At 45.4% G+C, this 114,252-nt stretch carries 115 protein-coding genes (1 of these 115 running past the window's edge); 79 read left to right on the forward strand and 36 right to left on the reverse strand.

The window, feature by feature from the left end:
* Positions 1-49: 49 nt before the first annotated feature.
* From flgK to fliW, 4 genes are all read left to right on the forward strand, one after another.
* Positions 50-1,459, forward strand: coding sequence for a flagellar hook-associated protein FlgK (gene flgK / locus AZI86_RS09130; protein ID WP_061834738.1), 1,410 nt, complete (start codon positions 50-52; stop codon positions 1,457-1,459).
* A gap of 20 nt (positions 1,460-1,479) precedes the next feature.
* Positions 1,480-2,565 carry a flagellar hook-associated protein FlgL gene (gene flgL, locus AZI86_RS09135; RefSeq protein WP_061834739.1) on the forward strand — a complete coding sequence of 362 codons (1,086 nt, stop codon included), beginning with the start codon at positions 1,480-1,482 and terminating at the stop codon, positions 2,563-2,565.
* 60 nt (positions 2,566-2,625) lie between these two features.
* On the forward strand, positions 2,626-2,853 hold the full coding sequence (gene csrA / locus AZI86_RS09140; RefSeq protein ID WP_061834740.1) for a carbon storage regulator CsrA: 228 nt from the start codon (positions 2,626-2,628) through the stop codon (positions 2,851-2,853).
* Positions 2,854-3,040: 187 nt separating this feature from the next.
* Complete coding sequence (fliW, locus tag AZI86_RS09145) at positions 3,041-3,568, forward strand: flagellar assembly protein FliW (RefSeq protein WP_061834741.1); 528 nt, start codon at positions 3,041-3,043, stop codon at positions 3,566-3,568.
* 58 nt (positions 3,569-3,626) lie between these two features.
* Here the strand turns inward: fliW and AZI86_RS09150 are convergent, their stop codons facing one another.
* From AZI86_RS09150 to AZI86_RS09170, 5 genes are all read right to left on the reverse strand, one after another.
* Positions 3,627-4,565, reverse strand: a complete 939-nt coding sequence (locus AZI86_RS09150) for a M12 family metallopeptidase (protein ID WP_061834742.1) — start codon at positions 4,563-4,565, stop codon at positions 3,627-3,629.
* 45 nt (positions 4,566-4,610) lie between these two features.
* Positions 4,611-5,555, reverse strand: coding sequence for a serine hydrolase (locus tag AZI86_RS09155; protein WP_061834743.1), 945 nt, complete (start codon positions 5,553-5,555; stop codon positions 4,611-4,613).
* Between the two features lie 142 nt (positions 5,556-5,697).
* Entirely contained in the window at positions 5,698-7,254 is a 1,557-nt protein-coding gene (locus AZI86_RS09160) for a PEP/pyruvate-binding domain-containing protein (RefSeq protein ID WP_061834744.1), read from the reverse strand.
* An 8-nt stretch (positions 7,255-7,262) separates the two neighbouring features.
* Positions 7,263-8,633: a hypothetical protein gene (locus tag AZI86_RS09165; protein WP_061834745.1), complete on the reverse strand. Its 1,371-nt coding sequence runs from the start codon at positions 8,631-8,633 to the stop codon at positions 7,263-7,265.
* A 1-nt stretch (position 8,634) separates the two neighbouring features.
* Positions 8,635-10,428 (reverse strand): hypothetical protein, encoded by a 1,794-nt coding sequence (locus tag AZI86_RS09170; RefSeq protein ID WP_061834746.1) that lies wholly within the window; start codon positions 10,426-10,428, stop codon positions 8,635-8,637.
* A gap of 188 nt (positions 10,429-10,616) precedes the next feature.
* Here AZI86_RS09170 and AZI86_RS09175 point away from each other — a divergent pair, with 188 nt between their 5' ends.
* The gene (locus AZI86_RS09175) at positions 10,617-11,165 is read left to right on the forward strand and encodes a histidine phosphatase family protein (RefSeq protein ID WP_061834747.1); all 549 of its coding nucleotides are present in this window, start codon (positions 10,617-10,619) and stop codon (positions 11,163-11,165) included.
* Here AZI86_RS09175 and AZI86_RS09180 read toward each other — a convergent pair.
* Positions 11,162-12,388: a DNA recombination protein RmuC gene (locus tag AZI86_RS09180; RefSeq protein WP_061834748.1), complete on the reverse strand. Its 1,227-nt coding sequence runs from the start codon at positions 12,386-12,388 to the stop codon at positions 11,162-11,164. The two genes, AZI86_RS09175 and AZI86_RS09180, sit on opposite strands and share 4 nt — an antisense overlap.
* Positions 12,389-12,536: 148 nt before the next feature.
* Here AZI86_RS09180 and menA point away from each other — a divergent pair, with 148 nt between their 5' ends.
* From menA to AZI86_RS09220, 8 genes are all read left to right on the forward strand, one after another.
* Complete coding sequence (gene menA / locus AZI86_RS09185) at positions 12,537-13,418, forward strand: 1,4-dihydroxy-2-naphthoate octaprenyltransferase (RefSeq protein ID WP_061834749.1); 882 nt, start codon at positions 12,537-12,539, stop codon at positions 13,416-13,418.
* Complete coding sequence (locus tag AZI86_RS09190; protein ID WP_061834750.1) at positions 13,415-14,401, forward strand: enolase C-terminal domain-like protein; 987 nt, start codon at positions 13,415-13,417, stop codon at positions 14,399-14,401. The genes menA and AZI86_RS09190 overlap by 4 nt, the downstream gene beginning before the upstream one ends.
* Positions 14,377-15,537, forward strand: coding sequence for an AMP-binding protein (locus AZI86_RS09195; protein ID WP_061834751.1), 1,161 nt, complete (start codon positions 14,377-14,379; stop codon positions 15,535-15,537). The genes AZI86_RS09190 and AZI86_RS09195 overlap by 25 nt, the downstream gene beginning before the upstream one ends.
* Positions 15,534-15,857, forward strand: a complete 324-nt coding sequence (locus AZI86_RS09200; protein WP_253715846.1) for a DUF1636 family protein — start codon at positions 15,534-15,536, stop codon at positions 15,855-15,857. The genes AZI86_RS09195 and AZI86_RS09200 overlap by 4 nt, the downstream gene beginning before the upstream one ends.
* 2 nt (positions 15,858-15,859) lie before the next feature.
* Complete coding sequence (locus AZI86_RS09205; protein ID WP_061834752.1) at positions 15,860-16,456, forward strand: class I SAM-dependent methyltransferase; 597 nt, start codon at positions 15,860-15,862, stop codon at positions 16,454-16,456.
* 123 nt (positions 16,457-16,579) lie between these two features.
* A complete protein-coding gene (locus AZI86_RS09210) occupies positions 16,580-16,969 on the forward strand; it encodes a BlaI/MecI/CopY family transcriptional regulator (RefSeq protein WP_061834753.1) in 390 nt (129 codons plus the stop codon).
* 3 nt (positions 16,970-16,972) lie between these two features.
* Positions 16,973-18,115, forward strand: coding sequence for a M56 family metallopeptidase (locus AZI86_RS09215; protein WP_061834754.1), 1,143 nt, complete (start codon positions 16,973-16,975; stop codon positions 18,113-18,115).
* A gap of 49 nt (positions 18,116-18,164) precedes the next feature.
* Positions 18,165-18,566 (forward strand): hypothetical protein, encoded by a 402-nt coding sequence (locus AZI86_RS09220; RefSeq protein ID WP_061834755.1) that lies wholly within the window; start codon positions 18,165-18,167, stop codon positions 18,564-18,566.
* An 83-nt stretch (positions 18,567-18,649) separates the two neighbouring features.
* Here AZI86_RS09220 and AZI86_RS09225 read toward each other — a convergent pair whose 3' ends face one another.
* Positions 18,650-19,108, reverse strand: coding sequence for a YkgJ family cysteine cluster protein (locus AZI86_RS09225; protein ID WP_061834756.1), 459 nt, complete (start codon positions 19,106-19,108; stop codon positions 18,650-18,652).
* A 31-nt stretch (positions 19,109-19,139) separates the two neighbouring features.
* Entirely contained in the window at positions 19,140-19,946 is an 807-nt protein-coding gene (locus AZI86_RS09230; protein ID WP_061834757.1) for a TIGR02147 family protein, read from the reverse strand.
* 127 nt (positions 19,947-20,073) lie between these two features.
* Here AZI86_RS09230 and AZI86_RS09235 point away from each other — a divergent pair, with 127 nt between their 5' ends.
* Positions 20,074-20,811 carry a hypothetical protein gene (locus tag AZI86_RS09235; protein ID WP_061834758.1) on the forward strand — a complete coding sequence of 246 codons (738 nt, stop codon included), beginning with the start codon at positions 20,074-20,076 and terminating at the stop codon, positions 20,809-20,811.
* A gap of 56 nt (positions 20,812-20,867) precedes the next feature.
* Positions 20,868-22,202 (forward strand): hypothetical protein, encoded by a 1,335-nt coding sequence (locus AZI86_RS09240; protein ID WP_061834759.1) that lies wholly within the window; start codon positions 20,868-20,870, stop codon positions 22,200-22,202.
* Positions 22,203-22,207: 5 nt separating this feature from the next.
* Here AZI86_RS09240 and AZI86_RS09245 read toward each other — a convergent pair whose 3' ends face one another.
* Positions 22,208-22,624 (reverse strand): acyl-CoA thioesterase, encoded by a 417-nt coding sequence (locus AZI86_RS09245; protein ID WP_061834760.1) that lies wholly within the window; start codon positions 22,622-22,624, stop codon positions 22,208-22,210.
* A 90-nt stretch (positions 22,625-22,714) separates the two neighbouring features.
* Between AZI86_RS09245 and AZI86_RS09250 the strand changes: the two genes are divergently transcribed.
* From AZI86_RS09250 to AZI86_RS09285, 8 genes are all read left to right on the forward strand, one after another.
* On the forward strand, positions 22,715-23,674 hold the full coding sequence (locus tag AZI86_RS09250; RefSeq protein WP_061834761.1) for a polyprenyl synthetase family protein: 960 nt from the start codon (positions 22,715-22,717) through the stop codon (positions 23,672-23,674).
* The gene (locus tag AZI86_RS09255; protein WP_061834762.1) at positions 23,671-24,735 is read left to right on the forward strand and encodes a prenyltransferase; all 1,065 of its coding nucleotides are present in this window, start codon (positions 23,671-23,673) and stop codon (positions 24,733-24,735) included. Before AZI86_RS09250 ends, AZI86_RS09255 begins: the two co-directional genes overlap by 4 nt.
* Positions 24,702-25,469, forward strand: coding sequence for a class I SAM-dependent methyltransferase (locus AZI86_RS09260; RefSeq protein WP_061834763.1), 768 nt, complete (start codon positions 24,702-24,704; stop codon positions 25,467-25,469). The genes AZI86_RS09255 and AZI86_RS09260 overlap by 34 nt, the downstream gene beginning before the upstream one ends.
* On the forward strand, positions 25,447-26,607 hold the full coding sequence (locus AZI86_RS09265) for a hypothetical protein (protein ID WP_157684670.1): 1,161 nt from the start codon (positions 25,447-25,449) through the stop codon (positions 26,605-26,607). The genes AZI86_RS09260 and AZI86_RS09265 overlap by 23 nt, the downstream gene beginning before the upstream one ends.
* A 75-nt stretch (positions 26,608-26,682) precedes the next feature.
* Entirely contained in the window at positions 26,683-27,573 is an 891-nt protein-coding gene (locus AZI86_RS09270; protein WP_061834765.1) for a PP2C family protein-serine/threonine phosphatase, read from the forward strand.
* A gap of 70 nt (positions 27,574-27,643) precedes the next feature.
* Positions 27,644-28,783 carry a citrate synthase gene (locus AZI86_RS09275; RefSeq protein ID WP_061834766.1) on the forward strand — a complete coding sequence of 380 codons (1,140 nt, stop codon included), beginning with the start codon at positions 27,644-27,646 and terminating at the stop codon, positions 28,781-28,783.
* A gap of 150 nt (positions 28,784-28,933) precedes the next feature.
* Positions 28,934-29,998 carry a branched-chain amino acid aminotransferase gene (locus AZI86_RS09280; protein WP_061834767.1) on the forward strand — a complete coding sequence of 355 codons (1,065 nt, stop codon included), beginning with the start codon at positions 28,934-28,936 and terminating at the stop codon, positions 29,996-29,998.
* 92 nt (positions 29,999-30,090) lie between these two features.
* On the forward strand, positions 30,091-31,608 hold the full coding sequence (locus AZI86_RS09285; protein WP_061834768.1) for a L,D-transpeptidase family protein: 1,518 nt from the start codon (positions 30,091-30,093) through the stop codon (positions 31,606-31,608).
* Positions 31,609-31,613: 5 nt separating this feature from the next.
* On the opposite strand, the gene AZI86_RS09290 is transcribed toward AZI86_RS09285, so the two are convergent.
* From AZI86_RS09290 to AZI86_RS09300, 3 genes are read right to left on the reverse strand one after another with little or no spacing between them, the layout of a single operon-like run.
* Positions 31,614-33,086 (reverse strand): THO complex subunit 7 family protein, encoded by a 1,473-nt coding sequence (locus AZI86_RS09290; RefSeq protein ID WP_061834769.1) that lies wholly within the window; start codon positions 33,084-33,086, stop codon positions 31,614-31,616.
* A 40-nt stretch (positions 33,087-33,126) separates the two neighbouring features.
* Positions 33,127-34,524 (reverse strand): histidine kinase dimerization/phospho-acceptor domain-containing protein, encoded by a 1,398-nt coding sequence (locus tag AZI86_RS09295; RefSeq protein WP_061834770.1) that lies wholly within the window; start codon positions 34,522-34,524, stop codon positions 33,127-33,129.
* A complete protein-coding gene (locus AZI86_RS09300) occupies positions 34,521-35,201 on the reverse strand; it encodes a response regulator transcription factor (protein WP_061834771.1) in 681 nt (226 codons plus the stop codon). Before AZI86_RS09300 ends, AZI86_RS09295 begins: the two co-directional genes overlap by 4 nt.
* Before the next feature lie 120 nt (positions 35,202-35,321).
* On the opposite strand from AZI86_RS09300, the gene AZI86_RS09305 reads away from it, so the two are divergent.
* From AZI86_RS09305 to AZI86_RS09325, 5 genes are all read left to right on the forward strand, one after another.
* Complete coding sequence (locus tag AZI86_RS09305) at positions 35,322-35,720, forward strand: HIT family protein (protein WP_061834772.1); 399 nt, start codon at positions 35,322-35,324, stop codon at positions 35,718-35,720.
* A gap of 362 nt (positions 35,721-36,082) precedes the next feature.
* Positions 36,083-37,816, forward strand: a complete 1,734-nt coding sequence (locus tag AZI86_RS09310) for a chemotaxis protein CheA (RefSeq protein WP_061834773.1) — start codon at positions 36,083-36,085, stop codon at positions 37,814-37,816.
* The gene (locus AZI86_RS09315) at positions 37,813-38,577 is read left to right on the forward strand and encodes a chemotaxis protein CheW (protein WP_061834774.1); all 765 of its coding nucleotides are present in this window, start codon (positions 37,813-37,815) and stop codon (positions 38,575-38,577) included. Before AZI86_RS09310 ends, AZI86_RS09315 begins: the two co-directional genes overlap by 4 nt.
* Positions 38,577-40,133, forward strand: coding sequence for a chemotaxis protein CheB (locus AZI86_RS09320; RefSeq protein ID WP_061834775.1), 1,557 nt, complete (start codon positions 38,577-38,579; stop codon positions 40,131-40,133). Before AZI86_RS09315 ends, AZI86_RS09320 begins: the two co-directional genes overlap by 1 nt.
* Before the next feature lie 45 nt (positions 40,134-40,178).
* Positions 40,179-41,555 carry an aldehyde dehydrogenase family protein gene (locus tag AZI86_RS09325; protein ID WP_061834776.1) on the forward strand — a complete coding sequence of 459 codons (1,377 nt, stop codon included), beginning with the start codon at positions 40,179-40,181 and terminating at the stop codon, positions 41,553-41,555.
* A 49-nt stretch (positions 41,556-41,604) separates the two neighbouring features.
* Here AZI86_RS09325 and AZI86_RS09330 read toward each other — a convergent pair whose 3' ends face one another.
* Positions 41,605-41,823: a hypothetical protein gene (locus tag AZI86_RS09330; protein WP_061835128.1), complete on the reverse strand. Its 219-nt coding sequence runs from the start codon at positions 41,821-41,823 to the stop codon at positions 41,605-41,607.
* Between the two features lie 171 nt (positions 41,824-41,994).
* Here AZI86_RS09330 and AZI86_RS09335 point away from each other — a divergent pair, with 171 nt between their 5' ends.
* Positions 41,995-42,900, forward strand: a complete 906-nt coding sequence (locus tag AZI86_RS09335) for a hypothetical protein (RefSeq protein ID WP_061834777.1) — start codon at positions 41,995-41,997, stop codon at positions 42,898-42,900.
* Here AZI86_RS09335 and AZI86_RS09340 read toward each other — a convergent pair.
* The 5 genes from AZI86_RS09340 to AZI86_RS09360 all read right to left on the reverse strand — a co-directional run bounded on the left by AZI86_RS09340 (position 42,893) and on the right by AZI86_RS09360 (position 47,191).
* On the reverse strand, positions 42,893-43,312 hold the full coding sequence (locus tag AZI86_RS09340) for a response regulator (protein WP_061834778.1): 420 nt from the start codon (positions 43,310-43,312) through the stop codon (positions 42,893-42,895). The two genes, AZI86_RS09335 and AZI86_RS09340, sit on opposite strands and share 8 nt — an antisense overlap.
* A 70-nt stretch (positions 43,313-43,382) precedes the next feature.
* The gene (locus tag AZI86_RS09345) at positions 43,383-44,474 is read right to left on the reverse strand and encodes a D-alanine--D-alanine ligase family protein (protein WP_061834779.1); all 1,092 of its coding nucleotides are present in this window, start codon (positions 44,472-44,474) and stop codon (positions 43,383-43,385) included.
* A 9-nt stretch (positions 44,475-44,483) separates the two neighbouring features.
* A complete protein-coding gene (gene elbB, locus AZI86_RS09350) occupies positions 44,484-45,137 on the reverse strand; it encodes an isoprenoid biosynthesis glyoxalase ElbB (protein ID WP_061834780.1) in 654 nt (217 codons plus the stop codon).
* A 36-nt stretch (positions 45,138-45,173) separates the two neighbouring features.
* A complete protein-coding gene (locus AZI86_RS09355) occupies positions 45,174-46,103 on the reverse strand; it encodes a hypothetical protein (RefSeq protein WP_061834781.1) in 930 nt (309 codons plus the stop codon).
* The gene (locus AZI86_RS09360) at positions 46,100-47,191 is read right to left on the reverse strand and encodes a GNAT family N-acetyltransferase (protein WP_061834782.1); all 1,092 of its coding nucleotides are present in this window, start codon (positions 47,189-47,191) and stop codon (positions 46,100-46,102) included. The genes AZI86_RS09355 and AZI86_RS09360 overlap by 4 nt, the downstream gene beginning before the upstream one ends.
* A 164-nt stretch (positions 47,192-47,355) precedes the next feature.
* Between AZI86_RS09360 and AZI86_RS09365 the strand changes: the two genes are divergently transcribed.
* From AZI86_RS09365 to AZI86_RS09390, 6 genes are all read left to right on the forward strand, one after another.
* Entirely contained in the window at positions 47,356-47,589 is a 234-nt protein-coding gene (locus AZI86_RS09365) for a ferredoxin (protein WP_061834783.1), read from the forward strand.
* Entirely contained in the window at positions 47,576-48,265 is a 690-nt protein-coding gene (gene nth / locus AZI86_RS09370) for an endonuclease III (RefSeq protein WP_081111827.1), read from the forward strand. Before AZI86_RS09365 ends, nth begins: the two co-directional genes overlap by 14 nt.
* A gap of 14 nt (positions 48,266-48,279) precedes the next feature.
* Positions 48,280-48,762, forward strand: coding sequence for a DoxX family membrane protein (locus AZI86_RS09375; protein ID WP_061834784.1), 483 nt, complete (start codon positions 48,280-48,282; stop codon positions 48,760-48,762).
* 3 nt (positions 48,763-48,765) lie between these two features.
* Positions 48,766-49,806, forward strand: coding sequence for a thiamine ABC transporter substrate-binding protein (locus AZI86_RS09380; RefSeq protein WP_061834785.1), 1,041 nt, complete (start codon positions 48,766-48,768; stop codon positions 49,804-49,806).
* An 86-nt stretch (positions 49,807-49,892) separates the two neighbouring features.
* Entirely contained in the window at positions 49,893-51,257 is a 1,365-nt protein-coding gene (locus AZI86_RS09385) for an ABC transporter permease (RefSeq protein WP_253715847.1), read from the forward strand.
* Positions 51,229-51,891, forward strand: coding sequence for an ABC transporter ATP-binding protein (locus tag AZI86_RS09390; protein ID WP_081111828.1), 663 nt, complete (start codon positions 51,229-51,231; stop codon positions 51,889-51,891). The genes AZI86_RS09385 and AZI86_RS09390 overlap by 29 nt, the downstream gene beginning before the upstream one ends.
* A 6-nt stretch (positions 51,892-51,897) precedes the next feature.
* On the opposite strand, the gene AZI86_RS09395 is transcribed toward AZI86_RS09390, so the two are convergent.
* Positions 51,898-54,609 (reverse strand): ATP-binding protein, encoded by a 2,712-nt coding sequence (locus tag AZI86_RS09395; RefSeq protein WP_061834787.1) that lies wholly within the window; start codon positions 54,607-54,609, stop codon positions 51,898-51,900.
* Positions 54,610-54,860: 251 nt separating this feature from the next.
* Between AZI86_RS09395 and AZI86_RS09400 the strand changes: the two genes are divergently transcribed.
* The 22 genes from AZI86_RS09400 to AZI86_RS09505 all read left to right on the forward strand — a co-directional run bounded on the left by AZI86_RS09400 (position 54,861) and on the right by AZI86_RS09505 (position 76,608).
* Positions 54,861-55,574: a 3D domain-containing protein gene (locus tag AZI86_RS09400; protein WP_253715848.1), complete on the forward strand. Its 714-nt coding sequence runs from the start codon at positions 54,861-54,863 to the stop codon at positions 55,572-55,574.
* Between the two features lie 497 nt (positions 55,575-56,071).
* The gene (locus AZI86_RS09405) at positions 56,072-56,896 is read left to right on the forward strand and encodes a flagellin (RefSeq protein ID WP_061834788.1); all 825 of its coding nucleotides are present in this window, start codon (positions 56,072-56,074) and stop codon (positions 56,894-56,896) included.
* 272 nt (positions 56,897-57,168) lie between these two features.
* The gene (locus AZI86_RS09410) at positions 57,169-57,807 is read left to right on the forward strand and encodes a transposase (protein ID WP_061834789.1); all 639 of its coding nucleotides are present in this window, start codon (positions 57,169-57,171) and stop codon (positions 57,805-57,807) included.
* 443 nt (positions 57,808-58,250) lie between these two features.
* Entirely contained in the window at positions 58,251-59,084 is an 834-nt protein-coding gene (locus tag AZI86_RS09415) for a flagellin (RefSeq protein ID WP_061834790.1), read from the forward strand.
* A gap of 273 nt (positions 59,085-59,357) precedes the next feature.
* On the forward strand, positions 59,358-59,738 hold the full coding sequence (locus AZI86_RS09420) for a flagellar protein FlaG (protein ID WP_061834791.1): 381 nt from the start codon (positions 59,358-59,360) through the stop codon (positions 59,736-59,738).
* Positions 59,739-59,909: 171 nt separating this feature from the next.
* A complete protein-coding gene (gene fliD, locus AZI86_RS09425) occupies positions 59,910-61,280 on the forward strand; it encodes a flagellar filament capping protein FliD (RefSeq protein WP_061834792.1) in 1,371 nt (456 codons plus the stop codon).
* A 53-nt stretch (positions 61,281-61,333) separates the two neighbouring features.
* On the forward strand, positions 61,334-61,729 hold the full coding sequence (gene fliS, locus AZI86_RS09430; protein ID WP_061834793.1) for a flagellar export chaperone FliS: 396 nt from the start codon (positions 61,334-61,336) through the stop codon (positions 61,727-61,729).
* Between the two features lie 23 nt (positions 61,730-61,752).
* A complete protein-coding gene (locus AZI86_RS09435) occupies positions 61,753-62,178 on the forward strand; it encodes a hypothetical protein (protein ID WP_061834794.1) in 426 nt (141 codons plus the stop codon).
* Between the two features lie 196 nt (positions 62,179-62,374).
* Positions 62,375-63,424: a tetratricopeptide repeat protein gene (locus AZI86_RS09440; protein ID WP_061834795.1), complete on the forward strand. Its 1,050-nt coding sequence runs from the start codon at positions 62,375-62,377 to the stop codon at positions 63,422-63,424.
* A 1-nt stretch (position 63,425) separates the two neighbouring features.
* The gene (locus tag AZI86_RS09445) at positions 63,426-64,037 is read left to right on the forward strand and encodes a hypothetical protein (RefSeq protein ID WP_061834796.1); all 612 of its coding nucleotides are present in this window, start codon (positions 63,426-63,428) and stop codon (positions 64,035-64,037) included.
* A complete protein-coding gene (locus AZI86_RS09450; RefSeq protein WP_061834797.1) occupies positions 64,037-65,578 on the forward strand; it encodes a glycosyltransferase family 9 protein in 1,542 nt (513 codons plus the stop codon). The genes AZI86_RS09445 and AZI86_RS09450 overlap by 1 nt, the downstream gene beginning before the upstream one ends.
* A gap of 26 nt (positions 65,579-65,604) precedes the next feature.
* Positions 65,605-67,062: a glycosyltransferase family 9 protein gene (locus AZI86_RS09455; RefSeq protein ID WP_061834798.1), complete on the forward strand. Its 1,458-nt coding sequence runs from the start codon at positions 65,605-65,607 to the stop codon at positions 67,060-67,062.
* Entirely contained in the window at positions 67,049-67,732 is a 684-nt protein-coding gene (locus tag AZI86_RS09460) for a hypothetical protein (RefSeq protein ID WP_061834799.1), read from the forward strand. The genes AZI86_RS09455 and AZI86_RS09460 overlap by 14 nt, the downstream gene beginning before the upstream one ends.
* Before the next feature lie 43 nt (positions 67,733-67,775).
* Entirely contained in the window at positions 67,776-69,692 is a 1,917-nt protein-coding gene (locus tag AZI86_RS09465) for an ATP-binding protein (RefSeq protein WP_253715849.1), read from the forward strand.
* Between the two features lie 7 nt (positions 69,693-69,699).
* Positions 69,700-70,044, forward strand: coding sequence for a response regulator (locus AZI86_RS09470; RefSeq protein ID WP_253715872.1), 345 nt, complete (start codon positions 69,700-69,702; stop codon positions 70,042-70,044).
* Positions 70,041-70,619, forward strand: coding sequence for a 16S rRNA (guanine(966)-N(2))-methyltransferase RsmD (rsmD, locus tag AZI86_RS09475; protein ID WP_061834801.1), 579 nt, complete (start codon positions 70,041-70,043; stop codon positions 70,617-70,619). The genes AZI86_RS09470 and rsmD overlap by 4 nt, the downstream gene beginning before the upstream one ends.
* Positions 70,612-71,094, forward strand: coding sequence for a pantetheine-phosphate adenylyltransferase (gene coaD / locus AZI86_RS09480; protein WP_061834802.1), 483 nt, complete (start codon positions 70,612-70,614; stop codon positions 71,092-71,094). Before rsmD ends, coaD begins: the two co-directional genes overlap by 8 nt.
* A 9-nt stretch (positions 71,095-71,103) precedes the next feature.
* Positions 71,104-72,306, forward strand: a complete 1,203-nt coding sequence (locus AZI86_RS09485) for a pyridoxal phosphate-dependent aminotransferase (RefSeq protein ID WP_061834803.1) — start codon at positions 71,104-71,106, stop codon at positions 72,304-72,306.
* 3 nt (positions 72,307-72,309) lie between these two features.
* Complete coding sequence (locus AZI86_RS09490; RefSeq protein ID WP_157684671.1) at positions 72,310-74,385, forward strand: ATP-binding protein; 2,076 nt, start codon at positions 72,310-72,312, stop codon at positions 74,383-74,385.
* Between the two features lie 69 nt (positions 74,386-74,454).
* Positions 74,455-74,865 (forward strand): CC0125/CC1285 family lipoprotein, encoded by a 411-nt coding sequence (locus tag AZI86_RS09495; RefSeq protein ID WP_061834805.1) that lies wholly within the window; start codon positions 74,455-74,457, stop codon positions 74,863-74,865.
* A gap of 21 nt (positions 74,866-74,886) precedes the next feature.
* Positions 74,887-75,945 carry a hypothetical protein gene (locus AZI86_RS09500; RefSeq protein ID WP_061834806.1) on the forward strand — a complete coding sequence of 353 codons (1,059 nt, stop codon included), beginning with the start codon at positions 74,887-74,889 and terminating at the stop codon, positions 75,943-75,945.
* A gap of 9 nt (positions 75,946-75,954) precedes the next feature.
* Entirely contained in the window at positions 75,955-76,608 is a 654-nt protein-coding gene (locus AZI86_RS09505; RefSeq protein ID WP_061834807.1) for a response regulator transcription factor, read from the forward strand.
* A 57-nt stretch (positions 76,609-76,665) separates the two neighbouring features.
* On the opposite strand, the gene AZI86_RS09510 is transcribed toward AZI86_RS09505, so the two are convergent.
* Positions 76,666-77,946 carry a hypothetical protein gene (locus AZI86_RS09510; RefSeq protein ID WP_081111829.1) on the reverse strand — a complete coding sequence of 427 codons (1,281 nt, stop codon included), beginning with the start codon at positions 77,944-77,946 and terminating at the stop codon, positions 76,666-76,668.
* Positions 77,947-78,107: 161 nt separating this feature from the next.
* Here AZI86_RS09510 and AZI86_RS09515 point away from each other — a divergent pair, with 161 nt between their 5' ends.
* The 3 genes from AZI86_RS09515 (at position 78,108) to AZI86_RS09525 (ending at position 79,919) form a co-directional block, all read left to right on the forward strand.
* Complete coding sequence (locus tag AZI86_RS09515; RefSeq protein ID WP_061834809.1) at positions 78,108-79,022, forward strand: DUF2802 domain-containing protein; 915 nt, start codon at positions 78,108-78,110, stop codon at positions 79,020-79,022.
* Positions 79,023-79,259: a hypothetical protein gene (locus AZI86_RS09520; protein WP_061834810.1), complete on the forward strand. Its 237-nt coding sequence runs from the start codon at positions 79,023-79,025 to the stop codon at positions 79,257-79,259.
* Between the two features lie 81 nt (positions 79,260-79,340).
* Positions 79,341-79,919 carry a hypothetical protein gene (locus AZI86_RS09525; RefSeq protein ID WP_061834811.1) on the forward strand — a complete coding sequence of 193 codons (579 nt, stop codon included), beginning with the start codon at positions 79,341-79,343 and terminating at the stop codon, positions 79,917-79,919.
* A gap of 50 nt (positions 79,920-79,969) precedes the next feature.
* On the opposite strand, the gene AZI86_RS09530 is transcribed toward AZI86_RS09525, so the two are convergent.
* The 3 genes from AZI86_RS09530 to AZI86_RS09540 all read right to left on the reverse strand — a co-directional run bounded on the left by AZI86_RS09530 (position 79,970) and on the right by AZI86_RS09540 (position 84,632).
* Positions 79,970-81,001, reverse strand: a complete 1,032-nt coding sequence (locus AZI86_RS09530) for a DNA topoisomerase IB (protein WP_061834812.1) — start codon at positions 80,999-81,001, stop codon at positions 79,970-79,972.
* Between the two features lie 78 nt (positions 81,002-81,079).
* Positions 81,080-81,592, reverse strand: coding sequence for a hypothetical protein (locus AZI86_RS09535; protein ID WP_061834813.1), 513 nt, complete (start codon positions 81,590-81,592; stop codon positions 81,080-81,082).
* A gap of 109 nt (positions 81,593-81,701) precedes the next feature.
* Positions 81,702-84,632, reverse strand: a complete 2,931-nt coding sequence (locus tag AZI86_RS09540) for a PD40 domain-containing protein (RefSeq protein ID WP_061834814.1) — start codon at positions 84,630-84,632, stop codon at positions 81,702-81,704.
* A 120-nt stretch (positions 84,633-84,752) separates the two neighbouring features.
* On the opposite strand from AZI86_RS09540, the gene pal reads away from it, so the two are divergent.
* The 6 genes from pal to smpB are packed head-to-tail and all read left to right on the forward strand — an operon-like array spanning position 84,753 to position 88,582.
* Entirely contained in the window at positions 84,753-85,250 is a 498-nt protein-coding gene (pal, locus tag AZI86_RS09545) for a peptidoglycan-associated lipoprotein Pal (protein ID WP_061834815.1), read from the forward strand.
* Positions 85,251-85,273: 23 nt separating this feature from the next.
* The gene (locus tag AZI86_RS09550) at positions 85,274-85,585 is read left to right on the forward strand and encodes a DUF4398 domain-containing protein (protein WP_061834816.1); all 312 of its coding nucleotides are present in this window, start codon (positions 85,274-85,276) and stop codon (positions 85,583-85,585) included.
* Complete coding sequence (locus AZI86_RS09555) at positions 85,582-86,265, forward strand: tetratricopeptide repeat protein (RefSeq protein ID WP_061834817.1); 684 nt, start codon at positions 85,582-85,584, stop codon at positions 86,263-86,265. The genes AZI86_RS09550 and AZI86_RS09555 overlap by 4 nt, the downstream gene beginning before the upstream one ends.
* A gap of 6 nt (positions 86,266-86,271) precedes the next feature.
* Positions 86,272-87,306, forward strand: coding sequence for a tRNA (adenosine(37)-N6)-threonylcarbamoyltransferase complex transferase subunit TsaD (gene tsaD / locus AZI86_RS09560; protein ID WP_172798006.1), 1,035 nt, complete (start codon positions 86,272-86,274; stop codon positions 87,304-87,306).
* Positions 87,303-88,127 carry a 16S rRNA (adenine(1518)-N(6)/adenine(1519)-N(6))-dimethyltransferase RsmA gene (gene rsmA, locus AZI86_RS09565; RefSeq protein WP_061834819.1) on the forward strand — a complete coding sequence of 275 codons (825 nt, stop codon included), beginning with the start codon at positions 87,303-87,305 and terminating at the stop codon, positions 88,125-88,127. Before tsaD ends, rsmA begins: the two co-directional genes overlap by 4 nt.
* Positions 88,124-88,582: an SsrA-binding protein SmpB gene (gene smpB, locus AZI86_RS09570; protein ID WP_437340124.1), complete on the forward strand. Its 459-nt coding sequence runs from the start codon at positions 88,124-88,126 to the stop codon at positions 88,580-88,582. The genes rsmA and smpB overlap by 4 nt, the downstream gene beginning before the upstream one ends.
* Here smpB and AZI86_RS09575 read toward each other — a convergent pair.
* Positions 88,527-89,186: a hypothetical protein gene (locus AZI86_RS09575; protein WP_061834821.1), complete on the reverse strand. Its 660-nt coding sequence runs from the start codon at positions 89,184-89,186 to the stop codon at positions 88,527-88,529. The two genes, smpB and AZI86_RS09575, sit on opposite strands and share 56 nt — an antisense overlap.
* A 157-nt stretch (positions 89,187-89,343) precedes the next feature.
* Here AZI86_RS09575 and AZI86_RS09580 point away from each other — a divergent pair, with 157 nt between their 5' ends.
* Positions 89,344-90,039, forward strand: a complete 696-nt coding sequence (locus AZI86_RS09580; protein WP_061835133.1) for a hypothetical protein — start codon at positions 89,344-89,346, stop codon at positions 90,037-90,039.
* 13 nt (positions 90,040-90,052) lie between these two features.
* Here the strand turns inward: AZI86_RS09580 and AZI86_RS09585 are convergent, their stop codons facing one another.
* Genes AZI86_RS09585 through AZI86_RS09595 form a run of 3 tightly spaced genes read right to left on the reverse strand, consistent with a single transcriptional unit; the run spans position 90,053 to position 91,910 of the window.
* Entirely contained in the window at positions 90,053-90,736 is a 684-nt protein-coding gene (locus tag AZI86_RS09585) for a flagellar brake protein (RefSeq protein ID WP_061834822.1), read from the reverse strand.
* The gene (locus AZI86_RS09590) at positions 90,712-91,611 is read right to left on the reverse strand and encodes an SAM-dependent methyltransferase (RefSeq protein WP_061834823.1); all 900 of its coding nucleotides are present in this window, start codon (positions 91,609-91,611) and stop codon (positions 90,712-90,714) included. The genes AZI86_RS09585 and AZI86_RS09590 overlap by 25 nt, the downstream gene beginning before the upstream one ends.
* Positions 91,611-91,910, reverse strand: coding sequence for a hypothetical protein (locus AZI86_RS09595; RefSeq protein WP_061834824.1), 300 nt, complete (start codon positions 91,908-91,910; stop codon positions 91,611-91,613). The genes AZI86_RS09590 and AZI86_RS09595 overlap by 1 nt, the downstream gene beginning before the upstream one ends.
* Before the next feature lie 161 nt (positions 91,911-92,071).
* On the opposite strand from AZI86_RS09595, the gene AZI86_RS09600 reads away from it, so the two are divergent.
* The gene (locus tag AZI86_RS09600; protein ID WP_061834825.1) at positions 92,072-93,298 is read left to right on the forward strand and encodes a hypothetical protein; all 1,227 of its coding nucleotides are present in this window, start codon (positions 92,072-92,074) and stop codon (positions 93,296-93,298) included.
* Between the two features lie 5 nt (positions 93,299-93,303).
* On the opposite strand, the gene AZI86_RS09605 is transcribed toward AZI86_RS09600, so the two are convergent.
* Together AZI86_RS09605 and map are read right to left on the reverse strand one after the other, a co-directional pair.
* On the reverse strand, positions 93,304-93,819 hold the full coding sequence (locus tag AZI86_RS09605; RefSeq protein WP_061834826.1) for a MarR family winged helix-turn-helix transcriptional regulator: 516 nt from the start codon (positions 93,817-93,819) through the stop codon (positions 93,304-93,306).
* Between the two features lie 313 nt (positions 93,820-94,132).
* Positions 94,133-94,894 (reverse strand): type I methionyl aminopeptidase, encoded by a 762-nt coding sequence (gene map, locus AZI86_RS09610; protein ID WP_061834827.1) that lies wholly within the window; start codon positions 94,892-94,894, stop codon positions 94,133-94,135.
* Between the two features lie 26 nt (positions 94,895-94,920).
* Here map and AZI86_RS09615 point away from each other — a divergent pair, with 26 nt between their 5' ends.
* Together AZI86_RS09615 and AZI86_RS09620 are read left to right on the forward strand one after the other, a co-directional pair.
* Positions 94,921-95,766: an NAD(P)H-hydrate dehydratase gene (locus AZI86_RS09615; protein WP_061834828.1), complete on the forward strand. Its 846-nt coding sequence runs from the start codon at positions 94,921-94,923 to the stop codon at positions 95,764-95,766.
* Positions 95,767-95,856: 90 nt separating this feature from the next.
* Positions 95,857-96,807 (forward strand): hypothetical protein, encoded by a 951-nt coding sequence (locus AZI86_RS09620; protein ID WP_061834829.1) that lies wholly within the window; start codon positions 95,857-95,859, stop codon positions 96,805-96,807.
* Positions 96,808-97,085: 278 nt separating this feature from the next.
* Here the strand turns inward: AZI86_RS09620 and AZI86_RS09625 are convergent, their stop codons facing one another.
* Positions 97,086-97,694 carry an NUDIX hydrolase gene (locus AZI86_RS09625; protein WP_061834830.1) on the reverse strand — a complete coding sequence of 203 codons (609 nt, stop codon included), beginning with the start codon at positions 97,692-97,694 and terminating at the stop codon, positions 97,086-97,088.
* Between the two features lie 118 nt (positions 97,695-97,812).
* Between AZI86_RS09625 and AZI86_RS09630 the strand changes: the two genes are divergently transcribed.
* The 6 genes from AZI86_RS09630 to AZI86_RS09655 all read left to right on the forward strand — a co-directional run bounded on the left by AZI86_RS09630 (position 97,813) and on the right by AZI86_RS09655 (position 103,581).
* The gene (locus tag AZI86_RS09630; protein ID WP_061834831.1) at positions 97,813-98,055 is read left to right on the forward strand and encodes a hypothetical protein; all 243 of its coding nucleotides are present in this window, start codon (positions 97,813-97,815) and stop codon (positions 98,053-98,055) included.
* Positions 98,056-98,213: 158 nt separating this feature from the next.
* On the forward strand, positions 98,214-98,939 hold the full coding sequence (locus AZI86_RS09635; RefSeq protein WP_061834832.1) for a 3D domain-containing protein: 726 nt from the start codon (positions 98,214-98,216) through the stop codon (positions 98,937-98,939).
* Positions 98,940-99,344, forward strand: coding sequence for a hypothetical protein (locus tag AZI86_RS09640; RefSeq protein ID WP_061834833.1), 405 nt, complete (start codon positions 98,940-98,942; stop codon positions 99,342-99,344).
* Between the two features lie 51 nt (positions 99,345-99,395).
* Positions 99,396-100,643, forward strand: a complete 1,248-nt coding sequence (locus AZI86_RS09645; RefSeq protein ID WP_061834834.1) for a TolC family protein — start codon at positions 99,396-99,398, stop codon at positions 100,641-100,643.
* A complete protein-coding gene (locus tag AZI86_RS09650) occupies positions 100,640-101,617 on the forward strand; it encodes an efflux RND transporter periplasmic adaptor subunit (RefSeq protein WP_061834835.1) in 978 nt (325 codons plus the stop codon). The genes AZI86_RS09645 and AZI86_RS09650 overlap by 4 nt, the downstream gene beginning before the upstream one ends.
* A 5-nt stretch (positions 101,618-101,622) precedes the next feature.
* Positions 101,623-103,581 carry an ABC transporter permease gene (locus AZI86_RS09655; RefSeq protein WP_061835134.1) on the forward strand — a complete coding sequence of 653 codons (1,959 nt, stop codon included), beginning with the start codon at positions 101,623-101,625 and terminating at the stop codon, positions 103,579-103,581.
* 2 nt (positions 103,582-103,583) lie between these two features.
* Here the strand turns inward: AZI86_RS09655 and AZI86_RS09660 are convergent, their stop codons facing one another.
* Entirely contained in the window at positions 103,584-104,681 is a 1,098-nt protein-coding gene (locus AZI86_RS09660; protein ID WP_061834836.1) for a DUF2914 domain-containing protein, read from the reverse strand.
* Between the two features lie 89 nt (positions 104,682-104,770).
* On the opposite strand from AZI86_RS09660, the gene AZI86_RS09665 reads away from it, so the two are divergent.
* From AZI86_RS09665 to AZI86_RS09675, 3 genes are all read left to right on the forward strand, one after another.
* Complete coding sequence (locus AZI86_RS09665; RefSeq protein WP_061834837.1) at positions 104,771-104,974, forward strand: SlyX family protein; 204 nt, start codon at positions 104,771-104,773, stop codon at positions 104,972-104,974.
* Positions 104,975-105,078: 104 nt separating this feature from the next.
* Positions 105,079-105,882 carry an alpha/beta hydrolase gene (locus tag AZI86_RS09670; RefSeq protein ID WP_061834838.1) on the forward strand — a complete coding sequence of 268 codons (804 nt, stop codon included), beginning with the start codon at positions 105,079-105,081 and terminating at the stop codon, positions 105,880-105,882.
* Positions 105,883-105,981: 99 nt separating this feature from the next.
* Entirely contained in the window at positions 105,982-106,506 is a 525-nt protein-coding gene (locus tag AZI86_RS09675) for a YceI family protein (protein WP_061834839.1), read from the forward strand.
* Positions 106,507-106,511: 5 nt separating this feature from the next.
* Here AZI86_RS09675 and AZI86_RS09680 read toward each other — a convergent pair whose 3' ends face one another.
* The 5 genes from AZI86_RS09680 to AZI86_RS09700 form a co-directional block, all read right to left on the reverse strand.
* Positions 106,512-107,603: a DUF1513 domain-containing protein gene (locus AZI86_RS09680; protein WP_061834840.1), complete on the reverse strand. Its 1,092-nt coding sequence runs from the start codon at positions 107,601-107,603 to the stop codon at positions 106,512-106,514.
* A 79-nt stretch (positions 107,604-107,682) separates the two neighbouring features.
* Positions 107,683-111,831 carry a beta strand repeat-containing protein gene (locus AZI86_RS09685; protein WP_061834841.1) on the reverse strand — a complete coding sequence of 1,383 codons (4,149 nt, stop codon included), beginning with the start codon at positions 111,829-111,831 and terminating at the stop codon, positions 107,683-107,685.
* A complete protein-coding gene (locus tag AZI86_RS09690) occupies positions 111,832-112,893 on the reverse strand; it encodes a hypothetical protein (RefSeq protein WP_061834842.1) in 1,062 nt (353 codons plus the stop codon).
* 265 nt (positions 112,894-113,158) lie between these two features.
* Complete coding sequence (locus tag AZI86_RS09695; protein WP_061834843.1) at positions 113,159-113,512, reverse strand: zinc ribbon domain-containing protein YjdM; 354 nt, start codon at positions 113,510-113,512, stop codon at positions 113,159-113,161.
* A gap of 44 nt (positions 113,513-113,556) precedes the next feature.
* Positions 113,557-114,252 carry the 3' portion of a patatin-like phospholipase family protein gene (locus AZI86_RS09700; protein WP_061834844.1) on the reverse strand. It continues 435 nt past the right edge of the window, so the window shows 696 of its 1,131 coding nt (coding positions 436-1,131); its start codon lies off the right edge, out of view; its stop codon occupies positions 113,557-113,559.

A 114,252-nucleotide genomic window follows, 5' to 3' on the forward strand; every position in this document is an offset into this window, starting at 1 on the left:
AATATAAGTACTCGTTCCTCCGGGTTGCACCACCGAAGATGAGGATAGGATGTCTAAAATCTCGGCGATGATGGATACTGGTAAACGCTCTCTGATGAACTCTCAGACGGCTTTACAAACAGTGGGTCACAATATCGCTAACAAATCGACCGAAGGATTCTCTCGACAAAGAGTCGAGTTGCTTTCCAACGTTCCGATCGGTGAGGGTAATCTTCAGATCGGGATGGGTGCTCGGGCGGGTGTTGTTACGCGAGTGAATAATCCTTGGTTAGAAAAACAAATTCAACGTGAAGGCATGAGCATGGGTTTCACCGATGCCCGTGCGGATGGTTTGTCTCGCGTTGAGCAAATTTACAATGAACAAAACAACAAGGGTTTGAATCAGTACATGACTGATTTCTTTAACTCTTTCCGTGAACTTTCTAATAATCCAGAAAGCTTGGCTTCGCGCACGATGGTGCGTGAATCAGCTGTTGCGTTGACCAAAGATTTCGGTCGCGTGACCGGTCAATTAAGAGCCGTGCAAGATGACTTAGACGGGCAAATCAAAACAACGGTTGAAGAGATCAATCAATTGACCAAGGAACTTGCGTCATTGAATGAAAAAATTCAAACCGTCGAGATTCAAAAAATCCCGGCCAATGACGAACGCGATCGTCGTGACGTCGTTCTTAAAAAACTAGGTGAAAAAATCGACATCTCTTGGGCGGAAAGCAAAGACGGGATGGTCACGGTGACCGCCGGTCGCACGGCGATCCTGGTTTCAGGTGTGGGCTCTTCAGAGCTTGCCGCAAAAGAAACAGACAATCGTGATCGCGTCGAAGTTTTCTTTATGGGAACGGCGGGGTCGCCGGCAAATATCACAGATCAAATTACGGGTGGTCGTATTGGTGGTGCCTTAGATGTTCGTGACCATGTTATTGAAGACCTTTTGGGTCACGTCGATAAAATGGCTTACACCTTGGCTAAAGAAGTAAATACGGCGCATATAGAAGGCTTTGATAAGAACGGTCGCCCTGGCGTGCTGTTCTTTGAGATGCCTGATCAAGTTAAAGGTGCGGCCACGGAAATCGCTTTGAATAAATCGGTTTTCAATGACGTGGGTCGTATCGCGGCCGGGGCGCAAGCCGGAGCGGCAGGTGATAACACTGTCGCCAACGTGATTTCTTCTTTGCAGTACCGTCAGGTGATGCAAGATGGAACTGCGACTTTAGATGATTATTACAATACGCAAGTAGGACAAATGGGGGCCGTCACCCAGCGTGCGGTGAAAGCCCAAGAGTCCCAAAAAAACGTGATGAATCAGTTAAGCAATATCCGTGAAAGCATCAGTGGGGTTTCTTTAGATGAAGAGACAACGAAAATGATCGAATTCCAAAAAACTTATGATGCTTCCGCCCGACTGATCAAAACGGCAGATGAAATGTTTGATACTGTTCTTAACTTAAAACGACTGTAGATAAGGGATATTAGTACGCAATGAGAATCGCAGATAAAATGGCTTTCAATCAGGTCAATTCGAACTTGTCGAAGAATCGTTCCGACATGGCCGATTTGCAGAATCAAGCTGCGACTCAAAAGCGTATCAATAAACCTTCCGACGATCCTTTAGCTTCGGCCCGTGTTCTTGCGGCTCGTACTGAAGAGCGTGGAAATAATCAATTCATTAAAAATATCAATAACGCGAAATCTTTTTTAGAGTTCTCTGATCAGTCTCTCGGCGAGCTTTCAGATATCCTAGTTCGCGCGAAGGAATTGGCTGTCAGCCAGTCCAATGATGCCAGCGGTAATGAAGAAAGCCGTATGGTGACCGCTTCAGAGATCGAACAGATCTACAATCAAGCCGTGCAAATCGGGAATCGTAAGCTGGGTGAAAGATACATCTTTGGTGGTTATAAAACCGACAAGATGCCTTTTGATCAAAGTGGCCAGTACAAAGGCGATGACGGTGACATGAAGATCCAAGTTCACAAAGACTCTTTTGTCGCGATGAATGTCGCAGGCAGTAAGGTCTTTTTGGGTCGTGGTTTGGGTAGCGACGGGATTGCGCGGGCCTCTTATGAGTCGCCGAATAATGTGGAAGAACTTAAGCAGTTCCAGCAAGACGAAGTCCAGCGTAAGCAATATAATGAAGAGATTGAGGAAAATTACCTTCCCACGCGCGGCCCTGCGTCGGTCGGCAGCGGCTCTCGCACCAAAGGGCGCCAGGATCCGGTTGAGGGCGGTGGAGGGATCAATATTTTCTCTACGATTCGTGATTTAGAGGTCTCGCTTAAAACCAACGATAAACAAGGGATCCAAGAAAGCCTTGATACCCTGGATCAAGCCATTTCTCAGGTGGTTTTAGCCCGTTCTGAGGTTGGGTCCAGAGTTATGGCCGTAAATAACACCATGGATTCCCTGCAAAAGGCGGTCGTGGACAATAAAACGACGGCTTCCCAGCTGGAAGATGCGGATGCATTCCAGGTGATCTCTGATATCAACAAGACGGATTCCACGCTGAAAGCGACTCTCGAAACGTCGGGTAAGTTAATTCAACCAAGCCTTCTTGACTTTCTAAGATAAAAATAATACCTACAGTTCCGCTTAAAACTACCGATAACGACTGCAGCAAAAGGAGTTGTCATGCTGGTTCTCACACGGAAGTTGGGTGAAAGCATCGCTATCGATGACCACATCAAAATCAGAGTAGTACAAATTAAAGGTAAACAAGTTCGCCTAGGCATTGAAGCGCCTAAGGATACGAAAATTCACCGTGAAGAAGTCTACGCTGCAATTCAAGACCAAAATCAGCAGTCAGTCTCTGTATCTGCAGATAAAACTCGCAATTTAAGCAAACTTCTAAAGCCATAATGGCTCCAAAAAGGCCCCTCCATGGGCCTTTCCCAGGTCTTCCGCTTGCGCGGAGTATCAAGTCGTCTGAATTCATTTGAGTCTCCCTGGATTTAGGTCCAGATTTGTAATTGTACTCACCGGTCTTCCGTCCTTCTGTGTCTAAACTAAAGGAAGAAACTGTGAGTTCTTTTGCCCGGGGGGGTTGATGATCATTTCGACATCGCGATTCGGCCAAGTTGAGCTGAAACAAGAAGATGTTCTGACTTTTGCCGAAGGCCTATTAGGTTTCGCCGATCTTCGTCAGTTTGTTCTTTTGGATGATCCAAACGACGAGATTTTTGCGTGGCTACAATCTTGCGAATCTCCGCATATCGCTTTCCCCGTGTTAGAGCCAGAGCTGTTTGCTCCTCAATACAAAGCAAATCTAACAAAGAGCGATCTTGAAGCATTGAAAATGACGGCTCAAGATAAAGCTCGTTATTTCTCTATCGTAACTATTCCTGACGATCCTACTTTGATGACCGCGAACTTAAAAGCGCCGGTCGTGATCAACGTGGCGACTCGTACAGCCCGCCAATGCGTTCTTCAAGATAATAACTTGGCGATCCGTGAACCGATCTTTGCAAAGCTTCAACAACGTGTGGTGCAAAATCCAACAGTGGCTTTGAAAAATCAATCTTCAGGTATCGACGTAGCAACCAAGCTGACATTGGTTAAAGACGCTGAGCTTTAATTAGTATTTAAATTTAGAAAATAAAAAAGCCCTCTGAAAAATCAGGGGGCTTTTGTTTTTATGGCAGCTGATAAGCGCGACGAATGCGTGCTTGATCGGAAGGACTTAAGTTACGGCTGGGGCTGATGACCGCGCCATTTAATAGAGGTTCTAATGTCGTCTGGTTATTACGAGAAAACGCGGACGGCTGATAAATCATGATCGACTCAAAATCAAAGGGCGCTGTTCCGCTGGCAGTCATGAGCTCTGCGGGAAACAGTTCAAAGTTTCCTTTGGCTGAATCCATAATATTATCCCAAAGAACACGGACGTATTTGTCACGGTCACTGCGATTTTGTTCATGAATAAATCCCACCGCGTGCATGATTTCGTGGGCAATTTCAGTAACGCCGCAATTTGGACCAATCCAGATGGGTTGTTTACCACCAACTTTTCCTAAATAAGATTTGCACCCAGATTCAGCGGTCTGAAAAACCAAAATATCTTCTTCATCCCGATAAGGTGTGAACTGCAGACCGCTATCAACAAAAAGACCAAGCGCCGTGATCACACGTTCTGGATTTTTAAGATCACCTTGAATGAAAAATGGAATTCTTCCTCCGGGCCATAGCTGCAGTTGGCTTGCCCTAGAAATTCCGGCGCCAATTTGTCCTGGCCCAGCTTCTCCTAGGACGATATCGCCATCAACGACGGCTAGTCCTTCAGGACTGACTTGATAGTGTAATGGGATTTCGGAAGATTTTTTATTCTTTGGTTCTATTTCAGAATGCTCAAAACTCCCTGTCGCAGATAAGGCAGGTGGTTCTAACTCAGCGTTGATTTTCGGGGGAGTTGGCGGTGTTGAGGGTGAGGGTGTTGTTGTATGCTTAGTTTCTACGTTGCTATCTTCTGCAAGAGGAGCAGAACTGATGGCTGATTCCTTTTTCCAAAAAAAGAAAGTAAGGATCAAAATTGCAATAACTGCCGGGAGCATCCAGCGACCAAAACTTTTTGCCATGGATAAACTTATCCACGACAAAAAGATTACGTCAACTCATCCAAATTAATCTTTATAACCTGTAAACTCACGGAATAAACCACCCGCTAAGATTGCTGTCGCTTCGTCAGATCCGGAATTAGAAAGAATCGTTAGACCATACTGGCGGCCATCCACGTTAAAGATTAACACGTGATTGCGAATCGCAACGTTAATACCTGCCCCCGTTTCAGGATCCACGGTGGATCCATCATAAGTTCCGGTTTTGCCACCCACGTAAGTGGTACGTGGTAAGTATTTAAGGCCGCGGCTAGCACCTGTGCGGCAAGCGTGCATCACCTTCCAAAGTGTTTCAGAACCAGGGAAGTCGCCTTTGTAAACACTGTGCAGGTATTCAACGGTTTCAGCCGCGGTGAGTTCGTTTCCATGGATGTTGCCCCAGTAGCCTTGGTATCCACGAGTTTTTTCTAAACCCAAACCTTGAGTGAAGTCATTGATGCGTGAACGACCCGTATTGGCGTTGCCATCACCGACTTGAGATTGCAGATTCACCCAAGCTTCGTTAGATGAAACCACCAACATGTTAGCCATCAGCTGAAGTTGAGAATTGCTGATCGCGCCATTTTGTTTGTTCATCAAGGCGCCACCGACGAATATTTTTGAAGATGAAGCCCCAAAGATTTTTCGATTTGAATTTAAGCTTTCACCCAAAACACGGTGAGCATCTAAGTCCATGATCGCCCATTGCACTTTTGATTTTGGATTGGTCAAAGTGTCTGCTTTAATTTTCTCGTAACTGGCTTGATGAGCGGCGGTGAACTTGGTGCCGATGCCGCGAGTAAGGCTTAAGCGAACACCACTGACGGCGATATTTTGCAACTTGACCCCGTTAGGTAAAGTCGAAAAATTCGCGTCGGTGACGGGATTCGTCGGCATGGCCGCGAAAGTTTGTAGGGATGTGAACAAAAAGGTCGCGACAAGTCCGTGACGGACCAGAGATAAGTGGTTCATTCGAAGCTCCTCCATGAGCAGTGGTGAATGGACGTACTAAAGATTTATTTATTACTAAATGGTAAATATGACAGTGCCAGGCAACAAGGCCTGGCACGACGGAAGTACAGACTAGAATTTAGAGTGTGTAATGAATGTGAAACTAGTCTAGGTAAGGACGAGCTTGTTTTAAGTACACTTGGCGTGCCGCTGTGTCTTCGCGATCCACTTTGAATTCTAAGTCCAAAGCGAAATCATCATTTTTGTCACCCAAGATTGGTTTAAAGTGCAAATGCGCTTTCATCACTTGAAGAGTCAAATCTTTGATTTCTTCGAGTGTAATAACTGGATTTGGATTGTCTTCAGCCAAGATAGTTTTAGTGTCATCAGCAATGTTTGAATTTTGCATAACGTTCACCTTGTAAAGGCTGACGTTCGTTGGATCTTGGTCATCAACATCGATCAATACTTTTTGTGGTTTTACGCCCGCAACTGGATTTGCCACACTGTATTCATTCCCACGCTGAACTTCGATGTAAACACAACGACCGATGCAATTAGCATCGCGAGGAACGTTTTTCGTGACGACAACACCGTCAGCGTCTTCATTTTGGAAGGACAGATTTACCTGGATCCCCATTTTCACTTCGCTGTGAGGAATGCGGAAGTACGCGCGTTCGTCAAAGGCACGCAAGTTCCAAACCGAAGCCCAAACCGTGCGCAAAGTTTTTTTCAGCGCTGCACGTTTTTCTTCGATAGAGCGCTCTTTACCTTTTTTAGTCACGGGATTGTAACCATCAGAATCGTAAAGGCCCGCGCCATTAAAGTTCGGAAGGTCTTCAGAGTTTGTTGAACTGCGAAGTTTCATTTTACGCGGGAAACCGGTCTTAGGGTCGCGGATAGTTTCAAAGCGTGCAAGTAATTCGTCGATCAAGGTTTCGCTGACAACGGCCTCTTCACTATTCATAAGGTCACGTAAAGCTGCAAGTTTCGTCTCGCGATAGCTCACTTTCGCAACTTTTGTCATTAAAGGGTCTTTAAGAATCGAAGCGATAGCGGCTTTGATTTTCGGATTTGTGTCTACGAACTCTTGGTAAAAATAAAATGGAATCGCAAAACCCGGGCGCACAACCGTGCGGTCTGCCGAATTTAATGCTTTTGCTAGCTCCGCATAATTGGCTGCTTTTGAACCTACGCGAATAGCATCACCTGAACCAAGATCCGCGGCCGCAAAAACATGGTTCGCTGTAAGATCAGAGCGCAAAGTCACAGGATCTAACTTTTTGCTGTTGTAATATTGAACCGCGGCAGCTTCTGTGGAGGGCTCAAGCAAGATAGAACCATCATCACCCAAAACCATGTGCACCCACGAGCCATCTGGATAAGACGCAAAAAGAGGATTTGAAAGTCCCCCTTCAAGAGCAGAAATATCTAAGTTTGGTGTGCGACGTGCGCGAGATTTCAATTGAACGTGCGACAACAAAGTTTGTTGTTTTAAAGTGATCGCTCCCGCGGTCACTGACATATCCAGTGGCAACTCACCAAAAACCGGGATTGAGAGGGCGCTCACCGCTTTGTATTTCGGAGATTCTGAAGTGACGTCTTCAGCGGTTAGGTAAACAAGCTGACCGAATGCTTCACCGGCATTCATGACCTTGGCTTGAGCGCCTGCAAATGAAGCGGCCACAGTGATTAAGATCGAAAGAACGATGTTTTTCATAGATTCCTCTATTTTACTTTCTTCGCGATTAAAGAAGCCGTGTTAAGGGCTGATGATTTAATAGTGTTATCAATAAAATACTGCATTTTTGGCTCTAAAGAGACCCATTGATCCAAAGCTGGTTGGAAAGCTTGGTTCAAAGTGTCGTTAGCGATATCGGCAAGATCTGGAATCATCGCCACCGCCGCTGCCGGACTTGCAGAAGCAGCCACTTCAGAAGAAAAATAGTCCCAGTTGTCTTTGATTAAGAAGCCTTCCACGTAAAGAAGATTCACCACCGCTTGAACCGGTAATTTTGTTTCAAGAACTTTCAAATTGCTAAGTTCTTTATTTAGGTATTGAGAAGCAGAGCTCAAAAGTAACAAAGCATCTGTTTTCTTATCCGCGGCAATGCCATTTGTTGAAAGTGCTGTGCGAATTTCCGCCAAAGCTTGCGATAAAGCCAAGCCTCCCTGAGAACTAAAGCCGTTTTTAGCTAAGCCTTCAGCCGCCACTTGTACGTTTGTTGCACCCACTTTTTTCGCTAGATCGGTAATACGTTTTGGGCCGACGTTAAAGTAGGCGCGTAAGATATCTTGTATCTGAGTCAACGTTCCGCGTGTGCTTGAAGCGTAACGAGGGTAGTTGTTCAAGTAGGTATTGATTTGGTTGATGACGTCTGGAGAAATCTGGTTATGGATCGTATTGCGAAGCTGATAAAGAGCTTTGACCGCAGAATCTTGATCGCCGTATTGCATTTTCATTGAATCATAAAGATTCGCAATCATCGTGCGGGCGCGTTCTAAAGAAGACGCGTCAGCGATGGGGCTTGATTTCGCCAAAACGAACAATGGCAAGAATTGGAAATCTTCTGTCACCGCGGTTAAAGCAAAATTAAAGAAGTAATAAGCATATTCTTGTTCAAATTCAGCTCCGCTCACACCGCGAAGAGTGAAAGACGCTGCATGTTTGTTATTAGGGAAAAAGGTCACATAGTGACGCTCTAAAACCCAGTGACGAACGATAGATGCTGTTTGTGCGGAAGCTTGCGGGGCGGCCGCTAAAAGAGCCCCATGGTTTAATACGTAGCTGCCATACTGGTTGCCATAAACGTATTTGCCCATAAGCTCGTAATAGTTCGTGGTAAATAGATTTCCGACATAGAAATCATTTTGCGTCGCTAATTCACGTGCCATATCGTTACGGAACGCCGATTGGAATTGGAAAACTCCAGGAGCAACTTCAGATTCACGAATAGGCACACGGCCTAAAGTCCCTTGCATGTAATTGAGAGAGAAAGGACCTTTATAGGTGTTCTGAATTTTCTTAAAAGTGCCCGCCAGATCTGCTTGGGCATTAAAAGAAACTAGCAATAAAACGGCAGCGATAAAATTCTTCATATTATTTCACCAAACTTTTTAATTCTTGATCGAAAGCGGCTTCGCCACATTGTTGTTTATTCGAAGTCGGAGCACATCCACGAACACGGCCCATAAGGCGCGCGATCAATTTGTTTTGCGGAGTCATCTCGCCGATAGCGTACATTTGTACTTTGTCTTTTTCGTAAGCTTGTTCGTAAAGTCGGTACTGACCAGGAATTTGTAAACGCGTGCTCACGGATGCCTTTTTAAAGTCTAAGTAAGACGGCAAAGAAATGCGTGGGTTGGCAAAGACGTATTCTTGTTTTTCATTTAGCGAGAACACATTTTTCGCACCATAAAGGTCGACATAGAAGTCATACTTTTTATCGGCATTGATTTCTAAGCCTTTACCTTCGCGGCGAGCCGTAGAGTCCGCACCTTGAAGACCGTAAGAGATGAAGTATTCAGTTCCCATGACTTTCAATTCGCCACTGCCATCGATATCATAAAGATCGAAGTCTTGCGCGCGGTTACCGAAGAACGAAACTTGAGTCATTTTAGAGTTTTCAACCGGAATGATTTGACGGAATTCCCAAACGCCACCGATAGAAAAGCGCAAGCACCCATGAGAAACGCCACCGCGTTTAACCGCCCAATAAGTGTTGTGACCAGGGTTTAAACCCAAAGCTTGCTTAACGGCTTTGCTTGGATCCCAGAAACGCACCGCGGGATTATGAAATCCATTCCCGATGTCTTGGTAATCCATTTTAGGTGCAAATCCATAGTAGGGCTCATTACGGATATTATCGACTTCGCGACCACCTGAACGAGACAGGAATTGCCAAAGACCCGGAGTCGAGAAGGCATTAATGCGGTTGCCGAATTCATCAGACGTTTTTTCTTCAACAGAACCTGTTGGGTAAATAGCGGTGAATTCTGGGTAGCTTAGATAACAGCTAGAAGCTGAAGAACACTGCAAAGCTTTTTGCCAGTGGCCTTGGTTGTTAACGACTTTGAAATCGTACTTAGAACCCGTCACCGCCACAAAAAGATCCAAAGCGGCCATTGTGAATTCATTGTCTGAAGCACCATTGGTCGCTAATGTAATGGCTTTCGTTAATTTTGCCATAACGTCAGCACTTGGTTTTTGCGTGTAATTCACGCGACCGAAAAGAAGAGTATTGATCGCGATGATAGTTTCTTGTGGGTTGCCCGTGATTTTAGCGGCGTTGCCACCAGAAGACTGCTGTACTTGAGTTTTCCATTTCGCGAATTCTTGAGCTAAGTTCAGATTCAAGATGAATACGCGGCCTGGGTTTAAAGCTCTCAAGATATTCAAGCTTTTTGCGTAAGTGCTTTCAGCAGATTCAGCACCTTTACTGGCGCGGTCGACAAGGCCTAAAATATCATAGTTCGGGGACTCGATGATTTGGTTGTATAAATCCAGCTGCGGCAGAAGTTTTGAGCCTGAAGGATTTACATTCAGTTTAGCACCAGGGCCTTTAGTAAGAGCTCTGTAAACCTCATAACGCTTTACAAGGTCAAAGGCATAATCGGTCAGGGCTTGGTCGTCCAAAATAACCGAAATACGAGTTTGGTTCCCGCGGCTGACGCGCACATGGATACGCTCTGGGGCCTGCTGGCGCATCGCAAATCCAGTGTAAAAGGTTGGGTAATAGCCATTGATGGATTTTGCCCCAGGTGACCAGCTCGTTCCCCAGACTGGAAGAAGGCTGTTATACTCTTCGATAGTTTTTACGGAAACGCTTTGAGCGACGGCAAAAAGGCTGATCGCGACAACTGCAAACGACAACAATACTTTTGTGATTTTCATGAAAGTCCTCTGGCTAGTCAAAATTGAGAGGCTCTTTTAACAGCTTTATGTTTTAAGTAAATGGCTTTGTAGGGAACTGCTCTAATACAAGTAAGAACTTCACTCTCTCTGAGGCCCCAAGTTGAAAAACTACCGTAATGCAAGAATCTAAGTTATTTCATGGATCCGTTTCTTACTGAGAGGTTTGCTTGATCATCCGAATCTTAAGTCTTTGTTTGCTAGTATTGGCTTTTTGTAATGCTGGAACGGCACAGGCGGCTCCCGCTAGGATCATAATTCTTCGCCATGCAGAGAAGGTCTCAGACCTTGAAAAGAACCTTTCACCCGAAGGTTATGCGCGGGCGGAAGCCCTGGCAAAATACTTTAGCAGCTCGGGGTTTTTAAACACATATGGCAAACCAGAGATCTTTTTTGCGGCTTCTCCCAAAGGCAACAGCAGTCTGCGTTCAGTGGAAACGGTCGCCCCGGCGGCGCAGGTTTTAAAAGTGCCGCTAGATTCTTCGTTTGATAAAGACGACGGCGAAGACCTGATGGAGTATGTTCTAAGAAATACGAAGTTTGATGGGAAAACCGTTGTTATCTGCTGGAACCGCAAAGGGATTCCTGATCTTTTAAACCCGTTAGAGGGAGACTTCCCTAAACGTTGGAGCGAGAACGTTTTTGACCGCTTCTGGATTTTAGAGCAGCAAGCGGATCGCAGTTATTACCTCACCAGCATCCCTCAAGATCTTTATTAATTATTTTCTAGCTGGGGTAAGGACTTTTCGGTTTTTGCTCCCAGGCGCTTTAGATCTTCAACCTGGTCAATCAGATTACCTCGCCCTTCGCTGACTTTTTTAATCACGTCTTCGTGGGCTTTCTGGGCGGCGCCTAGTTTTTCTCCCAAATTCTGCAGATCTTTTAAAAGCCCGGCGAATTTTTCGTATAAAAGTCCGCCGCGTTTCGCGATCTCAAGGGCATTCTTTTCTTGGCGATCTTGTTTCCAAAGGGCCGCGACAGTTCTTAAGGTCGCTAGCAACGTTGTGGGGCTCACAATCGCGATATTACGCTCCCAAGCGTAATTGAAAAGATCCGGTTTTAATTTAAATGCCAAGGCAAAGGCGGGTTCCAGCGGCATAAATAAAATCACGAAATCAGGCGTGATCAGTTTTTCGGCAGAGTGATATTTCTTTTCGGAAAGACCATCGATGTGTTTTTTTAAAGCATCTACGTGAAGCTTTCCGGTGCGTTCTAAATCTTCGGGTGTGTTTGAAGAGGCATATTGTTCGTAAGCGACCAAAGTCATCTTTGCATCGACGATCAAATGTTTTTCATCAGGAAGGTTCACGATCACGTCGGGACGAAGGATTTGTCCATCATCCCCACGCAAATCCATGTCCGTGCCTTGGATGATGTACTCTTCACCTTTGCGCAATCCTGAGCGTTCTAGAATGTTTTCTAAAATCAGCTCGCCCCAATTTCCTTGGGTTTTAACTTCGCCTTTAAGTGCTTTGGTTAAATTTTGAGTTTCGGCGGACATCACTTTGTTCAGCTCCATCATTTTGCTTAATTCCCCGCGCAGCATGCCGCGCTCCGAACGTTCGGTGGAATAAGTTTCTTCGACCTTTTTTTCGAAGTCTTTGATGCGCTCTTTTAAAGGTTCAAGAACGGAGGCGATGTTTTTATGATTTTGATCGGTGAATTTGGCTGATTTTTCTTCAAAAATCTTTTGCGCGGTGACTTCAAATTGGATTTTCATGTTGTCGGCAAGCTTGTCATGCTGCTTGCGGGCTTCGACCATCAGGTCTTTTTGTTCTTGCAGGCTTTGAGTTAAAAGCTCGTTTTTTAACTGCAAAGAGCTGAGATCGCTTTGCAGCTGACTTTTTTCAGTCGCCGACTGGGCTTTAAATTTGAAATAAGTGATGATTCCCGCAATCGCCGCACCGGCCACAAAAGCTAAGAAAGAAATCAAAATATCCATAGGCCCTCCACAAAATTCGACTTTAAGGCATTCTAACGCGAATCAGAGAGGTTTTGCCTCTAGAATTTCTTTTGGTCACGAGAAAAGAATCTGATAAAAGAAGAAGGGCCTTCAGGGGCTTTTAAACTTTCAACAATGCGATGCAAAAATGAATTCTCAAGTCAAAAGTGTGCTTTTAGCGTTCCGTCCGAAAACTCTGACTGCGGCCTTGGTGCCGTGCCTTGCTGGAACGGCCTTGGTTCGTGCTATCGGTCTTTCATGGGATGGATGGGTTCTTTTTTATGCCTTGATGGCCTCTTTTCTTATCCAAATTGGAACGAATCTCGTGAACGATGCGGTGGATTTTAAAAAAGGTGCGGATACGGAAAAACGCATCGGACCTCAACGTATCACGCAAGCCGGGATTATGACGGCCAATCAGGTGATGTCTTTAGGATCTTTGTGTTTTGCTTTGGCGGTTCTTTGCGGCATTCCGTTAGTGCTAAAAGGCGGAGCGGTGATCGTGGCGATCGGTATTGCTTCGGTGTTGATGGGTTATGCTTATACGGCAGGTCCATTTCCGTTAGCCTACCTGGGCTTGGGCGATCTTTTTGTCATTTTGTTTTTTGGCTTGTTGGCGGTCATGGGGATTGTTTACCTGAACGTCGGCGAATGGATGCCGGAAGCTTTTGTCTTGGGATTGCAGATTGGATTTCATGCGACTGTTTTGATTGCGATCAACAACCTTCGCGATCGCGCGGGTGACGCTTTAGTGAATAAAAAAACTTTGGCCGTGCGCTTTGGGGTGAAGTTCTCGCGTTTTGAAATTGCGGCTTTGTGTTTCTTGCCGTTTCTTTTAAATATTTACTGGTGGGTCGAGGGATATAAAATCCCGGCGATGGTGTCGTTGTTAGCTTTACCGCTCGCCATCAAAGTGACTAAGAATGTTTTCACGACAGAACCTAGTGCTTCCTATAACAAATTCTTGGGTCAAGCCGCCGGATTGCATTTGGTGTTTGGTCTGCTGTTGACGTTGGGATTTGCTTTTTGAAAGATATTTTCTATTCCTCCTATCAACTAACTCCTCGTCAGTCTTTGAATGCTAAAGTTCAAGGGGCTGGTCGTGAGGGTGTTTTGTTGATGGTGAGGTGGAATGACGGCCTGGTGGGTTTTGCCGATCTTCATCCTTGGGCTGAGCTGGGTGACCAAAGCCTGGACGAACAATTGCGCATTTTACGTGAAGGTAAGCTGACAGCGTTATCGCATTCAAGTCTGTGGCTTGCCCGCCGGGATGCCGAGGCTCGCTTTGCTGAAAGAAATCTTTTACCTGAAAAACCACAGCTAAAAAACAATGCTCTTTTATCTTCGATCATGGACATTGATGGCGATCATTTAAATGCATTAAAGCTGCAAGGCTTTGATACGATCAAGATCAAATTAGGCCGAGATTTAAAAAAAGAACTTCATCAGCTGCGCCATTTTGCTGGTACATCATTTCGACTGCGCTTAGATTTTAACAATGTTCTTAGTGACAGCGTTTACAAGGACTTCATGTCTGCGGTTCCCGAGGATGTTCGTAAGCAGATTGAGTACGTTGAGGATCCGTTTCCTTACGACGCAAAATCTTGGTCGAAGGTGCGCCCTTTTGCTCCGTTGGCAATGGATCAAGATCTTGCCCATGTCCTTCATCACACCGATCCGGAGTTTGATGTTATTATTCTAAAGCCAGCAAAGACCGATGTCGCCGAAGCCGTTCACTTTGCGCAAAAATATAATTGCAAGGTCGCGGTGACCAGTTACATGGATCATCCGGTGGGTGTGATCCATGCGGCGGCGGTGGCGGCCGAGCTAAAACATGAATACGGCGATATGGTTTTACAATCGGGTTGTTTAACTCAGGCCGCATTTGTTGAAGACGCATTTTCAAAACAAATACGGACAGACGGCCCATTTATTTACCCGGTTGCGGGTGACGGTATTGGCTTTGATGAAACTTTGGAGGCGCTGCCATGGCAGAAACTCGCGCGCCTATAAATTTTGAATCAGCGGATAACGAAATTCTGCTCAATCCGCGATTGCCCAAAGCGGATTTTGAAAGTCTTTACAGGCTGGCCTCATGCACGCAAGAGGACCGATCCTTAAAAGGACATGTCTGGTTTTCCACATCTGGATCCACAGCAGAATCCGCGGCCAGCGTGAAGTTGGTGGCCATCTCAAAAACATCTTTATTGGCCTCCGCAATGTCAGTTAACAGGCACTTGCAGGTCACTGCTCAAGACAAATGGACCCAAGTTCTGCCGCACTTTCATGTTGGTGGATTTGGAATCGAGGCCCGCGCTTTTTTAAGTCGGTCCGCGGTGATCCCGGCTCTCAATGAACAACGTTGGGATGCTGAGCATTTTTATAACATCGTTAAAAGCGAGCACTGCACACTGTCTGCTTTGGTTCCAACTCAAGTGTATGATTTAGTTTTGGCAGGGTATCGCTGCCCTCAGTCATTAAGAGCCGTCGTCGTCGGCGGGGGTATTTTAGAAAAAGATCTATTCATGAAAGCCCGAGAATTAGGCTGGCCCGTGCTACCAAGTTACGGGATGACCGAAACGGCCTCGCAAATTGCGACCGCGAGTTTAGATTCTTTAAAAGCTTTGGAATATCCCGCGATGAAGCTTTTATCCCATGCCAAGGCACGGACCAATGATGAAGGATTTTTGGAAGTTCAAGCTGAGTCCTTATTTACCTGCTACGCCCAGAATCTTTCAGAGGGGCGCTTCACTTGGGACCCGAAAATAGACGGCTGGTTTACGACCGAAGATCAAGGCGAAGTTCACGGTGGGGTCATCACCGTTCAGGGGCGTAAAAAGGATTATATAAAAATTGGTGGTGAAGCCACAAACATGGCTCGTCTGCGTTCGATTTTAGATCAAGTGGCCTTAAAGATGGATGCGAGTTGGCCTTTAAAAGTCACGTTGATTGACGTGCCTTCTGACAGGCTGGGCACGGAGGTTCACATGGTCAGCCATCTAAGTCCAGAGCAGACGGAAAAGTTAATAAACCAGTTTGCAATGGACGTGCTTCCATTTGAAAAACCGCGTAAGATTTATTACGTTGATAAGATTCCCCGCAGCGATCTGGGGAAAATTTTGTGGTCCGAGTTGAGGAGAAAACTATGAGCATCCAACGTGAAGAAAACCCGTGGTCTGAAGGTATCGTGATGGTTTGCACGAAATGCGCAAAGTCCATCAGCTCGAAGAGCCTTAAAGAAGAAGGCAATGCCGGAGAAAATCTTAAGACCTATCTTAAGAAGGCTTTTAAAGAAACCGGCGACCTTAAAAAAATCCGCATTGTTACCTCTAGCTGTTTAGATGTCTGCATCGATGAAACTCAAGCGGTGACCTTTGCGTCGACAGGTGGCGAAACTATCACATTGACGGTGCACCCGGAAGAAGACCGCAAAGAATTATTGAACCTGCTTCGCGATAAAATCAAATAGCGATGAGTGACTCTACTTGGGCCGCCTACAACACGGGGGAATATCCAGCACGTCCTCGCTTGTTAACCACTTTGGACAATTACTGCAAAGAATCCGGTATGGCTTTAGACCTGGGTTGTGGTAGTGGACGTGACACGAAAGAGTTGTTAAAACGTGGCTGGGCGGTGACTGCGGTTGATAGTGATCTTGGGTCGTTAAAGACCCTTCAAGCTGAAGCTCCCAAAAATAATAAGCTCACTGTCTTAAATACAAATTTTGAATCGTTGCAGCTTTCTACGAACACTTTCAATCTTATTAATGCCAGTTACGCTCTACCATTTTGTAGACCTCAGAGTTTTTTGAATTTCTGGCAGATGATGGTAGCTTCTTTAAGGCCCAACGGAATTGTTTCTTTTGAGCTTTTCGGCATCAACGATGACTGGGCCAAGCTTCCTCGTCCGGCAAGTACGATGAGTTTTCATTCGCGCACGCAAGTAGATCATTTGTTAAAAGATCTAAAAATAGAAATCTTTAAAGAAGAAGAATTCGAAGGCCCCACCTTTGACGCTCCCGATAAACACTGGCATATCTTTTCGTGCATTGTGCGAAAAGACGTTTAGGGTGGTCGCGTAATAATTAAAAACTCAATACATTCGTTAACTTGTGATGATTGAAAAAAATTACGAGGCTTAATTACTACAAACGTAGTTGACAATTACTACGAGCGTAGTAATTTCTTCTGCATGGGAAATAAACTTTTAGAAGTCGGACCTTTAGAAATGGAAGTGCTGGGAATATTAAACTCAGCTTCTGATCTTGGTGTCTCCAATATACAGACCGAATTAAAAAACAATGGCCATGATCTAGCTTACACCACCGTGATGACGGTGCTTGTTCGTCTATTTAATAAAAATCTTGTCGTTCGTCGTAAAGAAGGCCGACAGTTTCTTTATTCGGTGGCAAAAAAGAAAGCCCACGCACCTCTTACTATTTTTGAGAAGGTAAAGACATCTCTTTTTGGTTCAGAGAAATTAAAGCCTATTTTGGGACTGCTTGAGTCTGATGACGGATTAAGCCGTGAGGAGTTAGAGGCATTAAAAAAAGCTGTGGAAGCAAAGCTAAAAAGGTCTTAGACGATGGCGCCACTGTTTTTTAATCTTTTAGTGAATTCTGCATTTTCTCTGGCTTGTGGGCTAGTGATTGTGGGTTTTGCGGTTTGGCTTTTCAGGGTTAAGACCGGTGGTTGGAAGTTGTTTTTATTTTCTTTGCCTTTTGTGAAGATCGTTTTTGATCTTTTTGCAGGGTTGCCGCGAAACTCGGTTCTTTTGCATGGCATAGATCCTTTTTCTTTGCCTAAGTTTCATCAGCTTTTAGAGGTGGGTTTCGGTGTGGGATCTTTTGGTCCAAGTCTAAGTCTTATTTTTTCCGTCAAAGGATTAGATGGGCAAAGATACGCCGCCAGCGTCGGGGACTACTTGACGATTTGGTTAAATCGCACTTTCGGAGCCGATGCTTTAAATGGTGTTGTGTTCGCTATTTTGAGTATTTCGATCCTACTTATGGTTCGCAGAATATTTCTGGCATTTAAGTTTGAAAAAGAACGCCGTCGAGATCGAGTGAGTGCCAGCGATATTAAAAGAATCCGCTTGGGATGGCGGAGGGTTGATATTTATAGTTCTTCCAAGTTCACCGGAACTCCTTTTACAGGGGGAATTTTGCGGCCTTATATATGTATTCCGCAAAAGGCCTTGGAAAAGTTAAATTCTTCAGAGTTGGAGGCGGTGATGGCTCATGAACTCGCGCATATTCATCACTTTGATTTACCGATGACCATTGCGGTGCAAGTGCTGGGGGATTTATTCTGGTTCGTTCCCGGATATCGCTGGCTCAGTCGCAAGGTGGATCGCTTGCGAGAGATCGTTGCGGATGAGTGGGCGGTAAAAAGGGGAGCTCAACCGGCACACTTAGCGTCAGCTTTAGTGAAGTTAAAAGAAATTCCAGAGACTCCATCTAAATTTATTTTGTATTCTGCTTTCTTTAGGGAGAAGTCCTTATTGAAAACTAGAGTGCAAAGGCTGTTAGGTGAAAATCCGGAAAAGGAATCCAGATTCGGGTGGAACGTAAAAGCAGTGCGACTGGTCATTGTTATCGGGGTTATCATGACTGTTATGTTGGCCACACTCGGAGGCAACCAGACAAATCGCGAGATAAAAAATCCCGACTGGTTTTTGGAACTTATGAAAAAAGCGGGTTTTGAAGTTTTGACTCTTAAGAAATAGTTTTTATTTAACACAAAATACTACATACGTAGTAGAAAAAGGAGTAGATATGAAAAAAGCAGTTATTATGGGTGTATGTCTTTGGGCGCTGGTCGGTGTGTCAGAAGCTAAAACAATCCGTGCCATACAATTGCAAAATACGCAGTGGAGTGATTTAGGCAGTTTAGGTGATGTGATCATAGAGTTTCAAAAAGGTGATGAGCTTCCGGTCCGTGTGAATGCGTCCGGAGATCTTTTAGAGACGTCACGTCCGTCCGTAAGCTATGTCGCAGTTAAAAGAGATTTCTGGTTAAAGGCTCAAAAGGATAAAATCCAGTTCAGTCTGGATGGAGTTACGTTTAAAGAATTAAATGAATCTCTTCGTGGGTCCATTGAGGCGGGAACGGGGGCTGATGAAAGTGGCGGTATTGCTAACGCCATCAATATTAACTTCAAGGCCTTTTTAAAATAGATATATTTTAAGTTTGATTCAGGGCCAGGTTCTTTTCGTTTTTTGGGAGCCGACGCTTCCGTAAACAGGGACCTGGCACCTGCTTACTTGCCCCAGCCTTTTTCTGATTCGATTTGTTCGCGCAATTGTTTTTCAATGCGCTCTGCCGGGATGATTTCTCCGCGACCCACACCGGGGCAGAACGCTTTCACGTCTTTGGCCCATGATTTTGCATTCATCACTTCAGGCCAAAATGGCCAAGTACGACATTGCGTGGGACGAGCTTCGTAAGTTCCGCAGCGATTGCCGTTTTTCAAAAACATGCAGTCCGGATTTTTTGGGTCTTCTTTTAAATGCCAGATGCCGCCGGTTTTTTCGCAATATTTGCGCGTAAAAGCGGACGTGCTTAAATTAAAATATTTAGCAAAACGCTGGCGGTCTTCTAAATTCAAATACACAAATCCGAATTCGCCATGTGAAGTGCAACATTTGCCCGAACCCGTGCATTCAAAACGCACGCCTTCACGCCACCATTCTTTACCTGTGAATTTAAAATCTTCCATGGAGGCACCCTAGCAGCTTGAGGTCCAAGATTCAAGTGACATCAAAAAAGTCTAAATTGAAAGAAACAAGCTTTTCCTCTTTAGAGCCCCCGGCCATTTGATTGTAATCCTTCAAAAAATCCAGGATCCTCAGACGGAATTTTTCATAATCAGACTCGCTCATGGAATACACGCTTGTGAAGTGGATGGTGTCCCCGGGACGGAGGCGAGCGTCTTCGACGGATTTTTCTCTCCAATTGCGATGGTGCATAGAAAGCGTGGGGGAAGTTGCCGGAACGTGAATATTCCCAGAAGCCCATTCATAGCGGTTCTTGTTCTGTTTTACCAACCCCCAGGCGACGAGACGATCCAGAGAAGTCATAACATAAGAAATAGGTAATCTTAGAGCTAGAGCCATCTGATCTGGCTTTTGCATCAGGGGAATACTGCTAAGAATGTGCAAAGCACTTAGCTCCCAAGAAGAAAAGTATTCTGCAGTCATTGTCGAATCGACGGCAGAGATTTCTCGCTGTAATTTTTTTTCTAGCTTCAGGGCAATACTTTGCAGAGCCTTAATTTTTGTTAGAGTGTGGGATTTGAATTTTTCATGCGAAGCTCGTTCATATTCCACCAATAACGTAAAATAAGTCTGAGCATCTGAATCGAAACCCAAGTGTTCCCCCAAGCGAAAAGCCTGCTCGGTATTAAGCTGCGATCTGCCGGCCAGAACATTAGAAAGATAAGGCCGTTGTACACCTGCGAACTGCGCCAGCTGAGAGATCGAAAAACGCTTTGTCTCGCCGGTGACCAAGCTTTCTAGGTAATCTGAATATTTAGTAAATTCGTATATTTGCGACATATGGTAATTAAATATTACCATAACACGTAATATTTAATAACAAATAACTAACGCTCTGAATCAAAAGAATAGTAAAACTCCATCCATAGATGAAGTTCAAAAAACAATAAAACGAATGAGGTATAAAATGAAAAAATTAATTTTGGGTCTGGTAATTTCTTTGATGGCGTCACAAACTTTTGCGGCCGCTCGCGAATTTAGAGTTCTCACTGGTCACACGAAAGGCGGTCTGGCTTTGGCGTGGGGATTAAAAGGGCAAGCCATTGATTTTGAAAAAATGGATAAAAAAAGCCACGATGAACAATGGGATTTCTTTTTTAAGAACGAAAAAAATGCGGAAAATTATTTGGTCGATCTTAAAACAATGCAGATTTTAGCTGTGGTTAGAGAAGGCTCTGAAGACTCTTTACAAGGAACAATTGCGGAATTTTCGGAAATGATCAACACCAACCACAACGACCTGCGATTGGTGTATGACGAGAACTCGAAAATTGGTGTGACGGCGGGTTACGCGAAATGGTTTGGCGGACTAGAAACTATTTTTGCCTTAAAAGAAAATGCTTATGGACAAAACGAGGTCATCGGTTCGTGTAACCAGGACTGTGAAAACACTATTATCATGCCCGCCATGAAAGCTCAGATGACCAAAGAGCAAATCAAAGACTTTGAAAGTTATGATGCCCAGAATTCCTTTTATGAAGTTACCACCGATAAAAAGACGGGTCGCATTTTCTGGAAAGTAACTATCACGTCTGAAACTCCAAAATCAGACAAAGGCACTTCGTACTCGGGCTTGATGACTTTGACTTTCGAGGGCGGAAAATTCAAAGCCGTATTTGGAAAAGTTGTTAAAAATAAAAACTAAATGAATAAAGGCGGGCTGGTCTCGCCTTTGCTTAAATAATGTGTACGAGGTAGCTTATGAAACTCAAATTGATTTTATCGCTCATGATGTTGATCGTGTTTCAGTTTGAGACAGGTCTGGGTGACGAAGTGCGCTCTTTAGGTGGCGGAAATTCGCTCCAGGATCAGTCCACCAAGAAATTCATTAAAGAATTGAATCAAGAGTCTTCTCGGTATTCGGGCGGAAAAGAATCGCTGCTTAACTCCGAAATCCTACAAAAGAAAGTTTTGGAAGGTCTAAAAAAAGATTTTAACAGTGAAGAGTTTCTGAACGCCTTGGGTCCCGGTGTTACTGGTGGAGGCGATAGCTGTGAGCAAAAAATTGCTTACAGCTTTTCATTTTTAGCAAGACTCGTCGCCAACGGTCGAATTGATTTGGCCAACTACGGAGTTCAAAATCACAACCTTATGCGAAAAATAGAAAGTGTTCAGCTGCGGTTTGGAAGTGGCTTGAACGTGGGCCGTCCCGTAGAAATGATCAATGTTCCGCCGAATAATTTGATCATTTTAGATCGCAAAATCTGTCAAAATAGTTTTGAACCCCTTTATTACTACACACCTCTTTTGTTGCATGAAGTATTGCGCTTGGTGGGTGTCGAAGAAGGCCGTGATTATGCGATTTCCGCAAGTTTTATACCGCTAATCCAAAAAGAAATCCGCAAGTCTTTGAATCAAGGACGCCGCTTTCGCATTCTTTCAGATTCAGGGACCGACCGCCTGGCATTGGCCTGGGGAGTGAAGGGGCAGATCGTCGATTTCGAAGCGATGGATGAAAAAAGTCACGACGAACAATGGGATTTCTTTTTTCAAAATGAAGCTAATGTTGAAAATTATCTGGTCGATTTGAAAACGATGCAGATTTTAGCTGTTGTTAGAGGTGGGGGTGAAGATCCCCTCCAAGGAGCTATCGCTGAATTTTCAAATTTGATTAACACCAATCACAATCGAATTGATTTAAAATATGAAGAGAATACAGGGATTGGTATTACAAGTGGCTATGCGAAATGGTGGGGTGGCATGGAAACCATCTTTGCTTTGAAGGAAAATGCCATTGGTCAAAAAGAAGTAATAGGTTTTTGCAATGAAAACTGTGAAAACGACATCATCAAGCCAGCAATGTATGCGCAGATGACCAAGGCGCAGATTAAGGATTACGAACAATATGGGGCAAACAACACATACTTTCAAACCGCCAGAGACCCAAAGTCGGGCCATGCTATGTGGAAAGTGACGATCACCGGTGAAGTTATCAAGGGTGATGGATACGTCTCTTATTCAGGATTGATGCGCCTGACTTTTGAAAATGGAAAATTCAAAGCCGTATTTGGGAAAGTCGTTAAGGACAAGCGCTAAGGAATTTATTCTCTCTGCAGATACGGTTCTAAGCGCGACTTCATAACTGACGGCAGTGGATTTTTTTGCATGGTTTTTCCGTCTAAAACCGAATGTACCATTGTTACAGTCGCATGCACTTTGTCGCTTTGGGAAAAGACATAGCTCATTTTAAAGGAAGTCTCACCAAAACTTGCCACGCGCACGGTGACGTCATAGGTTTCCCCTGGACGAAAAGGAGCCTTAAAATCCCCCTCCGTATGACGAATCGGGATGATGACGTCTCTTTGGCCAAACCATTCTTTGTAGGTGTAACCAGCGGCAACAATGAACTCCTCGAAAGCGTCATGGGCAAAGGCAAAGATATTCCCGAAAAACATGATTCCGGCGGGGTCGGCTTCTCTAAATGTTAGTGTCTTTTGGGTGCGGAAAGTTTTATTCATAGAGTCTGGAACTTTAAGCCCGGTCAGCCCTTGACTTCAAGCAGATATATAGAGAATTTAACGGCTTATTAGGCCCTCCAGGAGTTAAAATTGCAGCGCAGTGTCATTGATCTTAAAGTCTATGATCCAAAAGATTTTCCCGCATATCTGCCAAAGCTGAATAAGCTTTATGATGATTTATTTTCTGGCGGAAAAGGTTTTCGCGCAAAATTAATCAAAATGATGGCCACTAATCTGTCTTTGGATCCAAAGGCCGAACTGTTGTTAGCGCAAACCATCGAGTTTATTCACAACGCCTCTTTGCTTCATGATGATCTTATCGACCGCTCCCATCTTCGTCGCGGCAAAACCACGGCATGGATGAAGTACACACCTGAATACGCGGTTCTTGCGGGCGACTATTTGCTTGCACGCGTGATGGTGAATCTTTCTGGTCACGGTAATATCAAGCTGGTGCAATACACGGCCGAAGTGATTTCCGATCTGCTTGAAGGCGAATGGCTGCAAGATTCTGTCGTGGGTGATTTCTTTGTCACACTTGAACAGCTGGATCGTATTCATAACTTAAAAACTGCGAGCTTGTTTAAGTGGTGTATTCGCGCGCCATTTATCGCGCAAGAACGTTATGACGAAGAACTTCATCGCACGTTAGAAGAAATGGGAACACTGTTAGGACAGCTGTTCCAGCGCAGTGATGATTTGCTAGATTACGACATCCGCAATGATGAGGGTAAAGCCATCTTGGGAGATTTAAAGTCCGGGTACTTGAATTCTTTCGGTGCTTACGTGACGAAAGGCAAATCTCGCCAAGAAATCGATGGCATCGTAAAAAGTAAAACTTTAGAAGAGTATTACGCAAGCATCGGTGGCAAAGCGCAGTTTGATCAAAGACTTTTGGAATTCGATGAAATGAACAAAGGCTTGATCCAAATGTACAACCATCACTTGGAGCGTCTTAAAACTTTCTTAAAGCCCGGTGAAGAGAAACTGATTGATCAGCTTCGACCACTGACCGAGATCTTGTACTGGAGAAGGAAGCCCTCTTCGTGAGTTCCCTGGTGACACTTTCTAAAAATTCACCGGAATTTGAATCTTATTTGCTGGGCACCTTTGATCCAAAAAAGCGAGCTTTGCCGGTGCAGACTTTAAATGTCAACTCCGCATCAGAGACGGTGACCTTTCGAGTTGTTGATGTGGATCAAATTGCTCGTCCCTCCGGGTTCAAAGTTTTCTTTCAAGCTTTAAAGATCCGCAGTTATTTTTTGGTTTTGATGCCACTGTTTTTGGTATTGATCAAAAATATGACCGAAGGAAATATCTTTGACCCATGGGCCGCATTGTTAGTGGTTGTAGGTTTAAAGTTAGCATTTGCTTCGGCGAATCTGCGCAATGACTATTTAGATCACATGAAGGGTCTAGATCGTGTGTTGGGTGAAAGTGGCAGCCGCGCCATTCAAAATGGCTGGTTGACCGCGACCCAAGTAAAATCATTTTCTAATGTATTTTTGTTCTTAGCACTGCTCTGTGCGATTCCTTTGATTGTAGCATACCCAGAAATTCTGATGGTGGTGGCGTTTGCTTTGGCCGTGGGTTTGTGGGCGCAGTTTCAAAAGCAGAATTCGTTCAAATACCAAATCGGCGGGGAGCTAGCGATTTTCCTTTTGCTAGGACCATTGCTCACTTTAGGCGCACAGATGGCCATGGGGGGCGGATTTGATGTCCAAGTCTTGCTGATGGGTGCTTTGTGGGGCTGGGCCGTTTTATTTTTGGTTCACCTACGAAATTTCCGTAACATCCTGCCAAGCTTGCAAGCCGGTTTTTCAAACACGGTGAACTGGTTGGGCTTTGATAAGGCCCGTCGCTTGTTGGCGCTGTGGTGGGGACTGCTGGTCGTTTTTAATTTCACTTATTCTTGGGAGTACGCCGACGCTGGCGCGGGAGCCGTCGTTTCTGCCATTTTATTGTTGGCCGCAGTGCCTTTTGTAAAACGTCTTAAAAGTCTTGCCAGCCCCGTGGGCAGTGAGATGAAGATCGCTTATCGTTCAGGTGTTTATTTATTTTTGTTAGCCATGGGCTTATGGATTCTTCAGTGTCTTTGGTCACTGATGTAAATTCTCGAAGTATTTGTGTTTTAAGTACTCCGGACAGTCAGACTGTGGCGCAAGGCCATGCGGATTTTTTAAAAGCGCCGTTAAATCCCACCCATCCTGACGATTATTTTTTTAAATTGTATGTCGAAGGTGACAGGCTTTTTGTTAAAGACGCGGAAAACAGAAAACTTGAAATTGATTTTGATGAAAACCATCTGGATTATCAGCGCAAAGGTCATCGCGGTAAGAACGAATTGATATCCAAAGCGTTGGGCGTCGCCAAAGGCTCTAAAAATATTTTAGATCTTTCCGTCGGTATGGGAATTGACAGTGTTTTCCTGACTCAGCTGGGATTTTCCGTCATCGGCGTTGAGCGTTCGCCCCTGTTGTATTTACTCTTAAAAGAAGCTTTTGCAAAAACTCAAAAGCCTGAGCTGCAAAACTATCGGCTGTATTTTTCAGACGCGCTTAAGTTTTTAAAAGATAACAAGAATAAGATCGTGGTGGATGCGATATACTTTGATCCGATGTATCCGCATAAAAAGAAGTCTGCACTTCCGAAGCAAGAGATGGTGGTCTTCCGCGATCTAGTTGGTCACGATGATGATGCCGCGGAAGTTTTAAAAGAGGCCTTAACGTGGCCCGTTCAGCGCGTGGTTGTGAAAAGGCCTTTGCTTGCTCCCGAATTAATGCCGGGAGTCCGTCACGCTTACGAAGGAAAGGTGGTTCGCTATGATACTTATGTGGTTGGGTAGCTTTGTTTTGATGTTGTGGGGTTTAAATTCTTTTCAGCAAAACTTTGCGCGTGCCTTTTCTGGTATTCAAAGATCGATTTTAGAAAAAGGTTTTTCTTCGTCCATGGCGACGCTGTTTTTACAAAGTGCGGCCGTCACTGCGACTGAAGCTTCGCCGTTAAGATCTTTATATACTTCGATGGCGATGTTAAATTTACGTATCTTAGACGCGCGTCCTGCCGTTTTAATGATGTGCCTAAGTCCTTTTGCGCTCATCCCGGTATTTCTTTTAGGTCTGCTTTATCTTAATTTTAGCGGATTTTTTATCTTGGGTCTCTGCGTGGTGGCGCTGTTGCGTTTTGGTAAGCCCAACTATCTGGATGATGCTTTAAAAGTTCTTTTCAGTGTGGGGGTTTTCCTCATTGCTGGTGAAAGTGTTTTAAAAAGCTCTAGCATTATTCAGACTTACCTTACTCAAAATGACCTGGTATTTTTTTTGGCGGATGGCCGCTTTAGTGCGGTCTTAGTTTTAGTGGCACTAAGCTTTGTGGTGAGTTTATTAGTACAGACAGAGTTTTGGAGCTTGGCTTTGGCGTTAAGCCTGCTTACCAGTGGGATGCTTTCATTTAATGGCGCCTTGGGAGTTCTTTTGGGGGAACGTTTGGCAATGGCGATGATTTTTTGGTATCGCACACGCAGCTTAAGTCTGGATTGTCAAAGGCTGGGTCGGCAATATGCTATCTTGGCCTTTATTAGTTCTGTCATTGGTTTTTGGATCGCGGGCGAAACGCGCGTATTTTTAAACGTTGGATTTTCATCTGACGTGAGCGCCGTCCAAGAAAAGACGTTTTCGCTGTTAGTTCTTTTTGGCGTGATGTTAGCGGTTCAGTGGTTTGCCGGAATGATTTGGGGACACTTCGCTGGTAATAAGCAAAACGACGAGATGCAGGATGCGAAGTACATAACGGCAGCGTGGATTTATCGCGGCCTTTTAGCCGAAGGACCGAGAGATTGGGCAAAAGACAAAGTGCACAAGCGCCTCAGTGAAATCCGTTACCACTTAGCGGGAATGCACTCTTTAAAAGAAGGCCAGTTGCCAGCGCACATCCAAGCGCGAATTAAAGACGAAGAACATCAGCTGTCGAATTTGCATCTGTAAGACCTCGACTCGCCGTAAGGCCAGCGTGTCTTCAGAGAGTGACAGCCTTGCGGGCTGTCACTAAAATAAAGCTCCATGGCAGACGAGAGCGAATACAAAGAACGAATTTCTGAACTTGAACATGAGTTGGCGGTTAAAGACGCTGAACTTCATCGCTATCGTTTGGAGTTAACAAAGGCCAACACCGCTTTAGAAAAGCTGATCACGCAGGTGAGTAACGAATTAAAGCTGGCGCAAAATCTGCAAAAACTTTTGTCTCCGACTGAACTTCCCAATGTTCAGGGGTTTGATTTTAGTACCAAGTTTTTACCGGGATCACGCTCTGGCGGAGATTACTTTGATATTTTTGAGCACGAAGATAAATTGAAATTTGGAATTTTGATTTCAAGTGCGACGGGATATTCTTTATCGTCTTTGTTGTTGTCGATCATCATCAAAATTTCCTCACAAATTGAAGCACGCCGGGGCCTAGAGGCTCACAAAGTGGTGGCACTTTTAGCTAAAGAGGTCGTACCAAATATCCAAAATGAGGATCGCGCCAGTTTGTTTTATGGAGTCGTCGATCGACGCAGTTACGAGATACAGTATTGCTCCATCGGAAACATTGATGGCTTTTTACAAGTCTATGGGCAAGAGGGTTTGGTCGAGCTTTTGCCTACGGGTCCGAGTATTTCGAAGGATTTTAACACGGAGCCTCAAAGTAAAACTATCCAGTTAAATCCGCGCGATCGTATTGTGATTGCGACGGAAGGTTTAAAAATGTCGCAGAACTCTCTAGGTGTCAACTGGGGTGGACATGGATTATCCGAGTCTATCTTGAGGGCTCCGAAGCAGGGTGTTCACGAACTGCGAAATGAGATTTTGTTTTCGAATGAGAAATACACCGGAAAGACAGATCCTGTCAGAGATCAGACCTTGATAGTCACGGAAGTTAAAGACCGAGTCATCAAGCTTGCAAAGACATGATTCGCGTGACTTCCGGGAATGAATTTGGTTAATACTAAAATGTTATTTTACCGTCAGAAAGGATACGACAATGGCTGAAATCAATATTTATGAAGGCGCTTTGGATAAGGGTCTTGAAGGTGTAGTCGCTTGTACTACGAAAGTTTCTTTTATCGTGGGAGATCACTTAAATTTCCGTGGTTACACGATTGATGATTTAGCGGCCAACTCAACGTTTGAAGAAGTCACTTATCTTCTTTGGAACGACAAGCTGCCCACAGCAGCGGAATTAGAAAAGTTCTCTAAAGAGCTTCACAACGAAATGGCGTTAAGCCCCGATTTTATCAAGGTTCTAAAAGGTATTCCGACGGACGTTCACCCGATGGGTTGGTTGCGCACGGCGGTCTCTTTGATGGCTCACTGGGATAAAGATGCGAATGACATGTCGGCTGAAGCAAACCTTCGCAAGTCAGTTCGTTTGACGGCGAAAATGACTACTTTGCTGTGTGCATTTGATGCCATTCGCAAAGGCAAAGAGCCTGTCACTCCAAAAACGGATAAATCCATCGCTTGGAACATGATGTACATGTTAGGTGGCGGGGTTGAGCCTAAGGCTGAGCACGTCAAAGTTATGGATACATGTTTGATCTTGCACGCGGATCATGAATTGAACTGTTCTGCTTTTGCAACGCGCGTAACTGCGTCTTCATTGTCGGATCTTCATTCAGCGATCGTTTCGGCGATTGGCGCCTTAAAAGGACCTTTGCACGGTGGTGCGAATGAGCAAGTGATCTTGATGTTGCAGAAGATCGGCAACATGGACAAAGCCCAACAATTCGTTAAAGACGCTTTGAATGCGAAAGAAAAAGTCATGGGTATCGGTCACCGCGTTTACAAAAACGGCGACCCTCGTGCACGCATCTTGCGTGGCATGTCTGATAAATTAACTAAAGACGCAGGTATGCACCACATGTACGAAATGTCGACGTTGATCGATGATACTATGTACAAAGAAAAAGGTTTGATGCCGAATGTGGATTTCTATTCAGCGACGGTTTATTTCTCTATGGGTATTCCGACTGATTTATTCACGCCCATCTTTGCGGCGTCTCGTATTTCGGGATGGTGTGCGCATGCGTTTGAACAGTATGCGAACAACCGTATTTACCGCCCGCGCGGTAAATGGGCTGGAAAAGAGGGATTGAAGTGGGTCCCGGCCTCTCAACGCTAATTGTTAGCAATTAGAGCTAAATTTAGAAGCCTCTTCGTTTTTTTCGAGGGGGCTTTTTTTTAGTATTTTTACTCTGTCTTGCGAGCGGTCAAAATTTTCATTTTTTACTCGATGTTTGACCCTGGCGCCGATGTTCGTTAGTTGTTTTCTATGACGAAAATCAATACAACCCTGACGAAAAATCCGAAAAATTTACCTCCGTCTGACAAGCTGGGATTTGGGCAGTATTTCACGGACCATATGTTCGTGGCTAAATATCGCGAAGGTCAGGGATGGTATGACGCCGAGATCTTACCCTACAGTCCGTTGGCTTTGGATCCCGCTGCTTCCGTATTTCATTATGGACAAGCTCTTTTTGAAGGTATGAAGGCGTTCCGCCAAGATAGCGGAGAAATCGTATTTTTCCGTCCTGAATTTAACTATGACCGTCTTTGTGAAGGGGCGGCTCGTCTTTGCCTGGAAGCTCCGCCAAAAGAGCTTTTCATGGAAGGTCTGAAAAAACTTGTTGAGGCCGATGAGCGTTGGATTCCGAACGGTCCCAACACATCTCTTTACATCCGCCCGACATTGATTGGTTCTGAGGGTTTCTTGGGCGTGCGTCCTTCGCATGAAACCATTTTCTTTATTATTTTATCTCCCGTGGGTTCTTATTATGCCGAAGGCGCTAAGCCCGTTCGCATTTGGGCAGAGGAAACTTACCTGCGCGCGGCTCCTGGTGGATTGGGGGCGGTGAAGGCCGGTGCCAATTATGCTTCAAGCTTAAAGGCAGCGTTGGCGGCCCGCCAAAAAGGTTACGCGCAGGTTTTATGGTTGGACGTTGAACATCAAGGAATCGAAGAAGTCGGCACCATGAATGTGTTCTTTGTGATGGATAAAGAAATCGTCACGCCCGCGCTTAATGGAAGCATCTTAGCCGGTGGAACGCGTGGATCGGTGATTCAGTATCTAAAATCTAAAAATCTGCCGATTGTTGAAAGAAAAATCACCATCACGGAAGTGATTGAAAAAATCAAAAGCGGGGAGCTTAAAGAAGCTTTCGGCACGGGGACTGCCGCCGTAGTGTCGCCTATCGGAGTGATTCACTACCAAGGTAAAGACTGGGACATCAATAAGGGTGAAACCGGCCCACTTAGCACTCAAATATTTACAGAAATTACATCTATCCAGCGCGGCACAAAGGCCGACCCATTTAACTGGATAACAAAACTGAAATGATGAAATGCGATTCCACAGGGGATCGCTTTTTTTTTGGAGTTTGTGAGCTCTGTCTTCTAATCTCGTTCTGACATCTTTAGAACGGAGGGGACATGGGCCGTGTAGGACTCATTTTTTTTATTTTGGCGTCTCAAATTTTTTTTCTGAATGCTCAAGCACAGTCTAAGCAAGCGGAGTATCTAGCGGTTCTTGAAGAGCTGAGCGTGCCCGATATGCGGAATACTTTTTATTATGCCGCTGAACATGGCATCAACGTCAAAAGCTACTGGACGGATGCGATGGAATCCACATTTCAACGTGATCCTAACGGACGCGAACTTCGAGAGCGCACCAAGCTGAATTACCTGCGCCTTTTAACTCAAATGAATGCCGGATTGGTGGACCCATCAACGATGGGTGAAGATGTACGTATCTCTGCAAAATCATTTCTTACCGCGGACCAATTGCGGGTCGTGATGATGGCGCAAGGCAGATCGGCGCAAGGATTATTAGAAAACTTTGCGCCCCGCAATCCACCGTACCTGGGTCTGAAAGAAGCCTATCGTCGGATGGTAGGATTTTGTAATGCCGGTCAATGGAATGTGCTTCCACGGGTGAATAAAAGCTTGCGTGTCGGTGTTCAGGATTCTTCGGTGGGGGCGATTAAAACTCGCTTAAGACAGTTTGGTTATGCGATCACTTCAATTGATAATGTCTATGACAAGGCGACGGAAGCGGCGATTCGTGATGTGCAGTGGAACTTGCGCTTTAAACCGGATGGCGTGGTTTCTCCGGGTGGAAAGACTTTGGCTTACTTGAACACAGGGTGTGTCGAGCGTTTGCGCCAAATTCGAATTGATATGGATAAAATGCGTTGGTTCCCGCAAAATTTCGAACCCCGTCATATCTTTGTGAATTTAGCCATGTCCTATTTAAATCTGGTTGATCCCGAACAAGGGGTGAATACAAGCATGCGCACGATCAATGGACGTTCGCAACGTAAATCACCCACCATGATTGATAAGATTGTTTATGTTGTTATCAATCCATTCTGGGTGGTGCCGCCCACAATCTTCCGCGAGGATAAGCTTGCGGATATTCGCGGAATGGATCCCTATCAGATCGATCAGTATTTCGCGCGCAATAATTACGAGGTTTGGAATGCCGCTTTCACCCGTAAGTACATCCCATCTAGTATTGATTGGTGGAGCTTGCGGCCTGAGGATGACAAGCTGTTATATATCCGACAACGACCCAGTTTGAAAAATGCCTTGGGTGGATTGAAATTCATGATGACCAATGGGTTTGCTATTTACCTACATGATACCAACCAGCGCGAACTTTTTGTTGAGCCGGATCGATTATTAAGCTCGGGCTGCGTGCGTGTAGAAAGACCTTTAGATCTGGCCGAGACATTGTTAGCCGGAACAGAGTGGGATCGCACGAAAATCCAAGCGACCATGGCAAAACCTGGCGAAGTCATGAAAACAGACACTGATGCACGTTTGAAAAAGGCGATGCCGGTTTATATGGTGTTCTTAACTTCGCAAATGAGTTCTGACGGTGTTTTACGTTTCGCTGAAGACACGTATGCTCAGTCAGGCAGAATGTTACAAAGAGGGGCTTGGTAGCCCTTCTATCTTCCTAGCAAATAAGACGTCGATGTTGTTGTTGAGGGAATGGTGCTTAAGCCCGTTCCCAACGTCGAGCTGTAATAGCTTCCGGGAATAACTGAAAGCCCTGAGTTGTAGCCATAGGCGGAGTTCGAATATCCCAAATAACCACCATAATATCCGCTGTTACCATATTGAATCTGCTGCATTCGATACATCAAAGTGCTCATCTCTTGTTGTAACGAAGACATGGCTTGATAGCGCTGCATTTGTTGTTGGTATTGCTGTTGATAATTGTTGTAGCCATTCAGGCCCCAAGGTCCCATGCCTGAATTAAACATGCCTCCGCCTAACATGTTGTTGCCGTACATCGACATGCCATATGGATTTCCCCACATGCCGTAACCGTTCATGCCGCCGTAAGGTCCCGCCATGCCATACATGCCACCATTCATTCCTGCACAACCAAAACCTCCGGAACCCATACCGCCAGCCATGCTGCCGTAAATTCCAGAACCGCCGCCACCCATTGCTTGCCCCAAACCAGTGCCAATAGCGCCTAAACCATAACCGTACCCTTGAGCTGCATAAGGATCCGTGGGCCAACCAAGATTGGCGTTGTTTTCTGTGATCATTTTATTGGTTTGATAGCCGGCGTAAATTGAAGCTAGTCCCACGCCGACATTGCCTAAAACAGAAGCCCAATTAGTTTGTGGTTGTACGGTCGCTTGGCCATTCGACTTTGCCATACATTCAAGGCACACACCACCTTCGGTTTGTTCTTTTCTGTCAGCGAGAGCGTCTTTGCGGGCGTCGGAGAGTTCAGACTTTGCTTGTTTTAAGTCTTCTTGCAGGTCTTCGATTTCACCTTGAATCTTTTCTGCTAACCCATAGTTTTTGCGATATTCGGTTAAACCCTTTTTACAAGTCTGTGCATTGCGAATACCACCAGAACGACCTTGAACTTGCGGGTCGGTACAGACGCTGGCATTGATAGAACCCGGCTTGCTAGAATCACAAAAGCGATTCCATTGTTCGGCAGAAAAAGATTGAACGCTCAGGATATTGGCTTCGGCAATTTCTTTTCCGCCTTCGGTTCCGCCAGCTTCGACATCACCAGCTTGAGCCGATGGATGTCCTTTGTATTGGGCACAACGACGTGAATTTTCAATATGCTCAAAAATAAAATCGGAATATTCGCCGGAAATACTTTTTTCGATATCACTGTGCGATCGCTTGACTTGCGCATCGACTTTTTTCTTCTCTGATTTTTTGTCTTTGATTTGTTCTTGAATTTCTTTGATGCGCTCGCGAGCCTCGCGGGTCGCATCATCTTCGCTAACGGCACCTTGTGCCACTTGAGTAGGGTATGAGCAGCCTTGCATTCCGCCGTACATGCCGGTACCCCACATTTGGCCCCAGGCACTGGAGCTGGCTAGTATCGAAAAAATCAACAGCGTTCGCGAAAGCATAAAACCACCTTTTGATGATTTCATGCTATCCAGACACTATGGAGCCAATGTGGATCTTGGGATATTAGGACTTTTTGATCGAAAATGAGACACGGGCACCTAAAATGCGACCGTCCTTTAAGATATTTTCAGCTTTGATATCACCGCCATGAAGCTGAGCGATCTCCTTCATAAGAACAGAGCCGATGCCTACAGAAATTCTTTGGTTGTCCTGACTTTTTACCAAAACACGAGTCGCCTTTTTATGGCCGAATTCCGTAAGACCTTTTTCGCTAAATCCCGGGCCATCATCGGTCAAGGACACTTTTAAAAATTCACCTTCTTCGTGCAAATCTATTTTTAGACGTTGTTTCGTGAAAGAGGCTGAATTCTCCATGGCATTGCGAAGAAGTCGGTCGATCAATTGCCCTGAGCCGCGCAGACCGAAAGAGAGCCCCTCACTGCTAAAATCAAACTTAAGCTGAGGATAGCGCTGTCTAAAGACCAAGACTTGATCAGCGATCTTTTCGCGTAAATCCAGAACTTCCGTTCCTAGCGAGTACTGAGGTTCAGTGATTTGCGCTAAAAACAAAAGATCTTCAACAAGTTTTCCAAAGTATTCCACCTCGGAAAAACTAAGATCTATGATTTCTTGTCTTTGGTTTTCTTGCAGTCTGGGTCCGGCGGTTTGCAAGGTCTCTAAAAAGGTTCGTAAAGAAGTTAATGGAGTTCTTAGATCGTGGGCCAAGTCTTGTAAAAGCTGGCGACGAGCTTGGTCCGATTTGCGCAGCTGTTCAACCATATGCTCAAGGTCACCGGCCATTTGATTAAAGGCTCCGACGAGCGGTGCCAGCTCATCAAATTTCTTTTTTTGCGGCATGCGTGCACTTAGGTTTCCTTCACGCATACGATTTAAGACTTCAACGGCTTCGTCAGAGCGACCTTGATATTTGGAAAACTGATAAAACAAGGCCAGACCGATGGAAATTAAAATACAGGCCACCATCGAAATTAAGGTGACCATCGGGCCGCGCGGAGGTTTGCCACCGCCCGGAGGCTTTAGAATACTGTATAAGAACACGCCTGGTTTGGTGGTCTCAGAAATTACCACGGGTGGGCTAGACATAGTCGGATCATGAAATTGAATGGAGCGATCTTCTTGGATTTTTTTAAGCTGATCCAAAGAGAGGGGAGTATCTAAAATCTTTTTCCCAGAAATCAGGCTAAGACCCTGGGCATCCATCAGATCATTTTCAGGCATCTGATTCTCTTGGGCGAAAGCATTTAACTTGGGAAGTGCCTTAACGGGATCTTCATCGAAAGTTTTTAAAAGTATGCGATGCATATTCGCGGGGCCCAGAAACATCCGGTCCCGCTCAAAACTAGTTAAGATCCAAGAAGTTGAAATGGCTAAAAAGACTGAAAACAGAATGATAGAAGCAAAAATCACATAGTTCTTACGAAAAAGTGATTTTTGGATCATACCGCCCGCTCAAGTCGATAACCCTGTCCGTAAACAGAGTTGATCTTGACTTCTTTCACACCATTTTTTTGCAACTTTGCGCGAATATGACTGATGTGCGAATCGACGGTGCGATCATAAATCTCATCGCCGGACGCCAAACGATCCATCAATTGTTCGCGAGTCAAAATAGTTTCAGGCTGTTCAAAGAACACCGTCAGGATTTCAAATTCACGGCGATTTAAGCTGATAAGGGCTTCGCCATTTTTAAGGATCTGCTGATTTTTAATCAAGGTAAGTCCAGCAAAGCGCACTAAATCTAGCGTCGCCTTTTTATCAGAAAGTTGATTTTTAATACGTGCGATCATTTCTTTATTGCTAAAAGGCTTACGAATGTAATCGTTAGCCCCTTCATCAAATCCGCGCACGACACTTTCTTCATCGGTCCTAGCCGTTAAAAATATCACCGGATTTTTATGTTCTTGGCTGCGCAACCATTGGCAGAACTCATAGCCGTCCCCGTCCGGAAGATTGACATCCAAGATAAACAAATCCGTGCCAGCCGTAGAGGCCGCTAGTTTGCGACGAGCATCGGCGAGGGATTGGGCCCATTCCACTTTATAGGACTCTAGTTCCAACTGAAGTTGAATTGCTTTTCCTACAATAGGGTCGTCTTCTAGTAAAAAAATGTTCGTCATAAAATTAGCCTACCATGTCAAGATTAGTTCGTTAGGTCTATTGTTAATAGGAAGTGTTGGGCAATTATGGAAAACTCAACTATCGTCATGAATTGATACATCCCATTAGGAGAATGAAATATGGCCTCAGTTTTTACTAAAATTATCAGCGGCGAATTGCCTAGTTATAAAATCTATGAAGACGATAAAATCATTTCTTTTTTAAGTATTGATCCGGTGAATTTAGGACACACTTTGGTTGTCTGCAAAGAAGAAATCAATCATTGGACCGAAGTTCCGGCGGATACTTATGCGCATCTTCATAAGGTTTCTCAAAAAATCGGCAAAGCGGTGCTTAAAGCGACCGGCTCACCACGTGTGGGACAGATTGTTGCCGGCTTTGAAGTTCCGCATTATCACCTCCATCTCATCCCAGCTTGGTCCATTCCAGATTTGGATTTTAAGCGCGCCCAACGCCGAAGTGAGACAGAGATGAAAGAGGTCCAGGAAAAAATTGTGAAAGCTTTATCGGCAATTTAAATTCTCATTTTGATTTCTAACATTTTTTGGAACTAGACCACGTCCCATCTGGCGAAGATATTGTGACTATAGTAATATCAGGTAAAGCTTCTATCGGAGCTGGAGAGGAGGTGGTGCTTATGGTTCAAAACTGTGACATAACCATGGCGGAGGTGGCGGCTTCTTAGCCGACATACTTTCGCCTAGGATTCGAAAGAATCATATTCAAAGAGCGACCGAAAGGTCGCTCTTTCCTTTTTCTAAATGACTTACCAAAAGTCGAGTTTTCTTGAGAATCGTCCCCAAACTCACGTTCCTTAATCTAGGTCCGGATGTTGAATTCGTAACTAAGTTAAATCCCTGAAATACCGATAAATTTTTGTATGTCTGAAAAAAAATCTGAATTGGAAAATGCATTCGAGGACTCGGCATTCATCGACTTTGAACAGGTCGAAGAAGTCTCGCGTGTATTTTATGAAGAGTCCAAAGAAGTTCTGGAAGACCTTGATACTTTGATTTTAAAACTGGAATCAAATCCTACGGACTCAGAGCTTATCAATGTTCTTTTTAGAAAAGTTCATACTCTTAAAGGCAGTGTCGGCGCGGTTCCTGGTGGGCAACTTTTAGGCTCTGTCGCCCATGAGTTTGAAGCGTTGTTAAATCGTATCAAGCGTGATTCATTACCGGTGACTACGGACTGTGTCGATATCTTCTTAAAAAGTTCGCGCATTCTAAAGGTTTTGGCGGAAAGCTTGCGCGATAAGCGTGAGGTTTTTCCGGAAGAGCTCAGTGAGGCTATTGAGCTTATCACTCGTTATGGCGGTTTTACTTTTGATGCGTCCCATGTGCCTACTCAGCGCTTAGTTCGCCCACCGCCCACATCTTCGGAACCTAATGAAGAACAAGGCATGTGGCTCTCAGCCGCGCAAATGAACGAGTTCTTGCGTATTTCCGGGGAGCTTTTAGTTTTAAAAAACTTCTTTCAAATGATGAATCAGACGGTGAACTTCCGGGTCGAGCCGGAGCTATTTGAAAGACGTCAGACCGATTTTTCTCAAAACCTCAATAAGCTTTGCGACCAGTTTCAGCAACAAGTGCAAACCGTTCGTAAAGAAAAAGCCGATGACAGCTTTCAAGGGCTTCATGTCTTGGTTCGCCAAGCATCGACGGAGCTCAATAAAAACGTTCAACTTGAAGTTGTGGGCGGAGAGATGCTTATCGATAAAGGTTTGGGCCAAGACATCTATGATGCCTTAGTGCACGTCGCCCGAAACTCGATTGATCACGGGATCGAGGACCAATTTGAAAGAGCCTTGGCTGGAAAATCATCCATCGGTAAATTGACGCTAGAAATTTCTGAAAGCAATAACGTCATACATTTATTCTTTGGCGATGATGGTAAAGGTTTAGACAAAGAGCGCATCTTACAAAAAGCCATCAAGTCCGCATTAGTAACACAGGAAGAATCCTTAAAACTGACGGAAGAGCAGATTTATAATTTTATTTTTGAAGCCGGATTTTCAACCAAAGATAAAGTCACAACCATGTCAGGCCGAGGGGTCGGGATGGACGTGGTCCACAATATGGTGAAACGTTACAACGGCAAGATTCGTGTCGAAAATAAAATCGGTGAAGGGGCCGGATTCCGTATGGAAATCCCCGTGCCTCAACATATCATGGTGGAAACAGCTTTATTGTGCAGTTGGAATGGCCATCGTTTGGCTGTGCCTCTTGCCTCCGTGGCTCATATTACTTCATGTTCGGGGTTGCAATTAAATACGGTGAACCACCTTCGTTTCACGCAATTTAGTGGAATGACTGTCCCCCTGATGTCTTATGCCGAAGCCTTAAATAACAAGACCGATGTTCCCGAAACCCAAATTCGTCAGTCGTCGGCTTTATTTATTAGAGTCAAAGATGCCGTAGTGGGTTTGGTTGTGGACCGTATCGAAGCGCAAACGGATCTAGTGGTGAAAGGCTTTGGCGATATTATGCAAGGTCAAAAAGGTTTTAAAGGTATTTCGATTTTAGCGGACGAAAAAGTGACCTATGTTTTAGAGCCCGAAGAGTTTGCTGCAATGATTTATCAGATTTCGGTTGAGGAGATGGCAGCGTGAGCGACTTTTTCAGTGATGATTTTACGGCCGAGCTGAAATCCTACTTTCTGAACTCGGTTATTTCCGGCACAGAAAACTTTATTGATTTAGTGGACGCGAAGATTTGGAAGCGCATCCGCAATGAATCAGCCGAACAATCTTTGGCTTGGAGTGTGGATGCGAAAACCAATGAGTTTCATTTTCTAGCCACTTGGCTTGAAGAGTTTGATGCTCGTACCAAAGACCTTGCAGAACCTGCAGACTTAATTAAAGCCTTACAGGCCTTAAAAGAATATGCTTCCGCATTACTGATCGAAAAAACGGACTCCATGGATTTAGCGCGCAAATTTTCTGAAGTCGCGCAGAATTCTCATGAAGTCATTTTTCTTCATTGTAAGTCCGGCCCGCAAGAGTTTGCCGTACCATTATTAAACGTCATCGAGATCAGTGCCCATTTACCAATATTTGGAATGCCAGAGAAGAAATTTGGTATTTTGGGAGTGGTTCCCTTTCGCGGGGATGCTTTGCCGGTAATCAACTTGCAAGATCATGGGTTTAAGCCTGTGGGGACAGAAAACGTATTTTACCTGGTGTGTGAACAGTCAGGGAATCGCTTTTGCCTTCAAGTGACGGGGACGGAAGATCTTTTGAATCTTAAAGAGTCAGATCTGCAAGAGGTTCAAGAGACGAATATCCTTCCGGCGAATCATTTAATTACTAAGTTTTTTATCCATGAGTTACGCAGCATTATGATTTTAGATTTGGAAAAATTGGTGGCCTAATGAACACACATTATCTGTTCCCCGGTAAGCTTGCGGCCTTTAAAGAAGAAACCGTTATTTCAACTTTGTTGGGCTCTTGCGTGGCGGTGGCGTTGCATGATCCCACCGCAAAAGTGGGCGGTCTTAATCACTATCTTTTGCCAGAAGGGGCGCCCGACGAAAGAGAAAATGCGCGTTACGGAATCTGCGCGATTCCGCAATTAATCGAAGAATGCGTGCGCCTGGGTGCGCAGCGCAGTCGGTTGCAGGCAAAAATCTATGGTGGTGGTAACGTCATTAGCGTGTCAGGCCTAGGTGACGGTATCGGAAAAAGAAATATTGATTTGGCAGAACAGCTTTTGCGCGAATTTAACATTCCAATCATTGAAAGAAATGTGGCCGGTGAGTCGGCGCGCACAATTAAATTAAACACTGCAAATTTCAACGTGATTCACAATCAGTCTGGCACTTCCAGTGCGGATAAGCCCGTGGATGTGTCCGGATTTAAACCCTTAAGTATCGCAAAAAATGTCAAAGTCTTGGTGGTAGATGACTCTGCCACGGTTAGAACTTTATTCACCAGCATCTTTACTAAAAGTGGTCTTGAAGTCGTGGGTGCCGCGGCCGATGCTTATCAAGCTCGCGAATTGATTCTTTCTAAAAAACCCGACGTTATGACTTTAGATATCGAAATGCCAAAAATGTCAGGCGTGATGTTCTTAGAAAAGCTTATGAAGCATCACCCAATTCCGGTCGTGATGGTGTCTTCACTGGCTAGCACGGGTGAAGCCGCGTTAAAGTCTTTAGATCTTGGGGCGATTGAATTCGTTCATAAGCCTTCGCAATTTGATCCCGCAGTTTTAAAAGATCTTGCCGGAATGCTGGTTGAAAAAGTCAAAGCCGCGGCTTCCGTAAATATCGTTAAAAAACTTAAAGAAGCCCCGGCTATCATTGAAACTAGAACAACCACGGTGTCTTCAACTTTAAAGCGAGCTGCGGAATTAAAAGTTATCGTTGTCGGTGGCAATGCCGGCAGTGCCGATGCCTTGGAAAAATTTGTGAAAGGTTTAGCCGCCGATACGCCACCTGTTGTCGTGTCTTGCAGTACGGTCGCAAACTTTGTCCAAGCCTATATCAGCAAGATAAAAGTGGGATCTAAGGTAACACCGGTGGTTGCCAAAGACGGCGAGTTCTTAAAAATGGGTCACGTCTATTTTATTCCGGCAGAACATCACGGTAAAGTTTTGACCGGCGGTCATGGCCCCATGTTGCAAGTTCAAAAAGGAGCTCCCGTCGCTTCTCAGCTGCCTTCTAGCAACGTGCTATTTCAGTCAGCGGCGCAAAGTTACTCGCGCGGGGTTTACGCAGTTCTTTTGGGGGGCTTCGGTTCTGATGGCGTGGAAGGCCTGATCGAAGTTCAGAAAAAAGGCGGCGCCAGCGTGGTGCAACATCCTGAGGAAGCGCAGTTTCCTTACGGCCCACAAAAGGCCATTGAATTGGGTGTCGCCGATGAAATTCTGAAGGCGGATAGTCTGGCGGGACATCTGATGCAATACCGCAACCAAAACTTATACTAAGTCGGCTTTTGAAAAGCCTTGAGTTAGGTGGTATGGTTCCATTCGATGGAATTTCTTAATTTTATTTCTAGTTCATTTGTAGCTGGTTCTGAGGGAAAAACTTTTTCTAAGGTTTCTCCTTTTGATGGAGCTGTCTTGGGTTCTGTTGTTGATTCGGGAGCTTTTGATTTTATTACGGCTTTGCAGGGAGCTAAGAAGGCGGCGACTACTTTTAAGAATTCTTCTTTCCTCGAAAGAGCTGATTTTTTAGATAAAATGGCTCAGCACTTGTCGCAGCATTCGGCGGAAATTTCTTACCAAGAAGCTCTTCATCAGGGGCTTGCGTCGGCTTTTGTTCGCGAAGCTAGTGTGGCTTCTTCTGTTGGCTTGCTTCAAGCTATCGCTCAAGATTTGCGTTCTTTTTCTTCGACCACGGAAATTCCTTCACCGGTGGGTGTCATTGGTATTATTACTCCTTGGTCTTGCTCTTTAAAGCTTGTGATGGAACGTTTAGCTCCGGCACTTGCTGCGGGTAATGCTGTTATTATCAAGGTTTCCGAGCATTCTCCTATCACGGCTAAGATTGTGGGCGAGGCCGTCGTGGCTTGTGGTCTGCCGGCGGGAGTCGTGCAGATCTTGCAAGGAAAAAGCGAAGTGGCAGAGTTGATTGCCAGTCACCCGGGGATTCGCGCTGTTTCTGCAGTAGGACGTCCCGCGACGGTTGAATCTATTGCTAAGGCCAGTGTCGCGCAATTAAAAAAAGTTCAGCTCAGCGGAGGCGCTAAGAATGCTTTGATAGTTTTGGCGGATGCTGATTATGAAAATCATATGGCAGAGATTTTAAAGCCGTTTTTAATGGGCCAGGGACAGATGTGTTGGAACACGTCTCGTCTATTCATTCCTGAATCGCTGGCCCCCGCATTTATGGAAAAGGCGAAAAGTTATATTCAAAACTTGCAGCCGTTAAAAAATCCCGAAGGTTCTGAAATGTGGACGCCGCTTATTTCTGCTGACCGAGTGGAAGAGTTAAAATCCACTGCGCAAACCGGAGTGCAAGAGCATGGAAAGCTTGTGGCGGGTGGTGACGTGGCGGCAGGAAACTTTATACGTCCGGTTCTAATGCAAGATCTTCCGCAATGTAGCGTTTTTCAACAAGATGAAGTTGCAGGCCCTTTGATTTTGGTGACGCCGGTAAAATATCAGCACGAAGCCGTAAAATGGGCCAATACTTCTTATCTGGCCCATTCCGCCGTGGTCTGGGGTTCGCCGGAAAAAACATTGAAGGTTTCCGGCCAATTGGAAGTTTCTTATGTGTGGTCAAACTCTTGGATTGATGCAAAGACACCGACCATCTTAGGACAAAAGCAGTCTAGTTTCGGTCTGCCGGACATGTCTTGGCGGGGCGATTTTTATTCAGATGTAAAAAAATTGGCAGGGGCGTAAAAACGACAGAATTCTGACGAAAACCCCTGTTAAAAATTTGACGCCGGTCTTAGTTCAATGCGTGGGTTTTCGTGCGTGTTTTGACTTCACAATGAGGGCAAAAGGCTTCTTCTTTAATTTCTAAAATTCCGCGATCGGCAATATGCTTAAGCTCTAAGACCGTGCCGCAAAGTATGCAATTGTTTTGGGAAATTATAAACTCGCGGTGTTTGGTAGAGTCCGCTTTCTCGAAATAATTGACCTTGTTGTAATCCATCAGTTGTCTCATCCTTTGAGTGCTCACATCCATAAGATGACGGCTTCATGCCTTGAGCATAAGAGTGCTTATGCAAAAGCCGTTCACAGATTTAAGTCCGGAGTTCGAACGTAAAACCGTAAAAACCTGACCGCTATCTATGGTTTAGAAATTGATAAACCCCTCCACGCCTAGGGGGTATTTATGAAAAAAACATTATTACTGTTATGTGCACTGGCGAGTCTCAGCGCTTGCGTGGAAATCAAAGATCCAAATCAAGAAACTAAAAATGAACCGGAAAACGTGAAGCCTGTCGTCCTTCAGCAAAGGGCCGAGTTGGTGGTCGATAAGGACATTTATTTTTTTGAAGGAGATTTTTTAACTAAAGAAGAATTTATTAAAATGGAGAGAGAGCCTTCACTCGCTAAGGACCACACAGTTCAGCTAGATTATTTGCAAATAGAAAAAGGCGCAGTCCTTTATACTTTGGGACAGAACCTTCGCTTAGAAGTAAAAGAGCTGTCTTCAAATGGCAAAATCGAAACTTTTCCTGAAGGAGCACAGGCGCCTTTGGATATCGAAGGGCGAAGTGGGGGGATCTTTTACATGATCGTGGATCAAGGCGAAGGATTTTTAGAAATCACCATGAGAGGCCAGCAGGGTGGAAACGGAAGTGATGGGGCAGAGCCTGATGCTGCGCTAGTCGGCGAGCCCGGAAAACTCATACAATGCAAAGGGTGTAGCGAAGTCGAAGTTCTTAAAACCTGGTTAGGTGGTAAAGGAAAACGCGGATATCCCGGTGCGGATGGGAAAACGGGGGGCTCGTCAGGATCCTTAAAGTTCACGATCAAAAGTTACGATCACTTTGTCATGGTACCGCATAAATATGGGGGACGCGGAGGCAATAAAGGACGGGGAAATCCACGCGGTGGTGACCCAGGTCCCCCAGCACCTGTTGGGTTGGGTTACCTTCAGAGCAACACTCGATACCCGGAGCTTTATAAAACTTATGATCGATACGGAGGTCCAGGAGCCGACGGAGTGGATGGTAAAGAAGGAACGGTAGATAATGGGGTCTACGACGACAAAGGCCAAAGACTCCCTATTTAAAATCGGTGGAAAGATTCAAAATAGTTTCCATCAATGTTTCTACATGCACGGGCTTGGTAAGATAGTCCGTGCATCCTGCCGCCAAACATCGTTCGCGATCATCTTTCATAGAGTGAGCCGTTAAAGCAATAATTGGGTTTTTGTATCCCGCTTGACGTAACTGGCGTGTCGCGGTGTAACCGTCCATGATCGGCATTTGAATATCCATTATTATTACGTCGTAATTTTCAGCGAGGGCTTTTCTCACACCCTCTTCACCGTTTTTAGCCAGGGTTAGTTTAGCGCCTCTTTTAGAAAGGATATGTTGCAAAAGCAGGCGGTTGTCTTCGACATCGTCGACGATCAAAATGGATTTTTTTTCTAATAGATTTTTTGCCGTATGATTAGAACCGGTCAGCCATTTTAAAGTCATATCTTCTTATCGGAAGGTGATTTTCAAAAATGGCCGTTCTTAACCGAATCTAAACGTCTATTGCAAAGGTTTAATCCAGGTAGCTGGTTTTTAGTTTCTGCTCTTCGCTGTGCTTCTCTAGACCTAAGTGAATGAGTTTCGTAATCAGATCGCGATAACCCAAACCTGAGGCTTCCCACATCTTAGGATACATTGAAATCTTCGTAAATCCCGGGATGGTGTTGATTTCGTTAACGTAAAAATCTCCGTTTTTACGTAAGAAAAAGTCCACGCGAGTAAGGCCGTCACAGCCCATCACCTGATAGGTTTTCTTAGCTAAAGTTTGCAATTTTTGAAGCGCTTCTGATGTCATCTCTGCCGGAATTTTTAACAAAGCGCCATTATCATCGATGTACTTGGCTTCATAAGAATAAAACTCATGCTGCGGAATAATTTCACCAGGAAGAGACGCTTGCGGTTCGCGATTGTGACCCATCACCGAACATTCAATTTCGCGACCTTCAATAAATTCTTCGGCTAAAACTTTGGTATCGAATTGGAAAGAGTCTTTTAAGCCCTTTTCAAAGTCTTCCACTGTTTTAATTTTATGAACGCCCACCGAAGAGCCCGCGTTTGCCGGCTTAATGAAAAACGGAGAGCCCAGCTTGTTGACGACGTCTTGGTAAGATGTGTTTTTATACGGCGTCAGTAACATGTAACGTGCATTGGGAATCTGTGCTTCGGTGAAAAGTCTTTTCATGATTTCTTTGTCCATGCCCGCAGCAGAGGACCAAACGCCACAACCGACAAAAGCCAGCTGCACCATTTTGAAAAGACCTTGAATAGTTCCGTCTTCACCCATGGTGCCGTGCAAGATCGGGAAGGCGGCATCGACATTTGTTTTACTTTGATTTTGCAATGAATAAAGAACCGGTTTTCCTTCTAAGGAAATCAAGGCAACAGGTTCTGCTTGTGGTGGTAACGCTTTATCGACAATCTTTGTGGCTTGTGAAAAAACGGCGTCGGACGGGAAGCGATACCAGCTGCCTTCTTTGCTGATACCAATAAGGATTGGTGAAAAAAGATTTTTATCTAAAGCGTCAGCGACATTCTTTGCAGATCGCAAAGACACTTCGTGTTCTGCTGATTTACCACCAAAAATAAGTGCAACGTTCTTTTTCATTTTAATTCCTTATGCCCATTCTACAAGTTCGTGAACCAAGCCAAAAATACCCGCGAAGACTTCATTGGGCCGAGCATCGTCATACATATAAGCGGGGGTGGTCACAATTTTGGTTTCACGATCAGAGATATAATCATCCACCGGACATTCTTCATGAACGGCACCGGCCTTTTGCAATTCCGCGATCGTCGCCGGATCGTTGCCGATAGTTAAAGTCGGTTTTTTATCGCCTAATACTTTTGCTAATAAGACAGGAGCGATACAGATGGCCGCAATGGGTTTGCTTGCGTTGTAAAAATCTAAAATCACGCGACGGACTTCAGGGTTCACGTCACACTTCGCCCCTTTTTCGGCCCAGTTGCAAAGATTTTTAGCGGCGCCATAGCCACCAGGAAATGCCAGGCCATCAAAGTCTTTTTCTTGCAGCAGGTTGAGGTTTTGAACGTGTCCGCGAGCAATGCGCGCGGACTCCTGTAAAACAGAGCGTTTCGCCGAAGTCGCTTCGCCCTTAAGATGATTGACCTCGGAAAGTTCGATATCGGGAGCAAAACAAGTGACCTTTGCACCTGCCTGACTAAGGGCAATCAATAGGCTGACGGCCTCTGTGATTTCACTGCCATCAAGATATCCGGCTCCGGAAAGAACCACGGCAATTTTTTTCATAAAACCTCCCGAAAGAGGTTTTAGACTACTGTGATTTTAAGGAGTTGGCAACGGGGCCGGTTTATAATTTGTTAGACTATTGCAGTTATTCACTAAGACCTTGCGGCCGTTCATTGGATCACTCGGGTTCGCTGTTTTGATCGTGACCAACTGACGAATACAGAAATCTGTCAGACGTGCCATGAATGGCAATTCCGGAGTGAAGGTCGCCCAGAAACTGGCGCGTAAAGTCTCCGTTAAGCTGCCTTTTTTATAAGTTTGAATAAGATCAAACGACAGAGTTTTAGTGAGCCATTTACAATCTTTGTATCCGCCGCAATTGGGTTGGTCCATGACCGCTTGAGGAACTGCGCGCATGATTTCTTCAGACTTTAAATTTACGCATTTTCGTTCGCAACTGTCATAACCCTCTTTGACACAGGCCGCTTGTTCTTCCTCATCATTGAAACAAGTGCTTGCCAGATAACCGGCTCTTTCAAAACCAAGAATCATATTTGAGTCGTCAGAAAGAGTGTGAATGCTTTTTTGTTTTAAGCCAGCAGTTTGTACTTCCAAAGATTGATTGTCCGCCACCGCGGCAGAGCATGCTCCACGGCAATAACCACGTTGAGCTTCTTTAGTGGATTGAGGCGTTTGTTCTTCACCGCGCATCATATCAAACTGATAGTTAAATTTATAACGGGTGATCTTGGCCCCATTTTGATCAGAGTCCACACGCTCTTTCACCGTGATGCCTTCACGCAAAGTAAAGAACGGATTCGGATTGGTTTCCACTTTTTGAGTGGTTTCGAAGGCCGCAAATTCATTTACATTCAATGCAAACGGATCCGCTGTGCCCCATAATTCTGAAACTGACTCTAAAACTGCTTCGGGTGTTGTATCGACGTCTTCAGATTCTGGTGCTTTCACGCAAGAAAGCATGCCGCCCATTACAAGCAGCGCTAATAAGGTGTTTTTTAAATTCATATAGAGTCCCAGCCCCAAATCCACAGGGGTAACGGTAAGATTTTTTCTAATTTGTCTAATGTTTCGGGCTTAAACATATCCATGGCGCGATAGTCCACCGGACCAAACAACAAGCGAACCATGTCGGTTTCTTTATTGATGGTGTAAAGATCCGTTCCAATACCGAAAACATATTGAGTCGGATGTTTTTCCAAAACAATATCGGCCACTCCTTCGGCGCGGAAAGCGCGTTTGATTTTTGCCGACAACTGATCAAAGTTCACAAGCTTAATCATGCCCAAAAAGCCGTGATTTTTGGTCACAGGCAATTTTTCAAGTTGTTGAATCAAATTAGTGGCGTGCCGAGGGCAAATCACCGTGACGGGTTGACCTTTTTGCATGCGAATAAAACTAAATAACGCCATTAATTTAGAAACCGAACCACCCCATTCATGCAGATAGCCTCCTAAATCAATGCCTTTTCCTTCAATCGCATAAGCCGCCAGTTGACCATTAGACTCCCAAGCGGTGTAGACCTTGGTTTGCGGAATCGAAAGAAATTTTTTGGTTTCTTCAATAGTGCGAACCGAGTTGATCGAGTGAGAGGAATAAAGACGATAAATCGCGTCTGGTGATACGCGAGGGTCCGTCGAAAAGCGCAGGCCTTCGTTATTGGCTTCAAATTCTTCTTCGATGACGAAGCTCACTTCGTTGCCCGCAAGTTCAAAGCCCATGCGGCGGTAGAAATCAAAAAGGTCCGTCCAAAGAATCGCGATATCACATGACTGTTCCGTCGCCATTTTTAAGCAGTCTTTGACGATTTGGGTGCTTAAGCCCTGCCCCCGGTGTTCGTCATGGGTCACAACGGATCCAATGGCGCCCACTTTAAAAATAACGTGAGGAGACTTAATAATCAGAGGCTTTAATACTGCATGCGAAAGGACTTTGCCCTCATCGGCGATAATACGCATATTGTGCAAGTTGTTGCGGTTAAAGGCGGTTGGATACTCAGCGGCAATAGACCAAGGGGCCTCATTGCGCAGTTTTTGGTTCAAAAATTCAAGAACGTGAGGCAATTCTGCTTCATTGGGGGAACGAGGTCCTTCCATGAACTCTCCTTTAAAGTCTTTCGACCTGATTTTCAGTATAGCCGGGATGGGGAGGGGACCCCAGCTTTTGACAAACCAGGGCCTGAAAAATGCGACCCAAGTCCGGAAGGAAGTTTGACATCAGGGGCAAAAGTTTTATATTAAGGGCCTTTAGGAGCACCCCCATGGCAGATAAAAGTCAGAGCTGGAAAGACAACAAGCCCGGTAAAATGTTCGTCGATCAATCTTGTATTGCTTGCGACGCTTGCGTTTTAACCGCGCCTAATAACTTTCACATGCATGATGAAGACGGCCATGCCTTCGTCGCTAAACAACCTTCTTCCCCTGAAGAAGAAGAATTGTGCAAAGAGGCGATGGAGGGTTGTCCAGTAGAAGCGATAGGCAATGACGGCGAATAAGCCCGTCAAAAAAGTCGCAAAAAAAGTTCCTGCTAAAAAGGTAAAGCCCAAGCCAGCGCCTCTTTTAGAGACCCTTGCTTTATTTAAAAAATACTACCCTGATGCGCACTGCGCTTTGGATTTTACTAATCCTTACGAGCTCTTAGTGGCCACCGTGTTGTCCGCTCAGTGCACTGATGAGCGCGTTAATAAAGTCACCCCTGCTTTGTTTAAAAAATATGGCACTCCTCAAAAAATGGCAAAAGCCCCCATTGAAGACATCGAAGAATTGATTCGTTCGACCGGTTTTTTCAAAAACAAAGCCAAGAGCTTAAAGACCGCCGCCATTGATTTGGTTGAAAAATACGAAGGCGAAATCCCACAGGAGCTCGGGCCTTTGGTCGAGCTTCCAGGCGTGGGACGTAAAACTGCCAACGTCGTTTTGGGAAATGCCTTTGGGATCGCTAGCGGCATCGTTGTCGATACTCATGTCACTCGTTTAAGCAACCGCTTGGGATGGGTGCGTGGTGAAAACGCGGTGGTTATTGAAAGGGAACTGAATCCCCAGGTTCCCCAGGAAGATTGGGTGATGTTTTCTCATTATCTGATCTCACATGGTCGAGCTGTCTGTAAGGCGAGAAAACCTGCGTGCAGTCACTGCTTTTTAGAGGAGACTTGCCCCAAGATAGGTGTCTAGGCCACAATGATCCCATGCTGGTTTCATTCTTTGAGAGCGTTAAATACGTTGGTCACCTTCTGCCGATTTCTTTTTTAAGAATCTTCTTAGGTTATTATTATTTAGAACAAGCTTTGAATAAATATAAAGGTGATTTTTTAAGTCGCCCGCGTATCGCGGACCAAATTGCAGAATGGCTTCCGGCCAGTCACGCGCCGAATTGGTTTAAGATCTTTGCTTCAAGCCAAATGATCCCGCATTGGCAAACGGTGGCCTTTATTATTTTAGGCTTAGAGTTTGCGATCGCTATTTCTTATATCATTGGGTATGTGGTTCGCCCGGTGGCGATGTTGGGAATCTTGCTTTGCGTGACCATGCTCTTTATCTCGGGCCCGGCGTCTGAAGATTTGTATAAAACATTTCTAGCCACGCATGTGATTTTAGCTTGGGTGGGGGCGGGACGTTGCCTGGGTATAGATTATTATTTCTTTAAGCGTCGCCGTGGATTGTGGTGGTAGTAAATGAAGCACTTTATCTTTTTTATCACCGTGGTCTTTGTCGGTCTTTTTTTAGCTCTGCTGAATCGTAACGAAAAAGGTTTTAATTCAGGATCGGTCACGACTTTACGTGTTTTCGGGTATGCGTCTTTCACCGGTCGCTGGGGTGCGGGCCCGCTTTTAAAAGAGCATTTTGAGAAAACTTGTAAATGCAAAGTGGAGTTTATCGAAGGCAGTGATTCCGGCATCCTACTTCAGCGTCTAAAAATCGAAGGTGAAAGCTTAGGCGCAGATCTGGTGGTGGGCCTTGATCAGTTTGATCTTTCAAAGGCCGTGTCTGAACAGTCGTGGCGGAAACTGAACATAGGCGATATGCCAGTTTATGATTCCGTGAAGCCGGCATTATCAAACAGCTTTTTTGTTCCTTACGACTGGGGCGCTTTAACCTTTGTGGCTCGTCGTAACGATGCGGGCAGACACCCTTCAAAACTCGATGACTTATTAGATCCTGTTTATGCAAAACAAATTGCTTTGCAAGATCCTCGTACAAGTTCTCCGGGAATGCAGTTCTTATACTGGGTTATTCGCAGCAAGGGTGAAGACGCTGGTTTTGAATTTCTAAAAAAGATGATGAACCAAGCCCACAGTTTTTCACCGACATGGTCGACAGCCTATGGCTTATTCACTAACAAACAGGCTTCTTTGGTTTATTCTTACGTGACTTCGCCGCTGTATCATTTGGTGGAAGACAAAGATAAAAACTTTGTGGCTTTGCCATTTGTGGAGCCATCACCGGTTCAATTTGAATTTGTGGGTATTCCAGAATTCTGCCGCCATTGCGATTTAGCCGAACAATTCGTGAACTTGATGCTGTCGCCCGAAGGGCAAAAGATCATCATGGAAAAAAACTATATGTTCCCGGTGATGAAGGGGGTTATGGAAGGCACTCCATTTGAATCGGCAATGACCGTTAAGACCATGGATGAAGTGGAGATGCTTTCTACGTCCGAAGTGGACCGGTTGCTGAAAAGATGGACCGAAATTCGTCGAGGCGAAGTCAATTGAATCTAAGAAGTCTTTTGCGTCTTAGTTTGGTTTTGTTTTTACTTTTCCCATTTTTGTTTCTATTTTCTCAATTTCAAATTTCGCAAATGCCTAACGCTGAAGAGTTGCGTTGGGCTTTCAAGAACAGTTTCACGCAAAGTTTTTTTTCGGCTCTGTTTTCTTTGATATTTGGATTGTGGGCAGCGTTGGGCTTGGTTTCGTTACGTCATGGATCCTGGCGAAAAGCGGCTGAGATTTTATGTCTCATCCCGAATTTTTTGCCACCTCTTTTTAGTTTGCTCGCGATTTTAAACGCGGTGGATTTTTTTCCCATGGGGCTTGCAGGGATTATCTTTGTTCATACGGCGATCAACTTTGGATTGGTGGCTGTATTATTGGCGCGGACACTGGAGTCACGTATCGGGCATGTCATTGAACTTGCTTACGTCGAAGGTGCTTCGCGGCACATGATCTGGTTTCAGGTTCTGATCCCGATGCTGCGGAAAGAGCTTTTATATTTAGGACTTTTTGTATTCATTATTTGTTTTGGTAGTTTTTCGGTTCCTTTGATTGTCGGTGGCGGAATGGGAACGACGGTCGAAGTTTTAATTTATGAAAAAATCAGATTATCCGCTGAATGGGGCGAAGCTATTGTGCTAGCCTTTCTGCAATCGCTTTTTATTTTCGCGGTTTCTTTTATCGTTGGCAAAGGGGCGGTGCCGCCGGCCTCGCGCGAGGCCTCTTTGAAAGCCGTGGCCATGCCTTCAGGGGTGGTGTTTTTAGCTTTATGCGGGCTGTTTTATTTTTACGGTTATGGCCAAGGTGTTTTAAATGGGCTGATGAAGTTTGAAAGATTTGCGGGGATGGGGCCGGACATCTTAAAAGCTTTTGGTGGCAGCGTGTTTTTGGGAATGACGGCGGGGATTTTTTCTTACGTTGCCTTGATGTTGATTGCTTATTGTTGGCCAAAATGGTGGTTTGAAAAATTCTTAGCGGGATATGTGGCACCTTCGACGTCGCTGGCGTGTTTTAGTTTTTTGATTCTGACACCCAATGAAGGGTTTTATCCTTATATTAAAATTCCGATCGCTTTGGTTTTGTTAAGCCTGAATGGTCTTTTCCGTATGGGATGGGACAGTTCATTGCATGCCTTAGAACAGCAGATTCGTGTCGCTTACACAATGGGGGCTTCTCACGCGATGATTTTTAAGGAAATTCTTTTTCCGCAAATTTCTGAAAAGGCCGGCGTGCTAGCTGGTATCGCTGCAGTGTGGACTTGCGGCGATTTTGCGGTGTCTAGAATTTTAGCTCATAAAGAAGTGAGTATCGCAATGATGACAGACTCTTTGATGTCGGGATATCGTTTAGATCAAGCCACGGCGGTGAGTGTTTTAATTATCTTGGCGGGGGCGGTTTGTTACTGCGCATGCAAAGGGGGAAGCTATGTCTTACGTCGAAAATTTGAAGCGTAACTATTTTCGCCCCAACAGCAAGCATGAACTTGAATTTGTTTTAGATATTCCTCGGTGGGAAATCCTGGATAAAGGTGTCACCGTCTTGTGGGGGCCATCAGGTTCAGGTAAGACCTCGGTGTTTCGTATTTTGTTGGGGTTAGAGGATTGCCCGGGCCTGGTGTGGAACTTTAAAGGGGAGGATCTGGCGAAATTAAAAACTCCAGATCGTCGCATGGGTGTCGTCTTTCAAACCTTAGATCTTTTTCCGCATATGTCAGCTCGAGAAAATATTCTGTTCGCGGCTCGCGCACGCAAGGTTGAAAATGCCAAGGCTCAAGCTCGGCTAAAACATTTGATTGAAGTTTTGCAAATGAGTTCATTTATTGATCGCAAATCCGCGATTTTGTCTGGCGGGGAAAAGCAGCGCGTGGCCTTGGCTCGCGCTTTAATGGGGGAGCCGCGGTTGCTGCTGTTAGACGAACCGTTTTCTGCCCTAGATCAAGAACTGCGCGATGAAAGTCGACGCTTGGTGAAATCTGTGATTGATGCTGAAAATATTCCCACCGTCTTAGTGACTCATGATCAAAAGGACGTAGAAGTTTTAGCAACCAAGGTTTCGGAAATTAAAAACGGACGTTTGATTACGGATTAGATCAAATCAAATTGTATACCGTTGAATCATCTCTAAAAGAGCTGTTTTCTTAATAGGCTTTGTGACGTGCTCCGTACATCCCGCATCTAAAGATTTTTGAACGTCTTCAGCCATCGCGTTGGCGCTGACCGCAATAATTGGAATCGCCTTGCGACTATGGATTTTTTCCCACTGTCTGATTTTTTGGGTCGCGGCATATCCATCCATCACGGGCATCTGAATATCCATCAAAATCATATCGTAAGGATTGGCCAGGGCTTTATTGACCGCCTCAAGTCCGTTTTCAGCTTGCTCTACTTCAAATGGCAAACGTTTTAGGTAAGTCATTAAAAGGAAGCGGTTGTCTTCGGTATCATCGACGATCAAGATGCGGGCGTTGTGCGCCAGGACGGCATCAGTTTTCGGTGCTTCGGGTTGTTGGGTTTGCGTGTTCTCAACTTCTTGGGTTTCAGCTGGCGTATAGGGAAGGGTGAAGAAGAATGTACTTCCCCGACCTTCTTCACTTTGGAACCAGATGCGCCCGCCCATAAGTTCAACCAAGTTTTTAGAAATTGTGAGGCCTAAACCGCTGCCACCAAATTTACGGGTGATAGAGCTGTCGGCCTGAACAAAGTTTTGGAATAAAAGATGCTGCTTATCTTTTGGAATTCCGGTACCGCTATCTTGGATTGCAAAGCGCACATGGCGTTTGTCGGCAGAATCAAACTCTAAGGCCACGGCAATTTCACCGTTATTAGTGAACTTGATCGCATTTCCAATCAAGTTAAAAAGAATTTGGCGCAGACGAGTGGGATCACCGATCACCACGTGATTGCCCCGGTCATCCAAATTAATGCGTAAATGGAAACGCAGATCTTTTTCGGCGGCTTTTTGTTGTAAGATTTCACAGATATTTTTGGTCGTTGTATCTAAGTCAAAAGCGATTTTTTCTAAACGCACTTCGCGAGCTTCGATTTTAGAAATATCCAAAATATCATTGATCAACGCTAAAAGATTTTCTCCAGCATTGGCGCAAACATTGACCAGCTGTTCTTGTTCGGGCTTCAGGTCTGATTCTGCTAGAATATCTGTGATTCCGATAATGGCATTGAGCGGAGTACGGATCTCATGACTCATTCTAGCTAAAAATTCGGACTTGGCCTGGGAAGCTTTAACGGCTTGTTCACGGGCCTCAATGAGGGCTTGTTCGGCATTGATACGTTCAGTGATGTCGGTACAAACGAAAACAAACGTAAGGTCTTTGGTGGTGCGATTGGGGAGGGCCGCCCAGTTCATCAAGATCGGGATGCGGCGGCCTTCACTGTTTACTATTTCCGCTTCGATACTGTGGCGTGTCTGCAGCAACCAGTTGTAGTTATTGAAATCCGGGGTGGCGTGAATCAAGGTTTTCAAATCAATATGTGCCAGCTGACTGTAAGAGATACCCAAAAGTTTTAAGGCTGCCTCATTGGCTTGCGAAATCGCGTAAGAGCTCTGGCGCCAGTCGTCGTGCGGATTGATTTTAACGATGAAAAGGAAGGCTTTGATTGATTGGATAACACTGTCTAGGAACTCCTTAGACACGGTGGTGGTTTCTAAGCGATCGGCCAGCTGATTGTACTTGCTGACCAAAAGACCGATTTCGTCTTTGGATTGATAGTTGATTTTTTGGGTCAGATTGCTGGTGCCCAGTTTTTCTAAACGATCCGTCAAAAGCTGAATGGGTTCGACCACTTTTCCGGTAGCGGCAAAAGTGGCAAAGAAGAACAAGATAAAGATCAAAACCGCCGCGGCACTCGAAGCAATCGCGATACGATCTAAAACGGCGAAAGCCTCGTTTTCATCAAGCTTCGTTTGGATATACCAAAGCTCTCCGTTAGGCAGATAAATTTTTCCGATAGAGCGAATGACTTTCTGATTGCGATAGTCGATCCCAAGCTCTCGCACCTCGCTCATGTTTTCGATCTTTTTAATATCTTCATCACCGCGATTCGGCGAAAGGATATCGGCATCTTGTCCCGGCGTTCCGGCCACATTGCCCTCGACGCGGAAACGACCGGTGTTACGCAAACTCCAGTCTTCGCCATAAATAAGAGTTTCCCCGGTTTGCCCCATGCCATGAGTGGCCCAGGCAAAATTATCACTGGTGATGCGGTCAATTTCTGAAATGGAAATTTTTAACAAGATCACACCGACAATGGTGGCATGACGATAAATCGGGGCTGCGACATAACCGGTGGCCGAGTTCGGGCTGATCGGGTCTTTGTCAAAGTCTAGGAACAGGGTTGAACCCTCTTGCGCCTTCATACCCCAGTTAAACAGGTCGCGAATTTTATTGGCGCTGGGGATGTCTGAAAAAATTGAAGCACCGTCTTCAACATCTTTGCGGGTGCTATAAACGATGACGCCCTTATTGGTGATCAAGGACATGTCATAGATGTTGAAGTCTAAAACATAATTGTCCAAGAGACGACGAAAGTCGTGATACTTTTCGATCTTTTTATCAAAGATCATATCATCGGTCAGTTCGTGGGAAGAAATCAGGTTGATGGCTGTTTGGAGGTCGCGAAAATAGTTTTCAATCGCAGTGGTCTTGCTGATACGAATTTGCGTCAACCGTTCATAAGTACTGTCGATCACCGTGGATTCCACAATTTTTAACCCGATCAAGGCAACCACGAAAGTCGCCAGGAAGACGGAGATAAGATTAAAAAGAAAAATACGTAATCGTAAAGTCATTGTGTCCCGGTGTGATTTAAGTGATAGCGTATCGCTTTCCCTCGGGCAATGAGTAGTTCGGATAGAGAGCGAATTTTCGACTTTTGCCCTTGGACTTTTTTGGGTTTTTTATTACAGAAAGCCAATAAACAAACGTTTAAAATTTTGACAACTCTGCAAGAGTTGCAAGAAATGTTGTAATTTGCCTAGGCGCCAAGCTAAAAACAGCCTGCTCTGCTATAACTGGGAGCTACTTGAGTGGGGTTTTTAGGATGAGTATTTTGAACATTCACCGTCTTATGAGCATGATTGCGGTTTGTGCCGCGGCGGTGGGCCTGGTTTCGTGTGCGGCTTCAAAATCCTCTGACGGTCTTGCTTTGAATCCGACCATCTACTACAAGCCCACAATTCATCAAAGTGAGTCCAAGTGCGCCAGTACAGAGACGCGCGATTTGGTGTCTGTTGAGGGGAAAAGACTGATAACACTTTGCCAAAAAGACTATGACAACTGCCTTTTGCAGGGCTCTTGCTTTGTCGACGATGGTAAAGAGATTGTCTCTTTCAATTATCATTCGACCAAAGAGGGCGTGCCCCGGTTTATGGTGGTTGATACGACGAAGTGCCCTTACGGCTATGGCGTTCGGGGAATTTGTTTGGATCCATACTTTTCGGTGGCCGCAGATTTAAGCGTTTATGATGTGGGTGAGGTTTTATTCATTCCTCGTCTTGTAGGAGCTGAATTGCCGACCGGTGAAGTGCATGACGGTTACGTGATTGTGCGTGATGCGGGGGGCGCCATCAAAGGGGCTAACCGCTTGGATTTTTTCACTGGTTTTTTTGACCATCGACAAAAAGCAAACACCTTAGCTCGCCTGGGTTTTGGTGATCCTAAAAATCGCTTTGAATTTCGCCGTGCCTCCAGTGATGAACGGGCTTTGGTGCAAGAACAGCGCGGGTATCCTGGGCTGAAACCCTCAAATCGCTAAAAATTCTGATTTCTGTGTAACATAACCCTTGTAATGATTGGCTTTTTTAGCCCTTGGTCTAGCTTTACCTAGACCTTTGTACAGAAATTTTTTAGCCCTTAATATCCAGTCATTTCAACTAGTAAGCGAAGTCGGTTTAAAAAACCTAGACCTTCGCCCTAAAGTTTCTAGACCATGGTCCGAAGAGTTTGTTGTTACTTGTTGGGTTGTTTGTGAACGATAAACTTCTGATCAGGACGAAAGTCTGCCTCAAAGAAATCTCCTCACAAATTCCTCCGCAAAGAGATGAATGGGCCTCGGACGACGGACAGTCACCCGGAAGCCAAGGTTCCATTCGCCTCTTAATTTTTTGATTCATTTTTTGGTTACGAAAAACAAAAAACTGATCGCAGTACGTTAGCGGATCTGAATAGTTCTAAAGGCAAGTGGTGCTGCCTTGGTTCTGGTTCTTTCCATGAAAACTAGCGGACGGCGGTTTTAATCCCTGGAGGGTTCTTATGGGCTTAAGAATTGCTACTAACACCGCATCTATCGCAGCACAACGCGTGCTATCTAAACAACAAAAGAGAGCAGAGCATTCAGCGCAAGCTTTAGCGTCTGGTTCTCGTATCGTAAACGCCGCCGACGACGCAGCCGGATTGGCGATTTCAGAAAACTTTAAGGGACAGCTAAAAGGTATCGCGGCTGCCCGAAACAACGCCAACAATGCGATTTCTTTCTCGCAAGTCGGTGAGGGTGGTCTGAATGAAGTTTCAAATATTTTGGTTCGTCTCAGAGAGCTGGGAGTACAAGCCGCGTCTGATACCGTAGGTGAAACAGAGCGTGGATTCTTGAACAACGAGGCACAACAGTTGGTTCAAGAGGCGGATCGTATCGCGAAGACCACGCAATTTGGTAATACAAAACTTCTTGATGGCAGTGGCGGAAAATTAGAATTCCACGTCGGGCCAGCAGGGGGAAAAGAGAATATTATCTCGTTTGATTTTGATGCTGATGCCACGACAAGCTCTTTGGGGATTGATGGGTTATCGATCGCCGATAAGGGCGATGCTCGTGACACTTTAGGGGCGGTGGATGAAGCCATCCAAAAAGTGGGTGCGTTGCGCGCCAACTTCGGGGCGATGCAATCGCGCTTAGAATCAACGGTCAGTAACTTAGATGTGTCCTATGAAAACTTGTCAGCGGCAAACTCTCGTATTCGTGATACTGATATCGCGAAAGAGACGTCAGAAATGGCCTCTGCCAACATCTTGCAAAACACGGCGGTATCGGTTTTGGCTCAAGCCAACCAATTGCCTAACGTGGCTTTGAAACTAGTATAAGTAATTAAATAAAGTTCTAAAAGATTCATCATTCTTACGAATGTCGGAGGGGGCCTGTTCTGGGATACGGCCTCCTGCGGAATGAGGGGTCGCCCACATATACTCCTCGTTGTTAAGCCCACCCTGGGGCCATCCGGCCCCAGGGATTTTAGAAGGTGCCTGGCTCCTTTTTTGGACCCATATGCATCATTCCGGGTTTCGGACAACGAAGATCACCAGATCCCAACCTCTCGTCAGCCAGGCTCTGCTTAGTTTTTGCTTCGCAGACTTACATGCCTCGTCCTCTTTTTATTAATCACACTGATCTTCCATACCACATCACCGCTAGATGCATTAATCGCGATTGGTTTTCGTTGGACAAAGATTTTGTTTGGGATGTGATGACTCGGCATCTTTATTTTCTTCATATCGGTTTCAATATCAAAGTTCACGCCTTCGTTCTCATGAGCAACCACTTTCATATGATCGCGCGTTCTCCCGATGCAAACTTAAGTGCGGCGATGAAATACTTCATGCAGGAAACCAGTCGAGAAATCACTTATACCAGTGACCGAATCAACATGACTTATGGTGGGAGATTTCATCGCTCGCTTCTGTCTAGCCCCCTCTATTATCTTCATGCCTATAAATATCTTTATCGAAATCCAGTGATGGCGGGACTTTGTTCACGCGTCGAAGATTATAAATACTCTTCCATGCCAGCGTTGCTTGGCGAACGTTGGTTGGATGTTCCGATTTCCGAAGATCACAACTGGGAAAGTCTTCATTCTAGGGCCGAGACTTTACTTTGGCTCAACAAGGCGCCGCTTTTAGAGAATGCCGAACTGGTGCGGCGAGCACTTAGAAAATCTGTGTTCAAACTTACTCGGGTTGAAAAACGTTTATCGTCTCTCGAAGAGCATCCTCTTTAATAGTTCTTCGTCTAGCCTTGCTTTTCATTCACAAGATTGAAGTCTTAAGACTAATGCCTTGGTGCATTTCCGTTCAGTCTTTTTCATAACTCCTACAACTTCAGGACTTGACGCAGGTCGGTCCGAAAAAAGAGCCAGGCACCTTTTCCGGGGCTTTGGTCTGGGTTTTTCCGGGGTTTTGGGCTGGTTTTCAGGATTTTGGTCTAGGTTTTGTTGGGCTTTGGTCCAGTTCTGCTGGACGCGACTAAAGCCTTCACAGACCTCGCCGAAAGGTATGTCACAAGCAACGACGGAACTTGAAGTTGAAGTTCTCGAGAGACGCAAATGTAGTGACTGACAAATGCGGATCGCCTGAGAGAGCCAGACCAAAAGGGAAGTCCAACAAGTAACAATCGACCTGACCTAAGTAGGTATAAGGCGGGTCCATATAATGGAGGTCCCAGATGGGAATCAGAATTTCTACGAACATGTCCGCTATCAACGCTCAAAGAACTATGCAAACTTCGCAGCGTTCAATCGGTAAATCCATGGAGCAATTGTCTTCTGGATCACGTATCAATAAAGCCGCGGACGACGCTGCAGGTTTAGCGATCTCTGAGAACTTGAAATCGCAAATCCGCTCACTAAGCCAAGCTGGCCGTAATGCCAACGACGGTATCTCAATGGTACAAACTGCAGAGGGTGGTTTGAACGAAATCTCTAACATCTTAACTCGTATGCGTGAGTTGGGTGTTCAAGCAGCTTCTGATACAGTCGGTGAGACTGAGCGCGGAATGTTGGATAAAGAGGTTCAACAATTGAAAGCGGAATCACAACGTATCACTCAAACAACTCGTTTCGGTACAACGAAACTTCTTGATGGTTCTGGTGACAAGTTTGACTTCCAAGTTGGTATCAACAATGACCCTGAATCAGATAGAATTTCTTTCAACGCGGGTGAAACTGACGCAACAATCTCTAGCTTGGGTATCGATGGTTTCGATTTCTCAACTAAAGAGGGTGCTCAAGAAGCTCTTGCGATGGTAGATAAAGCGCAAACGCAAGTGAATGGTTTCCGTGCAAATCTGGGTGCCCTTCAAAATCGTTTGACTTCAACTGTTGATAACTTAGGTGTTCAACACGAGAATATCTCTGCTGCAAACTCTCGTATCCGTGACACTGATATCGCGGCGGCCTCTGCTGAAACAACTCGTAACCAAGTATTGTTACAAGCAAATACTTCGGTTCTTTCTCAAGCTAATCAGTTGCCTAACTTGGCAATGAAATTGATCGGTTAATTGTAACTACAACGGCGAATCTTCAGGGGAGTGAAAACTCCCTCTGAAGAGGGTGTCCTCAGTGTAGATTTCTCGAACTCGAGAACTTGATTTAAGAATACATATAAAAAGTTTGATCTGAGGGGATACCTCCGTTTCCTCTCGGTACCAACCTACCCACGAAGAGAAATCTTCGTGGGGTACTTAAGGTTCAATGAGAAAATAAATGGAGGAGACGCCCGACCTCAGACCGGGATTTAAGTTTGTACATGAATGAGCCGATAAAGCGAATGTATGAACATAAAAGGATTTATCTCTAACATAATTCCCAATAACGACGTGCGAAGCGTCGACAATATTGGGAAGACGATTAAGTCCGATTCTACCCACGATCGCGATGCGAATGGGCAAGAGGCTTATCAGCAACAAAACCAAGGCGAACAACACCCGCCGATGAGTGATGAGCAGTTAGAGAAAGCGATGGAGCACCTTCGAAAGCTCTCGGCAACGAAGGAACATAAGTGGACCATCGAACTTGAAGTGAAAGACGATTTAAAGTTTGTCTTAGTCAAAGACAACCTCGGCACGATCATTCGCCGTATTCCTGAAGCCGATTTATGGACTCTTCCCTCGGACGACTCGCCTCGAGGACAGCTTCTTAAGCGTTCTGCTTAAATTAATAAAGCTCTCTGCTTTTATTTCCTAGATCCAAGTCCTGAAAAATACCCCTCCGTCAAAACCGCTGCGTCCTGTATTGCTTATGGGCTCTAAAAGCCGCACCCCTAGGCCTTTTGACGGACATTTAATTGACTCACGATTGCCGTTTCGTTTTGACACAATGAATTCATGGCAGGAATCAGAATTACAGGGATGGCCTCTGGGCTCCCTCCAAACATTGTGGATCAGTTGATGGATGCGGAACGCATTCCTGTGAAGCAAATGGAGGCGCAACGAGGAAAGCAAGAGGACAAGTTGAAACTTGTCAGCGAGCTTGAAACCAAAGTTTCTGACATCACCAAAAACTTAGGTGAGCTGACTTCAGCCGGTGGTTTCATTGATAAAAAATTTACGAGCGGTGATGAAAACGTCGTGCAAGGGACCGTGGACCCACAGACGGCAGTTCCCGGGGATTATTCGATCGAAGTGATTAGCTTGGCGCAAAAGCCTTCAGCCATATCGAACGGTTTTCCAGATAAAAATGAAACCCAAATTGGTACGGGCTATATCAAGTTCGATACGCCTGAGGGAGAAAAAGAAGTTTACATCAACGGCAATACTTCCACTTTGGAAGGGGTTGCTAAGCAGATTAATAATGCGGGTTTAAATTTGAAAGCCCAGGTTCTTGAAGACCGCAAAGATGCAGATAAGCCGTTTAAGCTTTTAGTGTCGGGCTTAGGCACAGGTAAGGACCAACAGGTCACGTTCCCCAAGATTTATCTTTTGGATGGTGACCAAGATATGTATTTCGATGAGTCTCGTAAGGCCCAAAACGCCAAGGTTAAAGTTGACGGATTTGAAATTGAACTTCCGGATAACAAATCCACTGATTTGATTCCGGGTGTGACTTTGGATTTTAAATCGGCATCGCCGGGTCGCGAGATTCGTATGTCGGTCAAAGAAAACTTAGAAGTTATTAGCGGCAAGGTAAAAAGCTTTGTTGATTCTTACAATGCGGCGCTGGAGTTCATCCAGAAGCAAAGTAAGTTGCAAGCTGGAAACGGAAAAAATCCGCAGTTAGGCCCATTGGGTGGCGACGGGATGATCCGCACGATTGAAAGTGCGTTGCGCCGTACCGTCTTGAATCCGCAGATGGGAGTGGAATCTCCAATTCGCCGGATTTCAGAATTAGGTATCGAGTTCAACCGTAACGGTACGTTGAATTTTAGCCAGGATAAATTCAACAAGGTGTTGAATTCAAATCCGGCTGGGGTGGCGGCATTTTTCCGTGGAGATGGGTTCAACACGGGATTTGTAACGACCGTGAAAAAAGAGATCGGTGGATTGTTAAATGGTCAGTTTGGAACAATCTCGAATCGCAAACGTGGTTTAGAGGATCGTATCAAGCAGGTCAATAATCGTATAGAGAACAAGGAAAGACAGCTTGAAAGAAAAGAAGACAGCTTAAGAAGAAAGTTTTCGGATCTTGAGCAAAAGATGTCAGCGATGCAAGCGCAGCAAGCAAAGTTTGCGGCGATGGCCCAGGGGCCACAGGGTTAAATTAGAATTTAGATTTTAGACAGGACGTTTAAAACAAGAGCGGTAGGGGAATTATGAACAAAAATGCGTATCAGAAGTACAAAACGACGTCAGTTCAGAGTGCCAGCAGAGAAAAAATCCTGTTGATGCTTTATGAAGGCGCCATCAAGTTTACGAAGCTTGCCATTAAAGCTATCGAAGAAAAGAAGATTGCGGACCGAGGAGTCAACATCGGGCGCGCTTTTGATATCATTATGGAGCTTAATAATACTCTCGATCACAAGGTGGGTGGTGATATCGCGACTCAGCTTGAGCAGCTTTATATGTTCATGATGGAACAGTACACGAAAGCCAACATCAGTGGCACCGTGGAACCTCTGCAAGCCAATTTGAAACTTCTCAACACTCTTTATGATGGTTGGGTTCAAGCAGTTGAAAAAATTAAAACAGACGACAAAAAAGCCGGCTAATAATTCATTACAAAGGGAAAACCATGACTAGAATTGTCACGTTGCTAAACGAAAAGAACCATTACTTAGAAAAGTTCTACTCTTTGAATGAAGTTGAGTTGGTAAACTTCGCTCAAGGTCAATTTGATAACATTGAGCACTTTTATCAAACTCGTGAGCGTATTTTGGACGTTCTTAAGTACGTAGATGCGCAAGTCGAAAAAGCTCATAATGATATCGACATGGTGGCAGAGGTTGACGCCAATGCACGCCAAGAAATCAAAGAAGCTTTAAGAATCAAAGATGAATATGTAACACGTATCATTGAACAGGACATCCAAGTCTTGGCATGTATCGAGATGGCGAAAAACTCGATCATCAAAGAGCTTCAAGAAGTCCGTCGCGGCCGTAAAGCGGTGGGTGGATACAAAACCAAAACGTTTAACAATCGTTTAAACGAAGAAGCATAATTTTATTTATATTTTCCCGGACTATACTACCGATGGTCCGGGAAAAAATTTCCTGCCGAAACTTTGACGGCCGCATTTGGCAAACAGTCAAAGACACTGTCCTTAAACACTTCAGATCAAATAAAACTTCAAGCCGAGTCTTGGCATCTGTGTTGCTCTAGAAATCTTCATCAAAATTTCTAGGAGTGAAATTCAGATGATCGATAATCAGTTCGTGCCAAAGTCTAGCGAAGTTTCAGGATCAATAGCCGGGGAATCCAATACCACCGCCGAGTCCAGAGGACGTATCTATTTTGATACCCTGCAAGCTCTTGCGGAGTTCGATGCTGAAGCACAACAAGAAGATATCGTAATATCTGAAGATCCTCGCGTGGCTACCTATCAACGTAATGCCCAAGTTTTGATGAAGCATAAGGAATATCCTTTAGCACTTAATCTGTTAAGACAGGCTAGTAATATCGACTCTAAAAACCCTGTCACATTGGGTTTGCTGGTGGTGGCTCTTGAAAGTTCGCAACGAATTGATGAGGCTCTTTTGGTTTCTAGAGCGCTTTCAAAAATCGATTATGGCTTTGAAAGTATGTGTAAATACGCAACGACCTTATACAAATTAGGTAAGGATCAAGAGGCTTTGGATAAATATTACGAAGCTTTGGCGGTGCTGACCCAGGAAAATTCTTTGTTATTTGAAGTGTATAAGAACATGGGGAATATTTTCGTCAGACAGGGCGATTTTGACGGGGCGGAAGAGTACTATAATAAGGCCTACACCTTAAACCCAGAGTCCGACATTTTGTTAGTTAACCTAGGAACGCTTGAAGTTCAGCGCAATGACTTTGATAAATCCGTTTATTGCTTCCGTCGCGCAATTGAAATCAATGCCGATAACGACAAGGCTTGGGTCGGATTGGCAATGGTTCATAACCACATCGGTGATGCGGAATTAGCGTGGGCCAATATCGAAAGAGCCTTAGATATTAATCCCAAAAATCGCACTGCGGTTCACTTAGCCTCTAACTGGGGAGTGCGTGATCAGCAACCGGGCCGGGCCATCGAAGCCCTGCAAAACTATCTTTCGTCCGTTGAACAAGATGAAGACATGTCTTTGGTTTTGATCAATTTGTTCTGTATGCAGGGCCAATTTAACGAAGCTTTGATGGAAATCGAAAGAGTTCTTTTATGGAACCCTTCGCACCAAGAGGTTCGAGAGTTGAAACGTAAACTTCAAGGTTCGAAGGCGGCTTAAGATGTCAGCAATTACATTTTCAGAAAATCATGAAGGCAGCCTGATTTCTTTTGAGGCGGGTGAACCCCTGGTTTCTTTGCGTGATCCCCAAGGCGAAGGCTTGAAATGGGCTTATTCATTAGGAGCGATGCCGACCAAACACGTAGTGGTCGTGGGGTTGGGCTCGGGGTTTCATGTGGCGGCACTGGCCGACGTGGATCCGAACTTAACTATCACGGTGATTGAAAATCGTGATGCCCTGTTAAGAGTTTTCTGGTCGCAATTTCCGGAATTGGAAAATCGCGTGGAAGTGATTAGTTTGCAAAATGCCCAAGATATTTTCAAAACGGCGTTTTTTACCGAAGTGGTGGCAGAAGCGCCATACATTTTGTCATTTGTTGATTGCTGGGGCCAGCAATCGGCGTTCTTCACCGAAGTTTTTGCGCACCTTAGCGGCCGCTCTTTAGAGTCGATCAAATATCACTTTGAAGAATTTGGGATCAATATCAAAGCAGCTTTTTTAAAAAACAAAGATCTTATGTCTTTGAAAGATGTTTTCCCGGCGATTGAGAGTTCCGAGGTTGCCGAGAGTAAAAAGGAAATTTTTCGGGTTCTTAATGAACTGGTGAAGTAATGAAAATCTTAGTGGTTTCTCTTTTACGTCTGGGTGACGTGATTCAACAAGCCGCGCTTTTTAGGGGTCTGCGACAGCAAAATCCGGACGCGGAAATTCATTTGTTGATCAATCAACAGTTTTCGCATGTCGATGAGGTTTTGCCGGGCATCGTGGATAAGTATATCTATTTTGATCGCGAAGCTTTGCAAAAAGGGATTGGGGAGCCTGCTTACAATATCCTTTGGCCTTATCGTCAGCTGGAAGGCCTTATCAATCAGCTGAATGCGGAAGACTATGATGTCGCCTATAACTTTACGCACACCAAGCTCAGTGGTTATCTGTTGGGGGCGACCGAGATTAAAAACGTCAAAGGCTTGATGCACACGGAAGGACGCTTCCAAGGTCTTTCGAATAAGTGGTTGCGCTATTTCAACGATCGTTTTTCGGTCGAAGGAAAATCCCTTTTTCATTACGTCGAGCTGTTGGGACGTTCTTTTGATATTCCGGTCACGAAAACGCCCAGTACTATTTCGAACAAATCCAAAAACAAACTGGTTTTATTTCAGTGCCTGACAAGCAAGGCAGCGAAAAACTGGAATCTTGAATATTTCCAGGTTTTAAAAAACATGATTGAAACATCCTTGGTCGATCATAAGGTTCGCATCTTAGGCGCGTCTTTTGAAAAAGAAGATCTTTTGAAGTTCTTTGCGGAAGAAGATCTTTTGATCTGCAATCTTTCTGATGCCAAAGAATATCTTTCCGAAGCAGCTCTTCTAGTAACGGGGGATACCAGTATTAAGCACTTGGCGGCCCAAGCGGGGACTCCCATTGTTGAGCTGGCTATTGGGCCCAGTGATCCAATTAAGACCGGAGCCTTTTCAGCCAATTCGTTGGTGTTGCAAGGGGATGATTTAAAACCCGAAAAAGTATTTGAAGCGGTTTGGGATCAATTAAGCCTGGCGCCTCTTAAAATGCCATCGTTCAGTCATTTGATGGAAAGAGCGGTGTGGAGTCTGCACCTTGACGGGGATACTTCGGCGTTGGCCTATGAACATCGGGTGCGCGAAATTCGCCAGCAGCTGCCCGCTGAAGAGATTAATAAAAGTCTAAAGGCTTGGAACCAGACGTCAGAAAAATTTGCTACTTGGATGAAGCAAGCCAAAAAAGCACTGCCCTCAAAAGAGGAGATTTCGCAAAAGCGACAATTTCATTCCGCCGATATCGCGGATCTTATTTTGATTGCCCAGGATATTTTAAAATCGAAAATGGACGCGGCGGGGTATTTCCAAGATTTTATCGAAGCGCTTTTGTCGCGTTTTGCTCAGCCGATCCAGATTCATGACCGTATTACGAAAGCGCTTACGGAAATTGAAGCGCTCTTAGAAGTGCGCACCCAATTGACTCAAGTCTTACAAATTCCGTCCATGGAAGGACAATATTATGCAAAAGGAATTGGAAAATTACCTGTCGATGGCTTTGCTGAAACTGGAAAAGGTTCAAAGCCAATTGCAGAAGACTCAAAACTACAACCAAGAGACAGAGAAACTACAGCTACTTAAAGAACTTGTGAAGGAACAGCTGAAAAATGAAAATTCTGGTCACACAACTCGCTAGGTTAGGCGATATTTACATGACGTGGCCGGTGTTACGGGCTGTTCGTCGTACATATCCAGATGCAGAAATCCATTTGTTAACGCGCCCTCGTTTTGAAGGCGCGGTCGAAGGGCTTAAGATCATTGATCGTCATTGGAGCTTGTCATCAAGTACGATCTTATCCCCGTTGGTGCAAGCCGAAGCGGATATTGATACGTCATTGGCAAGATTAGATCATTTTGTTTCTGAACTTTCAGAGCAGAATTTTGACTGGATCATCAATCTTACTTTTTCGCCGGTTTCAAGTTACCTGACACACGCGATCAGCGGTTTGCACACTCGCGTTTCGGGCTACAGTCGTTATAACGATGGAACTTTATGTCTTAGTGATGAAGTCAGTGGCTATTTTTATTCACAGGTGGGAACGAACAAAGCCAATCGTGTCCACTTAAGTGACATCTTTGCTTCCATGCTGGAGCTTGAATACGTCGAATCAGATTGGGCGGCCCCTGAAATTCAGGAGTGCGCTTTTGCTTTACCCGAACGCTACATCATAATTCATGTCGGGGCCAGTGAAGCCCACAAGTCATTAACCCCCAAGCAGTGGATTCAGGTGTTGCAAACCCTGGGGCAAAGGGGACAAAGTATTCCGATTGTTTTAATTGGAGCCCCCAATGAAAGTGTTTTGTCACAAGAGATAATAAAGGGTTTAACCGGTTCCCACGTCGTAGATCTGGTCGGTAAAACCAAAGTGTCTGATCTTTTTGCGATCTTGCAAAAGGCTGATTTGCTGGTGGGCTGCGACAGTGCGCCGATCCACATGGCCTCCTTGACGGACACGCCGACTTTAAACATCAGTGTTGGCAACGTGAATTTTTGGGAGACAGGCCCGAAAGCGTCTTTAGGATTTATTTATCGTGCCGAAACCGCGGCGTCCTTAAACGGGCCCGAGCTGGGGGCGGTGTTAGCTGATCTTTTAGACGGAAACATCACCGACGGCCTTATCGTGCGTTCTGCGGGTTTAGTGAGTTATCAAAAATCAGAAACCGCTTCTGAAAGATTTCAATGGGACTTAGTGCAAGCCTTATATCTAGGTGGAAATTATCCCGTGGCCGATCGAATTGAGATCATCCAAGGGGCTTATCAATTGCAAGAGATCAATACCTTCGCCATGGAACAGATCAAAACTGTGCCGACCAAGGGATTGGAATTAATTGGTCCCTTGCTCGATCGTGCAGAAGAAGTTATTCAAAATATTAGCCAATGGGTTCCCGAGCTGAGTCCTTTAATAAGCTGGTACCAAGCGGAAAAGATCCGTATAGGTCCTGGCTCCTTAGAGGAGATTTGTACCGCAGCTTTGAATGTACATGAAAGAATGGCACGCCATCTTCAGCCGTATATTCCTCATGAGGCAACAACCGAAAATGGGGTGGGCGATGGAACGCTATAAAGTCTCGGGAGATGAGTTACGCAATTTCTATAAGGATAATATCGCGCTGGAAGAAGTCTTTAGCGATATTGAGATGGATCTGATGACCAATAATCAGGTGGTCTGCCGTTATATCATCAATGGCCTGGAAATTTCGGAAGCCGACGAAGCGAAGTTTTCAACCGTCACTTTGGATCAAGTTCAGACTTTGGAATACCTCACAGAAAATAGCCGTGACCTGACGGGTCTAGTTTTACGAGGCTGGATTGAAGCGATGCCGGAGCTTATGCAGGCCACGGAAAACCTAGCTCGTCGTATGAGAGCACAAGGTCTTAAAGGATTGCTAAAATCTATTCATGAATTGGTACAAAACTGTGAGTATTTGATTGATAGCACCATCTCGATTAAAGCGACGATGGGGGATCAGTTTTTGGGGGCACATCCGCTAAATTGGGCCGCAACCGAAGAACACAGCAAAAAAACTGTGACAGAGGCATTACGCGCTTTGGAAAATAAGGATTTTATTCTTTTAGCGGATGTCCTAGAGTATGATTTAAACCATACGCTCCAAATGTGGACGGAGCATTTAAAATCGCTAGAGAAGGCGCTAAACGGTGAGCAATCAGGATCTAATAACAAATCCGAGCAAGCTGGATCCCATCCTATGGGTCGGAAACGCGTCGCCAATTAGACTGCCGCAGTTCTTTCCGTTTCAGAAAAATGAAATTGAAATTATGTTCAAGGCTTCGTGTCACGAAGCCTTGAGTCTTTTAAGCACCCAAAAATTTTCTGCAATCTTGGTTCATAATACCGATGATGGTGAGGGCTTAGAGTTCTTAGTTCACGCTCGTCAGTTGCAACCTATCGCGACAAGACTTTTACTTGCTGAAAATCTGACCGAAACTGAAGTGCGTGAGGGGATTAACAAAGCCCATGTCTTTCGCTTTATGCGGTGGCCGATGGGTGAAAAAGAGATCTGGGATCATTTAGACAGTGCTTTAAAAAAACATTCCACTTATCTATCGCGCTCTCAGCTTTTGCGCGAGTCCTCGTTTCAAAATAAGCAGCTGGAAGCATTGACTCATTCTTTAGAAGGTTTGGTTGATGAGCGCACGCAGTACATCGAAATGTCTCATCGTGAGGAAGAAGAAAAACTCAACCGTGAACGACAGTTGATCCGTTTCATCAAAGATCTAGGAACGCAGACATCTTTTGAGGAAATCTTAAGTATTTTAAGAAAAGAGCTGCGCAAGTTCCACAAAATGGGTGACCCGATCTTGGCTTACCGCTTGGGTGATGATAAAACTTTTTTCTTAAGTTTTCATTCCGGCCACTTTAATCAAACCGAAACAAACATCGGCCATGAGTTTCCTCACAGTCCGGAAGTGCCATCGGCAGAGCTGATTCGTTATTTTGCCAATCACTTTGGCCGGCCCTTTGTAAAAGCGTATGTGGTGCCGTTAGAGCTGCGCTTGACCAGTCACTTTGTGGGGCACGATGCGGAAGCCATTTTGTGTATTGAGAATTCGTTATCGGATAAAGAAATCGGCCCCTTTATTGATTTTATGTCCGACCGCATGCGTCCTTTAAGTATGGCTTTAGATCGTGTGCTTTTAGAAAATCAGCTTTCAAGCTTTTCTTATCGGTGGGAAAAAACCTTTGACGGGATGAGGGATCCTATCGCCATCGTCGACGTGGACTATCAAGTCGTGCGTGCCAATCGTAAATTCGCAGATCGGTTTCTGCACGGGAAATGTTATGAGAGTTTTGCCCATCGCCGCACACCCTGTGAGGGCTGTCCTGTCCCGGAAGCACTTAAAAAAAGCCAACCCAGTGCGGGACAAATTCAAGTGGGGGGCCGTGTTTATCAGGTTCATTCTTATCCAGTGCTGTTAGAGCAAAGCTCTCGTCCGACTAATATTGTGAATCAGTATGTGGATATCACCCAAAGCCGGGAGCTCTACTTGCGGATGTTGCAAAGTGAAAAAATGGGCGCGATTGGGATGCTGGCAGGAAACATCGCCCATGAGCTGAATAACCCACTCACGGGGCTGCGCTCTCTGGCGCAAGTTCTTTTGCAAGAGACCTTAAAAGAGCCCACCCTGCACGCGGATCTTCTGGAAATCGAAAAGGCGGCGGCGCGTTCACAACGCATTATCAAAAATCTCTTGGATTTCTCTAAGGGAGAAAATCAGCCACTGGAGTATATCAGTGTGGATGAAGTGATCGAGCGCACATTGCCGATGTTGAAATCAGCCTTAAGAACGCATCGTCTTGAGGTGGATTTGCAAACTTTGGCCCACAGCGTATTGGTGGAGCCTCATTTGTTGCAGCAAGTGGTATTTAATCTCATTAACAATGCCTGCCAAGCGATGAAAGAAAATGGTCGTTTAAAAGTCTCGAGTTATTCCGGGCGCAGCTCGGTTTACATTGAGATTGAAGACACGGGGCCGGGTATTCCGATAGAAATCCAAAAGCGCATTTTTGAGCCGTTTTTTACTACAAAAAAAGAAGGACATGGAACCGGTCTTGGGTTAAGTATGTCTAAATCAATCATTGAAAAATTCGGGGGCACCATCCAGTTTCAAAACGTGGAACCTCATGGCTGTCGGTTCTTGATCGTGCTCCCACAAAAGACACCGGAGTCCTAATTTGAAAGTGCTGATCGTCGATGATGAAACCTTGGTGCGTCGCTCGTTGCAAAGAGCTTTAAAGTCCAAAGGCTATGAAGTCTTTGAGGCAACAAATGGCGTGGAAGGTTTGCAGATGTGGCGCTCGGAAAAGCCCGATCTGGTATTTTTGGATGTTCTGATGCCGGGCCTCACCGGGCCAGAAGTTTTAAAAGAGGTCGGCGAAACCAATGCTAAAGTTATTTTGATGTCGGCATTTTCGGGCGAGCACAACATGCAGACCGCCCAGCAAATGGGTGCAAATATTTTTGTCCCAAAACCATTTGAGGATATTTTTGGTGTGATCGCTTTAGCAGAAGGTTTAATGTCATGAGAATTATTGCCGGCAAATACCGAGGTCACCAGCTGGTTGCTTTTAAGGCGGATCACATTCGCCCCACTACCGATCGCGTAAAAGAAACGTTGTTCAACAAAATTCAATTTCAAATTGATGGTGCCAACGTTGCCGATCTTTTTTGTGGTACGGGAAATTTGGGGATTGAAGCCCTCTCGCGCGATGCGAAGTTTTGCACTTTCGTGGAAAAGAATCCGAAATCGGTGGCGATTGCTAGACAAAATTTAGAAAAGCTTAAAGTTCCGTCTAATGAATATAAAATAGTCGTGATGGACGTGATTGCATTTTTAAAATCTTTTTCAGGCGAATCCTTCGATATTATTTTGGCAGACCCCCCATTCACCGAAAAAATGGCTCACGCGGTGATGGAAGCGGCCGGGAGCAGTGCGGCTGTGGGCCCCCAAACGATTCTCGCCATCGAATCATTAAAGCAAGAACGTATGGAAGAGCGTTACGGAGTTTTGGTGCGCTATAACCAAAAAGATTATGGCGATAAATACTTAAACATGTTTTGTCATGAATCCGCAATTGAACAAGAGGAATCCAATGGCTAAGATTGCAGTCTATCCGGGAAGTTTTGATCCGATCACCATGGGACATGTGGATATTATCAATCGCATGTCGCCGATGTTTGAACAAGTGATCGTGTTGATCGCGCAGTCTTCACAAAAACAATCGCTTTTTTCTGCTGAGGAGCGTAAGCAGCTTATTGAGCAATCACTCTCGCACCTAAAAAACATTAAAGTTGATATTTTTGAAGGTCTTACCGTCGATTACATGAAGCGAGTAAATGCTCAAGTGATCGTGCGTGGCTTAAGAGCGGTTGTGGATTTTGAATACGAAATGACCATGGCCAATATGAATAAGAAATTAGCGCCAAGCATTGAAACCATGCTGGTCTTCGCAAGCCCCGAATACTACTATATTTCCTCACGCGGTGTGAAAGAGGTTGCCATCAATGGGGGGGCTTTGAAAGGCTTAGTACCAGATACCGTGATTGAAGCCCTTGCTAAAAAAATCAAAAAATAAGGAGCTCCCTTGATCTCACTTTCTAAACGAGCGCAAAATCTAAAGACTTCACCGACTCTAGCCTTGGTGGCGAAAGCCAAAGAGCTGGCTTCGCAAGGTCATGATGTGATCTCGTTAACGGTGGGGGAGCCTGACTGGCAAACTTTCAAGGCGCCGTCTGAAGCGGGTATTGAAGCTATCCAAAAAGGTATCACGAAGTATACGCCGGCGAATGGCACGATCGAGTTGCGTAAAGCGATCTGTGAAAAATTAAAATCAGAATTGAATTTTGACTACGGTCCGAAGGAAATCACGGTGGCTTCAGGCGCCAAGTACGTGATCTTCGCCGCTTTGCAAATGCTTTGTTCCCCCGGCGATGAAGTGATCATCGCCACTCCGTACTGGGTCAGCTATCCCACGATGGTGGAACTTGCCGATGGCGTTCCGCATATCGTTGAATGCGGTGAAAAAGAAAATTTCAAAATCACTCCGGCTTTATTAGAAAAAGCCATCAATGCCAAAACGAGAGCCTTTTTATTCTGTTCACCCAGCAATCCGACGGGACTGGCTTACACGGCGGATGAATTAAAAGCTTTGGCCGACGTTTTACGTAAACATCCTCAAGTGGCCGTGATTTCGGATGATATCTACAACCGCTTGGTTTTTGATGGCACGAAAGTCGCTCCTCACTTATTGCAAGTGGCTCCGGATTTGAAAGATCGCACGATCTTAGTGAATGGTGGCTCTAAAGCTTATTCAATGACAGGATGGCGCATTGGTTGGGCGGCGGGGCCAGAGAAAATCATCACGGCGATGGGCGACTATCAAAGTCAATCCACGGGTTCTCCGTCGAGCATTTCGCAACATGCGTTGCTGGCAGCGCTGAAAAACTCTGAAAGTGATGTCACCCATGTCGTGAAAACTTTGATCTCGCGCAAAAATGCGGGCATGAAAGAATTAGCGACGATTCCGCAGTTTAAAGTCGCTGATCCGCAAGGGGCTTTTTATTTCTGGGTGGATGTGCGGGCTTTTTTAGGCAAAACGTTTAAAGGCCAAAAGATTGCTAACGACAAAGATTTCTGCGGTGTTTTGTTAAATCAATTCTATGTGGCCACCGTTCCTGGGGCTGAGTGCGGTTCTGATGGATTTATGCGCCTGAGCTTTGCGGTGACCGAAGAAACGATGGCTCGCGCCGTGGCTCGCATGCGAGAGTTTGTCGCGCAATTAACGTAATCCATGAGGACCTTCAGCAGGACACCCGGCTTTCGCTTTCTGTTCGTTGTGCTGACTGCAGTGATTGCTGCGGGAGTCATCTTAAAGCTGGGGCTGGATGAGCCTCAGTTTAATCCAGCTTTTCAAGTCGGCGACTCTGTCGTATCAGATAGCGGATCTTTTCAAGTCGAAGCCTTAGATCTTTTGGCTGAACCCGGGGAGCTTGCCACCAAAGCCGAGCTTCGTCGGTTTTATTTAAGACAGCAAGAATGGCGTCATATCTTAGAATCTCCTTCGGCAGAGTTGGTTCGCAAAGAAGTTCGTCAGCCATTGCAAAAAATGCATCGAAAGCTCAAGGATCTTTCTGCCGTATTTTGGATTCCTTTGATCGTGGGCTTGGGAACTTTGATCATCGGTGGTTGGATCTGGTCTTTAAAGCCACAAGATACGGCTGTGCGTTTATTTGCATTAAGTGGATTTGCCACGTTTCTTTCGGCTCTGCCTTCTTCGGTGTACACTTCGCGCGAGGGGCCGCTGTCTGAAAATCTTTTTAGAGTTTTAGAAACTCTCAATGCGTGGGGGGCGGCTTTATTCGGGATCGCCGTCTTAGCTTTGTTTTTGATTTATCCCGTAAGATTAAAACATTGGAAAAAGGTCTCTTTATTTGAAGCAGCCTTCTTTGTCCTATGGACCTTAGGATTTTCTCTTCAAGTTGTTCCGGATTTTGCAAATATCAGTTTGATCATTGTGTCATTAATGGCTTTGATCTGTGTGGCGATTGCCGTGCAGTTTTTTGCAACGAAAAGAGATCCAGCCGCGCGTGCCTCCTTAGTTTGGTTGGGTTTATCGGTGGTGTTGGGGGCGGGCGGATTTGTGGTGTTTAATACCGTTCCGTCATTAATCGGAACGACGCCATTTAATCAAAGTTATGCGTTTTTATCTTTCTTGGTTATTTATCTGGGACTTGCGGCGGGCTTAACTCGGTACCGACTTTTTGAAGTGGGTCAGTGGGCCTTTCGATTTTTATTTTATTCTGCCGCCGCGGCCATTTTTATTGTCTTTGATTTGATCTTGATTTCCCTTGTGGGCCTAGGACAAGTTGCGGCTTTAGAAGTGTCTCTTTTGCTTGTGGTTTTTATTTATCTGCCATTTCGTGATTTTTTATGGCGTAAATTTACTCGTTCTGGAAAGTTAGATGCCTCTCATTTACTGAGCGATGCTTTGGCCGTGGCTTTCGCTCTTAATTCAGAAGAGCGTGAAACGCGCTGGCTGGTGTTCTTGAAAAAAACATTTGATCCACTTCAGGTTGAAAACTTTTTTGGCAATATTCAGAAAGTTGAAATTATCGAAGACGGGGTCAGCTTACTGATTCCTTCGGTGTCAGGAATGCCGGCCGTAAAGATTTCCTACCCCTGGGCGGGGCGAGGACTTTTCAATCGTGAAACCGAAAATATCGCAACCCAGTTTATCACCCTGATTCATGAGGCCGAATCAGGGCGTGAAGCTTACGATCGCGGTGTGCAAGAAGAGCGTCGTCGCGTGGCGCAGGATCTTCACGATGACGTGGGGGCAAGGCTTCTTTCAGGCTTGCATTCTTCAGATGAAAACCTGCGCACGACGATTCAAGGCGCGATGGCCGATATTCGGGCAATCATCAGTGCCGTGGCGGGTGAAAAAACCTCGTTAAAGATGTTTTTAGAGGATCTTCGCTTCGAGGTGCAAAGTCGCACAGACATCAGTAAAATCACCTTAAATTGGAATGAGCAAATCACTGAAGATCACGCCAAGATTCTTTTAGATTATCGCGTGCGCAAGTCATTAACTTCAGTTTTAAGAGAGGTCTTAAGTAACGTCATTCGCCACTCTGAAGCCAACCAATTGAAAGTTGATGTTTGCTACGTGGATTCCAAATTGACTATCTTATTAGAAGATAATGGAAAAGGTTTTGATTTGGACACGACTCTAAATGAAACGCGCGGTTATGGCCTTAAAGGCATGCAGCGCCGTCTGCAAGATATCGGAACCTTGCATATTCAATCATTCCCCGCAGGGACCTCCGTAAAAATTTCTTTACCATTAAGTGGCCCCCAGACCCCCTGAACGGGGGGTGATTGTCATTCCGCACGCGCATAAACTTCTTCCATCGGTGACCTATGGAAGGAAAAAAGAATGATCAGAATCATTCTGTCCCAAGCACTTTTGTGTGCGGGACTTATTGCATGCGCGACAAAACCCACCCCTTATCAATCCACGGGCTTTGCTAATCCCGAAGGCTACAGCGAAGAAATGCAGGCCCCGCGTGTATATCGTGTTTCATTTACGGGCATCGGTTTTTCGACTGCAGAAATGGTGGAAAAACTTTTGCATCGTCGTTGCGCCGAAATCACCGTGCGTGAGGGTTATGATTGGTTCACCTATTATGCCAAAGGCCGCAATGATTATGTGCGTACTCATCAAAAAACAGTGCCATCAATGTATGGAACCATCCACTTGCATAAAGGCGAGGTGGGTGAAGATGGCTTCCTGGCGAATGCGATATTAGCGGAACCGTTGCCTGAGGGCGTTCAAGAAAAAAAATGATCCAGTCTCAAGGAGGAGAATATGAAGAAGGAATTTTTAGTGTGTGCTGCATTGGCGGCCGTTTTAAATGGTTGTGCGTCCGGAGGCGCGAGCAACGGGGGGTCTGCGGGCTTCGGCGGCAACGCGACGACGATGTTTTCGGATCCTAAAGGTTTTTCAGAGGAAGAGTTTAAAAAAGACTCAAAGTCCTACGCAAAATCCTGGTCGTCCGTGGGTGCTGACATTGAATTTAAAAAGGTGACCATTCCGACTTGCACCGTTGAATTTCAGCGTTTGGTCTATGATGTCAACCGTAGCAAATTAGGAGCTCTTTTAAAGGGAGATGGTACCAAGAGTGAACTTACGATGGGCGTTGAGCTGCCCGTGGACAGATACGATAAAATGCTTAGAGAGATCACTACGGCCTCATGCAATCGGTTGAAAGAAAAGTTTAAAAAAATCGGTGCGGAAGTTGTCGAATGGAGTGAAGTGAAAGGCAAATACCCAGAAGCCGTAAGTTTTGAGAAGGATCGTTTGTCGGCTGACGCGGCCGTCGCAAATGAAATGCAAATTTCTTACGCGGGTGAAGGGTTTAATCGCTTAAATCGAGGTATGTGGGCGTTTGGCGCAAGTTCCCTTTCGCGCGAAGCTGAACTTTCAATCGTATTGCCAAACTTTGGTGTCGGGTTTGGATATTTTGGGGGGGAAGCGACGCCTTATTCTATCACCGAAAAGCATGACTTTGCGGAGCTTCAATTCACGCCTCAAGTTCAAATTTATGCGGGCAGTGGTTTTAGTTATCACTCAAAATGGGATGGCGGAGCCATGGTACTAAAAAGCACGATGGTCGACAGTGGCCCGTTTGTTAAAAAGCTAGAGATCGTGGATGACTCACGTGCCGCCGCTAAGAAAAGTGGGGAGCAAGCACGCGGAATTCTTATGGGTGCCACCGGGGCCGAGGTTCATGAAACTCAAGTGAGCACACGAGGGCGGGTCAACTACGACATGGTGTTAGATGAAGCAAAATTTAAAAACATGGTTCTAAAAGAATTAGATCAAGCAGAAAACATCGTGGTTGAGCGTTATCGAAATGCGATGTAGTTTGGGTTCATGAGATCTCTTTGTGTTATCGTCGAAGATCAAGTTAAAGTGGCCGAGTCGCTAAAAAAACTAGTTGAAACTGGGTTTCCGCAATTGCAGACGGTGGTACTTAAAGACGTCCGTGAGACCACTGAATTTTTTCATTTACGCCAGCACCTCGTAGAAAAGCCCAAAATTCAGTTTGCTCTGATAGATTTAGGTCTTCCAGACGGATCAGGTGTAGATCTGATTCGTCTGATTTCAGAAAAAGAGCCTGACGCTCGATGCGTCGTCATCACCATCTACAACGATGATCATTTTCTTTTTGAGGCGCTCAAAGCCGGCGCCTTTGGGTACATTCTGAAAGATGATGATCAAGCCACCATTGAGAGTTTGCTTCGCCGTATTGAAGCTGATGAACCACCTCTATCACCAGCCATTGCGCGAAGATTGCTAACTCACTTTCAAAAACCATCCGTCGAAGCCGAGGCTTCAGATTTAAGCCCTCGCGAAAAGGAAACCCTGGTTTTACTCTCTAAAGGCATGACGGTCGCCGTAGCCGCGCAAACCTTAGGCTTAAGCCCCCAAACTGTCGCGGGTTATGTAAAGATCATCTATCAAAAACTGCATGTTTCTAGCCGCGCAGAGGCCGTTCGTGAAGCGGTCCGACGCGGGCTTGTTTAAAAATAAAAAAACCCAAGGTTTTCGCCTTGGGTTTTTGATTTTTGAAACTTTAATACTTTAGAACAAGTTCTTAAAGAAGTTTACGATGCGAGCAAAGAATCCTGGTTGCTCCACCTTGATCGCTTCACCGAAAGAACTTGGCGCGCGATCCAAGCACTTATATCGAACGTCGATCGTTGTGCCATTAGATAATGGCTTACTAAAGACGATGCTGGCCCCTTGAACCGAACCTACGGAGTTCTCCGGATTTGGCGAGATCGTGATCGTGGCTACGTTGTTATAGGGCGTACATTCTAAATTCACTGAGCTTAAAGAAGCTTTGATGCGACCGAAGAATAAATCCATGTTCGCGGTGTAGTCCGAATCACAGATACTTCCGATACCGCCACCTGTCAGGTTTGAAAGCTCGGCATATTTAAAGCCGTAATGGCTTTTTGCACCTTGAGCATCTTGGGAAGCTTTACAAGTGCTATCGCCTGGTTTCACGATGATTGAATTCACGGTGAAACGACGAGTGTCCCCGAAAACAGTCTTGAAATAATCGACGAACACTTGTGGTTTGTCTTCTTCTTCAAGCGTTTTCAATTCGTCTTGGTAAAACTTCTGTGAAGGATCTCCACCGACGCTGCGAACATCTTCATCTGAAATAATAATGTAAGTTACTGCGGAATCAGTGCGATAACATCCGCTATTGCCGCTGTAACGAAGGTCCCCGTTATAAACGTGTCTCCACGCAGCTTTAATACCGCGTTCGTCATCCGAACCCTCCCAACCCGCATCGATATAATTGATGGTATTAGCAAAAATGCTCGCTAGGTTCGATGTCCCTCTTTTAAGAATATAGCCCAAGCTAGTATCTGGAGCTAGACTTGAAGCACGGGCGTTTGGTTGCCAGTAAATCGAAGCCCCCCAAGCCCAAGAGCCTTGGTAAGGAGTTGCGCGGGTGACTGTCGCACACATTTGCCAATCAATATTGGATCCGGCCGCTTCAAGCTTTGTAACTAAACTTGAAAGTCTGTTTGCCAGCTTCTGATTATCCGCCAGCATCGAATTTGAATCGTCGATGATAAGCACGATATCCAACTTATAATTGGCCGCCGCGATTGTTTGATTGAAATGCTTATCGATCAGCGTCGGAGTTGGCGAAGTCGTCGGAGACGGACTTGGAGATCCCGTTGGCGAAGGAGATGGAGATCCAGAAGGTGTTGGTGATGGTGTCACTCCACTTGGAGTTAAATCTGCTTCTGAAGAGGATGAAAACTTTACGGGTCCACAGGCAGACAGAAAAGCCATTGACGCCGTCACGGCGCAAGCCAACGCTCTAGATTTTAATAACATATACCCACTCTCCCTTTGTTGCAGAATAGCACACAGCCTTTTGTCTCCCAAAGAGCTGTTTAGTCCAGGTCAGCATTCTTCCAAGTTTTTAGGACCATGGTCTCATTGTGAGACGGACCTTCGCCAGGCTACACTGTCTTTATCCGTATGCAGGAGGCCTCGTGAGCTTTTGGTTCTTATTACAAATTCTGGTGAATCTAATTCTTTTAGCGGGCGTGGTGGGGCTTTGGATACGCCTGCAAAGACCTCCCAAAGACGATCCGCGCTTAAGCAAAGGTTTACAGCTTCTGCAAAGCAAGATTGCGATCTTAGAAGACTTGTCGGATCGCACGGAAACCCAAGTCAATCAACTGACTTCGTTGTTAGAACAAAAAGTAAAAGACATCCAAAATAAAATCCAGTCCGCGGATAAGCAATTAGCGCGCATTGATCAAAGCATGGAAAAGAGCTTGGAAGTCGCGAAGATTTTCCAAGACCGTATTCCTCACGAGGAAATTTTAGAACGTCAGAACACCATTAAATATGTCAAGGCCGCTCGCATGGCTCATCAAGGGATGGGGGTTGAAGAAATCGCCGCCGAATGCCCAGAGCTTTCAAGAGGCGAGATCGAGTTTATCGCCAAGGTGAACCGTGATCAATTGATGTTCTGTGAGGAAAGCTTGCCGGAATGGGCCAATACTGAAATTCCAGAGGAAGAGTTTTCAGTGTCTTCACTCAACGAAATGGGAGAAACGAAATTCTCCGCCCCCTTACAGCGGGAAGGCACCGATTACAGTGCCGTGTTTGAAGTTCCAAAAACGGATCAAGAAGCTTTAAAAAAATTAGGCGATGCTTTTAAAGCGGCTTGCAATGAAGTGAAAGAGCAAGATGAAGCCGCTCAGCAGACGGCAAACAACGTTTCGGCCCTTTTTAGTGTGACGCAAAATATCGCGCAAAACTTTTTAGGGGAAAAGCCCGTGGCGGCTACGCCGACGGCAGCACCTATTGCAAAGACCAAACCTTTAAATTCAAATAAAGAGGGCGTGGTTCGTCCGGTAGCATTTCGTCGTATTGATATGACAAAGGATTTAGAATAAATGGCCTCGCGGGCTTTTCTTAAATCATTAAAGAAAGGCCAAATCTTACGCGCGACGATTGAGGAAATTCAGTCGGCGCAAATTCTGTGTAATTTTGAAGGTGAGTTGTTGCTAGTGGGAAATCACACGGGCAAATCCTTTCGCAAAGGGGAGCCGATCTCTTTGCAAGTTATCCACATTGACCCGTTACAATTTCAAATTTTCTCAGGTTCGGGATCTTTTCAGCGCGTTATTTAAATTTTTTTTGTTCACTTCTTCCCCAGACCAAGGTCTCATTAGTAGTGCAAATAACCTAATAAGCTATAAGGGGGATTATAGATGAAAGCGTTAGCATTGGGCTTTGTAAGCCTGTTTATGAGTACTTTGGCATTCGCCCATCCAGCAAGTGACCGCGTTTTAAATTTTTTCCAGGATTTAGATGCCGCTCGTGATGGCAGCCCATCAAAAATTTGCCGAATCATCCATCAATCATTTGAGCATTCACAAATCATGGATCGTCTTATGGGCAATTACGTCAGCAGCCCTGACAAAGCGGGCGTGGCGGATATGCGCCGTTCTTCAGCGACTTTCATGGCGACCAAAGCGATGCCAGAGCTAAAAAAACTGGCGGGTGAAAACGGTTCTTACTCTGTGAATCCAAATGCAACAGCACGTGGCAATGGTTACTTCGCGGTGTCTGCAAAAGTCAGCTCTAAAGGAAAAACTTATAACCTTGTGTTTTTGGTTTCTCCGAATCAAAAAATTTCTGATGTTGAATATATCGGTTTCAGCGCGATCAATCACTTGGGCCGCAAATTCCGTGGGGATCTTGATGAGTTGAAGCGCACCACGAACACGCCGGTGACTCAGTACATGCGCAACTTGCGTGCGGATTCTGATTACGTTAACTGCAACTAAGAATTGCGCATTAAAAAACAAAAAAGGGAGCGAAGGCTCCCTTTTTTTATCTAAGCTTGCTGCAAAAGCTTGAGCAAGATGCACTCTTCCTTGCTTAAGCCCTTTCTTACACTTTTCACGGAACAAGCGGTTTTATAAAGATCGCCTTTTTTATCGGCACTAAATATTAACGGATGAACATAATATTTGCGACAAATCGCCACGGTATTACCTAAGTGTTTCGCGACGTCTTTGATCGTGCTGACCTCACGAGTTTTAAAATATTCTTTGGCATCTTTGGGGAGATCCTCATCGCCGATCAGAATTTCTAAAGCCTTCACCGTGCCACTCCAGGTGCGAAAATCCTTGGCTGTGATTTGATCGCCGGTGATGGATTTTAAGTAGTTGTTAACATCTTCAGAACCGATGTCATGAACTTTTCCTTCTTCATCTTCATAGGCGAAAAGTTCTTGGCCGGGAAGTTCTTGGCAATGCTTTACGATACGACTTAAGGTGCTGTCCTTTAAATCCATTTCATGTAAGACGCCGCTTTTTCCACGAAAGCGAAAATGCATGCGGGGTCCTTCGACTTTCACATGGCGATTGCGCATGGTTGTCAGTCCGTAAGAATCGTTGGTTTCGGCGTAAAAGTCATTGCCGATGCGGATGCGCGTGGATTGCATCAGGGCCACAATTCCTGCTAACACTTTTTCTTTGGTGAACTTTTTTTTCGCCAAGTCTTTTTTGATCCGCTGGCGAATGCGGGGAAGTAATTTTCCGAACTGAATCAGCTTATCGAACTTAGTTTCATTGCGCTGGGAACTCCAGTCGGGATGATATAAATACTGTTTGCGCTTTTTAATATCGTAACCAGTGCATTGCAAATGACCGGAAGGAGAGCTGCAAATCCACACCTTTTCCCAGGCCGGAGGAATAACCAGCGATTCAATTCTTAAAAGAGTTTTCGCGGCGGTGATCTTTTTTCCTGCAGAGTTGAAATAATCAAAACCATGGCGCGTGCGTTTCCGAGTATAGCCCGGCTCTTTATCAGTGACGTATTTAAGACCTATTTTTTTAGCTTCGCCGCGGTTTTTCTCACTCATAGGTTTATATATAAACATGCGGACAGAATTTCCCAGTCCGCATGGCAAGAAACACAAAGATTGTGTGGGCTTAAAAGACTATTTAGAGCTCTCTTTAATGAACAAAGTCATGTAATGGCGAACCATGTATTCCAACTTCGCTGGAAGACCTTGGTAAGTCCAAATGATTTCTCCAAACGCGCCCCATTTGGCTTCAAGGATGTGTTCATCCATGACGGTCGTCGTTGTTTGGGCAGAATCCAAAGATCCTGGTGCTGGAATATAATTGGTACCAATGAAGTTAAAACGGATGCTGATTTGGCCCGGAGCTTTTAAAGAAAAAATCATTTTAAAGCCGTTACGGAAAAGCATGAAATCTGCGTGAGTTTTCGCGATACCGTAAATTTTAATGCGGCCAAGAGCTGAAGACTTCAACTCGTTAAATGAAGTTGAGGCGTCGACGAATTCCGTTTTTAGTGCCAACAAGAATTGGACGGACTCATTGACCAGAACTCTTTCTGAATCAAATCCGAAAGTCATGTCGACAAGACCGGACTCTTCCATCTGCTGTTCAGCTTTTACCAGATCTTTAATCCAGCTGACTTTTTCCATGATCCCCCCTGACGCTTCTTGTTGCCGATATCTTCAATAATTTCGAGGGGCTCCTGCTTTGTCAAGAGCGCCGGGTTTGGCTCGCCGCAATAGATCAAGATCTAGACAGCTAGAATCCGACTAGCTGCAAGCTTAAGGCAAAAGCCCCTTCGTTTCCAGCAGGTTGATTGAATGCCACATAATATCCCAGAACAAAACTGACCGGGATGACGTAACCAATAGTGGTTTCGGTTTTTAATTCCACGCCCGAGCTTAAGAAAGTGCGGTGCATATTAATAACTTCATAGGCTCTTTCGTCTTCATTATAAAAACGTCCATCGGCGGCGACTGCGTCGGTGATCAAGGCTCCTGAAAAACGACGTAAAAAGATCGGGTCCGTGCCCGAACCGCGATAAATACTGGCAATGGGGAAGCGATATTCGGCAGTTGCGGCCGCTAGGTTGCGACCGAAGATTTGTCCTCGTGAATATCCACGCAAAATATATTCGGGCAAAGGAGTGTCGGGTACATAGACCACGGACTCTGTTGCGACCCCGTAAATGGGCGCGATCACTTCAGGCGTATAAACCCCATTAAGACGGAACATCAACGAATGATTTTTAGGCAGATATTTTGAAAGATAAAGTTCACCACCGGCTAAGAATCGCGAATGATTTAAATAACCTTCCTGCTCAATAAAGTTATAAGCCCCGAGGTAAAATCCACTGCCAGATTCCGGTGAAATCTGCGCGCCCGATTTAGAATAATTGCTGTGATTGTACATAAAATAAGGACCGGTTCTTTTAACGGTGGTCGTTGGATTTTCTCGCTGCAGATAATTCCAACCCAATTGCAGACTGGCGTATTTTGAAATCCAAAAAACATCTGGCAACGCCGCCAAAGTTCCAGAAACGTCGGTGATTTGGTAATCGGGTGTTCCCAAATAAGAATTGCGATTCGCGGCAAGTAACAAAACCGGCAACGACGTGGTTTGATTCATGTAAAATCCATCTACACTGCCTTTATCTAAGCCTGTATCCCACGTTCCTAACAGGGTGTACGAGTGTTTTTTTAATGGATCAAATCCCGAAGTTTGTGCGGAAAGAATCACGCCATTTTCCGTGGTGGATCCAGAAATAAATGGCAACCAGTATTGAGGCCATAAATACCCATACGGAGAATAATCTTTTTCGGTGGCCGATTGCACTGCCGCCTTGGCTTCGGCCTCGGACTTCGAAGTGTCCGGGGCTTGATAGCGATCCGCCATCAGCGGAGTGATTTCGGGAAGACGGTTTTGAGTTTTCTGCCAGTCCTTCGGCAAAAGGGCCACGACGCGGGGGCCTTCTTCGGTCATTTGTGTCGCAAAAATCTCTTTACGAACCGGATCCATGTCGGCGGTGAAAAGAGCCGTCAAAGTATTTGAAACCGGGCGAGCTGATTTTAGATCTTTATCCGCGAGATAAAGATTTAGCACGCCACTTTTTCCGGAAGTGAAAAGCAGCCCTTCAGTCGTGTTTTTAACAAAGCGAATGTCCTTGTATTCAGAAAATAGTCTTTCATTAGACTTGCTGGAAATAGTGAAGCGGTAAAGTTCATCATTTCCATGACGGCGCAGGGAGTACAAGATGGTGTCGTCATCGCTATAGATCGGATAAGAAATTCGCTCTTGCCAATCGGCACTGAAAAGAAGGCTTTGTTTTTCAGGATTCGCGATGGAAAGCTCTGCCAGATGGGTTTTGCCACCTTCAAGTTTTACAAAGACGATTTTGTTTCCGTCTGCCGAAACTGCGGGTTCACGTCCACGCAAGCCCGTCGTCAGGCGTTTAATTTCTTCTTTTTCTAAAGCGTAAACATAAAGATCTGAAAAGCGCTCAATGCGGTTGGTGTAATCAATTTTGTCGTAAACGAATTTTTTAGAGTTTGGGAACCAACTGATACGTTGAATACCACCAGACGGAGGGCCGTCACGCAAAAGCTCTCGGGAAAAGGCTTCATCGAATTTTTCTACGGTGTCGGCACTTTTAGCTTCTAGAAAACTTTGCTGGTCATTTTCTTTAGAGATAATCTTAATGGAACGCTTATTCGCATCGTCTTCCACCACGACGGCCAAGTGTTTACCATCCGGAGAAATCGCCGGGGCGGTGACGGACATGAAATTATTTTTTGGAACGATCACCGGAGTGACGGCCGCCATCTTAAGCGCTTGAATTTGTTTGCGCGCGCGTAAACTGACCTCATCAAGCATGATTTGATATTTGCTGGAATAATCGTAGCCACCTAAATACTCTCGGGCCGGGGTTTCTATAAAATACGGAACTCGACGGCCCTGGCGCTCATTGAGCTTTCCGACCACATCGACGTTGGTGTCAGCGATCATCTGACTCCACATCAAAGAGCCAAACAAATAAGGTCGCATGCCTTCAGGCCATGTCGGAATCTGCTCGTTGGCCTGAGCAATGCTATGACTGCGAAAAGTTTCTTTATCCACCATCGCGCGAATCGTGGCGTCTTGATAATAAGAGCGCAAACGACCGTGATCTCCTAAGCGGGTTTCCATATCCACCGCCAACCCTTCGGTCCACCAGCGCGGTAAAAGCATGTTAGGGGCGATAATATTACCGAAAATCGCGCGCAGCGGACGCATCACGCCACTCGCGGGCTCAAACGTCAGGATATGTGTGTACTCATGGGCTAAAAGTTCAAAAGCCCAATCACCCGTATCAGCCAAGCTGTCTTCAGGCCCGGGAAGGACGGGGAAGGCCATGATGTGAGGATAAGGGATGCGTGTTGCATAGCCGTTAGTAATGTCGGTTTTGTCGTTGATAACAACCACGGTCTTTTCGCGCATGGTTGGAAAGTACAAACGCAGCTCTAGGTAAGCTTTTTCCAGCTTTTCTGCATAAATTTTGCCCAACGCCTGCTGCTCAGCATTATAGATAACTTCGAAATGCGGCGTGTGCAGAGTTTTCCATCTAATTTGCGGTCGAACCTCGAGTTGAGCGAATGAAGAAAGGGAAATTAAGAAAGTGAAAAGTGCTGCCGAAACCAATGATTTTTTCATAAACCCTTTTAGCCTTACAGCATCGCAACATCAATTAGAACATCTAAGGTTTGACAATGAGCCGCTATAAATTAAAGTTTTTAGCTAATGATAATTTAAGGAACTTCCTAGGAGGACATCATGCTTCGTAAATTAGCTCTTGGTCTTGTAGCCTGCGCAATGGTTGCTGGTTGTAAGGGTAAACAATCTCAATCAGATCAATCCATCGAAACTTTGCCAACAGGTGGCCAAGCAGCGATTGATACTTCAACATACAATCCGTTGGGTTCTGACTCTGGTCAAATCGCGGGTTTAGTAACTGTTCACTTCGGTTACGACAAATCGAATCTTGATTCTAAAGCGAAACAAGATATCGCGACGAACGTCCAGTGGATGAAATCTAATCCAGCGGCTAAAGTTCAAATTGAAGGTCACTGTGACAACCGTGGTACTATCGAGTACAACGTAGCTCTAGGTGAGCGTCGTGCAAACGCAGTGAAAGCTTACATGGTAAGCCTTGGCGTTGCTGCTGATCGCTTAAGCGTTATCAGCTACGGTAAAGAAAAACCACTTGAGTCAGGCGACAATGAAGCTGCTTGGGCGAAAAACCGCCGCGCAAACTTCGTACCTGCTCAGTAGTCTTTTAAGCCAGAAAGGTGTGGATGAGATTCTTACAGCCAACTCTCGGAGCGATTTTACTCTCGGTGATTGTCAGCTGTCAGACTGTACCGGCACCTATTGAGGATTATTCCTTAGCACGAGCTGCCGTTGAGGCGGCTCGTTCTGTTCAGGCGGCTCGCCATTCCCCAGGATACTGGCATCAAGCTGAAGAAGCTTACCGCAAAGGTCGCATCTATTACGAAGATCGCGATTTCCAAAAAGCTAAAGAACAATTTGTAAGAGCGCGTATGGCTGCGGAAAAGGCAGAAAATTCGGCGCGACTAATCCGTCAAAGAACGGGAGACGTATTATGAAGTTAGTGATCTTGCTATCAGCTGTAGTTCTTTTTATGACGGGTTGCTTAAAAACTCGCAACGAAGTTAAAGAAGGTGAACAACGCAGTACCATGCAACAGCAGGTGGTGACTTTGCAAAGATCCAATGCGGACGTCGGCAATCGCTTTTCTGATCTGGAATCTCAAATCCGTGAATTAAATGGCCGCGTGGATGTGGTGGAAAACAATGTCGGTAAAGGCAGTGCGGGCATGGAAAACGCACTTAAAAATTCACAACAACAAAATATGGAAGTCGGTCAGCGCGTTGCCATTTTGCAAGAAGCGATGGGCAAGTTAGAGCGTGATCTTTTAGCTTTGAATGCCGAAGTCCAAGGTTTGAAAGCGGAAAAAATGGCCGCCCAAGGTCAGCAAGCCGCAAAAGCAGCACAAGCAGCACGTAAAGATTTCCATGAGCAAGGTGAGGAAGCCTTTGAAAAGAAGGATTGGAAACAAGCCATCTTGCAATACCAAAAATATCGTGATGAATACCCGAAAGGGAAAAAGTTTGCAGATTCCACTTACAAAATCGGAGTCGCATTCCAAGAGTTGGGCATGAAAGACGAAGCTAAAACTTTTTACGATGAAGTCGTAGCCAAGTTCCCAAAATCTGAAGAAGCTCGTCGTGCTCGTATCCGCCTAAAAAGCGTAGGTAAGAAATAATCAGTGATTGAAAGAGTTCTCGCCATTGAAACCAGCTGTGATGACACTTCCGTTGCGATCGTGGATCGCAGTGGCTGGGTGCATTCGGTGGTTGCGGCCTCTCAAGATTTAGAACATGAACTTTACGGGGGCATTGTTCCCGAAATCGCGGCAAGAAATCATTCCATTGCGTTGATCCCTTTAATTGAAGAAGCCTTTAAAAAAGCCGGCATGTCTTGGTCAGATATTCACGGGATTGCGGTCACGAATCGCCCGGGTTTGATCGGGGCTTTGATTGTGGGTTTGGTGACTGCTAAATCACTTTCGCAAGCTAAAAAAATTCCTTTCTTAGGTGTGAATCATCTTGAAGGCCATTTGCTGGCGCCATTTTTAAAAGACAGTCAGTATTCTCCTCCGGAAGATTTTGGTTATCCGTATGTAGGCTTAGCGATCAGTGGGGGGCACACCAGTCTTTATCAAATTAAAGGTTTAGGTGATTACAAAGTGTTAGGGGCGACAAGAGACGACGCTGCCGGGGAATGCTTTGATAAGTTTGCTAAAATGGCAGGCCTTGGTTTTCCAGGTGGTGTGCGCGTAGATCAATTAGCAAAAACCGGAAACCCGGAAGCCTTTGAATTTCCTCGCAGCATGATTCATGACGACACTTTCGATATGAGTTTTTCAGGTCTTAAAGCCTCAGGCCAAAGAATGCTTGAGCAGTTGGGTCCAGAATTGGTGCAAGAACAGTTGCCAGACTTATGCGCCTCTTTTCAAGAAGCCATCGTCGATGTTCTTATTGCCAAGTTGGACCGAGCCGCTAAAGTGTATCGCGCTAAGCGTGTGATCTTGACCGGTGGAGTCAGTGCGAATTCTCGCTTGCGTGCGCGGGCGGAAAAATGGGCGGCCGAAAAAGGTTTGACCCTGGTTGTGCCGCCGATTCGTTATTGCACCGACAATGCGGCTATGATTGGTTACGCCGGTGTATTAAGAATGGCCCAAGGGGAAACTTCGGCGATGGATTTAGGTCCTTCACCGCAAGCATTGACGACGGACTTTAAATGAGCGAATCCAGCAAGCGTTTAGCGCAAGCCTTAGACGAATTAGGAATTTTAGCCAAAAAATCTTTGGGTCAAAATTTCTTAGTCAGCGATACGGTGATTGAAAAGATCATCAATCAAGTCAAAGAATTTAAGCCCGAAGTTTTAATCGAAGTGGGGCCAGGCCCTGGGGCTTTGACTTATTTCTTGCAACAAATGAATGTGCCTTTGACCGTGATTGAACTAGATCACGTGATTGCCGAATACTGGCGTGGTAAGGGTTTGCCGGTTTTAGAAGAAGATGCTTTAAAGCTCGATTGGAATCAGTTTTATTCTGATAAAAAAACGGTTTTTGTCAGTAATCTGCCGTATCAGATTTCATCAAGCATCGTGATTGATCGTTCGATGGAAGATTACGGTATTGAGCACATGGTTTTGATGTTCCAAAAAGAAGTGGCGCAAAGAATCCGCGGGCCTGCAAAGTCGGAGCATTACGGGTTACTGAGTGTGATCGCACAAACTTTCTGGAATACCGCTTTAGTCAGCGAAGCCGGGCCCGGTGATTTTAAACCCCCTCCGCGTGTGGCTAGCCGAGTTTTATCGTTTTCAAGAATCCCGACAGAGATTAAAAAGCGTCCGCAGTTCTTAACCTTTGTTAAAACCGCCTTTGCCCAAAGACGAAAGCTTCTGAAATCAAATTTATCTGGTCTTTTAAAGCAAAAGCAGCTAACTGAAGAACAAATGGTTGGTTGGCTGGCCGACATGGGCTTTAAAGAAACCGTCCGCGCGGAAGAGCTCAGCCCTCCACAGTTTGTAGAGCTTTATAAGAAATTCGGGTTTGAATAATGAGCAACATCTTGATCATTCAAGAAAACAAAAAAGCACGATTCGATTACACGATCGTTGAAACCTTCGAAGCAGGGTTGGTGCTGACGGGCAGTGAGGTGAAATCGCTTCGTGCCAAAGATGTTGTGTTGAAAGATTCCTATATCGCCTTTCGCGGGGATGAAGCTTTTTTGCAAAATGCCCACATCGCCGAATACAAAGCTTCTAGTTATAATAATCACGTGCCGGAACGCTTAAGAAAGCTGTTATTAAATCGCAAAGAGCTTGATGAAATTTACGGGGCTCTTCGTGAAAAAGGTTATTCGTGCGTGCCTCTAAAAATTTATTTTAAACAGGGACGCGCGAAATTAGAAATTGCTTTGGTGAAGGGTAAAAAAACTCACGACAAACGTGAGGCGATTAAGAAACGCGACGTTTCTGATCAAATTCGTTCAAATTTACGACGCTCTCGTTAGTCATAAATTCTTCTTTAATACCAAGGCGCGAACGTTTTTCTGCTAGCAGATGTTTCCACGCGGCATAAGCTTCACGATTTTGCGGATCAATACTGAGCTTTTCTAAAAGTTTTAACTCAGTTTCAGTGTTGGCTTTAAGCGCGCGATAAAAATAGTCGTAAGTCATCGACAGATCCCGGAAATCATCCTCTTCAGGGAGATGATAATCAGGGATGTGCCATTGCCCTAGCATCAGTTGATGCATGTGACGCTCCATACTTACTAAGGGAGAAATCAGATTCTTGGTCATGCGTAAACTTAAAAATAAGGTGACGCCGCTTAGAAAGATCACGCTGGCGCCCAAAAAGACTTTTAACCATGTGATTTCACGTTCTAAGTGCTGAATTAAATGCGGATGAGTGTCGTAGGCTAGACTTTTAAACAGCTCATAGTTCTGATTGATAAAATAAAACGACGGCAATAAGAATAATAACGCAGCCCCGGCCACGGCGGTGATCATGTACCAAGAGTATTTATATTGAAAGCTGGCGCTTAATATAAAGCGACGGGGTTTTAATCCGTGAGGTACTCTTTGAGGTTCAATCACTCTGCGTCCGTATAACATAAGCCTCTTATCGGCGGGTTGTGTTTTGAGCGGAGTCCAATTATTCTCAAAATGATAGGAGAACACCCCGATGTTACCACTTTCATGCCAGACCTCTTGGTCCAAAAGCCAAAATACAAGAAGACAAAAGTCCGGAGCCCTTGGCCTATGTATGGTGATGATGACATCAATGCTGGCCATCGGCTGCGCGACCGGGAGATCTGGCCCAGACGCTCCCCTGGTGGATGAAAAGTATTCTTTAAAACAAGACCGCGAGGCCTTAGCGAACTTGCGTAAAGAAATCCCTGAAGAAGTTCGTCGCGATAATGACGAAAAGGCCTTTATGGCCGAAATGATGTCGGACCTATCCCGAACACCCATGGATGTGCGCAATCAGTTTACGCGGATTTTGACTAAGAAGCGCGAACTGTTTAGCAAAGACATGACTAAGACGCGCGAGAAATTCAGCAGCGACATCAAAGCAAAAAGAGAAGAATTTTCTCGTCAGCAAACATCGGCGCGCACGAGTTTTGCCGGACAGAAAAAGACCGCCGATGAAAGATCGGATTTTTACAATCGACTGGATTCAGAGCGCCGTGAATTTAACTCTGAACAACAGCAAAAACGCGATGAGTTTGAATCTGACATGCGCGATAAACGTAAAAATTTCGATGATTATATTCGAGCTAAAACCGATGAATTCAATCAGCTTCATCGCGATTACATCAAACGTTATGACGAAGATAAAAAAGCTCGTGCCGATTTGAAAAAGCAGGCCGAAGAAAAACAACGCCAGATGCAAAAAAGCGTCGATGCGGAATACGAAGCGATCCGTAAGCAGTCACCGACTTACTTAGAAAGCCAGGGGCAGTAGGCGGCGTGGCCTATTAAGTCGGGCGTTTGAAGAGCTCTTTGTGCAGTTCCATGGTGATGGCAAAGAGTTTGTTTTCTAAGATATTTGGCAAGGGTGAAAACTCAATACCAAAAGTTTGCACAACTTTGGAACCTTCGTGAGTTTTAATATGGCGAACGACGCCATGAACTTCGATAGGTGCACGCTGCCCAATCACCAATTGTCCAATCACCTTATCGCCAGATTTCATCAAGGGCGCATCCATACGGTACACCACGCGGCAGCCTTGGCTGCTTAAGTCGGCCAAGCGGCCCGTGATCTTTTCGGGCTTTGAGTTCACCTGAATGATGTTGTAATAGGCTGGATAAATTTCTGGCAAACGCACCCGATAGTTCTGGCGGCGTTGCAGGTGATAAAGCTCATCCGGGATTTTTATCGTCAAAAAGTTTGCGGCGACAACGGCTTTGGCTTGAAAGTAATATTTTTCTCCACCCAAAAAGAAGTGACCCAGATATTCTTCGCCATTGCCCATGATGGTAGCGCCTTCAAATTCCCCTTGTAAGGATTCGGTAGCCGCATTAAAAAAGCTCACCCGCACTTTGCAAAGGGCATCGTCTTTGCCTTTACAGATCAATTCGCCCTTAGAGGCGCCAAGATCAACCCACAATTTGATTTTGTCTTTATCATCTTTGATTAAGGTGAAGATGTCCTGATCCAAACCGTGACCTCGTGTTTGTTGTGATACAAATGTTGTACGTGCGAGTTCGGCAAATCTTGAAACTTTCTAAGAGTTTCAAAATCCGTCTTACCTTGAAATTTTATCGTACAAACGAAGTTTCGGCAAAGTCCTGAACTTTGCCAGGTCTGAACAAGTTCTAAAAGCTTTTCGGGGTAGCAGATAATATCGGAAAAGAACCAATCAATGGCCCCGATGTCCTCAGGCTTTACATTAAAGGCATTGGTCTTTTTAAATTCGACCCGCGGAAGCGCGGCGATATGAGGTTCCAAAGGAGCTCGGTCAATACTAACCACATGGCAACCCACTTGTTGCAGCACCCATGTCCATCCACCGGGACAGCTACCAAAATCCACGACACGTTCGCCGGGTTTTGGTTTGATTCCATAAACCGTAAACAACTCCCAAAGCTTGAGGTAAGCCCGCGAAGGCGGGTTCTTTTTGTCTTCGTTGAACCGAACTTCCCCTAATGGAAATAATGAGTTGGTTTCTGAAGAAGCAATCAGAGTGTTTTTATCAATGAGGGTCCAGGCGCCGATAGGCATATCCGGTAAGGGACCCAAGAAATTCATCACTCGAGGTTTCACTTTTAAAAGCTGATCTTGAATCAGTTGAGCGCGGCGATGTTGATCGGTGCTATAGACCGCCCACAATTTGCCACGTTCCTTAAGGGCTTTTCCGGCTTGAGAGACGGATTCAAAAGAAATGATTTCGGGATTCAGCCAAATGTTTTGGGCCCACACAGAGGTCTGTAAGGGCCCATCGGTTAGAACCAGCCCACCATAGGTGGCGCGGATGTTTTTCAGTTCCGCTTTGAGTTCGGGAAGAAATTGTTCGTTTGTTAAATAACCAATCACTATGCGGCTTTAGTTGCCACAGCTGGAGTCAGAAGTCCACGACTGTTCCAACAAGTGATCGCATCCCCCCAAAATTTTTCTTTCAATTTGATTTCATTCGGGTTGAATTTACATTTCGGAAAATCTTGCTTTTCAAAGTGCTCAGTAAATTGAGCTTCGTTGCAAGCTCTAACCACTTTCATCATCAGATTGAAGTGAACTTCAGAAAAAGGCTTGTTATCGACAAGCATTTTGCGCAGGCCGGCTTCCGGAGTTTGATGAAGAAAGCTATAGAGATTAGGTACATCGTATTGACTCATTATGAGACTCCCTTTTTGGTTGTACGGTCTTATATCGGCAAGGCGGGGGCCTTTCTTGAGGAAAGGACCTAGACCAAGAGGATTACAAACGGACGCAAAACTAGACCTAAAAAGGGCTGAGGAAGCCTTAAGTCCTAAGACCTAGTTCCGATCTAGGAGGCATGAAAACAAACCATAGCGCTTTCCGCATCTTGATCTCTGTTTTAGCAATTCTTTTGGCCGTAAATACGGCTGCGGCCATGTCACAAAAACCGCCGACTCAGCCGACCCCCACGCCAAGCCCAAGTCCCACACCAAAGCCTAGTCCCTCACCGAGTCCATCACCAACACCGTCTCCGGGCAGGGAGCCGGCCGCCATCACGGGTTCGATCACGCCTAAAGATTTCAATGTTTTTAACGAGGTTTCCTATTCTGTAGGCTCCGTAGTGGACACGACTTATAAAAGTTATCGCGAGCTTTTAGAAACACGCAATATCCAACAAGGTCATACCACAGATTCATGTGATCCAACCTTAGACACCCGAGATCGTTTTGCCGATCGTATTTCATATGCCGTGGAATTAAAAATGCATCCTTCAAAAGCTCAGCTCGGATATGTCGCTTCATATTTTAATTTAAATAGTGATATCAACACATACTTACCCAACAGCTTGATTTCTCATCCCCTGTGTTCAGTATCGGCGGACAGCTTAAAGACAACTTTAAGTGGGAAAAATATTCCGACGGCGGCAACGATCAATAAGATCAACACATTTACTAATAAAATGAATCAGTACCGTCGCGAAGCTTTAGCCGGTGATCGCCAAAGTTACGTCAAGGCCTCTAAACTGTGGTCCAAATACATGATGTGTTTATCATACATGGAGTCTTTAACGACAGCCGACACCGCCAAAGCCAAAGAAATTGCTCAGCGTGTGGCGCCCAGCGATTATCGTCGCCCGGCGGGAGTGAATTTTTATGAAGATAAATTACAACCCATCGAATCGCGCTTAAATATCGGTCTTTATCAGTTCACGCCCGATGCGGGGGGGAATGTGCAAGCCTGCATTCGCGCGTGGAATGTGCTTTATCCAAAATGCATGATTTCAAGATCCGCAAGTCAGGACGAGATGATTCGTATCTTGGGAAGTTCGATGCAGACTTTCAACGCTTTCTGTGCGGCGACGAAAGTGACGGATATGTTCAGTGTTCAGGTAAATGCAAAAAGCGCCTATAACACGCATCCGGCGAACGTGAACTCTAATGGCAGCCTAAAGCCTGCCGCTGAAAGATGCGTGAGCCCGCATATGTCTGTAGGCAGATCTTATAACCACTTCGGCCCCTTCCAAAACTCGTCGGGCTTTACGTTAGATAATATTATTTCGTGCACACTCAACGGCGAGTACTAGGGCCCTTAGGCTTGCCCTAGTTTAAAGATATTTTTGATGATTCTTTCCATGAAAGAATTTAATTGAGTCTTTTCTGGCTCACTGAACTCGCTCCAGTAATTGCTAATGCGTTCATGATAAAGAGGCATGATCTCCGCAACCTTAGCAATTCCTTCCGGCGTTAATTGAATCACGAAGGAACGACCATCTTTTTCATGGCTCATGCGCTTTACGATGCCGGCCTTTTCAAGACTGTTAATCAGCCCCGAAATAGTGGCCTGGGTTACGCCGACCTTTTGCGCCAACTCTGAAGGCATTAATCCAGAGGTGTGTCTATTTAACAAAGCCATCAAAGTAAAACGACCTGCGGAAAGATTGTATTTAGAAAAAAAACTATCCAGATTCACTTCTAAATCTGTCGTGATTTTTCTTAATAATATGTGTGAATACAGTGTCAAATGATCCAAGTCTGGATACATGAGTGCTGAATTCTGACGAAGTTCTTCTTGAGTTGGAAGCTCGGTGAAGTAGAGTTTTGCCATACGTCCTCCAAGTCGCGTACGTTCAGTGAATTCCAATGCGACATCTCTTATGTTAGTTAACGGTCCATACTTCGCGCAAGCGAAAGAAAAAAATTTATCAGAAATATATTCGCGTTTGTTCCTGATTAATTGCGAAAACGTCTTTCTCAATAAGTTTTCGCAAGACGTTTTCATTCAGAATGTATCCGTTTTTCACTCGAGAAAGTGTCGAAGTGATAATGAATGTGACGAAAATATTTTTCTGACAAGAAAAGTATAATTCACAGCATTATACATTCTACTGTTTAGGCGGTGCATTAGATAAATCTAACAATTATAAATAAATTGAATCAGGGATCGTGACGATCTCTGCGCGATCTTTTCGCACAATCATGGTGTGCTCAAATTGGGCAGAGCGATGATTTTTTCCCGCCACTAGCGTCCATCCATCGGCTTCTTCATCCACGAAACGCGCGCCAGTAGAGAGAAAGGGCTCAATGGTGATGACTTGCCCCTCCTTCAGGCGGCGATCATCCTTGGGATCATAATAGCCCGCGATAAACGTAGGCTCCTCATGAAGTCCACGACCCACGCCATGGCTGCCAAGATTTTGAATGATGGAATAGCCATATTGTTGAGCAACTTCTTCGATCTTTTTGCCGATGATATTGATAGGAGCTTTTGCTTGCACGCCGTTAATTGCGTTTTGCAAAGCTTCGCGAGTGGCCTTTAAAAGGCGTTCATAATTTGCTGAGGATGGGGGAAGAATGAAGGAGCCGCCGTTATCGGCGTAATAACCGTTTAGTTCGGCCGAAACATCGATATTTATCAAATCACCTTTAGCAATTTTTTTGTCAGATGGCACACCGTGGGCAACCTCATGATTCAGACTGATGCACGTGTGGCCTGGGAAATTATAAACCAAGATAGGTCCGGAGCGAGCGCCATGCTTTTCTAGAAATGCACCGCCCAGTTGATCCAACTCTAAAGTTGTCATGCCAGGTTCCATTTTCTTGGCCATATAATACAGGCAATTGGCGACGATTTTGCCAATCTGTTTTAAACCCGCTAAGTCTGCTTCTGTCTTTACGATCATGATGGGCCGGTTATACACTTAAGTTTATGAAAAAAGCCACACCCGAAGTCATTCTTTTTAAAAAAGAACACGCCTCTCGCTTACTGCCCTCTGTATCTACCGATGACAACAAGGCTTCTCGCGGGCGCAGCCTGATTTTAGGTGGAAGTCATGATTATCCTGGGGCCGGGATCTTGGCGGCACGCGGAGCCTTAAGGGCGGGCAGTGGATACGTGATGCTGGCGCAAAAAGATCTGGTGGTTTCAAGCTTAGAAAATCCCGATTTTTTAGTGAAAGACTTACGAGGCTCAAGCCTTTCAGATTTGAATTTTGATGCCGTATTAATCGGTCCGGGCTTTGGGGTGAATGACTACACCGCTGAGCTCATCTTAGAGCTTAAAACGAAAAATTTTCCAAACGTTGTGCTGGATGCCGATGCCCTCACCACATGTGTGGATTTTAAGCTTTTCCCGTTACCGGCTTCCTGGATCGTGACCCCGCATACGGGTGAGCTGGCGCGGTGTCTTAAGGTTTCCGTGCACGAAGTGACGAAGGATCGTCTTGCCGCTATAAAAAAAGCTCGTCAGCTTTTTCAGTGCGTCGTGCTTTTAAAAGGACATGGGACCTTGATAACGCAAGGACAAGAAATCTTTCGCATCGCCAGTGGCAATGCCGCTTTAGCTAAATCCGGAACTGGTGACGTTTTGGCCGGAATGATCACGGCTTTTCGCGCGCAAGGCCTTAAACCCTTAGAGGCGGCCCTGTTAGGGGCTTATGTCCATGGGGCGACGGCGAATTTATGGGTTCAGAGCCATAAAGATGCACTATCCATGATAGCTTCAGATGTCATAGATTCTATTCCTCGTATTCTGTGGCGTCTGCGTCAGGGGTGAAATTTCTTCTTACAAGCATTCCTAGCAAAACCATGACTATCTTTTTGTAATTTAGAAAGGTAAAAGGCCGACAATTGCAGGGAGATTTGCATGTTAAAAGGTCTTATCGTTTTGGCGGTAACCGCGGCGGGTATGTCGGTTTACGCTCAAAGTTCTTCAACCACGGTCACTCAGATTTCACCAACGGAAGCGCAAGGCGCGACCGCGATTCAAGAGTCGACTTTAAAAATGAATGACGTCATTAAAAATGAAAAGTTTGAAGAAGATAAAGACATCACAGACACACGCTTGAAAGCCGACTCCGGATCTCTTTCAAGATATTCTTTGAAATTCTCTCTTTCTTATTTTGGTCCCCCCGTCGGTGACTTGAGCAACGAAAACCAACCTAATCCCAACGGATCTATCGGTCCTAACGAAACTTCTGTTGGCGGTTCTATCAGCGGTCGTTACCGTTTAGACAGCAAAACAGCCATCAGCATGGGAACAGGTATTAGCATGTTAACACCTTTCCACGGTGTGAAACGCACGGATGTTAAAACTCCGTTCATCAGCTATGATCGCAGTGCTCGTGTTTGGGATGCGCAGATGAGAAACTCTTTCGGCGCATCAGTCACGACCGTTCCAAACTATCGCGATGTCGGCCAAGTAGGAACTTTATCTTACGATAATAACTTGGTTTACAACTTTGGTTCTTCAGGTTTTGCGGCCGGCGTAGATTCCTCTTTAAGCTATTTTCTGTACGAGCGTGATTACGAAAAGGCCGATAAAAAAGCCAGCCGTTACTTCGTGGGTTTTTATCCGCAAGTAAAATACAACTTTACGGACAAATTGAATGTTTATACATCAGTCGCTTTAAACTTTATGAATCCACGTTGGGAAGCGGAACCGGTTCTTTTAAATCAAATTTTAAGTGGTCGTTTGGGGATGGGTTATGGTTATTCACGTGATATTTATATCGCGCCATATTTGAACTTCTATCCTGAAAATCTTCGTGGCGATAACACGACATTCAGCGTATCTACGATCTTCTCGATCCTGTAAGTTAAAAACACAGATTTAGAAAAAAACAAAAAGGGCCTTAGGGCCCTTTTTTATTTTAAAACCAGAACTTCTTGATGACTCTGATTTTTCTTTGCTTCTGTTAGGAGAGCAAGGTTGCTATTATGGTGGCCCCGTCTCCGGGTGATCCTCCAATTCACGAATCTCAGTGCAAAGAATGTATTCGTGAAGCAATTTAGATGAATAAGCCATTGGAGGCTCCTTTCTCATCAAGGTAGATACTTTATCGGCTGGACCTTGGTAGAGTTGAGCCCTTTTTTTTAAATTTTAGAAATTATTTTTTTTGAGACGCCAAGTCGGAGCATAAGGTCCTGAATCATCATATAAGTCAGCCCCCACAGAGGAACTTCGCGCCCTAATGAGATGCCTGGAAGTTCGACAGCCACTAATTCCCGCTGCAATTTATAAGTTATCTGACTGGTGGGATCTAAAAGTGTCGTGAGCGAAATCCAAAAAAAGTCAGCGACCTCGGTGGGCTGCAAATTTATCACCGGCTCGCGATTGATATGAAAGACAATCGGGCGAATATAAAACGGCAAAAGCACGCCGGCTTTTCGACCTTGAATATCGTCGATTCGTCCCACCAACTCTTGCAGGGACAAATGAAATCCGACTTCTTCTAAAGTCTCCCGCTGAGCCGTCGCGATATCATTTATATCCCCGGGCTCACGACGGCCTCCGGGAAAGGCGATCTGTCCTGACCATTTGTCGTTAGGTTGAATGGCTCTTTGGATAAAGGCGATTTCTAAGTTTTTAAAAGAATCACCGCGCAAAATGATCGCGACACAAGCATGATCCGAAAGCTCTTTGGAAAGATCTTGGGTCGATTGCGAGCGGAGAATTTCGGCGAGGCTTTTTCCAAACGACATATGGATCAAAGTAACGAATTCTTAGAATGCTGTCAGCTTCGGACTTAAAAGGGCCAGGAAAATTAACCGAATGTGTCTGTGGGTGTATCCTATAAATAGATTAACAAGGAGGCCACGGATGCGCTTCTTCATAGTTCTTCTCAGCATGTATAGCACGGTTACTTTCGCCGCAGTCGATAACTTTAATAGCTTGATTGCGGAAACGACTCATCAAGAAAAACGCCTGCACAGAAAGCTGTTGCAGACGATTCAAAATACGCAGTATTCCATCGCGTACAATGATCAGATTGAGAAATTGCAGGCTCACGAGCGTGCCCAAAAACTCGAAGTGCCAGTGACGCTCATCAAATATACCGAGTAAGTATTATTCGGATGTTACGATCTCGATGTGAGACTGTGTATAGCCTAACAGCAGGTTGTCTAAAGTGACGACGATGAGAAGCCATAAAACGGCTCTCACTTGGCCCTCAACTTGCTTATTAGCTCTCTATGACACGAACATCTTATAAAATCACATGTGTGTTAGTAGCCCTAAGCTTCGTGATTTCGTCAGAAGCCTTGGCTGCTAAAAAAAGAAAAGCGAAGGCCGGGGGATGTGGTGCGGGCATCGCCACTTCGTCTGTTTATTTTGTTCCGCACATTAAAGATTATTGCCCGACGCCGAAACCTTGTAAGGCTTTTAAAGATGAAGTTCGCATGCAAGGCTCAGGAACCATGTCCGACAATCATGTTTACACGTACACCGGTAAAACACGTGATATTGGTGATTGCGACACCGCGATTGGTGCGGCTGGGGAGTGCCTTATTCCATTTGTTTCTATTGCCGCCGATCCTAAATTCTATAGCATGGGTGATGTGATCAGCATGCCCGCGATGAAGGGGAAAGAAATCCAACTTCCTAACGGCAAAAAAATGCTGCATCCAGGGTACTTTATTGTTCACGATACAGGTGGCGCGATCAAAGGCCCGAACCGCTTTGATTTTTTCACCGGCTCTTTTGATGATCACAACTCTAATAATGCCTTTGGCTATGATGGCTTTTCGGACCTGGCGATGACCGATATTAAGAGCTGCAACAAGAAAAAGCAGTTTAACGTGGTTCGCCGGGGGAATGATAAGTATGATTCCATCATCACCGCTATCGATCACGCGAAGCTTGGGATGGCTGTGCCAAAAATGATGGCCTCTTCTGAAAATAACGCGGGCCGCAGTTCTGGTGGCGGATACGTCAAGGGAGTCAACTAGATGTCTCGTGCGTTGGTTTTCCTGTTTTTAGCAGTGCAGCTTTTTTGTATTACTAGCTGGGCGGCGCCGCAAGGTGATGACCCGGCTCCTGAAATCAACTTACAAGAGCCGCCATTTTGGATGCCGTCTTACGACGAGTTCAAAAACCTACGACCGGTTCAAAAAGAATATTATCTAAAAAAAGTCCTTCCCGCTCTGCAAAAGATCCCGGGACTGGAGAAAGTCTCGCAAAACTCCCTGGAGGAAGCCTCAATTTGGTACAAGTCCTGGGATGGCGTTCGCCTTAAACTTTACACCGCCTGCTTAAAAGATAGTCTGGCCAAAGCCTGTGACGAAGTGGCGGATGTAAGAATTAAGACCCTCGAGAATTATTCTGTGAAGAAGAATGGTTCTACCAGACCTTAGTCTCTCCATATTTTCGTAGATATTCCGTTATATTCTGTGTACATGAACCGCATGGCATTTAGTACTTTCATCTTTGTATTGCTTCTTGCAATTCCGGGCGCTTACGCCCAGGAGCTGTACACCTTTTCTGAAAGCATCGACATTTTGACCCGTCATAATGCGGAACTCCGCTCGGCGGAAGCGGGAGTGGAGATCGCTCGTAACCAGCTCAATATCGCCTATGGGAATTTTCTTCCCGAGATTTCTGTTGGTACCAACTATCTACAAAAACAGGTCAACGACACCAATTCAACCGGATACGGTGCAGAGATTGTCGTTACAGAAAATATTTTTAATGGTTTTCGTGATCTCTCCACACTGGATGATGCTAAAGCCAAACTTGAAATCGCCGAGGCGACTCTTCGCAATGTAAAAGCCAAATTGAGCTATGATCTAAAATCTTCTTTTGCCGGCCTCATTTACGCCCATGAAAACATTAAGCTTGCCGAAAGCATCCACAAACGTCGTTCGGACAATAACAGCCTGGTGCAATTGCGTTTTGAAAGTGGTCGGGAAAACAAAGGTTCCGTGATGTTGTCGGCGGCTTATCTGCAAGAAGCGGCGATTGATGTAAAAAGAGCACAATTGACCTTAGATACGGCCAAAACCAATTACCTGCGAGTATTGGGCCTGGCGGCGGGGAAAGACGTGGATATCAGCGGGACGATGCCTGAAGTGGTTGAACCTGGCGTGACCCCCCAGTTTTTAGAGTTGGTACAAACAGTTCCTGACCGAGTGATTGCGGTCTCCCAGGTAAAAACCGCCGAGGCGGTCTTGAAATCGACTTATGCGGGTTATTATCCCACCCTCGGGGTGAAAGGAAAAATAGGCCGTAATGGGGACACGTGGTTCCCCGATGACAATGACTATTGGGAGCTTGAAGCTTCTTTGGGCTGGTCCCTTTTTAACGGCGGCAAAACTTTCTTTGCTTCCAAGTCGTCTTTCGCGGATAAAATGGTGGCAGAAAACAATTTGCGTAACATGGATTTAAGCTTAGCCACGGCGTTAAAGACGGCTTACGCGGAGTTTGTTATCGCCATTGAAAATTACAAAGTCAGTCAAGCCTTCGTCGAAGCACAAAATGTGCGTGCCGAAATTGGCCGTAGTAAATATAACAACGGTCTAAGCACTTTTGACGATTGGGATATTATCGAAAACGATCTTATCAGTCGCCAAAAGAACTTGATTGAAAAGCGCCGAGACAGAGTGAATGCCGAGGCGTCTTGGGAAAGATCCCAAGGCAGAGGAGTCATACCGTGAGCAAGGGTACCACAACTAGAAATGCCATCATCGCCATTGCGGTCTTAGTGATCTTGCTGATCGCGGGATTTGTGTGGTTGAGCTCGCGTGAATCTGCCGTCACGTTTAAAGAAGTTTCTGTTACTCGGGGCAATATCGCGCACACAATTTTATCTTCAGGCTTTGTGCAACCACGCAACCGTTTGCAAATCAAAGCACCCGTCGCGGGACGCATCGAGCAGATCTTAGTGAAAGAAGGCCAAGTCGTTAAAAAAGGCGACGTCATGGCGTGGATGAGTTCAACGGAGCGGGCGGCATTACTAGATGCGGCTGCGGGACAAGGTCCAGAAGTTTATAAAAAATGGGCTGAGCTTTATTTAGCGACCCCCGTTTTGGCGCCCATTGAAGGAACCGTCATTCAAAAAAATGTTGAGCCCGGTCAAACCTTTGCCAGCTCCGATGCGATTTTTCAGCTTTCAGATCAATTGACAGTGAAAGCGCAAGTGGATGAAACAGATATTTCAAGAATCAAACTGAAAGAACCTGCGGTGATCACTCTGGATGCGTATCCGGATGAAAAATTACCGGCGTTTGTAGATAAAATTGCTTTTGACTCAACAACCGTCAATTCTGTCACGACTTTCGTGGTCGACGTGATTCCGCAAAAAACACCGACCTTCATGCGCAGTGGTATGACGGCGAATGTCACTTTTTCCGTCGATCTTCGTTCCGATGTTTTATTAATGCCAAGTGAAGCATTAAAAGTGGTCGATGGAAAAACCGTCGTTCTTTTAAAATCACCAGAGACGAACAAACCCGAAACTCATCGCATCGAAGTCGGTATCACCGACGGTAAGATGACGGAAGTTTTAAGTGGCCTGAAAGAAGGCGACGTCCTTATGATCAGCGAATTTAAACTGGGTGATAGAAAATCAAATAACTCTCCATTCGGGATGCCAGGAAGCCCAGCCCGTAAAAGTAATAAACGTCCATGAAACCTTTGATAGAGATCAAAGATGTTAGAAAATCCTACCAAATGGGACCTCACTCGGTGGAAGTCCTTAAAGGTATCAGCTTGCAAATCGAGCAAGGGGATTTTGTCGCCATCATGGGACCTTCCGGCTCTGGAAAGTCCACCCTGATGCACATCTTAGGTCTTTTGGATGTTCCTACTTCAGGCAGTTACGAACTTAAAGGGCGTGAAGTTTCTTTGCTTGAGGAAGACGAATTGGCCGTTGTCCGTCGCGATGAAGTCGGCTTTATTTTTCAGCAATTCAATTTATTACCTCGATTAAAAGCATGGCAGAACGTTTCTTTGCCTTTACTTTACAGTTCTGACGGCTTTGATTTTGATCGTGCCAATGAGCTTTTAGGCAAAGTCGGTTTAAGTCAGCGTGTGGATCACCGTCCGAACGAACTTTCGGGCGGTCAGCAACAGCGTATCGCGATTGCCAGATCCCTGATCAATCGCCCGGGAATTATTTTTGCCGATGAACCGACGGGAAATCTTGATTCGCAAAGCGAACAAGAAGTTTTAGAAATTCTGCAAGAACTTAATGCCCAAGGAATCACGATCATTGTCGTCACCCATGAAGAAGAAATCGGACAGCTGGCAAAGCGTTTGATCCGTTTAAAAGACGGCGAAATCTTAAGTGATGAACGTCGCGCACCACTTCCCTTGGTGAAAAACTTTGAAACGGCGCCAGCGCCTTCATCAGGTGGCAGTTCTGAATTTGCGATAAAGGAAGTGATGGAGCACTTCCATCAAGGTTTTCAAACCTTGGCCGGAAACAAAGTGCGTTCGATTTTATCGATGCTGGGTATTTTAATCGGGGTCGCGGCCGTTGTTGTGATGCTAGCCCTAGGAACTGGCGCGCAAAAAGCAATCGAAGATCAGTTATCTAGTTTAGGATCTAATTTATTGATTTTAAGTGCCGGGAATATTCGTGTTTCGGGAGTGATGCGGGAATCTGGCGTGCGGATTCGTTTACGCACCGATGATGTCAATGCGATCAAAGAAGAAGTTGATGGCATTCGCGATGTATCGCCCTCAGTTTCCGGCAGGGCGCAAGCGACTTTTGGGAATAAAAACTGGAATACGCAGATCATGGGTGTTACTTCGGCGTTCACACGTGTTCGCGCCAGTGACCCCGTGTATGGACGATTCTTTTCCGACAGCGAAAATCAATCCCGAGCTTTGGTGGCTGTCATCGGAACAACGGTAGCACGGGAAATCTTTGGAAAAAAATCTCCGATTGGGGAGCTGATTAAGTTAAACAAAGTGAACTTTCGCGTGATTGGGGTTTTACCTGAAAAAGGAGCCGCCGGTCCGCAAGACCAAGATGATCGTATTGTTGTTCCCGTTAATACAGCGATGTATCGTTTGTTTGGTCGTGATTACGTCGATTCGTTAGATATCGAAGTTTTCAATGTGACCGAAATGGATCAAGTGCAAAAATCAGTCTTAGATCTGATGAACCGCCGTCATCGCGTGCCGATTTCTTCACGCGAAGATGCTTTCAGAATCTTTAATATGTCCGACATTCAACAAGCGCTGAATTCAAGCTCCCGAACCATGTCTTTGCTTTTAGCCTCGATCGCGGCCATCTCGTTGATTGTGGGCGGTATCGGAATCATGAACATCATGCTGGTATCGGTGACTGAAAGAACCAAAGAGATCGGCTTAAGAAAAGCCATCGGGGCGAAACGCCGTGATATATCGATGCAGTTCTTAACGGAATCTATCGTGGTCAGTATCAGTGGCGGGGTCCTGGGAATTCTGTTGGGCTTTGCGGTTTCGTTCCTCCTTTCAAGTCTGATTGGTTGGAACACGTCGGTGTCTTTTGCGTCGGTCGCCGTGTCTTTTTCATTCTCGGCCCTGATTGGTGTGGCCTTCGGAAGTTACCCGGCGCAAAAGGCCGCGAAGCTTCATCCGATAGATGCGCTTCGCTACGAATAGATTTAATAAAGCTGTTTATACCAAGTGCGGGTTGGCGAAACTAAGTCGATTTTTACCACTTCAAAATAAATGCGTCCGATTTCCCGACCATCGGTTGTTTCAATGCTGATGCGCCAATCACCTGCAGGATAATTCTGCTTCATGGCAAATCCGCGATAGCCTTCTTTACGACCGCCGGTAATACGCATCGGTATGCGATCGGTACTTAGCCAGCCCTGTTTGGGATCTTTAAAATACCAATGTAAAATCACCGAATCGCTAAATCTTGCGGGCGAAAAAATCTGGGCAAAAACGAAAAGCTTGTCACCTGGCTCTGCAATAAATTCTTTATCGCCTTGATTACGCCAAAAACTCCAGGCCGAGTTTTGGTGAAAGACGGCGTATTTTCCGTCTTGCCGTTCGACCCGGTGATAGATTCCGATATGTTGTACGGAAAGTGGAACTGGAGGAATAAGACCCAGCATGTAAAAGACAAAAAAGAAAGCCAGCACGGCCATGCCGGGGGCTAAAAGGCTTCCCATCAGCAAACGTACATTCTGAACTTTTTTAAGCAGCAGGTGATAAATCCCGTAAAGAGCTCCGCCCGTTAAAATCAAGGACAAGAAAAATGGAATATAGCCTACAAACCCCAATAGGACCGGCACCGTGATCGAAAAAAACGAAAACAGACAAATCACGAACAGGGCGATCTTAATATTAACCCCTTTTTCGCGAATGCTTTTTAGTTCATTAGCGACCATCACTAAAATCAGGACCGCGACAAAAACAATGGACGTGAAAATCGACGCACTTTTTAAAAAGAACAAAGAATACAGGCTTAAAAGACTGCCTAAAAAGAAATGTAAAATCGGCTGTCGGTATTCCCAGATTCTTTGCAAACGTGGCGGAATTTTAAAAAATCCATTCACATCTAAGAAATCAAAATAAAGAATCGATCCCAGGATCAAAAGATAAACTAATTGCTGGCCGATCCCTAAAACATCATCGACATCCGTCAGGGTGAGGACATCAAAAAAGAATCCACCTAAGAAAAACAAAATATCAATTCTGGTTTCATGGGCTTCGTAATAATTTAAGATGCGATCTTTTAATTTTTCCACGAAATCAGTGTAAAAAAAGGCTCGCGGAACGGCAATAAGACTTCTTTAGTTGACGCTCTAGGAGACAGGGCGGTACAGACAATCCCATCATGACTGAAGAACGTTTAATTGATATTGAAACCAAAATCGCCCATCAAGAACACCTTTTAGAAGAGCTCAGCCAAGTTCTTTATGAACAGCAAAAAACCATCGATCATCTTGAAAAGCGTCTGATTCAACTAAGTAAAAAAATTGAAGATGGACCCGACGGCGGCGATATTGGACCGGCCAATCAAAAGCCTCCGCATTATTAGATTCAATTTTGCGATTTAACACCCGACCTGACTGTATCTTATCCTGACCTCTTGGGTTCTCGATTCTCTGATGATGTACTTCTTGGATGTAACAAGGAGAGTTTATGAGAAATTGGCTTTTAACCATCCTAAGTGTGACCTTTTCGTTTTCAGTAACAGTGGAGGCGGCTCCCACTCCCAAAGCCCCCGGCGATAAAACTGTCGTATTAGTGCATGGCGCTTTTGCCGATGGCACCGGGACTTGGGATAAAGTAATCCCGATGCTTCAAGCTGCCGGTCTTAAAGTCATTGCCGTACAAAATCCTTTAACAACTTTGGCTGGGGATGTGGCAGCAACTCAACGTGCTCTCGCGCGCGCGGAAGGCCCGGTGATTTTGGTGGGTCACTCTTGGGGAGGGGCGGTTATCACGGAAGCTGGAAATGACCCCAAAGTGGCAGCCTTGGTTTACGTCGCGGCGTTTGCGCCTAACGATGGACAATCTATTTTGGATATCACAAAACCTTATCCGGCGGCTCCCGGTTTTGGTGAATTGGTATTTGATGACGAAGGATTTGCCACTTTAACGACCACAGGGATGACAAATTTCTTTGCTCAAGATCTACCTATCCCCCAAAGCTCACTTATGTATGCGACGCAAGCTCCGACAGCGGGGGCTTTGTTTTCAGAAAAGATCACCACCGCGGCTTGGAAGAACAAACCAACGTGGTACGTCGTTGCGGAAAATGACTATATGATTCAGCCCGATTTACAAAGAGCCCTGGCGACGCAAATGAAGGCCCATACAAGCAGCTACCCCTCGGGGCACGTGATTTCTCAATCCAAGCCTCAAGAGACGGCAGATGCCATTATTTCGGCGGCGAATTCTGTTGTAATGCCTCCACCACCGGAGCTGCATTTGTTGCAATAATGGAACACTGATTCCTAATTATCCTATCTAATCAACGATCTAAAAGTGCCGTAAAGTATTCACATGATCTAAACAACGGTCTTAGACCAGGAGTAAATTATGAGCACTTTTAAAATCGACCCCGCCCACTCAAGCGCAAACTTTTCAATTAAACATATGATGATCGCTAAGGTCCATGGCAGTTTTGATAAGCTCAGTGGAACTTTGTCTTACGATCCTCAAAACGTGGCAAAATCCTCGATCGAAGTTTCTATTGAAGCGGCCAGTGTGAATACTCGTGAGGCTCAAAGGGATGCACATTTAAAAAGTGCTGACTTTTTTGACGTAGAAAAGTATCCCGCTCTGACATTTAAATCTACCAAAGTGGAAGAAGACGGGGACTCCCTGAAAGTGACAGGCGATTTGACGATCCACGGGGTGACGAATTCAGTGGTTTTAGATGTGGAGCGCCCTTCGGCAGAAATGAAGGACCCTTGGGGCAATGTTAAAATCGGATCTTCAGGCTCAACCAAAATAAAAAGAAAAGATTATGGTCTTAATTGGAATGCGGCTTTAGAGGCCGGTGGCATTTTGGTCGGTGATGACGTACAAATCACTTTAGACATTCAGTTTGTGAAAGCTTAATGAAGCTATTCTTGAATCGCGACCTCTAACGGGGTCGCGTGTTCGGCATAAAATTTTCTCGGATCATCCAAAGCGGCGTCAGAACCGCTGACGTTTTTTAAATTATAAGCTTTCTGCATGCCTTCACCGCCGTAGGTTCCGACGGAAATCATAAGAAGCTCTGGATTTTCTAATGGCGAGGCTAAAATCGAAGCGGGCTTCGTCGCCGCGAAGGTCTTAGCAATTGCCAAAGTCTTTTGTTCTAAGACCACAATCAGGTCCTTGGTGGGCACGGTAAGCCAGATCTTTTCATTCATCACGTCTTGATAAGCATTTAGAATCTCTCCTGCATATTGAGGATTCTTGCTTGGCCAATCGGCAATTTTAATGGCTTCATCTTTGCGATTAAACATTGCAAACGAAGAAGGGCCGTAAAGATAAATCAGCTTTTCACTTTGGGAAAAATGTTTAACCGTCAGGCCCTCAGAAAAAGAAATGCTTTTAACGATCTTGCCGTCTTCTTCGGAAAGCCACAGCAATTGCCCTTTTTCCTGCTCACTGCCCGCATTTATCAAAATCAGATTTTTGGAATTCGTCAGATCATATTGCAAGTCGTGGGGATTAAGGCCTTCGGTTTTAACTTGCTTCGCTAAGGCATTTGTTTCGGTATCGTAAATAAGAAGAAAGCCTTCGGCCGTTTTTTTATCTTGAGCGGCAATAAATAGACGATCGCCTTGCGTTGAAAAAATCCCGTGGCCGCTAAATACCAAGCCCTCGGGGGCCTTGATAGCTTCGACCGTGTTTTTTATGCGGGCGTCGATGATAGCCATGGAATCCCCCAAGTTTTCAACAGCGGCTAGTTGCCAAGGCAATGCATTATTGTGCGAAAACGTATGAACGGAAAATGGGACTGGCCAGCGGCGAATGATATGGCCGTTATCGGCCACCAAGGTGGCTTTTCCTTTGGTCTTTGGCGTTTTGTATTCACCCACCAGATAGGCAGGATTTAATTTTTTAGATTTACTGTAAGGGCCGTAATAGACAAAACCTACTACTGCCAAAAAAATAATGCCGCCTAAAAACTGTTTTGATGAAAATCCCAACATGTCTGAAAGCATAGCATGCTTTCAGAGAGCTCCAACAGGATTCACCCTATTGAAGCGTCTCATTGGACTAAGGATTAGACTCAGGGTTTGACTAAGGAACTTTGGCCGTCGCAGAGACGCTGTTAAGCTCACAACTTTGTGTGAATGCCGCGTTGGTGTTAAGGAAAGCTTTAAACTTAAAGCTTCCCGAACCCAAAGCCTGCAATCTTGAAAGAGTATAATCACTCAAAGGATTTGAGTTCCCCGTTCCTTCGGTGGTCGTCTCCCACGCTCCACCTACGGTATCATAATACTTCCAGGTGCTTCCTCCATTGGTGGAAACTTGATAGGTCGTACAAGAATTAGGATCAACACGAGTGAGTGATTGCAGTTCGGTGTACGTGAAGGCGTTGTTATTAACCACACTGGGGGCACCTCCATAGTACCTTCCGGAAGGCCCTATAGACATGGCGGTGATTTCGGGCAAGCAAGGACCACTGTTACATGCCGTGCTGTTGTCATCAGAATCCATGAAGGCGCGATACTGAAAGTAGCGATTGTTCGCCGGCCGTGCTGCGGTCGGGTAAAAGCTGGTGGACCAGTCGTAAACCATGTTGGTTGTTTTGACCGAACCATTTGGATTTTGCGATGAATCTAATGACGAGTTATTTTGCAGCTCTGAAAAGAAACTGCCAGAAGTACCGTCTGCGCCAAACCATTCGGCGGCAAAGCTGTCAGAAAGATCTAAGTTATTAGCCACGCCGTCGCCGTCACAGTCGTTGCTCGATCCGCCGGTGTTGATGGATTTACAATTACAAGCGATGTCGATACATGTTCTGACTTGATAGCGAATGCGGTTGGCTCCACGACGATACACTTGCTGAATTTCGTCGGCGGTGAGGCCTCGTTTCCACAACGCAAGTTCATCCATGGCCCCCGAATAGAAATTGCCGGTGCCCGCCGGAATACTTCCCACCCGAATCGGTACCGATGCGCTAAGGCTTGTCGAGTTTGCGACGTTGGCATCGGAGGCGCTCTTGGCTTCGACCCCATTAAGGTACAATATTGCTTTGTTGCCACTAATGGTTAAAGCCACGTGAACAAGCTCATCTGCTTTGACGGTGACATCTGGGATTAGTTCTTTTTGGGTCCCTGAAGCCCCAGAACTGTCCATGTAAAATGCTGAGATTTTTTGTTGAGATCGTCCGATAGCAAGCCCAAATACAGTTCCCGTACCATTTTTTGTTCCGCTGATAATCCGGCGATCGTCGACGGACGAGGCGCCCACTTCGGCAGGTGTTAACCACGCAGAGATAGTTAGGCCCGTCGTGGTCGCGGAAGGGAAAACGGTGCTGCCAATGCCTAAACGAACATGGGTGCTGCCATTGAAAGTAACACCGCGGACGAAATTACTGCGAGCGTTGAGGGGTAAATTACCACTGCCGTTGTTCCCACTTCCAGTACTGTCATAATAATCGGCGGCCCCGGCGTATTGATCTAAAGATGTTTCGTTAAAATGATATAAGGCTACGAGATCTGTCATGAGTGCGGGCGCAATTGTTTCATTCGTCGCCGAAAGTTCCTTTAAAAATGGCAACGGTGTGCTTGGTGTCATGGTAGTCCAAGGAGCACTTGTTCCCATGTCGACCACCGGTGATGTGTAAAGACCGTTGTAACGCGAACGTTGACGGGCATAAATCACATTCACCTCATTCGAGCTTAGAGGAGTGCTAAATATCGCAAGTTCATCGACCGATTGAGCCATGGTTGTCGCATTGATGCGACCCACATCAATCGCACTTAAGCTGGATGAAGCGGTCGCGGTCCCTGCAAGAACACCATTGATGTACAAGGCTTGGCTTGTGCCATTTTGAACGGCAACAAGGTGAGTCCATAAGCCCGCAGAAGCTTTCACCGTGGTGGTGACGCTGCCAAAGGCCCAATATAAATTTCCAGAGCTATCAATGAAAATGGCCGGGTTTGCGGCACCGGATTGTCCCACGGGACCGCCACCGGCAACCAATGTTGTGGGATTCACCCACACGGAAATGGCATAGCTTGAATAACTCGCGGCTAAAGTTCCGTGGGCGTAATGTCCAGACGGAAAGCCTGCCGCGCCCGAGCCGCTTTTGATCGCGGCCGGATTCGTAATCGCATTTGCTGTATGGGTTAGGGTGACGTTCGAACTCGAAGAATCATTCCAGTTGCCATCAAATTTCCAATAGCCCACCAGATAAGAATATTTTGGTGTCCAAGAAGCGGCGTGAATCATGTTGGTTGCGGTGCTGGGATTCAATGTCAAGCTTGTCCCATTGTGCGTGACCCCTGAAAGAGTGCCCGCATTAAATTCTGTCGCATTGTTGTGAACAGAATCCACCTGACTTAAAGTCACCGAACCCGTCGCGAAATTTAAGAATGATCCCAAAGTGTAATCGCCTACATTTTGAAAATCCCAAATTCGTGTATCGGGGTCATCGTTGGTGATGGTGGCGGTTGCCGTTAAAGTTGAACCTGCCGGCGTAGACCCGGTGAGATTGCTTAACGTCATCGTGAAGGTTTCATTGCTTTCAAATGTGGTATCACGAGTAATAGGGACGGTGAGCGTGGTTTGTGTCTGACCGGCAGCGATGCTGGCAGAGCCCGAAGTCGCCGTGTAATCAGAACCGGCAGTTGCCGTGCCGTTACTAGTTGCATAATCAAAAGTGACGTTGACCCCAGAAATAGCACTTAAAGTGACCGTAAAGATCGCGTTGGTTGTTCCCGCACCAGATCCTTCGACCAGCGAGATGTCAGAGATCGTGACCGTCGGGGCTGCATCATCATTTTGAATTGTGCCGGTGGCTGAAAGTGTTGAGCCTGCGACGGTATAACCTGTTCCTGCACTTAACGTGACCGTAAAACTTTTATTATTTTCATAGCGAGTGTTACCAATGATCTGAACGGTGATCGTGGTGGTCGTAGATCCCGCGATGATGGTTTTTGATCCACTGGTGGTGGTGTAATCAAAACCACTCGCGGCGGTTCCGTCACTGGTTGCATAGTTAAAACTGATAGGGAGTGCAGAGGCCGCACTTGCCGTGACCGTGAACGTCATATTTGTCGTGCCAGAGTTTCCTTCGCTGGCGCTGGCATTGGCAATGGAAATAGTCGGTGCAGCATCATCGTTTAAGATCGTGCCGGTGGCGATAAGGGTCGAGCCGGAGACAAGATAGCCGGAGCCTCCAGAAAGTCTTAAGGTGAACGTTTTATTATCTTCATAAATGGAGTTTGGTAAAACCGGAACGCTGACGGTGGTTGAAGTAGATCCTGCAGTGATGGTGGCGGTTCCGGAAGTCGTTGTATAATCCGTGCCGGCAATCGCGGTGCCATCTTGAGTGGTGTAGTTGACCGTCACGTTTTGCGCAGAAACACTGGCCATCGTGATCGTGAAAACAGCATTCGTAGATCCCCCACCTGTACCTTCGTTCATACTGATGTCGGCCACCGATAAAGTGGATTGGGATTCGTCGTCTTCGATGGTGCCAATGGCGGTCAATCGCGAGCCGGCGACGGTATAACCGGAGCCCCCAGAAAGGACGACTGAAAAATTCTTATTTGCTTCGTAAATAGAATCACGAATAACGGGCACAGTGATAGTTCCCGTTAAAGAGCCAGCGGGGATCGTGAGCGTTCCGGAGACCGCATTATAGTCATTGCCACTGATAGCAGTCCCATCAGTAGTAGTGTAATTCACGACTATGTTAGAGGCTGAAGGATTGCTGGCTGTTACGGTAAAGATGGCGTCGGTGGTTCCTGCCCCATTTCCCTCGGCGACAGAGATATCTGCAACAGAAATGAGCGGCGCACTTTCATTGTCGATGATGGTAACTTGAATGTTGATGCTGTTGGCAAAAACCAAGCTTGAGCCTGATATCGTGAGGAGATAATTGCGATGGCCGTCAGTCACGTTGTTGTCGATAGAGTCAAGAGTGATCAGGGCCGAAGATTGACCTTCACTCATTCCAACGATGCCATTCGTCGTGGTAAACTGTCCATTGGGAGCAGAAACACTCCAGTCTAAAGTCGTTGAGCGAGATACGCCGTGGTCAAGAACAATAAGAAGGCTGTGAGACGCGCCTTCTGTGATGGAAATGCTTAATGCTGCCGTGGAAAGGGTGGAGCGGTCTAAAGCGCTGTTAACGTAACCGACCACGCCGCCTCCGGTATCGCGGCAGCCCACTAAAAATATTATTGTCACCAGGACGTACCAGATTTTTGCCATTTAGAACTCCATCCCAAGTCTTAAATCAAAGTTGGTGAAGAAAAGACTTTGTCGTCCCGACACCTCCGCCGTAGAGGGTGTTTGATATTTAAAATCAAAATCATGATACTGACCGTACCAATAGACGCCGATGAATGTATTTTCGCTAAGTTGATAAGCCGTTCCCAAGGAGCCATCAAATGACACCGTGGGGCTGACTTTAAAATTCGTGCCTTCGTTGTTAGAGGCGGCAATCGGGTACTGGTAACGCATCAACCATTCAAGACGCAGACGCTTTTTAAGCTGCTTTTTATATTCAAACCCCAGAGAAAGATTTGTCATCGAAGTTTCGACCATTGAAACTTCGTTCGCGCCGTCGACGTGAAGAAATGGCATTTGGTGTTGTTGTAAACCTAAGCGCCAAGTCCATTCGCTGTGTTTTACTTTCTCCACCGGGCGATAAAGAGCTTCTGCCGACATGGTCAGCCAGTTGTACTCACCATCATTCACAGTGATGCTTTCTGAAGACTTTGCTTCGCCCGGAGTATTTTTAAATCCTAATTCAAGGCCTGCGTTATCGCTGACATAAAAACCCGCACGCAGCATCGTCGATGGGCCTTTGATGCGACCGAATTCAAGTTCAGAAAACCCTTCCACGGTTTGAGAAGAGCTTGTGTAGTTCACACCCAGTCCCGCCCACGCCCAAAAATCAATCTTAGGTAAAAGAAGTTTTGTTTCTTCTTCTTTTGAGGTTTTTAAAGTCTCGGGATTTTTTTCGGGAATGACTTGCGGGGCCATTTCAATTTGAACTGTGGAAACTTTCGCTGGGGAGGTTTCGGCCAATGTATTTTGTATTACAGGCTTTAGATTTTCATTGGCAGGTTCGTCAACCGTGGTTGGAGCTATTGCGATATTTTCTTCCGCCGATGCGGGGAGATGATCGCGAGACGTTGCGATTGATTTTCTTGAATTTGGGGATTCTTGCGAGTGGGATAAGAAAAAATATGAGCTGGCTGCGAGGCTTAGCCCCGCTAATAAAAATCCTATTCGAATTTTTAATGAACCAGCCGTTGTCTCAGACATTTCCGTAAAGTTCCTTTAACTGAAATATTCATCGGAAGAGGAACAGCTTTTCTTAATGTTTTCGGCGGCTTATTACTCACTTAAAATTGCTCAAGGTGAGATATGATTTAATTTGGAATTATTGGACAAAAATATCACGGCTATCGTCGTACTTTTGGGGCGAATTTCCCGAAAAACACGAGACTAAATTGAAATAGGGTTAAAAACTAATTAAAGGCGAATAACTTTAAATTTCTCACTTTAAAACAAGACGTAGAGCGGGGCCCTAGACTTTTTTGACGAACTCCGATTTTAAATTCATCGCACCAAAGCCATCAATCTTGCACGCGATATCATGCCCGTCAGCACCATCCACCAAGCGGATGTTCTTTACCTTCGTGCCCACTTTGACGACGGACGAAGACCCTTTTACTTTTAAATCTTTGATCACGGTGACTGTGTCGCCATCTTGCAAAACATTTCCGTTGGCATCGCGAATGCGCGTGTCGGCCTCAGTCTCTGTTGTCGCAGCTGCATTTTGCGGAGTCCATTCGTGGGAGCATTCAGGACAAACCCAAAGATTTCCATCTTGATAAATATTTTCGGATTGGCATTTTGGGCAGTTCGTTGGTTCGTTCATGACTTAGTTCAATCACACCCAGGAACTTTTGGCCATTAAATTCGTTATTGCCGGCCGACTTCGGTGTGTCGCAGATGCGTGCGCACGTTGACGCGATTTTTTTGTAGGCGTACGGCTTCCACCGCGCGAGCGTATCCAAGATTGAATTGCTTTTGAATGATGTAAGCGAATTTCTCATGAGAGCTGGGAAATCGATTTATAAAAAGCACACCAAAAAGTCCCGGATCCAGTCCTAACTCGTGAGACCCTGACGTATCAATCCACTTGATGTCATTAAGTCGAGACACTTCCGTGGTGCGATCTGACTGCGCAAATCCGTAAGTGCTAGAGATCGCGAGGTCTTCAAACCTATTATACAAACCGCCCGGAAAATTCATTAAAACCTCTTCAGCTAAATGCTGAGCGGTTTCTACGGGAAACAGATCCACGGCTCCACCCCAGTAATAGGAATTTCCAATGCGGGTGGGATTTACATAAAAAGGATCGGTGATCGAGGCGCGCACGGCCTGGCTTAAGGCCACGTCACTGCGAACTTCAGTTTTGCGATCCACACGCGAATAAGGAAAAGATTTTTTTACCGGTGATTCAAATCCACGCAGCTCATTGGCCGTTGCGGCATCCGTAAGATAACTTTCTCTGAATAAAGATCCAGTGCCGGTGTCTTTACCTTGATGCTCGGGACCGAACGAGGCGCGGGCGGCAAGGATTATCAAGCGAGATTTGTTTTTGCTTAAAGGAAA

The organism is Bdellovibrio bacteriovorus (genome assembly GCF_001592735.1).
GTDB lineage: Bacteria > Bdellovibrionota > Bdellovibrionia > Bdellovibrionales > Bdellovibrionaceae > Bdellovibrio > Bdellovibrio bacteriovorus_D.

What these genes read in the sequence shown, in the direction of transcription:
- AZI86_RS09400 (WP_253715848.1), top strand. Translation starts at nt 54,861, where the DNA reads ATGAGTATTTTGAACATTCACCGTCTTATGAGCATGATTGCGGTTTGT.
- AZI86_RS09180 (WP_061834748.1), bottom strand. Translation starts at nt 12,388, where the DNA reads ATGGATATTTTGATTTCTTTCTTAGCTTTTGTGGCCGGTGCGGCGATT.
- fliD (WP_061834792.1), top strand. Translation starts at nt 59,910, where the DNA reads ATGGCAGGAATCAGAATTACAGGGATGGCCTCTGGGCTCCCTCCAAAC.
- AZI86_RS09525 (WP_061834811.1), top strand. Translation starts at nt 79,341, where the DNA reads ATGAAAGCGTTAGCATTGGGCTTTGTAAGCCTGTTTATGAGTACTTTG.
- AZI86_RS09605 (WP_061834826.1), bottom strand. Translation starts at nt 93,819, where the DNA reads ATGGCAAAACTCTACTTCACCGAGCTTCCAACTCAAGAAGAACTTCGT.
- AZI86_RS09600 (WP_061834825.1), top strand. Translation starts at nt 92,072, where the DNA reads ATGAAAACAAACCATAGCGCTTTCCGCATCTTGATCTCTGTTTTAGCA.
- AZI86_RS09385 (WP_253715847.1), top strand. Translation starts at nt 49,893, where the DNA reads ATGCCTAACGCTGAAGAGTTGCGTTGGGCTTTCAAGAACAGTTTCACG.
- AZI86_RS09245 (WP_061834760.1), bottom strand. Translation starts at nt 22,624, where the DNA reads ATGAATAAAACTTTCCGCACCCAAAAGACACTAACATTTAGAGAAGCC.
- AZI86_RS09530 (WP_061834812.1), bottom strand. Translation starts at nt 81,001, where the DNA reads ATGAGTGAGAAAAACCGCGGCGAAGCTAAAAAAATAGGTCTTAAATAC.
- AZI86_RS09495 (WP_061834805.1), top strand. Translation starts at nt 74,455, where the DNA reads ATGATCAGAATCATTCTGTCCCAAGCACTTTTGTGTGCGGGACTTATT.
- pal (WP_061834815.1), top strand. Translation starts at nt 84,753, where the DNA reads ATGCTTCGTAAATTAGCTCTTGGTCTTGTAGCCTGCGCAATGGTTGCT.
- AZI86_RS09685 (WP_061834841.1), bottom strand. Translation starts at nt 111,831, where the DNA reads ATGGCAAAAATCTGGTACGTCCTGGTGACAATAATATTTTTAGTGGGC.
- AZI86_RS09260 (WP_061834763.1), top strand. Translation starts at nt 24,702, where the DNA reads ATGGATTCTTCAGTGTCTTTGGTCACTGATGTAAATTCTCGAAGTATT.
- AZI86_RS09305 (WP_061834772.1), top strand. Translation starts at nt 35,322, where the DNA reads ATGGCCTCAGTTTTTACTAAAATTATCAGCGGCGAATTGCCTAGTTAT.
- AZI86_RS09540 (WP_061834814.1), bottom strand. Translation starts at nt 84,632, where the DNA reads ATGAAAAAATCATTGGTTTCGGCAGCACTTTTCACTTTCTTAATTTCC.
- AZI86_RS09690 (WP_061834842.1), bottom strand. Translation starts at nt 112,893, where the DNA reads ATGTCTGAGACAACGGCTGGTTCATTAAAAATTCGAATAGGATTTTTA.
- AZI86_RS09205 (WP_061834752.1), top strand. Translation starts at nt 15,860, where the DNA reads ATGAGTGACTCTACTTGGGCCGCCTACAACACGGGGGAATATCCAGCA.
- AZI86_RS09240 (WP_061834759.1), top strand. Translation starts at nt 20,868, where the DNA reads ATGAAACTCAAATTGATTTTATCGCTCATGATGTTGATCGTGTTTCAG.
- fliS (WP_061834793.1), top strand. Translation starts at nt 61,334, where the DNA reads ATGAACAAAAATGCGTATCAGAAGTACAAAACGACGTCAGTTCAGAGT.
- AZI86_RS09395 (WP_061834787.1), bottom strand. Translation starts at nt 54,609, where the DNA reads ATGACTTTACGATTACGTATTTTTCTTTTTAATCTTATCTCCGTCTTC.
- AZI86_RS09620 (WP_061834829.1), top strand. Translation starts at nt 95,857, where the DNA reads ATGTTAAAAGGTCTTATCGTTTTGGCGGTAACCGCGGCGGGTATGTCG.
- AZI86_RS09505 (WP_061834807.1), top strand. Translation starts at nt 75,955, where the DNA reads ATGAGATCTCTTTGTGTTATCGTCGAAGATCAAGTTAAAGTGGCCGAG.
- AZI86_RS09520 (WP_061834810.1), top strand. Translation starts at nt 79,023, where the DNA reads ATGGCCTCGCGGGCTTTTCTTAAATCATTAAAGAAAGGCCAAATCTTA.
- AZI86_RS09365 (WP_061834783.1), top strand. Translation starts at nt 47,356, where the DNA reads ATGGCAGATAAAAGTCAGAGCTGGAAAGACAACAAGCCCGGTAAAATG.
- AZI86_RS09265 (WP_157684670.1), top strand. Translation starts at nt 25,447, where the DNA reads ATGATACTTATGTGGTTGGGTAGCTTTGTTTTGATGTTGTGGGGTTTA.
- AZI86_RS09150 (WP_061834742.1), bottom strand. Translation starts at nt 4,565, where the DNA reads ATGGCAAAAAGTTTTGGTCGCTGGATGCTCCCGGCAGTTATTGCAATT.
- AZI86_RS09645 (WP_061834834.1), top strand. Translation starts at nt 99,396, where the DNA reads ATGGCATTTAGTACTTTCATCTTTGTATTGCTTCTTGCAATTCCGGGC.
- AZI86_RS09595 (WP_061834824.1), bottom strand. Translation starts at nt 91,910, where the DNA reads ATGAGTCAATACGATGTACCTAATCTCTATAGCTTTCTTCATCAAACT.
- flgK (WP_061834738.1), top strand. Translation starts at nt 50, where the DNA reads ATGTCTAAAATCTCGGCGATGATGGATACTGGTAAACGCTCTCTGATG.
- fliW (WP_061834741.1), top strand. Translation starts at nt 3,041, where the DNA reads ATGATCATTTCGACATCGCGATTCGGCCAAGTTGAGCTGAAACAAGAA.
- map (WP_061834827.1), bottom strand. Translation starts at nt 94,894, where the DNA reads ATGATCGTAAAGACAGAAGCAGACTTAGCGGGTTTAAAACAGATTGGC.
- AZI86_RS09335 (WP_061834777.1), top strand. Translation starts at nt 41,995, where the DNA reads ATGAAAAAAACATTATTACTGTTATGTGCACTGGCGAGTCTCAGCGCT.
- flgL (WP_061834739.1), top strand. Translation starts at nt 1,480, where the DNA reads ATGAGAATCGCAGATAAAATGGCTTTCAATCAGGTCAATTCGAACTTG.
- AZI86_RS09295 (WP_061834770.1), bottom strand. Translation starts at nt 34,524, where the DNA reads ATGATCCAAAAATCACTTTTTCGTAAGAACTATGTGATTTTTGCTTCT.
- AZI86_RS09445 (WP_061834796.1), top strand. Translation starts at nt 63,426, where the DNA reads ATGTCAGCAATTACATTTTCAGAAAATCATGAAGGCAGCCTGATTTCT.
- AZI86_RS09440 (WP_061834795.1), top strand. Translation starts at nt 62,375, where the DNA reads ATGATCGATAATCAGTTCGTGCCAAAGTCTAGCGAAGTTTCAGGATCA.
- elbB (WP_061834780.1), bottom strand. Translation starts at nt 45,137, where the DNA reads ATGAAAAAAATTGCCGTGGTTCTTTCCGGAGCCGGATATCTTGATGGC.
- coaD (WP_061834802.1), top strand. Translation starts at nt 70,612, where the DNA reads ATGGCTAAGATTGCAGTCTATCCGGGAAGTTTTGATCCGATCACCATG.
- AZI86_RS09230 (WP_061834757.1), bottom strand. Translation starts at nt 19,946, where the DNA reads ATGTCGCAAATATACGAATTTACTAAATATTCAGATTACCTAGAAAGC.
- AZI86_RS09450 (WP_061834797.1), top strand. Translation starts at nt 64,037, where the DNA reads ATGAAAATCTTAGTGGTTTCTCTTTTACGTCTGGGTGACGTGATTCAA.
- AZI86_RS09555 (WP_061834817.1), top strand. Translation starts at nt 85,582, where the DNA reads ATGAAGTTAGTGATCTTGCTATCAGCTGTAGTTCTTTTTATGACGGGT.
- rsmD (WP_061834801.1), top strand. Translation starts at nt 70,041, where the DNA reads ATGAGAATTATTGCCGGCAAATACCGAGGTCACCAGCTGGTTGCTTTT.
- AZI86_RS09290 (WP_061834769.1), bottom strand. Translation starts at nt 33,086, where the DNA reads ATGAAATCATCAAAAGGTGGTTTTATGCTTTCGCGAACGCTGTTGATT.
- nth (WP_081111827.1), top strand. Translation starts at nt 47,576, where the DNA reads ATGACGGCGAATAAGCCCGTCAAAAAAGTCGCAAAAAAAGTTCCTGCT.
- AZI86_RS09550 (WP_061834816.1), top strand. Translation starts at nt 85,274, where the DNA reads ATGAGATTCTTACAGCCAACTCTCGGAGCGATTTTACTCTCGGTGATT.
- AZI86_RS09460 (WP_061834799.1), top strand. Translation starts at nt 67,049, where the DNA reads ATGGAACGCTATAAAGTCTCGGGAGATGAGTTACGCAATTTCTATAAG.
- AZI86_RS09670 (WP_061834838.1), top strand. Translation starts at nt 105,079, where the DNA reads ATGAGAAATTGGCTTTTAACCATCCTAAGTGTGACCTTTTCGTTTTCA.
- AZI86_RS09225 (WP_061834756.1), bottom strand. Translation starts at nt 19,108, where the DNA reads ATGGAAGATTTTAAATTCACAGGTAAAGAATGGTGGCGTGAAGGCGTG.
- AZI86_RS09535 (WP_061834813.1), bottom strand. Translation starts at nt 81,592, where the DNA reads ATGGAAAAAGTCAGCTGGATTAAAGATCTGGTAAAAGCTGAACAGCAG.
- AZI86_RS09340 (WP_061834778.1), bottom strand. Translation starts at nt 43,312, where the DNA reads ATGACTTTAAAATGGCTGACCGGTTCTAATCATACGGCAAAAAATCTA.
- AZI86_RS09320 (WP_061834775.1), top strand. Translation starts at nt 38,577, where the DNA reads ATGAACACACATTATCTGTTCCCCGGTAAGCTTGCGGCCTTTAAAGAA.
- AZI86_RS09510 (WP_081111829.1), bottom strand. Translation starts at nt 77,946, where the DNA reads ATGTTATTAAAATCTAGAGCGTTGGCTTGCGCCGTGACGGCGTCAATG.
- AZI86_RS09640 (WP_061834833.1), top strand. Translation starts at nt 98,940, where the DNA reads ATGTCTCGTGCGTTGGTTTTCCTGTTTTTAGCAGTGCAGCTTTTTTGT.
- AZI86_RS09435 (WP_061834794.1), top strand. Translation starts at nt 61,753, where the DNA reads ATGACTAGAATTGTCACGTTGCTAAACGAAAAGAACCATTACTTAGAA.
- AZI86_RS09235 (WP_061834758.1), top strand. Translation starts at nt 20,074, where the DNA reads ATGAAAAAATTAATTTTGGGTCTGGTAATTTCTTTGATGGCGTCACAA.
- AZI86_RS09465 (WP_253715849.1), top strand. Translation starts at nt 67,776, where the DNA reads ATGTTCAAGGCTTCGTGTCACGAAGCCTTGAGTCTTTTAAGCACCCAA.
- AZI86_RS09285 (WP_061834768.1), top strand. Translation starts at nt 30,091, where the DNA reads ATGGGCCGTGTAGGACTCATTTTTTTTATTTTGGCGTCTCAAATTTTT.
- AZI86_RS09165 (WP_061834745.1), bottom strand. Translation starts at nt 8,633, where the DNA reads ATGAAGAATTTTATCGCTGCCGTTTTATTGCTAGTTTCTTTTAATGCC.
- AZI86_RS09675 (WP_061834839.1), top strand. Translation starts at nt 105,982, where the DNA reads ATGAGCACTTTTAAAATCGACCCCGCCCACTCAAGCGCAAACTTTTCA.
- AZI86_RS09270 (WP_061834765.1), top strand. Translation starts at nt 26,683, where the DNA reads ATGGCAGACGAGAGCGAATACAAAGAACGAATTTCTGAACTTGAACAT.
- AZI86_RS09210 (WP_061834753.1), top strand. Translation starts at nt 16,580, where the DNA reads ATGGGAAATAAACTTTTAGAAGTCGGACCTTTAGAAATGGAAGTGCTG.
- AZI86_RS09490 (WP_157684671.1), top strand. Translation starts at nt 72,310, where the DNA reads ATGAGGACCTTCAGCAGGACACCCGGCTTTCGCTTTCTGTTCGTTGTG.
- AZI86_RS09195 (WP_061834751.1), top strand. Translation starts at nt 14,377, where the DNA reads ATGGCAGAAACTCGCGCGCCTATAAATTTTGAATCAGCGGATAACGAA.
- AZI86_RS09310 (WP_061834773.1), top strand. Translation starts at nt 36,083, where the DNA reads ATGTCTGAAAAAAAATCTGAATTGGAAAATGCATTCGAGGACTCGGCA.
- AZI86_RS09345 (WP_061834779.1), bottom strand. Translation starts at nt 44,474, where the DNA reads ATGAAAAAGAACGTTGCACTTATTTTTGGTGGTAAATCAGCAGAACAC.
- AZI86_RS09405 (WP_061834788.1), top strand. Translation starts at nt 56,072, where the DNA reads ATGGGCTTAAGAATTGCTACTAACACCGCATCTATCGCAGCACAACGC.
- AZI86_RS09155 (WP_061834743.1), bottom strand. Translation starts at nt 5,555, where the DNA reads ATGAACCACTTATCTCTGGTCCGTCACGGACTTGTCGCGACCTTTTTG.
- AZI86_RS09360 (WP_061834782.1), bottom strand. Translation starts at nt 47,191, where the DNA reads ATGGAAGGACCTCGTTCCCCCAATGAAGCAGAATTGCCTCACGTTCTT.
- AZI86_RS09170 (WP_061834746.1), bottom strand. Translation starts at nt 10,428, where the DNA reads ATGAAAATCACAAAAGTATTGTTGTCGTTTGCAGTTGTCGCGATCAGC.
- AZI86_RS09665 (WP_061834837.1), top strand. Translation starts at nt 104,771, where the DNA reads ATGACTGAAGAACGTTTAATTGATATTGAAACCAAAATCGCCCATCAA.
- menA (WP_061834749.1), top strand. Translation starts at nt 12,537, where the DNA reads ATGAATTCTCAAGTCAAAAGTGTGCTTTTAGCGTTCCGTCCGAAAACT.
- AZI86_RS09330 (WP_061835128.1), bottom strand. Translation starts at nt 41,823, where the DNA reads ATGAGACAACTGATGGATTACAACAAGGTCAATTATTTCGAGAAAGCG.
- AZI86_RS09215 (WP_061834754.1), top strand. Translation starts at nt 16,973, where the DNA reads ATGGCGCCACTGTTTTTTAATCTTTTAGTGAATTCTGCATTTTCTCTG.
- AZI86_RS09680 (WP_061834840.1), bottom strand. Translation starts at nt 107,603, where the DNA reads ATGCTTTCAGACATGTTGGGATTTTCATCAAAACAGTTTTTAGGCGGC.
- AZI86_RS09325 (WP_061834776.1), top strand. Translation starts at nt 40,179, where the DNA reads ATGGAATTTCTTAATTTTATTTCTAGTTCATTTGTAGCTGGTTCTGAG.
- rsmA (WP_061834819.1), top strand. Translation starts at nt 87,303, where the DNA reads ATGAGCGAATCCAGCAAGCGTTTAGCGCAAGCCTTAGACGAATTAGGA.
- AZI86_RS09420 (WP_061834791.1), top strand. Translation starts at nt 59,358, where the DNA reads ATGAACATAAAAGGATTTATCTCTAACATAATTCCCAATAACGACGTG.
- csrA (WP_061834740.1), top strand. Translation starts at nt 2,626, where the DNA reads ATGCTGGTTCTCACACGGAAGTTGGGTGAAAGCATCGCTATCGATGAC.
- AZI86_RS09280 (WP_061834767.1), top strand. Translation starts at nt 28,934, where the DNA reads ATGACGAAAATCAATACAACCCTGACGAAAAATCCGAAAAATTTACCT.
- AZI86_RS09625 (WP_061834830.1), bottom strand. Translation starts at nt 97,694, where the DNA reads ATGTCGTTTGGAAAAAGCCTCGCCGAAATTCTCCGCTCGCAATCGACC.
- AZI86_RS09695 (WP_061834843.1), bottom strand. Translation starts at nt 113,512, where the DNA reads ATGAACGAACCAACGAACTGCCCAAAATGCCAATCCGAAAATATTTAT.
- AZI86_RS09160 (WP_061834744.1), bottom strand. Translation starts at nt 7,254, where the DNA reads ATGAAAAACATCGTTCTTTCGATCTTAATCACTGTGGCCGCTTCATTT.
- AZI86_RS09415 (WP_061834790.1), top strand. Translation starts at nt 58,251, where the DNA reads ATGGGAATCAGAATTTCTACGAACATGTCCGCTATCAACGCTCAAAGA.
- AZI86_RS09375 (WP_061834784.1), top strand. Translation starts at nt 48,280, where the DNA reads ATGCTGGTTTCATTCTTTGAGAGCGTTAAATACGTTGGTCACCTTCTG.
- AZI86_RS09390 (WP_081111828.1), top strand. Translation starts at nt 51,229, where the DNA reads ATGTCTTACGTCGAAAATTTGAAGCGTAACTATTTTCGCCCCAACAGC.
- AZI86_RS09200 (WP_253715846.1), top strand. Translation starts at nt 15,534, where the DNA reads ATGAGCATCCAACGTGAAGAAAACCCGTGGTCTGAAGGTATCGTGATG.
- AZI86_RS09275 (WP_061834766.1), top strand. Translation starts at nt 27,644, where the DNA reads ATGGCTGAAATCAATATTTATGAAGGCGCTTTGGATAAGGGTCTTGAA.
- AZI86_RS09455 (WP_061834798.1), top strand. Translation starts at nt 65,605, where the DNA reads ATGAAAATTCTGGTCACACAACTCGCTAGGTTAGGCGATATTTACATG.
- AZI86_RS09220 (WP_061834755.1), top strand. Translation starts at nt 18,165, where the DNA reads ATGAAAAAAGCAGTTATTATGGGTGTATGTCTTTGGGCGCTGGTCGGT.
- AZI86_RS09500 (WP_061834806.1), top strand. Translation starts at nt 74,887, where the DNA reads ATGAAGAAGGAATTTTTAGTGTGTGCTGCATTGGCGGCCGTTTTAAAT.
- AZI86_RS09355 (WP_061834781.1), bottom strand. Translation starts at nt 46,103, where the DNA reads ATGAATTTAAAAAACACCTTATTAGCGCTGCTTGTAATGGGCGGCATG.
- AZI86_RS09630 (WP_061834831.1), top strand. Translation starts at nt 97,813, where the DNA reads ATGCGCTTCTTCATAGTTCTTCTCAGCATGTATAGCACGGTTACTTTC.
- AZI86_RS09300 (WP_061834771.1), bottom strand. Translation starts at nt 35,201, where the DNA reads ATGACGAACATTTTTTTACTAGAAGACGACCCTATTGTAGGAAAAGCA.
- AZI86_RS09575 (WP_061834821.1), bottom strand. Translation starts at nt 89,186, where the DNA reads ATGTTATACGGACGCAGAGTGATTGAACCTCAAAGAGTACCTCACGGA.
- AZI86_RS09580 (WP_061835133.1), top strand. Translation starts at nt 89,344, where the DNA reads ATGATGACATCAATGCTGGCCATCGGCTGCGCGACCGGGAGATCTGGC.
- AZI86_RS09615 (WP_061834828.1), top strand. Translation starts at nt 94,921, where the DNA reads ATGAAAAAAGCCACACCCGAAGTCATTCTTTTTAAAAAAGAACACGCC.
- AZI86_RS09380 (WP_061834785.1), top strand. Translation starts at nt 48,766, where the DNA reads ATGAAGCACTTTATCTTTTTTATCACCGTGGTCTTTGTCGGTCTTTTT.
- AZI86_RS09410 (WP_061834789.1), top strand. Translation starts at nt 57,169, where the DNA reads ATGCCTCGTCCTCTTTTTATTAATCACACTGATCTTCCATACCACATC.